This is a genomic window from Duganella sp. OV510, from assembly GCF_900100205.1.
GTDB lineage: Bacteria > Pseudomonadota > Gammaproteobacteria > Burkholderiales > Burkholderiaceae_D > Rugamonas.
Window position 1 is genome coordinate 1 of record NZ_FNEQ01000005.1, and the last position, 115343, is coordinate 115343.

Below are 115343 nucleotides of genomic sequence, written 5' to 3' on the forward strand. Positions count from 1 at the left end.
TGCGCATACGGTGTCTTGCGTGAATCACCTGTCGGTGTGCCTGAATACGCCTGATTAGAGTATGTTCGCCATGGGGTTGGCTGTAACTGCTCCCTGTCCAATGTCCGCTGCTGGCCGAATGTGGCCTCTTACTTTTTAGGCTGGGAGAAATAAACTACAGGGAACGTCACAAGAAACGTCACAAGTGTCACTGTTACGACCCTAGACCAGTCTGCATGTGAAAAACCGTTCATTAGCAGTTGATGAACAACAGTTCCAACGCCAGCGCCGAAAGGAAGGGTTACAAGATATTTTTTGTTCATGGGTCAGGGTTCATAAAATTCGGAGAAGTCAGCTGTCCGGTTATGGCCGTTAGTGTCGGCTACCAAATTTCCACCATTTTTCTTGGCGCTGCGTCGCAACAGCTTCGATAGTTGGTAAATCCTTGCGGGTGCCCGGCCAAATGCTGACGATGGGGCCGGGCTCAATCCCCTCCGGCATAGCCTCTATATTGCACGCACCGTAGGTCACGTCTATCCAACTCAAGCAGCCCCGGTCATCAGTAAACAATAGCAGATCAATTTCTTCCGAAAAATTAGAACTTACTACCACTTCATAAAATACCCCAGCCCCCGCCTGGAGCGGCAAGACGTTGGCATCCTCAGGTACTTCAAATGCGAATCCTTGGCATCCACAAGCGCAAAGCTCCCCAATCATGCCAATGGCGACTTGGTTGCTCAAAGCATCAGAAAACGGCAAGTCTTGCGCAACCAAAAATCTCAACCAATCCGTTGCGTGCTGTTTAGAGTTCGCCATGACCTTTTCTTAAAACAGGGCTGGAATGCCGAAATGTGATCATCACTTATTACTTCCTGTCGCAAGCAGCTATGTCTGCTAGGCCGAACTCGGCCCCTGGCCATAGAGAATAACATCTTGCTCATCTGAAAAATACGCGAAATCTCACCCGCCTGCGCGACCTGCAAGCGGGTGCAATCGACACGTGGAGTATCTTCAACTGCCAGACATGCTATGTATGGTGCTGTACGTCTAGCGTGCCAGCTGAACGGAAGCGATCATCAGAAATTGACGATCCCGAGCTATGGCCTCGCCGCACTGTGCACCTCGGTATATAATAATGAGAATTATTCACATTCCAGAAGGTGCAGACGAATGACGGGCTTCGAGTCCATTGCGCAGCCGCAGTTGCATACGCTGTATGCCGACCATCACGGTTGGCTGCAAGCCTGGCTGCGCAGGAAGCTGGGGTGTTCCTTCACTGCCGAGGACCTGACCCAGGATACTTTCCTGCGCCTGATGGTCCGTCCGCGCGAGCTGGATGCGCGGCAAAATCCGCGCGCCTACCTGACCACGATCGCTAAAGGCTTAGTCGTCGATCATTGGCGACGCGAGGAAATTGAGCGCGCCTGGGCAGCAGCCTTGCTGGATCGCCCGGAAACCTTCCAGCCTTCGGCCGAACATCAGGCCATCATTATCGAAACCTTGATGGAAGTCGATCGCATCCTGGCCAGCCTGGCGGACAAGCCGCGCGCGGCTTTCCTGCTGGCGCACCTGCATGATCTGACCTACGCCGAAATAGCCGAGCGGCTTCAGGTATCCGAGCGCATGGTGAAGAAATACATGGCCCAGGCCATGCTGCATTGCCTGGCCGCCGGCGCCGCCTTCACTGCGGCGCTGTCCTGAGATGGCATCAATGGATCGCAGCCTGGACGCCATTCCCTTCACCACGCTGGAGCAAGCCGCCGAGTGGTTTGCCGTTTTCCGCTCCGGCAAGGTCGAGGATGACGAACGCCGGCGCTGGCAGGCCTGGCTGGCCAGCGACGCCAGCCATCGCAGCGCGTGGGCGCGGGTGGAGGCTATCAGCCAGGGCGTGTCCTTCGCCAAGGAGGCGCCAGAGGCCGCTGATTCCGCGCTGCACGCCGCCCATCAATTGCGCAAGCGGCGTAAGTTTATCAAGACACTGGTGTTGACGGCGGTGACAACCGGTCTCGGCTGGCAAGTCGCGCGTCAGGAGACATTCCAGGCGACGATTGCCGGGCTGGGGGCATCACACCGCACTGGCGTCGGCGAAAGCCGCAAGGTGGTGCTTGCCGACGGTACTCAGCTGTGGCTCAATACCGATACCGTGCTGGATCAGCGTTACGCTGACGGGCAACGCCTGCTGATACTGCACCAGGGCGAAATCCTGGTTGAGACGCATCCGGATACGCAACAACCGCCCCGCCCTTTCATCGTGCGCAGCCGCCATGGCTCCATGCGCGCGCTGGGCACGCGCTTTGAAGTCCGTCAATTTGATGGCCACACACAGTTGGGCGTAAGCCAGGGACGTGTGGAGATTACGCCCGCCGATGCCACGCTCGCGCCGCGCATCATCGATGCGGGACAGGAAACCCAGTTCTCGCGCAGCCACATTGCGAAGGCGAACGCGCTGCACACCACCCGCCACGCATGGACGCAAGGCATGTTGATCGCTCAGGATCAGCCACTGGACGAGTTCCTGGCCGAGCTATCCCGCTACCGTCACGGCTATCTGGCTTGCGATCCGGCGGTGGCCGGCCTGCGGGTCGTGGGCGGTTTCCCGCTGCGCGATACAGACCAGGCACTGGCCATGCTGGAGGCGGCGCTGCCGGTGCAGGTTCACACGGTCATGCCGTGGTGGGTCAGCGTCAAGGCAAGAAAATAATTTCGAAAAGTGGTTCCCTTTTTTGGATGTCGTTCGGAAAGCAGAGTGAAGACAGTCATTTTCCATTTCCGAAAGCTCGTATGACATCCCATTTTGCTCAACACGCTCTGGCCGGCATGCTGGCCCTTGCTGCCCCCGCCCTCACGTTTGCCGCTGACGTCGCGCCGCGATCCTACAATATTCCCGCTGGTCCGCTGAACGCGGTCATCGCCCGCTTTTCCGCCGAGTCTGGCGTGTATGTCGCGGCCGATGGTGCGCTCACGGCTGGTAAGAACAGCCCCGGCCTGCAAGGCCAGTTGGCACCGCAAGAGGCGCTAAGCCGCCTGCTGGCCGGCAGTGGCCTGGAAGCGGTCACGCAAGGAAATGGGCGTTATGTGTTGAAAGAAGGCGCGCCGATTCCGTCCACGCCACGCGGTAACGCGCCACTGGCGCTGCCGGAAGTCAAAGTACAGGGCGAGCGCGAGACCGCGCTGAATCACGTCGATGGTTATGTCGCCCGGCGCAGCGCCACCGCGACCAAGACCGATATCCGCCTGATCGAAAATCCGCAATCGGTATCGGTGGTGACGGCCGACGAACTGGCCGACCGCAAGGTCGAAACACTGGATGAAGCCTTGCGCTACACCGCCGGTGTCACGCCGAACATGAAGCCGTGGGCGGTGGATGAATTCTCGATGCTGCGCGGTTTCGAGCTGGGCACCGCTGGCATCTTTCGTGACGGCCTGCTGACGTCCGGCCGCGCCTACGCCGCCCCCATCGAGCCTTACGGCCTGGAACGGCTGGAAGTGCTGCGCGGCCCTGCTTCGGTGCTGTACGGCCAGTCGCCACCGGGCGGCATGATCAACGCCGTGTCCAAGCGTCCCTCGGCAAGCGCGGTACGCGAGATTGGCGTCGAATACGGCACTTATGACCGCAAGCAGATCAAGGCCGACATCGGCGGCGCGCTGGACGAGCGTGGCGAATGGACTTATCGCGTGACCATGCTGGGGCGTGATTCCGGCACGCGCCTGGACTTTGATCGCGACGACCGCATTTATGTGGCGCCGGCTCTGACCTGGCAGCCCGACGCCGCCACGCGCCTGACGCTGCTGGCACAGTATCAGAAAGACGACCAGTCCTACGCCTGGCCGAATCAGCTGTGGCGTCCCGGCCCGCAGGGCCAGCCTGCCGCCAGCGTCAACCTTGGCGGCAGGGACAACCGCTGGAAGCGCGAAAACCACATGTTCGGCTATGAGTTCGAACACCGTTTCAACGATACCTGGATGGTGCAGCAAAACCTGCGCTACACCGAGCTGGATCGCGATGAAACCAACGTCTTCCCGCGCGCATTGCTGGCCGATGGCCGTTCCGTCACACGCCTTTTCTATCCACGTGGTTCGGCCTGGCGCGGCCTGCAGGCGGACACCCGCGTACAGGCCAACTTCCGTACCGGCACACTGACCCACAGTGTACTGGCAGGCGTGGACTATGCAGACAACAAGACCACCGATCGCTACCCGTACAGCATCACGCCAATGCCGAATATGGACCTGTACAATCCGGTCTACGGTGACAAACAGCCAATCGTCGCATCGCCTTCGCCGCGCTACGAACTGTATCCGCTGAAGCAAACCGGACTGTATCTGCAAGACCAGGTGAAGCTGGATCAATGGGTCATGACCGCTGGCGTGCGTCACGACCGTGCTGAAAACTCCAACACCCGCGTACTGCCGGCAGCTGGCACTTCTGTCGAGTCTTATAACCAATCCGCCAGCAAGACCACCGGCAGGATTGGTGGCGTTTATCTGTTTGAATCCGGCTGGGCACCGTACGTCAGCTATTCGACCTCGTTTTCGCCGGAGATTGGCCGCGACATCAATAACGAGTTGCTGAAGCCCTCCACCGGCCGCCAGTTCGAGGCCGGCCTGCGTTACCAGCCGGATCACGCCAACGTCAGCTACACGGCGTCGGTGTTCAATCTCGTGCGTAAAAACGTCACCACCGCCGCCGCGCTGGACCCGGATTCGATTGTGCAAACCGGTGAAGTACGGTCGCAGGGCGTGGAACTGGAAGCGCGCGCTGATATCCTGCGCAATCTCAGCATCGTCGCCCAGTACACCTATCTGGATTCGGAAATCAGGCAAAGTAATAATGGCGATCGCGGCTTGTCGCAGCCAGGTGCAGTCAAGCATAGTGCATCGGTATGGGCCAAGTACAATTTCCGCCCGACCGATACAGCGCTGGCGCACGCCGCGCTGGGTGTGCGTTACTTCGGCAAAGCACGCTCGTATCAGGACTATTCGAACGAGAACATCACCAATCCTGACTTCGGCATGATCGATGGCGCCCTGGGCTGGGAACAAGGACCTTGGCGTTTCTCGCTCAACGTCAATAATCTGTTCAACAAACAGGTCCTGCTGGATTGCGACGGCACCTTCTGCTATCGCAATGCCGAGCGTACCGTCAACGTGAGCACCAGCTACCGCTTCTGATGGGGCTGAGGCAGTCGATGGCCGGCCTGCACACGTGGGCCGGCGTGCTGGCGGGATGGCTGCTGTACGCCATCTTCATCACTGGCGGCATCAGCTATTTTCGCGATGAACTGACGCAGTGGCTGCGCCCGGAAATCCCCGCGCGGCCAGCCATGCTCGATCAAACCGAAACGGCGCAGCGCGCGTTGGCCACGCTGGCACAACAGGCTGGCGGCGCCGAACAATGGCAAATCAATCTGCCGGGCGCGCGCAGCAACGTGATCGACGCCGCCTGGGAAAGCGGCGACGACTATCAACGCGCGCTACTGGCCCCGGCCAGCGGCGCCCTGCTCCATCCGCGCGATACCGAAGGCGGTGAGTTCTTCTACTACCTGCATTTTTCCTTGCACTACCTGCCCGGCACGCTGGGCCGCTGGATCGTCGGTTTATGCGCGATGATGGCCTTGGTGGTCATGGTCAGCGGCATCATCGTGCACCGGCGGATCTTCAGTGACTTCTTCACCTTCCGGCCTGGCAAAGGGCAACGTTCCTGGCTGGATGCACACAACGTGGGCTCGGTGCTGGGCCTGCCGTTTCATTTAATGATCGTCTATACCGGCCTGGTGACGCTGATGTTCACCTACATGCCATGGGGCGCGACGGCGGTGTTCGGCCAACAGGCGCGTTCCGAACTGGCGAAAGTCATGCAGGTTCGCTTCGATACGCCGGCGCGCAGCGGCCAAGCAGCGCCGTTGACCGACGTGTCGCCGCTGATGGCGCAGGCCACGGCACAATGGGGAAAGGACAGCATCGGCCGCATCATCGTTACGCATCCGGGCGATGCGTCGGCACGGATCGCGATTGCGCGCAGCGACACCGGCCGCTTGTCGGTCAGTCCGTCCTATCTGCTGTTTGATGGCGTCAGTGGCACGCAGCTGGCCAGGCACGAGAGCGCCAGTCCCGCGCTGACGACGTGGGGTGCGGCATATGCGCTGCATCTGGGGCGTTATGCCGATCCCGTATTGCGCTGCCTGTATTTCCTGAGCAGCATGCTGGGCGCGGCAATGGTCGCCACCGGCATGCTCCTATGGACAGCCAAGCGGCAAGGCGCTGGCCGGCGCATCGTTGAACGCGGCAATGTGGCGTGCATCGCGGGCCTGGCCAGTGCGGTTGCGGCATTCATGCTGGCGAATCGCCTGCTGCCATTAGCGATGCCAGATCGCGCGCAATGGGAAATTCACTGCTTCTTTCTCTGTTGGGGTGCGAGCGTGGTGCATGCGGCTTGGCGGCCGGCCTCGCGCTCCTGGCAAGAGCAGTGGCTGACAGCCGCCCTCTTATGGACATCGCTGGCAGTGGTCGATGCGCTGGCGGCTCCGCGCGCGTTCCCCATCTTCGACATGGCCTTCCTGTGCCTGGCCTGGGCATTTATTAAGTGTCGCGATGTGTGCAAGCGCACGCACTTAAGCATAGGCTAACCTTCACTTCCTTGAAAATAGCCTAAACTACCATCATCTTATGCGTGTCTTCACTAGGAGGTATGACATGACGGCTAAATCCATTGCACGTATTACTTTGCTGGCAAGCGCCCTGGCGCTGTCGGCGCCTATTTTTGCCGCCGAGCCCACTGTCCAGGAGGTCTATACGGCCGCCAGCGCCGGCAAATATGCCGAGGCGCAGGGCATGCTCGACCAGGTCATCGCCGCGCACCCGAAAAGCGGCACCGCCTATTTCGTCCAGGCGGAGTTGCAAGCCAAGCAAGGCCAGTTTGAATCCGCCCGCGCCTCGCTGGCCAAGGCCGAGCAACTGGCGCCCGGCCTGCCGAAAGTGAAGCCGGAAGCCGTGTCCAAGCTGCGCGGCATGCTCGACCAGGGCAGCAAGACCTACGCCCAGCAGCCGGTGCGCAGCAGCGGCTATGAAAGCGGCGGTTACGCCAGGGAGCCTGAAAGCAAAGGCTTCTCCTTCGGCGGCATCCTGATCATCGGCCTGGGCCTGGCAGGCTTCATCTGGCTGGCGACGCGCTTCATGCAGCGCCGCCAACAGCAGCAGTCCATGAATGACCCGTACAACCCGGCCGGCTACAATCCAGGCACGCAGCCTGGCTATGCGCCGGGCGGCAACCCGCAACAGGGTGTCAACCAGGCTGGCTGGGGCCAGCAGGGTTATCCGCAGCAGCAAGGCTACGGCCAGCCGGGCTATCCTCAACAGCAGCAGCCGGGCATGGGCTCGCGCATCATGGGCGGCCTGGCGACCGGCGCTGCGGTGGGCGCGGGCTTTGTGGCGGCGGAGGCAATTGCACGCCAGTTCACCGGCAACCATAACGAAGCCAACGCGGCCTCGCACGACCAGCCGCGCAATGACATCGTCTACGATGATCCCGCTTCGCGCGATGAACTGCTGCGCCGCGACGATATGGGCGGCAATGACTTCGGCGTCAGCGGCGGCTGGGATGACGGTGGCAGCGGAGGCGGCGGCGATAGTGGCGGCGGCGACTGGGATTAACTATTACGGGGCGCGGCGCTCGCCCGCCCCGGCAGCTTCCATCGCCAGGTCCCAGTAAGCGGGACTGCCAAAATACTCCTTCAAATGCCGTATCAACAGCTGTGCCTTGCCCTGGTTTGAACGCCCGGGCATGTGCACCGCATGGATCGCCGGTTCGTTCGGATCGCGGCGCGGCGTCACCTCTCTTTCAATCGGCAGCATCGGAAATACCGGCACCAGCTGGCCGGAGACGATCGCTTCGCTGGCCAGCCAGTTCGCCAGGTGGACAATGCCAGCGCCACCGATGGCGGCGTGCAGCAGCGAATCGGTATCGTCACAGCGCAAATTCCCCTTCACCGGCAAGGGCTGATAATCATTGACGCCTTTGAAGCGCCACCAGCCGCGCGGCGGCACGCGTCCGTTCACTGTCAGGCACTGGTGCTGCAGCAGGTCTTCCGGCGTCTGCGGCCAGCCGTGCCGTGCCAGATAAGCCGGGCTGGCGCTGACCACGCGGTTCATGCCGGCCAGATGCGTCGCCACCAGGTCGCTGGCCGGCAGTACGCCGGCGCGCACCGCTACGTCCACGCGGCGCGCCGACAGGTCCACTACATCGTCACTGACGTGCAGGTCGATTTCGATCAGCGGATGGCGCTGCAGGAACGAGGCGATGGCTGGCGCCACATGCAGGCGGCCGAACGCGGCCGGCGCTGTCACCGTCAGCAGGCCACGCGGCTCGGTGTCCAGTTCCTGCACCGCGCTCCGGCCCTCCGCCAGTTCGGCCAGGATATTGCGGGCGCGTGGCAGAAAGCGTTCTCCGGCATCCGTCACGACCACCTGGCGCGAGCTGCGCAGCAGCAGGCGTGCGCCCAGTTCGGTTTCCAGCGCATCCAACTTGCGCGAGACCGAGGACACGGCCATTTCCAGCTGTATCGCTGCTTTGGACAAGCTGCTCAGTTCCACAACGGTAACAAAACACCTCAACGAATCAATCATCTCTCATCCCATCTTTGCATAATCAGCAAATCGCATTTGCCTTTTTCCATATTGTGCCATTTTTTGCAAAGATGCATACTTCGTTCATCAATGAATTGTTAAGGACAACAACATGAAACTTACCGCTCTCCTCGCCGCCCTGGTCATGGCCGGCTCTGCTTCCGCCGCCGCCCCACTGGCCGGCACCAACGCACCGGGTTTCCACCGTGTGATGCTGGGTGACTTTGAAGTCACCGCCATCAGCGACGGCACCGTCGACCTGCCCTTCGACAAGCTGCTGCACCAATCAGCCGATGTCACCAAAAAAGCGCTGGCGCGCAACTATCAGTCGGTGCCGACCGAAGCCTCGGTCAACGCCTTCCTGGTCAACACCGGCGGCAAGCTGATCCTGGTGGACACCGGCGCTGGCGGCCTGTTCGGTCCGACGCTGGGCAAGCTGCTGGCCAACATCAAGGCTTCCGGCTACCAGCCGGAGCAGATCGATGAAATCTACCTGACCCACCTGCACCCGGACCACGTCGGCGGCCTTGCTACCAACAGCCAACTGGTGTTCCCTAACGCCATCGTCCGCGCCGACCAGCGCGATACCGATTTCTGGCTGAGCCAGGCCAACCTGGACAAGGCACCGGCCGACAGCAAGGGCTTCTTCCAGGGCGCCATCGCCTCGCTGTCGCCATATGCCGCCGCCCAGCACCTCAAGCCGTTCAAAGGCGACACCGAGCTGGCCCCCGGCGTGCATTCCACCTCCAGCTACGGCCACACGCCGGGCCACACCATCTACACCTTCGAGAGCAAGGGCAAGAAACTGGTGCTGGTGGGTGACCTGATCCACGTGGCGGCGGTGCAGTTGGAACATCCGGAAGTCACCATCGGCTTCGACAGCGATGCCAAGTCCGCTGCCGGCGCGCGCGCCAAGGTGTTCCAGGCGGTCGCCAGGGAAGGCGCGCTGGTTGGCGCTGCCCACTTGTCCTTCCCCGGCCTGGGCCATCTGCGCGTCGACGGCAAGGGTTACGACTGGCTGCCTGTCACCTACTCGCAACTGCGCTAAGTCAGCAGCACGTCAGCAAATTCTGTAAAATTAGTCGTATGGATATGAGTACTTCCCCCCGCCCTATTTCCGTGCTCGTCGTTGACGATCACCCCTTGCTGCGAGCCGGCCTGAGTGAGGCTATCTCCAGCCAGACCGATATGTGCGTGGTGGGCGAAGCATGTAATGGCCGCGAGGCCGTGGCCGCCTACGGGCAGCTGCGGCCCGATGTCACCATCATGGATATCGCCATGCCGGAACTGGATGGCGTCGGCGCGCTGCATGAGATCCGCCGCGAGCATCACAATGCGCGCGTGGTCATGCTCACCACCTACAAGGGCGATGCGCAGATCCTGCGCGCCGTGCAAGGCGGCGCCGCCGGTTTCCTGTTGAAGAGCACCTTGCGCAAGGATTTGCTGGACACGGTGCGCGGCGTGCACATGGGGCAGCGCCGCATCCCGGCGGAGATTGCGATGGAACTGGCCCAGCACATGGGCCAGGGTCCGTTGAGCACGCGCGAAATGGAAGTGTTGAATCATGCGGCGAGTGGACACTCCAATCGCCGCATCGCCGAGCGCCTGTCGATTTCCGAGGAAACCGTCAAGGCTCACATGAAGAACGTGCTGGCCAAACTGGCCGCGAACGACCGTACACACGCGGTGACGATCGCCCTCAAACGCGGGATTATTTCGATTTAATCCTTGGCCGACGCGGCCAGCCACACCAGCAACACGCATGGCAGCAGCAAGCCATGGAAGCCGGTGTAGATAAACGCCACGCCACCCAGCATGCAGCCGGCGGCAAACGCCAGCACCGGCCAGGTCAGCTTGCGGCAACGGGCGATTGCGTCCGGATCGCCACGCATCGAATCCACTGCCTCGATCACCAGCGTGGTGACGTTGCCCGTCATGACGGTGGTGGCGGCGGTTTTACCCAGCAACAGCTTGCCGTAGCAGTTTTGCACCGCCATCGCGCCGGCGCACAGCATGCCGGTCAACAGCGTCAGTGGCGCGGAGGCTTCCACCACCGGCGCCGCATGCCATGCGCACAGCACCGTCACCAGCATCATGAACAATTGGAACAGGAAGCTGTTGCGCAGCACCTTGCTGCCGCTGCGCTCCCAGTGCACAATCGCCAGCCGCGCCAGTGCGACAAACAATATGAACACCGGGAACACCATCAGCTTGATGGCGATCGATTGCGATGGCTCGATCAGCGCACGGCCGATCAAGACGAAGTTGCCTGTTACGTGGGCCGTGAACAGGCCGAATAGCCCGACAAAGCCCAGCGTGTCGACGTAGCCGGCCAAAAAGCCCAGCGCTACGCCTTGTTTGATATCACCGCGTTCCATTACTACCTTTCTGCAAATCGAGCCAGGCCACCAGCAGGAAGGCGCCGGTCAGGCCCAGGTGCTCAAAAAAACTGTTTGCCGCCATGAAGCGCTCCTGGCCGCCCATCTCCCAGAACCGGTTGGCGACGAAGGTGGCCATCAGCGTGAACACACCGAGGAAACCCGCGCCCAGCCAGCGGTAATAGCCGGTGAGAATGGCGGCCGAGGCGCCCAGCTCCAACACGATTACCAGCGCCGCCAACGGCGCCGCCGGCGCCAGGCCGAAGTGCTGCATCTCGGCGATGGCCGAACTGAAGTCGGTCAGCTTGTTGATGCCGCCCTGAAGATAGGCGGCGCACAGCAGCAACAGGCATACCCGGCCTATCCACGGCGAGCGCAGCGCCGTGGACGACGTCGCAACATAGGCGGCGCGCATCACACTGCCCAGCAGGCGCAACCCAGCGCGCCCCAGAAGCTCTTCAGGTCCGATACCGGCGCCTTGCTGCCCCACGAGTTGGCGTGCTGGTGGCCGTGCACATTGCAGTTGTTGGCGCAGCCGCAGGCGGCAGCCTGCTGTTCGCGTTCGCGTTTCTGCTTCAACTGGCGCTGTTCCAGTTCCTTCAGCGCGGCGCGGCTGGTGCCCTGCTTCTCACCCCAGCCAGCGTAGCCGCCGAAACGGCGCACCGGCGACCAGTCCGGCATGGCCGGCGGTGGTGGCAGGTCGTGGCTGGCGAAGGGGCCGGCCGCGTAGACGATCTTGCCGCCCACCAGCGTCAGCTCGGATGTCAGGTCCCAAATTTCGCTTTCGGCGCAGGCGTAGAAGTCCTTGTCCGGCACGATCATGTCGGCCAACTGGCCCACTTCGATGCGGCCTTTCTTGCCTTCCTCGTTGGAGAACCAGGTGGTGTTTTCGGTCCACATGCGCAGTGCCTGTTCGCGGTCCAGGCAATTCGCGCGCGGGTACAGCTGCGCGCCGCTGACGGTTTTACCGGTAATCATCCAGGCCAGCGATACCCACGGGTTGTACGAAGCGACGCGGGTGGCGTCGGTGCCGGCCGAGGTTTTCACGCCCGCCTCCAGGATCTTCTTGATCGGCGGCGTGGCTTCGGCAGCGCCGTGGCCGTAACGCTCGATGAAGTATTCACCCTGGTAGGCCATGCGGTGCTGCACGGCGATACCGCCGCCCAGCGCGGCGATGCGGTCGATCGACTGGTCGGAAATGGTTTCGGCATGGTCGAAGAACCAGTTCAAGCCTTGCAGCGGGATATCCTGGTTGACGCGCTCGAACACATCCAGCGCGCGGCTGATGGTTTCGTCGTAGGTGGCATGCATGCGCCATGGCCAGCGGTTCTGCGCCAGCACGCGCACCACGCCTTCCAGGTCGTCTTCCATATTTGGCGGCATGTCTGGACGCGGCTCACGGAAGTCTTCGAAGTCGGCCGCCGAGAAGGTCAACATTTCGCCGGCGCCGTTGTGGCGGAAGTAGTCGTCGCCCTGCTGGTACTTGACGCTTTGCGTCCAGTTCAGGAAGTCTTCTTTTTCCTGCTTCGGTTTTTGCGTGAACAGGTTGTAGGCCAGGCGCACAGTCAGCTGTTTTTCGTCCGACAGCTGCTGGATCACCTGGTAGTCTTCCGGATAATTCTGGAAGCCGCCACCGGCGTCGATCACGCCGGTGATACCCAGGCGATTGAGTTCCCGCATGAAGTGGCGGGTCGAGTTGACCTGGTATTCCAGCGGCAGTTTCGGGCCTTTCGCCAGCGTCGAGTACAAGATGGCCGCATTCGGCTTGGCCAGCAGCAGGCCGGTCGGGTTGCCCGAACCATCGCGCAGGATCTGGCCGCCCGGCGGCTCCGGCGTGTCCTTGGTGTAGCCGACGGCGCGCAGCGCGGCGCCGTTCAGCAGCGCGCGGTCGTACAGGTGCAAGATGAACACCGGCGTATCAGGCGCCACCGCGTTCAGTTCCTCGATGGTCGGCAGGCGCTTCTCGGCAAACTGGTGTTCGGTGAAGCCGCCCACCACGCGCACCCATTGCGGCGCCGGCGTGATGGCGACTTGCGCCTTCAGCATGGCCATGGCGTCGGCCAGCGAGCGCACGCCGTCCCAGCGCAGCTCCAGGTTGAAATTCAGGCCGCCACGGATGATGTGGCAGTGGTTGTCGATCAGGCCTGGCAGCACGCGCTTGCCGTGCAGGTCGACGATTTTGGTATTCGGGCCAGCCAGCGCCATCACCTCGTTGGCGCGGCCAACGGCGATGAACTTGCCGTCCTTGATGGCCACCGCTTCGGCGGTCGGGTTGCTGCGGTCCAGCGTGGTGAACAGGCCGCGGTGCAGGATCAGGTCTGGCGTTTGGGTTGCTTGCGTCATTTAGGTGCTCCGTGTGTCATCGGTTTTTTGTGCGCCTGGCAGTTGGCCAAAGCAATGCGGCTTGACGTGGTCTTCGATCCACGAGACTTTCGGCGCGTCTGGCTGCCACAGTTGGCGCAACAGCGGCGGCAGCTGTTCGCCGACCAGCATGCCAAGCAGGCCAACCAGTGCAATCACCGGTGGTGCTGGCGAACGGACGTTGAGGAAACCGTAGATCAAGCCTACAAGCAGGCCGACGGCAATCGATACGATATACATTTTCATGATTTAGCGTGACTCCAGTAAGTAGTTAAATCGTGCGCATAGTGTAGTGATAGCTACCATTTCCCACATCCCCGGTATTGATCGATACTTGCCCCCTCTTTTGGGGGGGATCAACTTGCGCATCAATAGGTGCTAAAATGACCACGTTCCCTCTACAGCCCGGATTATGACGACAGCACGCGCATTCCTGCTCCTGCATGCCGCCGCCGCTGCATTGTGCGGCGTGCTGTGTCTCGCCCCTGCGCAGGCGCAGCAACCCGCCGCGCGGCTGCTTGACCAGTTCACCCACACCGCCTGGGGCGCGCTGGATAGCGCACCGGTCGATATCCTCAGCATCACGCAGACCAGCGATGGCTGGCTGTGGATGGCGGCCGGCACCGGCTTGTACCGCTTCGACGGCATGCGCTATGAGCGCATGGACAGCGTCCAAGGCCACGCCCTGCTGTCCTCCAATGTCCGCACGCTATATGCGCCACCGGAAGGCGGCTTGTGGGTCGGCTACCGCATGGGCGGCGGTATCAGCCACTTCCACCGTGGCCAGGTACGCCACTACGCCGCCGGTCAGGGCCTGCCGGCGGGCGCCATCACCAGCATTACCCGCGCGCCGGACGGCGTGTTATGGATTGCCGCACGCGACGGCCTGGCAAGGCTGGAAGGCCAGCGCTTTGTGACAGTCGGCGCCGACGAAGGGCTGCCCCCACGGCGCGCGCGCCAGGTGCTGTTCGATAAAAGCGGCCGCCAGTGGGCGGCCATGCAGGGCGGTATCTATAGCCGGGCCGACACCCGCTCGCCGTTCCGCCCCGCCTGGCCGCGCGGGGACCTGAGCGGTATCGCGCTGGCGCCGGACGGCACGCTGTGGGCGTCGGACGTCGACAGCTATTACCGGGTGCAAGCCGAAGCCCCGTCCGGTGAAGCCGCCGCCAGGCCGGCGCTGCTCGGCACCAATATGTATTTCGACCGCGACGGCAATCAGTGGCTGTTCCGCGCTGGCGGCCTGGAACGACGCGCAGCCGGCAGCAAGGGCCCGTTGCTGCCGCAGGACCTGAACGGCGGCCTGCCGCAAAGCTTTTTCCAGGACCGCGAGGGCAATGTGTGGATCGGCACCTCGGCGGGCCTGAACCGCTTCCGCCGCAACCGTCTGCTGACGCTGCCGCTGAACACCACCTTCAACCACCCAGCCATCGCCGCCGCCAACGGCGACGGCGTCTGGGCCGGCGACCGCCTGGGCGCGTTGCACGTGCTGGGCCCTGAGGGCGAGCGGCGCAACGTGCTGTCCGGCCGCATCTCGGCGCTGTACCGCGATCCGGCCGGCGTGCTGTGGGCCGGCAATGGCGAGGAAGTCTGGAGTGTGGATGGCGACCGCGTGGAACGCCATCCGCTGCCGCCTGAAGCGCAAAGCTATGAGGTGCAGGCGATGAGCCGCGCGGCCGGCGGCGGCCTGTGGGTCTCCATCGTCAAGGAAGGCTTGTATTTGTTGAAGGACGGCGCCTGGCAGCGCCAGCCGGCGTTGCAACTGGCGGCGCCAGAAAGCGCCGACCAGTTCCCCACCAGCCTGGCCGAAGGCGCGGACGGTGCGCTGTGGGCAGCTTACATCCGCAACCACATCGCCCGCATGGATCACGGCCAGGTCACCATCTACGGCACTGATCAGGGACTGGAGCTGGGCAATGTGTTGACCTTGTACCGCAGCGGCACACAGCTGTGGGCTGGCGGTGAGCGCGGCGTGGCGTGGTTTGACGGCCGTCGTTTCCTGCCGCTGCATGGACGCAAGGGCGAAATCTTCCGCGGCGTATCCGGCATCGCCCGCACAGCGGCAGGCGATCTGTGGCTGTTCGGCACCGAGGGACTGACGCGCATCAGCGTGGAGCAGCTGCGGCTCGCCATGGCCACGCCAGGCTACGAAGTCGATTACGAACGATTCGACGCCCACGACGGCTTACTGGGCGCGGCCTCGCAGCTGCGGCCCATGCCTTCGCTGGTGCTGGCCGACGACGGCCTGCTGTGGATGGCGACCGCCAACCGCATCAACTGGATCAATCCCACGCAGATTACCCGCAATGCGGTGCCGCCGGCGGTGCTGGTGCAGGATCTGGTGGTGGGCGAGCAGCACTACAGTCCCCTGGCTGGCCTGAGGCTGCCGAAGTCCACCAACAACCTGCGCATCGACTACACCGCGTTGAGCCTGAGCGTGCCGGAGCGCGTGCGCTTCCGCTACCGGCTCGATGGCGTCGACCGCGACTGGCAAGACCCCGGCGCGCGCCGCCAGGCCTTCTACACCAATCTGGAACCGGGCGAATACCGCTTCCGCGTACTGGCAGCCAACGAGGATGGTGTCTGGACGCCGCAGGAAACCACGCTGACCTTCCACATCCCGCCGACCTTCATCGAAACCATCTGGTTCAAGTTGCTGTGCGCGCTGGCGACCGGATTGCTGCTGTGGTGTGCCTACCGCCTGCGGCTGCGCCACGTCACCCGTCAACTGCGCAGGCGCCTGGAAGACCGCGCCGATGAACGCGAGCGCATCGCCCGAACGCTGCACGACACCTTCCTGCAAAGCGTGCAAGGCCTGATGCTGCGCGTGCAGACGCTGTTGCGGCGCTTGCCGCCGGATGGCGACGCCTACCAGCTGGTGGAAAAGATCCTCAACCAGGCCGACCTGGTGATCGCCGAGGGCCGCAATCAGGTGCGCGGCCTGCGCAGCGTGCAGACGCATCACAACGACCTGCCGCATATGTTCGGCGAGCTGGGACAGGAGCTGCGCGAGGATCACGCGGCCGACTTCGCGCTGATCGTCACCGGCCAGCAAACCGCCCTGACCGACGAGGGACGCGAGCACTTGTATCACATCGGCCGCGAAGCGCTGTTGAACGCCTTCCGCCACGCCGGCGCCAAGCGCATCGAACTGGAACTGGGCTATGCGGTCAGCAGCTTCACGCTGCGCGTGCGCGACGATGGACGCGGCATCGGCGAACAGGTGCTGGCGACCGGCGAACGTCCGGGCCATTGGGGCTTGCTGGGGATGCGTGAACGCGCGCTGAAGATCAGCGCCGCGCTGGATTTGTGGTGCCGGCCCGGCATGGGCACGGTGGTGCAGGTATGCGCGCCGGGTGCGGCAGTCTACCAGCGCAAGCCAGGCACGCTGCGGCGCTGGCTGCTGCGCGAGGCGGCGTAGTTACTGCATCAAGCCGCACGAATGCAGGTCGAGGATGCCGCGTTCAATCGCCAGTGTGACCGCGTGCGTGCGGTCGCTGGCATTCAGCTTGGCCAGGATGCTCTTCATGTGCACCTTGACCGTTTCTTCGGAAATCACCAGGTGCATGCCGATGCGCTTGTTGCTCTGGCCACCGGCCACCAGCTGCAGCACCTCCACTTCGCGCTTGCTCAACGCACCTTCATGCCAATGTTCGGCGATACCACTGGCCACCGCTGGCGGGATGCTGCGCCGTCCCTCATGCACGCAGCGGATGGTCGCCAGCAGCTCCTTGCGCAGCATGCTCTTTAACAGGTAGCCGGACGCGCCGGCGGCGATCGCGCGCTGCGCCAGCACGTCGCCCTCGTAGGTGGTCAGCACCACGATGCGGGCGTTGGGGAACTCCTTGCGGATGGCGAGCGTGGCGTCGATGCCGTTCATGTCGGGCATCTGGATATCCATCAGCGTGACATCGGGCTTCAGCCGGCGGTAAGCGTCCACCGCCTGCACGCCGTTGGTGGCTTCCTCCACCAGCAGCATGTCTTCTTCGTCAGCGATGACGCTGGCGATCCCCTCGCGGAACATTGGATGGTCATCCACGCTCAGGATGGTGATAGGCGGGGGATTCATGGGCATCTCGTGATTAAAATTCGGGCATCTAGCGCCAGCATGACACATGTGCAAGCTTTTGCCTATACCTCCATCTGGGTAGGAAGCCCCTCCCGGATCGGGGCGTGGCAAAAACGACAGGAGGGCTTAATCTTCAACACATTCATACAAGGGAGAGTGACATGCTAGTGAACACCGGCAGCACCAACAGCATCGCCCAGCAAGGCGACCAGGTTAAAGTGCTGATTGCGCACGGCGACGCGATCGTCAACGCCGGCCTGGCCGCGCTGCTCGGCGCGCACAGCGACATGCACATCGCGTTCGGCGGCGATCAACTGGCCGCGCACCGCACCGCCGACGTCATCATCCTCGATCATCGCAGCGGCCTGGAACACATGCGCCGCAGCGCCGCCGCACACCATGGCGAGCATCAGCCGCGCGTGCTGATCGTGACGCAGCTGGAACGCGAATGGGAAGTGCGCACCGCCATGATGGCCGGCGTGCACGGTTACCTGCTGCAAAACTCGGACACCGAACAGTTGCTGACCGCCGTGCGCACGCTGAGCCGCGGCATGCGCTACCTGAGCGCGGAACTAAGCCGCTGCGTGGCCGACAGCTTCACCCGCATCGGCCTGACCAGCCGCGAGACGGACGTGCTGCAACTGCTGGCACAAGGCCAGTGCAACAAGTCGATCGCGCGCGAGCTGGGCATCGGCGTGGGCACGGTGAAAACCCATGTCAAAGGCCTTTTTGACAAGCTTGGCGCAACAGCACGCACGCACGCGGTAGTGCTGGCCACACGGCGCGGCCTGGTCGGCGAGCCATATGCGCATCAACCACACTGAACGCATCGATTCCGTTGTAAAATCACCGGATGCACGGCCCGAAACTCACCACCAGCGCAGCACATCGCCAGACGCGTTGTCAACGCGTCATGATGCTGTTCGTCCTGCTGTTCCTGGCGTTGCAGCTGATTGGTGTCGCTTCCCACAACCACGACTACGCGCAGCACGAACCTGATTGTGCCGCTTGCGTCATCGCCGACCTGCCGGTTGGCGGCGTACCGCCGATGTCCGTATCGCTTGCGCCGCTGCCTCCGCAAGCCGCCCTGCCGGTGCTGGCGCCAATCACGGTGGTGCATGTCGCGCAAACCAGCTATCTCACTCCGCCTTCCCACGCGCCGCCCGGCGTTGCTGTTTTCTCCTGACCGATTCTGATTACTGATCGTTGCGCAGCCCTGCAAGGCTGCCGCATCGCCACGCCTGAACATTCCAAGGATTTAATATGCAACTCCGTACCCTGCCGCTGCTGCTGGCCACCATTTTCTCCACCCACCAGGCGTTCGCCGACGACGATGGCGTCCTGCCGCAGGTGGAAGTCACCGCCGCGCACCTGAAAAGCGCGCGTATCGATTTGTCGCCGAATGTCGGCACCACCATCTACAGCATCGACAAGCACATGGTCGACCAACTGGGCCAGGGCGATAACACGCCGTTCAACGAAGTGCTGCTGCGGCTTCCCGGCGTCAGCCAGGATTCGAAGGGCTCCGGCTCGATCCACGTGCGCGACGATCACGCCAATGTGCAGTACCGCGTCAACGGCGTGCAGCTGCCGGAGTCGATCAGCGGCTTCGGCCAGTCGATCGACACGCGCTTTGTGGCATCGACCGATTTCATTACCGGCGCGCTGCCGGCGCAATTCGGCCTGCGTACGTCGGGCATCGTCGATATCCAGACCAAGGAAGGACAGCCGCAGTCCGGCGGGCGGATCGGCGTATTGGTCGGCAGTCACGATTATGTGCAACCGAGCGCGGAGTTCTTCGGCACGCAGGGAGCGTTCAATTACTACCTGTCCGGCAGCTACCTGTCGAATAATCTCGGCATCGAGAATCCGCTGCCGACGCGCAGCGCGGTGCACGACGAAACGCGCCAGGCCAAATCCTTCGGCACCCTGTCCTACTTCGTGGACGATAACACCCGCCTGGGCCTGATGTTTGGCACCTACAACGGCCGCTTCCAGATTCCCAACAATCCCGACCAGCAGCCATCGTTTGCCGTTGGCGGCGCCAGCGTGCCCGACTCCTCGCAACTGGATGAGCGCCAGCGCGAGCTGAATCGCTTCCTGGTGCTATCGCTGCAAAAAAGTGTCGGCGATCTGAATTATCAGCTGTCTGGCTTCCATCAGTATTCGGAGCTGCATTACACGCCGGACCCGATCGGTGATCTGGCCTACAATGGCGTCGCCTCCAACACGCTGCGCTCGAATACCGCAAACGGCCTGCAATTCGACGCCAGCTACAAGCTGAATGCTACGCATACGCTGCGCACCGGCCTGGCCTACACGCGCCAGACCACGCACAGCGACAACACGGTTGGCGTGTTCGACCTGAACGACGATGGCACGCAAGCCAGCACCGACCCGCGCACCATCATCGACAACAGCAGCAAGACAGGCAAGCTGTCCAGCGTCTACCTGCAGGATGAATGGCATATCGGCGCGCCGCTGACGATCAACTACGGTGTGCGCTTCGACATGGTGGACGCCTACGTCAACGAGCAGCAGTGGAGCCCGCGCATCAACCTCGCCTACCAGCTGGCCAAGGGCACGGCGCTGCATGCCGGATACTCGCGCTATTTCACGCCGCCGCCGCAGGAGTTGGCGGCGCAGTCCAGCATCGACAAATACGCGGGCACGTCGAACGCGCCTGAAGTGGCGGTATCAGACAACGTCAAGTCCGAGCGCACCAACTACTATGACGTCGGCATCAGCCACCAGGTGACCAGCGCCTTGACGATGACGGCAGACGCCTACTACAAGAAGATCCGCAACATGCTGGACGAAGGCCAGTTCGGCCAGGCGCTGATCCTGTCGCCGTTCAACTACGACCGTGGCTACGCCAAGGGTCTGGAACTGTCGGCGGTGTACAGCCAGAAGGACTGGGGCGGCTTCCTCAACTTCACCACGCAGAAGGCGGAAGGCAGCAACATCACCTCCGGCCAATCGCTGTTCGGGCCGGACGAACTGGCGTATATCGCCAACCACTACATCCACGTTGACCACGACCAGACTGTCACGGTATCCGGCGGCGCCCATTACCACTGGGGTGACTCGCAGATCAGCGGCGACGTCCTGTACGGCAGCGGCCTGCGCATGACACCGGACGACGGCGCGCCCAACTCCGGCCACCTGCCGCACTACACCACCGTCAACCTGGCACTGACGCACACCTGGAAAGCCACGCCGGTCGGCACGGTCGAAGGCCGCCTGGCGCTGGTCAACGCTTTCGACAAGGTCTACCTGCTGCGCGACGGCTCAGGTGTCGGTGTCGGCGCCCCGCAATACGGCGAACGCCGCTCGCTCTACGCCGGCATCTCAACCAGCTTCTAATTCAAATGCCGGCAATTGATTAGGAGTCCTTGACAAATCCATTTTTGGGTGTATGATGCAGGACATGGACACCAAATCTAACAAGCTGTGGCAGGATACACCGGACGTTTCGGCCCGTATCGTTACCTCTATCGGACGCATCGCCAGTGTGATGCGTTCCGGTATGTGGGAGTTTGCCACGGCCGAGAATCTGAATCCCACCCAGGCCGAGATGCTGCAACTGCTGCAAGGCCGGAAACAGGGTGTGCGCCTGTCCTGGCTCGCTGCGCAGTTGTCGATCAGCGCCGCCAGTGCCAGCGATTCGGTTTCTGCCTTGGTGTCCAAGGGTTTGCTGTACAAGGCGCGCGCAGAAGATGACGGCCGTGCCACCGCGCTATTCCTTACACCGGAAGGCGCGGCCATGGCGGCCCGTATCGGTAGTGCCCTGGGTTTTGCGGAACAAGCCGCTGCCGCCCTGCCTGCGTCACAACAGGCGGAGCTGCTGACCGGTTTATTCAAACTGATCGCGCAGTTGCAGAAAACAGATCGCTTCCCCGAAATGCGTGCCTGCCTGTCGTGCCGGTTCTTTGAACCGAACGCGCATCCAGGCAAGCCAGCGCCGCACCACTGCAAGCTGGTGAATGCGCCGCTGTCGGTGCCGCTGTTGCGCACGGATTGCCTTGAACACGAGCCGGCCGATCCGGCAGCCAAGGCGCGTAACTGGAAAGTTTTTGCTTAGTTTGTTCTCACTCGTTTTTTTAACTATTTTAATTAGGAGTCCTATCATGTCTCGCATCGCTCTCGTTACCCCTGCCGATACCACCGGCGAACGTCAACAACTGCTGGCTCAAATCAACGGCGCCTTCGGCGTCACCCCTAACATGTTCAAGGCCGTCGCCAATTCGACCGCCGCGCTGAAATCGATGTGGGGCTCGTTCGGCGCGCTGGGCGGCGGCGTCATCAACGCCAAGCTCGGCGAGCAGATCGCCGTCGCCATCGCCGACCGCAATGAATGCGAATACTGCCTGGCCGCGCACACCGCGCTGGGCCGCAAGGCTGGCGCCAGCGCCGAAGAAATGGCAGCTGCCCAAGCCGGCCAGTCGAGCGATCCGAAAACCGCCGCCGCCCTGCGCTTCGCTACCGCCGTGGTCAACAACCGCGCGCAGATCAGCGATGAAGAAGTGACCGCCTTGCGCGACGCCGGTTTCAATGACGAAGAAATCGTCGAGATCCTGGCCCACGTGGCGCTGAACCTGTTCACCAACTACGTCAACGTGGCGTTCAAGGTGCCGGTCGACTTCCCATCGGTCAAGCTGCGCGCCAAATAAGGAGCGGCCATGAACTCTATCGCCCCCGAACTCCAGGTTGCGTCGTGGCTGAACACCGCCCGGCCGCTGTCGCTGGAACAGTTGCGCGGCAAGGTCGTGGTGATCTACGCCTTCCAGATGCTGTGCCCCGGTTGCGTTGCGCACGGCATCCCGCAGGCCAAGGCCATCCGCGCCGCGTTCGACCAACAGGATGTGGCGGTGCTCGGACTGCATTCGGTGTTCGAGCACCATGAAGTGATGAACCGCGCCGCACTGGAAGCCTTTGTGCACGAGTACCGCATCGACTTCCCGGTGGCGATAGACCAGCCGTCGGCCCACGGGCCGATTCCGCTGACCATGGACGAATACCAGCTGCGCGGTACGCCGACGTTGCTGGTCATCGATCGCCAGGGACGGCTGCGGCTGCACCACTTCGGCCGCGCCGACGACATCAAGGTCGGTGCTCTCATCGGCCAACTGGTGGCAGAAAGCACAGCGCAGCAGGTGCAGTGCGACGATACCGCCTGCAGCATACGCTGATACCTCGATCGCCAGGGTTTCTGTCCCGGTCTTGTCGGTTTATACTTGCTCAGTTACGGTGAGGAGAGGCAGATGAGATTACTAAAAACCCTGGCGATGATCATCGCCGCAGCAGCATTGAGCAGTTGCGCGATGTGGCGCAGTCCAAGCGGCATCAAGCAAACCGGCAGCATTGTCGATTATCTGTACCCGGACGCCAGGACGCCGCCGGCGCTGACGCCGACCGTGGTAAAACTGCGGCCACCAGTCAAGGTGGGCATCGCCTTCGTGCCAGGCTCGAACTGGAACAACGGCCTGCCTGAAGCAGCGAAGATGAAACTGCTGGAACGCGTGCGCGACTCCTTCTCCCGCCACGAGTACATCGGCAAGATCGAAATCATCCCCTCGCAGTACCTGAAGGCCAAGGGCGGCTTCACCAACCTTGAACAGGTGGCACGCATGTTCGACGTGGAAGTCGTCACCCTGCTCTCCTACGACCAGGTGCAGTTCAACGACAGCAATGCGCTGTCGGTACTGTACTGGACCATCATCGGCGCCTATGTGGTTCAGGGCGAACAATATGACGTGCAAACCATGCTGGATGCCGCCGTGTTCGACGTCCGAACGCACCAGTTGCTGTTACGCGCGCCGGGCACCAGCCGCGTCAAGGGGAGTGCCAGCCTGTCCGGCCTGAGCGCGAAGTCGCGCATGGCCGGCGGCGAAGGCTACGAGCGCGCGCTCGATCAGTTGGTGCCGGCGCTGCAATCGGAGCTGGATGGCTTCCGTGAACGCATCAAGAACAACGCCGCCTACCAGGTTGAAAACAAGGCCGGCTACAAAGGCGGCGGCGCCATGGGTTGGATCAGCCTTGCGATGGCAATGCTGTTGGGTGGCGTGGCCTATGCCGTTGGCCGCCGCCGCTGAACTGCTGGAATTCGACCGCCAGGCCATGTTGGCGGGCGAAATCTGGCGCCTGTGGACCGGGCACCTGGTCCATTACTCGGCACAGCATGCGCTGGTCGACTTTGCCACTGCGCTGATTGCCAGTGCCATCGTCCTTCCCACGGTTGGTTGGCGGCGCCTGACTCTCCTGCTGGCGATGGCGACGCCACTGATCAGCGCTGGCCTGCTGCTGCTCGCGCCGGAATGCCTGCACTATCGCGGCGCTTCCGGCATCGCCGTCATGCTGGTGGTGCTGGCGGCACGCACGCTCTGGCCGCGTTCCGGCATGGGTGGACGTACGGCGTTGCTCCTGCTAGCCGTCACGCTATTGGCCAAGATCGCCGCCGAAGCCGGCGGCCTTGCAGCGCCATGGTCTGGCCTCCCAGAGGACGTCCGGGTGGTCTGGCAGGCGCACCTGCTGGGCGCCATCGTCGCCCTGACGATCAGGCTCGCCCCTTCCCACAAGGTCGTAGTATAGGCATAATTCCTCCGATCTGAAGGATCGTGAGGGAGAATGACATGAACACGCAGCGCACCATGGTCGCCGCTAGCCTGACTGCGGCATTTTTCGTGCCGCCGGTATCGGCCGCCGATGAGGTGCAGTCTGTGGTGGTCACCGCGCAGTCGCGCAAGCAGCTGGCGCAGGAAGTACCGATGACCATGCAGGTCATCTCCACCAGGGATATCCAGGCAGTGGGCGCCAAGGACCTGGCGGATCTGAATGGCTACATCCCCGGCCTGACGGTCGATGCCATCGAACCCACCCAGCCCTCGTTCGGCATACGCGGCGTGCAGGCAGGCGACTTCGGCATCGCTACCGACTCGCCGGTCGGCATCTACGTCGATGGCGTCTACACCGGCAAGACCGGCGGCGCGATGATGAACTTTATCGACGTGCAGCGCATTGAGGTAGTCAAGGGACCGCAAGGCACGCTGTTCGGCCGTAATAGCGCCGCCGGCGCCATCGCCATCACTACCAATGAACCGGGCAAGGAGGTCGATGCCGCCGCCCACGTCAAGCTGGGGCGCTTTGGCCGCGCCAATGCGGATGTGATGATGAACGCACCGATCTCGGACTCCACTGCCGTCCGCGTCGTCGTGGTACGCAATGGCAGCGAGGGATGGGCCGACAATACCGCCACCGGCAAAAAATCCGGCGGGGACAAGGACTGGGCCACGCGCGTGTCACTGCGCCAGGACTTCGATGCGGCCAGGCTGGTGCTCGCGCTCGAACATGAACGCATGGAACAGTATGGCCGCCCGGCTTTCGGCGTGATCAAGAACCCATCGCTGCCACTGGGCGGCTATCGCGGCGTCTACGATGCCGCGTATATCGCCAACTTCGTCAATCCGCTGGATGCGCCGTTGTCGAATGACCAGCAAGGCAGCGAAGGGCGCGAGTTCAATGGCGCCACACTGCGCCTTGAAGCACCGCTGGACGGCATGACCTTCAATTCCACCACCGGCTGGCGGCGCTTCGACACGCACAACCTGACCGACAATGATGGCACCGCGCGTCCAGGCCTGCACCTGACCACGCAGGACGCCAAGCGCGCACGCAGCTTCCAGCAGGAGTTCAAGCTGTCCGGCCAGACCGGCAAGCTGGATTGGGTGACGGGCCTGAGCTTCTACCACAACAACGAGCGCCAGATCGCCGGCGCCTATCTCACCACCGGCACGCTGGATACCTTGAGCCGGTTCGGCGGCGGCCAGCCAAATTTCGCCATGCTGTTCGGCGGACTGGCGGCAGCCGGCCTGCCGGGCGTCAGCGCCGATACCGTGTTCGCGTGGGACGAAACGCACTACAGCAAGGTGCGGACGCGCTCATCGTCGATGTATGGCGACACCATCTGGCACCTGACGCCGCAGACCAGCGCCACTGTCGGCCTGCGCTACACGCGGGACAAGAAGCGCATGACCTGGCACGTGCCAGGCCGCGTGTCGCCGCAGCTGGATGACTTCCTCAACCGCTTCGGGCCGCTGGCCGGTGTGGATGCGTCGGACTTTCCGTCGAATGTGATCTTTGGCACCGCCGCGCAATTGGCGGCATCACCGGTGTCGCGCGAGAAGGCATGGAGCGACTGGAGTCCACGCCTGGTGCTGGACCAAAAGCTGAACCAGAACACGCTGTTGTTCACTTCCCTGTCGCGCGGCTACCAGGCGGGTGGTTTCAATGTCTTCACGCCGCCGAACCCGGCCTCGCCTGCCCGCACCGGCCGGGACCCAAGCTTTGAGCCGGAAAAGATGACCAACTTCGAGGCGGGTATAAAGCTGTCGCTGCCGGCGCTCCAGGCCACCATCAATGCATCGCTGTTTGCCTACAAGTTCAAGAATCTGCAAGACGTCCAGCTGTACAGCGTCGGCACAATACCGACCTATAACGTCATCGCCAGCGACCAGAAGGCGCATGGCCTGGATGTCGATGGCCGCATCCGTCTCTCGCCGCGCGTGACATTGTTCGGTGGCTTGGAGTATATCGACCAGACGTACACCCATTACCAGCGGCTGGACGCGGCAGGCCATGTGGCGCTGGATCTCGGCGGGCAGCCGGTCGGCACGCCGCGTTTGACCTCCATGGCGGGCGTCAACCTCAACTGGGAGACCGAGCAGGGACGCGCCAGCATCAACTTCCAGGGCACGCACGCCACCGCGCAGCGCTGCAACAGCGATACCGCCACGCTGGAATGCCTGCGCACGGCCACGCTGAAAACCGGTACCGCCACCAGCAAGTTCGACCTGCGCCTCGGCTGGGACAGTCCAAGCTCGCGCTACGGTGTCGCGCTGATCGTGAATAATGTATTCGATCAGCGTTATATATTATCGTTGGCGGGCCAGACCAGGCAATATGGTGCGCCGTATTCCAACATCACGCCGCCGCGCGCTATCGGCGTCGAATTCAGGGCAAGCATGTAAATGGCATCGAAAATAGGACTGGCTGCGCTTGCAGTGCTGCTGATTGCGGCAGGTGGCGTGGCGACGCTGGCCGTCAAGCCGCCGGAGCTGCTGAAAGTCGGCGCCAATTACGGCGCCAAGATCGTCTGTTCGAATGTGTTTATCGCCGGCCGCGATGGCCAGGCGGTGCTGGCAGACGATGTGCAGGCGCCGGGCCATCCGGTGCTGAAGTATCTGAAGGCAAGCGTGGATCAGCAGCGCAAGACCGTGCGCACGCAGTTCTTCGGCTTCGTCGGCGATGGCATGGCGGTGTACCGGCCGGGCACCGGTTGCGCGACGGTGCCGGATGGTGATGTGGCGCTCGCGTCGCAATACCAGTTCCAGCCGATTCCGATCTGGGCGCCCTCGCCCAACGTGGCGTGGCCGACCGGCTCACAGGCGGAGGCCAATCCAGCGGTGCAGGCCTTGCTGGACCAGGACGCGCTGGCCGGGCCGGGCATGCGCGGGATGGCGGTGATCCATCGCGGGCGTCTGGTCGCGCAACGCTACGGCGCGGGCTTTGCGGCGACAACACCGCTGCTGGGCTGGTCGATGACCAAGACGGTGACGGCAGCGCTGGTCGGCATACAGATCGCGGACGGCAAGCTGTCCTTGCAGCAGAGCGGCTTCTGGCCGCAGGATGATGACCGCGCGCAGATCACGGTGGCGCAGCTGATGTCGATGACCAGCGGACTGCGATACAACGAGAGCTACGGCGATGTGTCGGACGTGACGCGCATGCTGTACCTGGAGCCCGACATGGCTGCATTCACGGCGGCGCAGCCGGCGGAAGCTGCGCCGGGCAGCAAATGGAGTTATTCAAGCGGTACGTCGGTGCTGCTGTCGCGCATCTGGCAACGGGCCGCTGGCGATGCGGCGTCCACCTCGACCGGCATTCTGGCGCTGCCGCACAACCGGCTGTTTGCCCCGCTGGGCATGCACAGCGCGCTGATTGAGGCCGATGCGCGCGGCAATCTGGTGGGTTCGAGCTATATGTATGCGAACACGCTGGATTGGGCGCGCTTTGGCCAGTTCCTGCTGCAGGACGGCGTCTGGCAGGGCAAGCGCATGCTGCCGGCGGGCTTTGTCGACGGCATGCAGCAGGTGGCGCCGGCGTCGGGCGGCCAATACGGCCAGGGGCAGGTATGGCGTCAGGGCCCGTTGGGCGATACGCCCGGCCAGCTGCCTGCTGATACCTATTGGCTGCAAGGCCATGATGGGCAGAGTATCGCGGTTGTGCCGTCGCAGCAGTTGGTGGTGGTGCGCTTAGGCTTGACGCCGCGCCAGTTGCAGTATCACCCGCAGATGCTGCTGGCGGCCGTCATCAAAGCGATTCCGCAATGAGCGTCGTTCGGTATGGCTTGTTGCGTTACCAGTTGCCGATGTTGTGGACCGGCGCGCGCGTGGTCGCCCACACGCTGCTGAACGCGCTGATCCCGGCCTCGCGCTCGCCGGCGATCAGCGTCGCCGGCGCACCGCCTGCAGACCATGGCGCAGCGAATGCAGCCGCACGCATTACACCGGTAACGCGCGTGATTGCAGCGCCACCGGCGGCACTGGTCGAAGCGTATCGCGACTGGACCGGCGCGCAGGAGTTGACGGGCCAACTGCTGCCGCACATGGCATCGCAATGGAGTCTGCCGCTGGTCGGCGAACTGCTGCTACGCCTACCGTACAAGCTGACCAGCGTGATCAACCAGGGCGTCAGCCTGCGCGTGCATGGCGCGCTGCCGCGCAATACGCCGCTTCATGTCAGTGCCGCCGTCGAGCAGATCGAAGAAACGCCCGGCCGCATCAAGGTCGTGGTGGCAGTCAGCACCGGCACGGCGCAACAGCCGGTGCTGGTGGATGCCCGGCTGCATATGAGTTTTCTGCTGCCCGGCCCACGTGCCGCCCGCGTCGCGCGGGACACGGCGGACGAGCCACAATGGAGCACCGCCGGCGTGTGGCACGCCGACGAACGCGATGGTCTGCGCTTCGCGCTGCTGACCGGCGACTTCAATCCGATTCACTGGTGCGGCCCATTGGCACGGCGCTCGGTATTCCGCAGCCTGGTGCTGCACGGTTTCGGCAGCTTCGTGCGCAGCTACGAGCTGCTGAAGCAGCAAGGCATCGTATTCAATGAAATCGATGTCCGCTTCGTCAAGCCGGTGCCGCTGCCTTGCTGCGCGCTGTCCGTGCAGATCGCGCCTGCGGATGCCAGCGGCTGGCGTCCGATACGCCTGGCGGGCGCCGGCGACGCGCTTCATTTGGCGGGAAACTTGCGCTAGCGGCGTTGCATGCGGCGGCCAGCCAGTGTATCGTCACGCCAGACCAACCATAGGGAAGCGCGATGACGATACTCATACTGGGCCTGATCCTGTTCCTCGGACTGCACTCGATCCGCATTTTCGCCGAAGACTGGCGCAACGCCACCCGCGCGCGCATCGGCCTGATCGCCTGGCGCATCCTGTATTCACTGATTTCGATTACCGGCTTCCTGCTGATTGTCTGGGGCTACAGCCTGTCGCGCGAAGCGCCCATCGTCATCTGGACGCCGCCACCGGCCACCCGCCACATCGCCGCCCTGCTGGCGGTGATCGCCTTCGTCTTTATGGCGGCGGCCTACATCCCGCGCAACGGCATCAAGGCCAAGCTCCACCATCCGATGACCATCGGCGTCAAGACCTGGGCGCTGGCGCACCTGATCGCCAACGGCACGCTGCATGACATTCTGCTGTTCGGCGGATTCCTGGCCTGGGCCATCCTGCTGTTCCGCGCCTCGCGAAAACGCGACGCGGCATTGGGCACTAACTACCCGGCCGGCAACGGCGGTGCCACCGCGCTGACCATTCTCGCCGGCGTCATCGGCGCCGGCGTCTTCGCCATGTGGCTGCACGCGCCACTGATCGGCGTGCGTCCGTTCTGACAAATCCGCAGCTTTGCGCAGTCTCAAGGCTATACAGTCCCTGATCGCACTCGGCGTGGCCCGAGCCGCGCCCTTTCAGCGGCACTTGCCGCGCACGGCGGCGGCAACTATCCATGGCAGCGAATACGGCCCCACCACGTTGACCGGGCCGATATGGGCCGGCTGATGCTTGAGCGCGTCGTCGTGCAGGCAGTCCGGCACCTTGGCCTGTTCGAATGCAGCGCTCATGCGGGTGCTGACCGCATCGGCGCGGAATACGCCGGCCTCCGGCTTCTTCGCCGGCGCCGGATGCGGATCTTCGGCGATGGTCTCGCGCACCGCCTTCTTGATGATCTCATCGGTCAGCACCGGCGCCAGGAGTTCATCGGCGGGCTTCGGCAGCGGCGCCGTTGGGGCCAGCGTGGCGGCGGCAAACAAGGTCACGGTCAGCATCGTCATGACGGCTCAGCGACACGCACCGCGTTGCGTCCGCCCTGCTTGGCGGCATACAGCATCTTGTCGGCGCCCGCCAGCCAGTCGGCCGGCGGGCGCTGCTTGTCCATGTAGGCGACACCGATGGAGATGGTGATCGGATGGCCTTCCAGCAGCGTGGCTGAAGCCACCGCTGCCCGCAAGCCCTCTGCCAGATGCGCGGCCGCGCTCAAACCGGCACCGCTGGCGATGACGGCGAATTCCTCGCCGCCGTAGCGGAAGATGCGGTCAGACGAACGCGTATGCGCCCGCATCAGCTCCGCCAGCTTTTTCAGCACCTTGTCGCCTGCCGCATGCCCATGCTGGTCATTGACCTGTTTGAAATGATCCAGGTCCAGCAACAGCAGGCTCGCCTCCAGTTGCGGCCTGCGCTCCTGCGCGTGTTCCAGCAGTTTGCGGTCCAGCGCACGGCGATTGCCGACACCAGTAAGAAAGTCCAGCTCCACCGCCGTGTGCAGGCGCTGCGTCTGCAAGCCGGTGCGATAGGCAAACACATAGGCGAACAGGTTGACCAGGCCAACCGTGACAATGATGGTGGACAGGTTCACCATCGTCATTTTCCCGAACAGCATCGAGATAAGCAGCACCAGGCCCACGCTGTTGATCGCCAATGCGTGGCCGGGACGCACCACGAAGTAGGCGGCGATCATGGTCGGATACACCCAGTACACCAGCGACACGCCACGCAGATAGACCACGGCCAGCATGCCGGCCGAGTAAAAGATGGTGACCGCCAGCCCGGCCATCTGATAGCTGCCGGTGCGCCAGACGTGCACGATCACCGCCGACATGGCAATGATCAGCGCGAAGTCTACCGCCGCCGTGGCCCAGTTACCTTGCAATAGCCGGTAAATGCCAAACGGCAGAATGCTCATGATCGTCAGGCCGCACAGCAGCATCAGGATGACTTCCTCCTGATGCCGCTGGCGTCCTCCCGACAACCAGCGCCAGCGATCGGCGCCGGGTTTGCTGCTACTTCCCATGACGATACTCAGTGTGCTGTCTGTGGCGCAGGTTCGGTTGGTGGCACATCGGCGGGCTTGGTTTCAGCCTTGTGTTCGCCCGCCAGCCACATATACATTGCCGGCACCACGAACAGCGTGAACAGTGTGCCGATCGACAGGCCGGTAAAGATCACCAGGCCCATGGCGTGACGGCCGGCCGCACCGGCGCCCGATGCGATCACCAGCGGAACCACGCCGAACACCATCGCCGCAGTGGTCATCAGGATCGGGCGCAGACGGGTAGCGGACGCCTCTTCGATCGCCTCGCGCTTGGACTTGCCGGACGCGCGCAGATGGTTCGCCACTTCCACGATCAGAATACCGTGCTTGGAAATGAGGCCCATCAGCGTCACCAGCCCCACCTGCGTGTAGATGTTGATCGAAGCGAAGCCGAGGAAGATAAACGTCATCGCCCCGAACAGCGCCATCGGCACCGAGAACAGGATCACCACCGGATCGCGGAAGCTCTCGAACTGCGCCGCCAGCGCCAGGAATACGATCACCACCGCGAACAGCATGGTCAACAGGAAGCCGCCCGATTCCGCCGCATACTGGCGCGACTCGCCCGAGAAGTCGGCCGTGTAACCCGACGGCGCCACTTCCTTCAGCGCGTCGCGCAGGTACTGCTGGATCTCGCCCTGCGACGAGCCGGTCACGCCGGAAATGGTGGCGGAGTTCAGCTGCTGGAAGCGGGTGATCGATTCCGGCTGCACGCTGTACTGGATGCTGGCCACGGTACTGGCCGGTATCATCTCACCTGTCGGCGTCTTGATGTAGAAGTCCAGCACATCGCTCGGATTCAGGCGGTCCACCTGCTGCACCTGCGGGATCACCTTGTACGAACGGCCAGCGATCGAGAAGTAGTTGACGTAGCCACCGCCCAGCGCCGCCGCCATGGCGTTGCCGAAGTCCTGCTGCGTCAGGCCGAGCGTGGCCAGCTTGTCGCGGTCCACTTCCACCTTGGCTTGCGGCGTGTCGATCTTCAGGTCGACGTCGACGAAGTAGAACTTGTTGTCCGCGTGTGCCTTGGCCAGCACCGCCTGTGCCACCGTATTCAGGTTCTCGAACGGTTCCGTGGTGGTGATGACAAACTGCACCGGCAGGCCGGAGCTGCCCGGCAGTGCCGGGAACTGGAACGCCGCCACGCGACCACCAGCGATGTGGTTCCACTTGGCCTGCAGTTCCTGCTGGATCTCATGCGCCGAACGCGAACGCTGGTCCCACGATTTGAACAGCACGCCGCCGATGCCGGCATTGGTGGTCGGTACACCGGTGATTTGGAACATCTGCTCGTATTCCGGCAGCGATTTCGCCACCTCGAAAATCTGCTTGGCATAGGCCTGCATCTGGTCCGACGTGGCGGTCGGCGCACCCACCACCTGCGACAGCACGATGCCCTGGTCCTCTTCCGGCGCCAGCTCGGACTGCGACATCTTGAACTGGACGATCAGCAGACCAAACACGATGAAGCCGAATATGATCAGCACCGCCGAGGTATCCAGCAGGCTGTGTAACAGCCGCAGATAGCCGTTGTGCACCTTCTCGAACACGCGGTCGATGGCCTTGACGAACTTGCCCTCGTCCTGTTTATGATCGAAGAAGTGGCCGCACATCATCGGCGACAAGGTCAGCGCGACAATGCCGGACACCGCCACCGCACCAGCCAGCGTGAACGCAAACTCGGTGAACAGCGCCCCCGTCAGGCCGCCCTGGAAGCCGATCGGCACGTACACCGCAATCAGCACCACCGTCATCGCCAGAATCGGGCTCCCCAGCTCGCGCGCGGCCTGGATGGCGGCGTCCATCGGCGTCATGCCCTCTTTCATATGACGGTCGACGTTCTCCACCACGATAATCGCATCATCCACCACCAGGCCGATGGCCAGCACGATCGCCAACAGCGTCAGCAGGTTGATCGAATAGCCGAACATCAGCATCACGAAGAAAGTGCCGATCAGCGACAGCGGCATCGCCACCACGGGCACGATCACCGCGCGGAAGCTGCCGAGGAACAGGTAGATCACGATGGTAACGATCACCAGCGCTTCCACCAGCGTCTTCACCACTTCATCGATCGAGGTGTTGATGAACTCCGTCGAGTCATAGACGATTTCGCCGGTCAGGCCGGTCGGCAGCTGCGATTTGATGCCGGGGAAGGCTTCGCGCACGCGCTTGGCCACGTCCAGGATGTTGGCGTCCGGCGCCACCTTGATACCGATGAACACCGAGCGCACACCGCTGAAGGCGACGTTGAAGTCATAGTTCTCGGAACCCAGCGTGACGGTGGCGATGTCCTCCAGCCGGACAATGGCGCCCCCCTCCTGCTTGACTGCCAGCGCCTTGAACTCTTCCACCGTGTGCAGGTCGGTGCCGGCAGTCAGCGGCACGGTCACCGCCTGGCCCTTGGTCGAACCCAGGCCAGCCAGATAGTTGTTGGACGCCAGCGCGGCGCTGACTTCCGCCGCTGTGACGCCGTGCGCCGCCATCTTGCCGGCATCCAGCCATGCACGCAGCGCGAACTGGCGCGCGCCCAGCAGCTCGGCGGTCTGCACGCCCTGGATCGAGTCCAGCTTCGGCTTGACCACGCGCGCCAGGAAGTCGGTCACGTTATTGGTCGGCAGCGTGTCGCTGTAGAAGCCCATGTACATGGCGTCGGTGGTCTGGCCGGTCTGCACCGTCAGCACCGGTTGCTGCGCCTGTTGCGGCAACTGGTTTTTCACCGAGTTCACCTGGGTGGTGATCTCGGTCAGCGCGCGGTTGGAATCGTAATTCAGGCGCAGCGTGGCGGTAATGGTCGACACGCCGCTGTTCGACGACGACGACAGGTAATCAATACCCTGCGCCTGCGCGATGGCGGATTCCAGCGGCTGCGTGATAAAGCCCGCCACCGTGGCCGCATCCGCGCCGTAGTAGGTGGTGGAGATGGTCACCACCGCATTCTGCGTCTTCGGATACTGGTTGATCGGAAGGCTGAACAGCGAGCGCAGGCCCAGCACCACGATCAGTAAACTGATCACGCTGGCCAGCACCGGCTTTTTAATAAAGATATCGGTAAAGTTCATGGCGCTTTATCCTCACTTTTCCTGCGGCGTAGGATTCGGGCTGTTAGCCGGTTGCACCTTGTTGTCGATGGTGGCCGGCGTGCCGTTCTTCAGTTTCAGCTGGCCGCTGGTCACCACGGTCTGGCCTTCCTTGACGCCGGTGAGGATCGCCACCTGGTCGCCACGGGTCGGGCCGGTGGTGACGAACACCTGCTGCGCCACCAGGTAAGGCTGGCCTTTGTCATCCTTCAGCGCATCCTTGGCCGCATCGCCGGCCGGCGGCGCCAGCACGAACACGGTGGAGCCATACGGGTTGTAGGTGATGGCGGTCTGCGGCAACGTCAGGTATTTTTTCAGCTCGCCCTGATCCAGGCTGACGTTGGCGAACATGCCAGGCAGCAGTTGGCGCTTGGCGTTCGGCACGGTGGCCTGCACCTGCACGTTGCGGGTAGCCGAATCCACTTTCGGACTGATCGACGTCACCTTGGCGGCAAAGCCCACACCTGGCCAGGCGTCGCTGCTCAGGTTCAGCTTCTGGCCGATGGAAAGCTGAGACAGCTGCTTTTGCGGCACGAAGAAATCGACATACACGGTATCGATGGTCTGCAGCGTCACCAGCTTGTTGCCAGGCTCCAGGTACTGGCCCGGATTGACCGAGGTGATGCCCAGCTTGCCGGCGAACGGCGCGCGGATGGTCTTCTTGTCGACGGCGGCCTTCTGCTGCGCGACCAGCGCCTGCTTGCTCTTCAGGTCCGCTTCGTCGCTATCCACCTGCGCCTGCGAGATGGCTTGTGCCGCAAGTTGCAGCTTGTCGCGTTTCAGCGTGGTTGCGGCCAGATCGGCGGCGGCTTGCAGCGAGCGCAGTTGCGCCACGTCCGTATCCGCATTCAGTTCGAACAGCACCTGACCGGCCTTCACCTCGTCGCCGGACTTGAAACGCACTTCGCGCACCATGCCCGCGATCTCGGTGGTCACATCGACGCCACGCACCGGCGCCAGCGTGCCGACCGACGACAACTGCGGCTGCCATTCGGCCGACTCCACCTTGATGGCGGTGACCACCTGCGCCGCCGGCTTGGGCGCGCTGGCGATCAGCTTTTTAATCTGTAAGAACTTCCCGAATGCGAGGACGGCGATCAGTAAAATAACGCATCCCACCATGATGAGCATACGCTTGGTCATCAGTCGCTTGGCCATGAATCGTTCTCCTGCTTTTTAAGTTATTTGTTAGTGCCGCTGGCGCCATACGGTGCTGCGGCGGAAACCGCCGTTGCAGCCGGGACGCCATTTGCGCGATTCCACCAGCCGCCGCCCAATGCCTGGAACAGCGCGGCGGTATCGGCGTAGCGGGCGGCCTGCGCCTGCACCAGATTGATGTGGGCTTGCTGGAAGCTGCGTTGCGCATCAAGCAGCACCAGGTAGCTGATGCCGCCCAGTTTGTACTGCTCCTGCGCCAGCGTTAGCGTCTCCTTGGCCAGCGACTCGGCTTCCGCCTGCGACTTGAGCGCGGCCGCATCGGCATCCAGCGCGCGCAAGGTGTCGGCGACGTTCTGGAACGCGGTCAGCACGGTGGCGCGGTACTGCGCCGCCGCCGTGTCATACGCGGCTTCCGCCGCCCGCCGCTGGGCGCTCAGCGCGCCGCCATTGAAGATCGGCTGGGCGATGCCGGCAGCCAGGCTCCAGGCGGTGGTCTCGGCGTCAAACAGCTTGCCGAAGCTGGCCGCCGACGAGCCATAGCTGCCGCTCAGCGTGAACTGCGGATACTGCGCCGCAGTCGCCACGCCAATGGCGGCGCTGGCCTGGTGCAGCAGCTCTTCGCTGGCACGGATGTCGGGCCGCTGGCGCACCAGCGTGGATGGCAGCGACACCGGCAGTTGCTCCGGCAAGGTCAGCGACTCCAATGTGAACTGCGGCATGCCCGCCTCGCCCGGCAGCTTGCCCGCCAGGACCGACAACTGATGCTGTGCCGCCGCCAGCGCCTTCTCCAGCGGCGCGATGGTGGCATTGATCTGCGCTACCTGGTTGCGCTGACTGAGCACCGTGGTACGCGGAATGGCGCCGTACTCGAATTGCTTCTCGATGACGTTCTGCTGCCGGGTCAGCGCATCCAGCACTTCGCGCGTGGCCTGCAACTGCGCGCGCAACGAGGCTTCCTGGATCGCGGTGGTGACCACGTTGGCGCTCAGCGTCAGGTAGGTCGCCTCGACCTGGAAGCGCTGGTAGTCGATGGCTGCACGCGCGCCTTCCAGTGTGCGGCGCGTGCCGCCAAACACGTCCGGCGTGTAGGCGACGTTGACCGAAGCGTTGTAGACGTTATACACGCCGGCTGCCGTGCCGGCGGTGGTGACGCTGGTTTTCTGCCGCGCCGCGCCCAGTTGCGCGTTCACCGACGGATATACCAGGTTGCCTGCCTGGGCGTTGTAGTTCTCCTGCGCCTGCCGCAGCGCCGCCTCGGCAGCGGCCATGTTCGGATTCTGTTCCAGCGCGCTGCGTATCAGCTGGTCCAGCGCCGGCGAACGAAACAAGGTCCACCACTGAGCCGGGATCTCCTGGCCGAAGGCAAACTGCTGCGCCGCGCCGCCGAAACCAGGCGACGACGCAGTCTGCTGTGGCAGCGGTGTCGGGGTGTAGCTGTCGCCGGCGGTGGCCGGCGCGGCAGGTGTCTTGAAGTCCGGCCCGAGCGCGCATCCGCCCATGCCTGCGGCGATCAGTGCCGCTGTGCCGGCCCGCAAGGCCAGCGAATGGAATTGCCTGAAGATCCGTTTTCTCACTACAGTCTCCTGCGCCTGTTATGAATATAGATTGAATAACATATTCGCATTTTTTACCGCACAGGTGTGGCTTTATTGCCGTGCGGAGATAAAAAAACGGGCTTTGCCATTTCTGGCAAAGCCCGTTGTCGTATCGGGTGGCAAATAATCAGGCCGGCACAGCTGGAGCGGCGGCGCCGTAAGCGCGATTTACTTCCGTCAGCGAGAAAGCGCTAGGGCCGTTGGTTTCGGCGTCAGCGGCTTGTTCATGCGCCAGGCTGCGGTAAGTCAGCGGGGCTTCATAACGGATGCGTTCGTCTTCGCTGATCTTGCCGTCGTGATTGGTGTCGGCAGACAGTTCGGTTGCCGGCGGCGGCACGCCCAGCACGCCATCTTCGCCGACGCCTGGCAACGGCTCAGGCGACAGCAGCGCTTCCGGCGCCTTGGTGCTCACACCATTCTGGCTGTTTTCAGCGGCATTGAAGCGGGCCTGGAAGATCTGCGTTTCTGGACGCTCGACCAGCCTTTTCAGGCCGTCATCGAACTGTTGCAGCGCCCCTTTCAGGCTGTCGTCTTCCGACACGGCTTTGACCAGGGCGTTCGCCTGATCGCTGGTGTCGGCTGAATTGCTCGTATCAGTCTGCAGGGGACTGGTTGCATTGAAACCAGGCAGCGAGAAGTACGCGGCGACCGATGCGCTCAGGTCCGCGTTCGTGCTGCTCTTTTCAATGCCCGTATTAACAGGCGCAAGTGCTTTGTCTGCAACCAGGGCTGCGGACAGCGTGGCACCGCCAATATTGTTCACCATAATCATCATCGACTCCTGCAAGGATTCCTCACCACTACATTCTATCAGCGTTTTGGCAACAGTTACCATTTCATGTCGGCATCTACTTCAAAAAAGTACTCTTTTCCTGAAAAAAAGTTTCTTTACAACACTAGCTCGATAGCAAAAGAACTATGAATTAAAAATTATAATAGTTTTACATGCAGTTCAATGTCGGATATACAACAAACGCGTTGCCAAAGTGGTCAGGCCACCGTAGAATTGGTCAACCAGATTCACCCCACCGCATCACAGATTTTTGACCAACCATAAGCTCGGCCACCCCCGGCCCTCCTTGCGGTGGCACGGCATACGCGAGGTGTGCCGACCGGCGACCGGCGCAGACCGGCGTTGTTGAACTCAAACTATCTGGAGACAAAATGCACTTCACACTACGCAAAGCCGCAGCGGCAGTTTGCCTGCTGCTGGCTGCCAGCACCGCACAGGCGGAAGCTCCGCTGCACAACGCCGTCATCACTGCCAGCTACAACGCCGGCGGCATGCTCAGCGCTGCCGATGACTACGCTGGCGGCAATGTCAGCGGCCTCGATCCGTACAATATTTACGCGGAATTCTTCACCACCGACTTTCTGTTCGGCTTTGATTTTGCGCCGGACGGTCATCTGACCATCTACAACAACACGCCAGTTCCGGCCGGGACCTACAACGCCAGTTTCGACTTTGGTTCCTCGCTCGGCGCGGCCATCAAAGGCTTCAGTGTCACCGATACCGGCATCACCGGCGGCACGCCGGTGCTCAGCATCGTCAACGACCACACCATCGCCATCGACTTGAGCGGCGTGGAATGGAACGGCGAATTCAGCACGCTGCAAACCTCGATCATTTTGCAAGCGGTGCCTGAACCGGCCAGCGCCTGGCTGCTGATGGCCGGCCTGGCTGGACTCGGGCTGTACGCCCGCCGCCGCAGCTAAGCACCCTCTCACAATTCAAGGAGCATAAAGATGAAACTTACCTGTTTCAGGGGGGCGCTACGCCTGTCGCTTTTGCTGGGCCTGGGCCTGGCTGCCGCCGTACAAGCCGCCACCATCGACCCGGCATTGCAGCCCGCGCCAGCCGACGGCTTTGGCGCCGGCACGGTCGGCGGTTCGGCGGCCATCGGTTCGCAGATCTATACCGTGGCGACGCGCCCGCAACTGCTGGCGGCGCTCCAGCGCGGCGGCGTCAATCCCAAGATCATCAAGCTAAATGGCAGCATCGACATGACCGAAGGCGTACCGTTCGCGAACAGCGGCGACCAGGCGATACGCGGCCTGATACGCCTGCCCAGCAACACCACGCTGATCGGCGCCAATGGCACTGCCGCCATCGTCAATGGGCATATCGTGGTGTCCAATGTCACGCAAGTCATCATCCGCAACCTGAAGATCGAGAACCCATGCGATGTAGGGCCGATATGGGACCCGAGCGACGGCGCACTGGGCAACTGGAATGCGGCGTTCGACGGCATCGGCGTCTCCGGTTCGGACCACGTGTGGGTGGACCACGTGAGCTTTACCGACGGCGCCAGGACCGATGACCAGCTGCCGGTGGAGAACGGCCAGGTCAGGCAATGCCACGACGGTGCGCTGGATATCACCAACGCCTCGGACTACGTGACGGTGTCGTACAACGTCTTCGGCCAGCACCGCAAGAATAATCTGATCGGTTCCAGCGACACGGCGACTGCGGACAACGGCAAGCTGCACATCACCTTCAGCAACAACGTCTTCCGCGATATCGTCAGCCGCGCGCCGCGCGTGCGCTATGGCCAGGTCCACCTGTTCAACAACTACTTCGTGGGCAGCAAGTCGCATCCGGCTTATCCCTATGAGTACACGGTCGGTGTCGGCCAGCAGGCGCAGATCCTGTCGCACAACAATGTGTTTGAAATAGCCGGCGTAACGCGCTGCGATGAGGTAGTGACGCCGATCGGCGGCACCGTTCCGGGCGCGTTCAAGGATAGCGGCTCGGTGCTGAACGGCGCCGCGCTCAGCGGCTGCTCGACGCCAGGCAGCGTCGCCTACAGCGTGCCGTATGCATACAGCGCACGTCCAATGGCGCTGGTGAAAGCCAACGCCATCGCCCAGGCAGGCGCCGGCAAGCTGACCTCCACCATCAGCGGCAGCGGCAATGTCACGCCCGACACCACCATCACGCTGACCTGCCCTGCCTCCGGCCTGTACTTCTGCGATGACTTCCAGAACAGCAGCATGGCCAACTGGAACCTGCTGCCGGTATCGGGTCCGAACGGCAGCTTCAGCGTCAAGGCGGAGAGCATCGGCGCCTCCAACATCGTCATGCAATACACCGCCGCGTCGACCGGCGGCGTGCTGGCAACGCTGAAGCCGACTGCCATGGCCAGCGTGCCGTCGGGCGATTACTACGTCGAGGCGCGCATCAAGCCGATGACCAACAGCACCACCGGCAACAAGCTGCTGTACCTGCTGACGCGCTACAAGGATGTCGCCAACTGGTACGGCGCCGGCCTGAATGTGCAAAGCGCCACCACCAGCACGCAGGTCGAAATCGCCCGCATGCTGGCGGGTACGTTGACGCGGCCAAAACAGGTCAAGAAGCCAATTCAGATGGATGCGCAGTTCTACACCGTGCGCTTTGAAATGATCGGCAGCACGCTGACGGTCTATCTCGACGGCGAAGCTTTGGGCACGGTCAGCGATGCCTCGTTCGCGGAACGCGGCGTGATCGGCCTGTACACCGCCAACAAGTCGTTCCAGATTGACGATGTGCGTATCGGCGACCCGTCGCTGAAACCGTCCCAGCTGACACTGAATCCTGCGACGCTGAGCTATTCGGCCGAAGTCGGCGATGCGCCGCTGGCTGTCAGCGTCAACGCCGTCAAGCCGGACGGCACGCTGGATACGTTCAGCGCCGTCTCCAGCAATCCGGCCGTGGCGGCGGTCTCGGTCAACGGCACGCTGCTGTCGGTGACGCCGGTGGGCGCGGGCAACGCCACCATCACCGTCAGCAGCGACTCCGATCCAACGCTGCTGCGCACCATCGCGGCCACTATCAGTCCCCAGTTTGTGCAGCCGACGCAGACCTACGCGTTGGCCGGCGCCGCCCTGCCCGCATCACATGCGGACGCGATCCATGTCGATGCCTCGCTCAAGCTGACCTTCGACGGGCCGCCAACGCTGGGAACTGGCGGCAGCATCCGCATTTTCCGCAAGACGGATAACGCGCTGGTGGACGTTATTCGCCTGTCCGGCGAAACCGATCTGCTGGGCTACGCCGGCCAGGCCAATGTCCGCAAGGTGAACACCACGCCGGTCAGCATCAGCGGCAATACGGCGACCATCAAGCCGCACGCCAACAAGCTGGCCTATGGCACCGAATACTACGTCGCCATCTCCAACGGCGTGTTCACCGGCGCGACGCTGGGCGGCGTGCCGTTCAGCGGCATCGGCGTACTCGGCGACTGGTCGTTCACCACCCGCGCGGCGGCGCCTGCCGCCGGCGCAAACCTCACCGTGGGCGACGCCGCCGACACTGACTTCAGCACCGTGCAAGGCGCGCTGAATTTCGCCATGCAGACGCTGGGCGCCAGCGAGCCGGTAGCCATCACCGTGCGGAATGGCATCTACAACGAGCTGCTCTACCTGCGTGGCAAGGACAACGTCACCATCAAGGGCGAAAGCCGCGATGGCGTCATCATCCAGTACACCAACCATGACACGCTGAACACCGGCTCCGGCGCCAGCCAGGCCAACATCGACGCCGCGCCAGCGGGCGGCCGTTCGGTGCTGCTGGTGGAATCGTCCGACCTGCTGGTACTGGACACCATCACGCTGAAGAACACCACGCTGCGCTCCAGCGCCATCTCGGCGCAAGCAGAAACGCTGTACTTCAACAATGACAACGGCCGCCTGATCGCCAGGAACGCCAACTTCTACAGCGAGCAGGACACGCTCAACCTGAAAGGCTGGTCGTGGTTCACCAATACGCTGGTTGCGGGCAATGTGGACTTCATCTGGGGCAGCAGCCGCGCCGCCTTGTTTGAGGACAGCGAGATCCGCTCGGTCGGCGATACCAGCAATGCATCGAATGGCGGCTATATCCTGCAGGCGCGCGTGGCCAACGCCGGTGACAAGGGCTATGTCTTCCTCAACAGCCGCCTGACGCATGGTCCCGGCCCAGGGCCGCTGCACGGCGACGTGCCAGCCGGCGCCACCTACCTCGCACGCAGCGCCGGCAATGCCGCCTATTGGGACAATATCGCCTTCATCAATACCAGCATGGACGTGCATATCGCCACTACCGGCTGGGCCGGCGCCGGCGTCAACGGCCAGCCGGCGCCCAATCCAGCCGTCGCCAGCGCGGCCAGCGGCTGGCGCGAATACGGCAGCACCACGCCGACCGGCGAAGCGATCAACCTGGCGGCCCGCGTCGGCGGCTTCCAGCTGAGCGCCAGCGACGTGGCGGCCGGCTATGCCGACCGCGCCAAAGTGTTCGCAGCCTACGGCGGCGGCATAGGCTGGAATCCTCAGCCGTAAGCTGTCATCGTTCCGTCATACGAATGGGGTAGCATGCCGCACGCCCGTGGTACGCTATGCCACCCCATTCAACCTGACGACGACCTATGACCAAGAAAATGTCTTTGCGCGCCATCGTGATCGCGGCCACCAGCCTCGCTCTACAAGCCGCACATGCCGCACCAGCGGCGCCAACCACCGCCTCCACCCTGCCCAAGCTCGTCGTCGTGCTGGTGGTGGACGGCCTGCCGAACGAACAGGTTCAGCGCTATCGCGACCAGTTTGGCCAGGGCGGCTTGCGCCGCATGCTGGACCAAGGCGCATCCTTCAGCAATGCCCACCAGGCGCACGGCGTGACCGTTACCGCCATCGGCCACAGCGCGGTGCTGACCGGCGCCTATCCTTACGTGCACGGCATCATCGGCAATAACTGGATCGATCCGGTCACCAGGAAATCGGTCTACTGCACCGAAGACACCAACTACACCTACATCGGCGAAGAGACCAAGCCTAGCGACGGCACCTCGCCGGCAAGGCTGAAAGTCAACACGCTGGGCGATGAACTGCGTTACGCCACCGGCAGCAAGAGCAAGGTCATCACGGTGTCCGGCAAGGACCGTGGCGCGATCCTGCTGGCGGGTAAAACTGGCACCGCCTATATGTACATGGACAAAACCGGCAACTTCGCCAGCAGCACCTACTATATGAAGCAACACCCGGAATGGGCAAGCAAATATCTGGCGACCAAGCCGCAGGACCGCTACTACGGCAAGACCTGGTCGGCACTGCTGCCGCCCGCCGCCTACGACGGCGACGCCCCGGAAGAATTGAACGCGCCAAAAGCCGGCGGCCATAACCGCCTGCCTTATACCTATTACAGCGAAAGCGGCGAGATCGATGCCGGCTACTACGCCAGCCTGCGTGTCGGCCCCTATCTGGACCAGCTGACGCTGGACTTCGCGCGCGCAGCGGTGGAAGGCGAGAACCTGGGCCGCAATCCGGCCGGCGTGCCGGATCTGCTGGGCGTCAGCCTGTCGGCGCACGACTACGTCAACCACGCCTTCGGCCCGGAGAGCAAGCTGTCGCACGACCACTTGCAGCGCCTGGACCGCATGCTGGCAGACTTCTTCAACTACCTGGATAAACGCGTCGGCATGGATAACGTGCTGGTGGTGCTGACCGCCGATCACGGCTTCCCGAACACGCCGGAATTCGCCAAGACGCAGCACTATGACGCCGAGCGGCTGGATGGCGACAAGCTGATGGCCGCGCTGGACAAGCATCTGCAGGAGAAATTTGGCGTCGCCAAGCTGGTGCAAGCCTGGTCGCTGCCGAACATCCATCTGGACTATGCGCTGGCTGAGCAGAACAAGCTGAAACGCGAAGAGGTGGAAAACGCCGCCGCCAAATACCTGCTGGCGCAGAAAGGCATCGTCGATACCTTCACCCGCACGCAGTTCGAAAGCGGCGCAGTGCAAGGCACGCATATCAACACGCTGATGCGCCGTGCCTGGAATCGTGAATCGTCGGGCGACCTGATGGTGATTACCAAGCCATACTGGTACTTCGGCAGTAGCACCAGCGGCACCTCGCATGGTTCGCCATACGCTTATGATACCAACGTACCGCTGATGGTCATGGGCAAACGCTGGATCAAGCCAGGGGCGTATGGCCAATATGCGGAAGTAGTCGACATCGCACCAACGCTGGCCCACCTGCTGCGCCTGCGCCCACCGGCAGGCTCGGAAGGCCGCGTGCTGGTCGAAACGCTGCGTTAACCGCAGCGCTTAACGCCACTTACGCAGCTTACGCCAGGCTGTTCAGGTATTGATTCAGGTGATCGAAATTGAGCGGCTTGGAAAAATGCTGGGTAAAGCCTGCCGCGACAGCCTTCTTGGCGGAGTCGCGGTCGGCGGAGCCGGTCAAGGCGATGATCGGGACCGACTGCGCGCCAGGCATGCGGCGGATCGCGCGCACCGCGCCAAAGCCATCCATCCAGGGCATGCCCAGGTCCATGATGATCGCCTTCGGCATCGCATCACGCACCCAGTCGCAGGCTTCGTAGCCATTGTGGGCCGAGGCGGTTTCATAGCCCTGGCATTGCAGCAGCGCCGACAGCGACTCCACCACATCCACGTTGTCATCCACCACCAGTACCTGTTTGTCGCTTGCCATGATTAGCCTCACTTTGTTGAATTTGTGAGGCTATCGTACTGCCGAGCCAGGACGGTGTATGTTCGCCAGCGCACCTAGCCGCGCACGGCGGCTTCCGGCCGGCGAGCGTTCACCCTACCATCAATTTGACCGATTTCAGATTGACGCTATCCGACCCGGCGTGGATCGTAAAGCTGCCCGGCTCCACCACCCGCTGCATTTCCGTGTTGAAGAACCACAGGTCGGACGGCTTGATGTCGAAGCTGAGCGTGCGCTTCTCGCCCGGTTTCAGCGTCACGCGCTTGAAGGCCTTCAGTTCCAGCACTGGACGTGTAACGGAGCTGATGTCGTCGCGAATGTAGATCTGCACCACTTCGTCGCCCAGGCGCTTGCCGGTATTGGTGACCTCCACTTCCACCTTGGTCGATTCGCCGACCGCGATACTGGCTTTCGCCAGGCGCGGCTGGGAGATCTCGAACGTGGTGTAGCTCAGGCCAAAGCCGAACGGATACAGCGGCTTGGTCGAACCATCGATATAGCCACGGCGTGCCGACGGCTTGTGATTGTAGAAGATCGGCAGTTGGCCGACACTGCGCGCGATCGACACCGGCAGCTTGCCGCCCGGATTGGCGCGACCGAACAGCAGGTCCGCTGCCGCATGGCCGGTTTCCTGGCCCATATACCAGCCTTCGATGATGGCGTCCGCCTTCTCCGCCAGCAGGTTGATCGACAGCGGACGGCCATTCAGCAGGAACACCACGGTCGGCTTGCCCAGCGCGAAAATCGCCCGCGCCAGATCGTTCTGCTGACCCATCAGGTCCAGCGTCTCGCGGTCGCCCAGGTGGGTATCGGCCCACGCCTCGCGGCTGGTCTGCTCATTATCGCCCAGGACCATGACGATGGTGTCGGCCGACTTGGCCGCCTCCACCGCGTCGGCGATCAGCTTCGCGTTCACTTGTGGATCGGTGAACTTGATCTCGTCCTTGCCCCAGATGCGGCTTTCGGTGATGCGCACGCCCTCGGAATACGCCAGCGTAAAGCCCTGCGCCTTGGCTTCGGCCTGCAAGCCTTCGTGGATCGACACCACATGGCGCGGAATGTCCGAATAACCGCCGATAGGCGTGTCCTTGGCGTGAGTACCGATCAGCAGCAGCTTGCCGACCTTCTTGCCGTCCAGCGGCAGTACACCCTTGTCGTTCTTCAGCAGCACAGGCGTGCGCGTTGCCGCCAGGCGCGCCAGCGCGATCGCCTCCCTGGTGGCGGTCAGACCGTCAGCAGCCTTGGCGTCCACATACGGATTCTCGAACATGCCGGCTTCGAATTTCATTATCAGGATGCGGCGCACGACCACATCGATTTCGCCTTCGCTGATGCGGCCTTCCTTGACCAGCTGGCCCAGCTCCTTGAAGGCCTTGCCATCCGGCGTTTCAACATCGACGCCCGCCTTGAAGGCGCGGAAAGCCGCCTCCTTGTTCGAATCGACCAGCTTGTGGCGCGAAATCAGCTCGGTCACGCCCATGTAGTCGGACACGGTAATGCCCTTGAAGCCCCACTCTTCGCGCAGGATCTTGTGCAGCAGCCAGTGACTGGCGTGCGATGGCACGCCGCCGATCTCGTTATACGACGGCATCACCGCGCCAACGTTGGATTCCTTGATGGCGCGCTCGAACGGCGGGAAGAACTCTTCGCGCAGCGTACGTTCGGTGACTTCCGCCGGGCCGATATTGGTGCCGTTCTCCGGCTGACCGTGGCCGGTCATATGCTTCAGCGTGACGAATACCTTGTCCTTGGCCAGCACAGGACTGGTGCCGGCAAAGCCGAGGATGGCCGCCTTGCCGATCTCACCGCAAACATAGGGATCTTCACCGAAGGTCTCTTCGATGCGGCCCCAGCGCGGCTCGCGCGCCACGTCCACCACCGGCGCCAGCGCCAGGTTGGCGCCGCGCACGCGCATCTCGCGCGCCGCCACGCTGAAGATCTTGGTCGTCAGCTCGGTATCAAAAGACGACGCGATGCCGATCGCTTGCGGGAAGCTGGTCGCATGTCGGGCCGCATAGCCGTGCAGCGCTTCTTCGTGCATGAACATCGGAATACCCAGGCGGGTCTGCTCCATCGACCATTTCTGCGCCGCGTTGACGTAGTTGGCCGTCTCCAGCGGCGTGCGGTTCAGCACCTGGCCATCGTCACCGGCGGCGCCGGCGCCCTGCCCCAACCGGCGATCCGAAGGGCGCGCCAGCATGCCCATCCCGTTCGGGAATTCCTGCTGCGCCTTGGCGGCCACAAACTCGCCCTTGTCATCCTGAATCTTCACCTTGGTCAGCCAGGTGCAGTGCAGCTGCATGATCTTCTCTTCCAGCGTCATGCGGCCGATCAGGTCATCGACACGCTTTTCAGCTGGCAGCGAAGCGTCCTTATACGGCAGTTTGGCCGAGGCGGCCAGCGCTGGCAGAACGGTGAGTCCGGCCAGGCCGGTCATGGATGATAAGAATTGCCTGCGATGATTGGTCATGCATTTGTCTCCGGTGGTTTTTTATATTTTGATTTATCGTTTGCCTGCGCGGGTGCTGACGTCCACCCATACTGCCAATGTCAGGATCGCTCCTTTAACGATCATCTGCCAATACGTGTCAACGTCCAGCATCGACATGCCGTTGTCCAGCGACGCCATGACCAGCGCGCCTATCAGCGCGCCATGCACGGTGCCCGAGCCACCGCGCATCGAGGTGCCGCCGATGAAGCAGGCAGCGATCGCATCCAGCTCGCCCGAGGTGCCGGCCGATGGCGAACCTGCCGCCAGGCGTGCGGTGTTGATGATGCCGGCCAGTGCGCACATCAGGCCCATGATGCCGAAGATCCACAGCTTGATCGACTTGACGTTGATGCCGGACAGGCGGGTCGCCTCCATGTTCGAGCCGACCGAGTACACGCGGCGGCCGAACACGGTTTGCGTGGTGACATAGCTGAACACCGCCAGCAGCGCCAGCAACAGCAGCACCGGCAGCGGAATGCCTTCATACGAGTTGAAGGTGATGACGAAAGCCGCCAGCACCACGCCCAGCATGGCCAGCTTGGCGGCATCGCGCCACGCCGGCGCCACGTCCAGTGCGTGCGCAGCACGGCTGCGGCGGCGCGCCATAATCAGGTAAATGCCGACTGCGAACAACACGAAGCCGAGTGCGATGCCCAGCGTCGGCGCCAGGTAGGCCTGGCCGAGGTAGACCATGTCGTCCGACACCGGCGCGATGGTGGTGCCGCCGGTAACGCCCAGCACAATGCCGCGATACGCCAGCATGCCGCCCAGGCCAACGATGAACGATGGGATGCCCAGGTAAGCCGTCAGGTAGCCATTGAACAAGCCAATCAGCAGGCCGACCACCAGCACGGCGATCAGCGTCACCGGCAACGGCAAATGGTGTGTCACATCCAGCACCGCCGCGATGCCGCCCAGCAGTCCGAGCAGCGAGCCGACCGACAGGTCAATCTCGCCGGCGATAATGACCAGCGACATGCCGCAGGCGACAATGCCAGTAATCGCCATCTGGCGCATCAGGTTGGACAGGTTGCGCGGTGTGACGAAGCCGCCTTCGGTGTGATAGCTGAAAAAGGCCCAGATCAGCGCCACGGCAATCAGCAGCGCCAGCATTTTGTACTGCGTGAACAGTTGTTTGATATTGTTACTCTTCATGGATCATCCTGAATTCAATGCGCATCGAGCGCTGCCGCCAGCACGGTTTCCTGGCTAAGATTATCGTTGACGAAATCGCCGCGCAGCTTGCCCTCGCCGATCACCAGCACGCGGTCCGAGGTGCCCAGCACCTCAGCCAGTTCCGACGACACCATGATGATCGACACGCCCTCTTTGGCCAGGTCGAACATCAGCTGATAGATTTCGAACTTGGCGCCGACATCGACACCGCGCGTCGGCTCGTCCAGGATCAGGATCTTCGGTTTGGTCAGCAGCATCTTGGACAGCACCGCCTTCTGCTGGTTACCGCCCGACAGGCCGGTAATTGGCAGGAAGGGACTGGAGGTCTTCAGCTTGACGCTGTTGATCTCCTTGCGGATGGTCGCCAGTTCGGCATCCTGGTCAACGCGGGTGGCGCGTGAAAAGTCCTTCAGCACCGCCAGCGTCATGTTGTGGCCGACGCCGAGGTCCGGCACGATGCCGTGGTGCTTGCGGTCTTCCGGCACCATGGCCAGGCCGTTGCGGATCGCCTTCAGCGGTGTGCTGGTATCGAGCTTTTGGCCATTCAGCCAGACCTCCGCCTCGCTCGGGCCGGGATAGGCGCCAAAGATAGCAGACACCAGCTCCGTGCGGCCGGCGCCGACCAGGCCGGCGATGCCAAGGATCTCGCCCCGGCGCAGTTTGAAGGAGATATTGTCGACGCGCTTGCGTTCAGGATTGTCGGCGTCATAGCAAGTCACATTACGGGCTTCGAAGATCACCTCGCCCGGCGTGTGTTCGCGCTGCGGGTACAGCTGCGTCATTTCGCGGCCCACCATCTGCGCGATGATGCGGTCGATATTCATCTCGCTCATCGGCGTGGTGGCGATATGCTGGCCATCGCGGATGGTGACGATGGTGTCGCAGATATCCGCCACTTCATCCAGCTTGTGCGAGATGTAGACGCAGGTAACACCCTTGGCTTTCAATGAGTGGATGATATTCAGCAGCACCTTGATCTCGGCCGCCGTCAGCGAAGACGACGGCTCGTCGAGAATCAGCAGGCGCGCATTCTTGTTCAGCGCCTTGGCGATTTCGATCAGCTGCTGGTGGCCGCCGCCATACTGCTTCACCGGCAGCACCACGTTGACATCATTGATGTTCAGCTCTTTCAGCAGCGCTTCCGCACGGCGGTTCATGGCCTCGTAGTTCATGCGGCCGCCTGGCAGCGTGATCTCGTTGCCGAGGAAGATATTCTCCGCCACCGACAATTCAGGCACCAGCATCAGTTCCTGGTGAATGATGACGATGCCGGCCGCCTCGGTCTCGCGGATCGATTGCGCGCGCAGCGGCTGGCCGTCCCACAGGATCTCGCCGTCCCAGGTGCCGTGCGGGTACACGGCCGACAGCACTTTCATCAGGGTGGATTTACCGGCGCCGTTCTCGCCGCAGAGGCCAGCGCATTCGCCGGCCTTCAGCTTGATGTCGATGCCGTTCAAAGCGCGTACACCGCCAAATTCCTTGACGATATTGCGCATCTCCAGAAGATATTCAGCCATGCTGACTCCTTATTTGGCGGTCAGCTGGGCCTTGGTGTAAAAACCGTCGGTGGCAAGCACGTCGACGTTCGCCTTGGTCAGCGCGATCGGCGCCAGCAGCAAGGTGTTCACGTTCTTCATGCCGTTGTTGTAGTTGGCGTTGTAGGCCGGCGCCTCGTTGCGCACCAGCTTGACCGACAGGCGCGCAGCTTCGGTGGCAATCACTTTCAGCGGCTTGTAGACGGTCATGGCCTGGGTGCCGGCGATGACACGCTTGACGGCTGCCAGATCGGCATCCTGGCCGGAGACCGGCACTTTGCCAGCCAGCTTTTGCGCGGCCAGCGCCTGGATCGCACCGCCGGCGGTGGCGTCGTTGGATGCAACCACGGCGTCGATCTTGTTGCCGTTGGCGGTCAGCGCGTTTTCCACGATGGCCAGCGCTTCGGAAGCGCTCCAGTCCTTGGTCCACTGCTTGCCGACGACCTTGATGTCTCCCTTGTCGATCAGCGGCTGCAGCACTTTCAGCTGGCCTTCGCGCAGGATCTTGGCGTTGTTGTCGGTCGGCGCGCCGCCCAGCAGGTAGTAATTACCTTTAGGCTTGATGCCCACCAGCGTGCTGGCTTGCAGTTCGCCGACCTTGGCATTGTCGAAAGAGATGTAGGCATCGATATCGGCGTTCAGGATCAGGCGGTCATACGACACCACCTTGATCTTGGCCTTCTTCGCTTCCCGCACGGCGTTGTTCAGCACCGTGGCGTTGTAAGGAACGATGACCAGCACGTCGACGCCGCGCGAGATCAGATTCTCGATCTGCGCAATCTGCCGCTGCTCGCTGGCGTCGGCCGATTGCACATAGACCTTGGCGCCCAGCTTCTCCGCTTCGGCGGTGAAGTAGTCACGGTCGCGCGCCCAGCGTTCCAGGCGCAGGTCATCGATCGAGAAACCGATCTTCGGGTTCTTGGCGTCGGCCAAGGCGCTCCCCGCACCCAGAGCCATCATCGCGCCGATAACAGCGCTCACTACAATCTTCTTCATCTATCGTCTCCGTTATTGTTTTGATTGAGGACTTAGTGGTTGTGACGTGCCAGCGTCTGCCCCACATTCCTGTATTCCAGCGCCAGTTCCATGCAGGCCCCGGTTTCCATCTGGCCCACGGTGGAGCGGTACAGCTCCTGCCATGGCGTCTGGCTGGCCGGCACCGGCGGAATGCCTTCCGCCTTGCGCTTGGCCAGTTCCTCGTCGCTGATCAGCATATTGCAGCTGCCTTCGTTCAGGTCCACGCGCACAGTGTCGCCTGTGCGGATGTAGGCCAGGCCGCCACCGACTGCGCTTTCCGGCGAGGCGTTCAGGATCGACGGGCTGTCCGAGGTGCCGGACTGGCGGCCATCGCCCAGCGTCGGCAGCCAGTTGACGCCGCGCTTGATCAGCGCATCAGGCGGTTGCATGTTGACGACTTCGGCCGAACCAGGCCAGCCGATCGGACCGGCGCCGCGAATCACCAGGATGGAGTCTTCGTCGATGTTCAGCGCAGGATCGTTGATGCGGTCGTGGTAGTCGCCCGAACCATCGAACACAATGGCGCGCGATTCGAACACATTTTCCTGCCCTGGCTTGCTCAGATAACGCTGGCGGAATTCCGGCGAGATCACGCTGGTCTTCATGATGGCGAAGTCGAACAGATTGCCTTTCAGGACGAAGAATCCGGCATCTTCCTTCAACGGCGCATTGAACGGGTAGATCACTTCACGGTCGTTGGTTTCGTGGCCGACCAGATTCTGCTTCATGGTGTTACCGGTAACAGTCAGGCGGTCGGAACGCAGACGGCCCTGTTGTTCCAGTTCCCACATCACCGCCGGCACGCCGCCCGCGCGGTGGAAGCGCTCGCCGAGGAATTTACCGGACGGCTGCATGTTCAGCAGCAGCGGCACCTTGTGGCCATATTCCATCCAGTCGCTCGACTTCAGCTCAACGCCGGCGTGACGCGCCATCGCGACGATGTGCTGCTGGGCGTTGGTGGAACCGCCAATGGCGGCGTTGACAACAATCGCATCCAGGAAGGCGTCGCGGTTCAGGATCTGCGATGGACGAATGTCCTGCTTGGCCATTTCGACGATGCGCTTGCCGGTTTCGTAGGCCATCTGGCCACGCTCACGGTACGGTGCCGGAATCGCCGAGCAGCCGGTCAGCGACATGCCCAGTGCTTCGGCAATCGCGTTCATGGTCGACGCGGTGCCCATGGTGTTGCAATGGCCGGCCGAAGGCGCCGATGCCGCAGCAATCTCCAGGAATTTTTCTTCATTGATTTTGCCGGCAGCCAGCTGCTTGCGGCCTTTCCAGATCGCCGCGCCGGAGCCGACCAGTTCACCATCCAGCCAGCCGTCCAGCATCGGACCGCCGGACAGCACGATGGCAGGAATGTCGATGGTGGCGGCCGCCATCAGCTGCGACGGCGTGGTCTTGTCGCAGCCGGTGGTCAGCACCACGGCGTCGATCGGGTAGCCATGCAGGATCTCGACCAGGCCCATATAGGCCAGGTTGCGGTCGATCGCCGCAGTCGGGCGGCGGCAGTTTTCAAAGATCGGGTGCAGCGGGAATTCCATCGCGATGCCGCCGGCGTCGCGGATGCCGTCGCGCACGCGCTTGGCCAGTTCCAGGTGGATGCGGTTGCACGGGCTGATATCGCTGCCCGATTGGGCGATGCCGATGATAGGACGGCCGGAACGCAGTTCCTCTGGCGTGATCCCGTAGTTCATGAAGCGCTCAAGATACAGCGCGGTCATATCGATGTGGTCCGGATTATCGAACCAGTCCTGTGAACGGTAGCGGCGTTGTTGGGTGCTCATAGAGTGCCTATTCTGGTAAATACAGGTGTTGCAGTTGTCCCGGCGAGGCGACGCGGAAGCTGAAAATGCCTCCGGCCAGCGGCTCCCGGCTCAATTCTTCAGCCGACAAGCCCTTGCGGGCGGTGGTCACGAACACGGTGCGCAAATCCTCGCCGCCAAACGTGACTTTGGTGATATTCGAACACGGCATGGCGATGCTGTCCAGCAGTTCGCCGCCTGGCGTATAACGTTCGATGCGGGCGCCGGCAAACAGCCCTACCCACAGGACGCCATCGGCGTCCACCGCCGTGCCGTCCGGATAGCCGCTGCCAGCGATCTTGACGAACACGCGCTTGTTGGACAGCTTGCCTTGTTCGTCCAGGTCAAACGCATAGATGGTTTTTTCCAGCGTGTCGGTGTGGTAGAAAGTGCGGCCGTCCGGGCTGACGCACGGGCCGTTGGTGATGACATAGCCGCCATCCTTGTGTTGCAGTCCTTCGGCGGCGCTCAGGCGGAACAGCGATCCGCTCGGCGCCACTTCGGCGTTGTCCATGGAGCCGAACCACAGCGCGCCGTGGCGGTCCACATAGCCGTCATTCAGGCGGTTGCCCGGAATGTCGGCTTCCAGTTCCTGAATGCTGGTCAGCGCGCCGGTCTCAAACGAGAAACGCTCGATGCGGCCCGGCAGGCCGCAGACGAAATCGCCGCCGTGTATCGGCAAAGCGAAGCCCACTTCATCCGGCACCGTCCAGCTTTGGCGGCGGCCGCCGTCTTCGGCGCAGCGGTGGATCGCGCGCTGCTTGATGTCGACAAAATACAGCGCCTTGTCTTCAGCATGCCATACCGGGCCTTCCGCCAGCGTGGCGGCGAGAGGCCAGATGCACTCAGGCTGGTAGAGGCTCATGCGCCATACCATCCGGCGTCGACGAAGTAATCGCGGCCGGAGCAGCGGCGTCCGTTGTCGGAGGACAGGAACAGCGCCATGGCGGCGATGTCTTCGATTTCCACTGGCTGCGGCAGCACTTGGGAATCCAGGATCGCCTGGCCCGCTTCCGGCGAATGCCACAGCGCCTTCTGGCGCTCGGTCAGCACCGAACCAGGAATCACCGTGTTGACGCGGATGCCGTCTTTGCCCAGATCGCGTGCCAGACCACGGGTCAGGCCTTCGATCGCCGCTTTGGCGGTCATGTACAGCGTCAGGTTAGGCAACGCCAGGTGCCACGAGATCGAACCGAAATTCAGGATCACGCCGCCGCCAGCTTTCTTCATGCCCGGCGCCACGGCCTGCGCGCAGAAGAACTGGTGGCGCAGATTGACGGCCAGGCTGTTGTCCCAGTATTTGCCGGTGACTTCATGCACTTCGTGACGATGATCGTTGGCGGCGTTGTTGATCAGGACTTCGATGGCGCCGTGATCCTGTTCAATCTGCGCCAGCACCTTGGCCAGCGCATCCAGGTCGGTCAGATCGCACTTGAAGAACACCGGCACATGCTTGGCGTCTTTCAGGCTCTCGACCAGCGCGCGCGAGGCGTCTTCAACGATATCGATGAAGAACACTTGCGCGCCCTGCTTGACGAAGGCATCTACGATGCCTGCGCCGATGCCGCTGCCGCCGCCGGTGATCAGAACCCGCTTACCTGCCAGGTCCGGGTAGGTAGCGAAGACCAAAGGTTTCCCCATTTATTCTCTCCAGAGATTTGTTTTTTAGTTGAGCAGGCCGCGTTGGGCCAGATTGCGATACAGGGCGCGCACGCCAAAGGTCCAGGGCGTGACAGCGTCGCTGCGGTAGACGTGATTCACCAGCATGCCCAGCGACGGGCTGCTGATGCTGACGCGGTCACCCAGCTTGTGGGTGAAGCCGGCGCCTGGTGCGCCACGGTCTTTGATCGGCGAGAACATGGTGCCGAGGAAGAGCATGAAGCCATCCGGATATTGGTGGTGGGCGCCACTGGTTTGCGCTACCAGGTCCAGCGGGTCGCGGCTGATTTCGCGCATGCGGCTCTCGCCGTCCAGGCGGAAGCTATCTTCGGCGCCCTCGATCACCAGGCGCAGTTCCGCATTGCGTACGGTGTCGATGCCGAAGCGCTCATCGAACAGGCGAATGAACGGGCCAATGCCGCACGAAGCGTTGTTGTCCTTGGCTTTACCCAGCAGCAGCGCGCTGCGGCCTTCGATGTCGCGCAGGTTGACGTCGTTGCCCAGCGTGGCGCCGACGGCTTGCGCACGGCTGTTCACGGCCAGCACGACTTCCGGCTCAGGGTTGTTCCATTTCGATTCAGGGTGCAGGCCGACGTCCGCGCCGAAACCGACCGCCGACATCGGCTGCGATTTCGAGAACACTTCGGCGTAAGGGCCAATGCCAACTTCCATGTACTGCGACCAGGCGCCACGGGCGATAAACTGTTCCTTCAGCTTCTCGGCTTCCGGCGAGCCAGGCTTGATGGCCGACAGGTCGGCGCCGATATCTTTCAGCAGCGTCGCACGCAACTCATCGGCCTTGGCCGGGTTGCCGCCCGCCTGCTCTTCAATCACGCGCTCCAGCAGGCTGACCGCGAAGGTCACGCCGCAGGCCTTGATGGCTTGCAGGTCGTTCGGCGCCAGCAGGCGTACCGGTACATCATCCGCGCCGCTCAATGCCGCTTCAATCAGCGTTTCCACGCGGCCCAGCGATTCGCCTTGCGCGGCTTTGGCGAAAGCCACGACGTCGTCGCGGTCCAGCAAGTCCGACACGGTTGCCACCTGGGCGGTGATATCAAACACTTCGCCATTACGCACCACGACCACGCTCGGACCGTTGATGTCGCCGCCGCGCCATACACGGCCGACCAGCAATGCGTCCGACAAATCAGCAGGCAGGTGCGCCGACGCCGGCGCGTGTTTCAGATTGTTCTTCACAAAGTCTCCTTTAATGGTTTTATCCGGCATTTTTGTTGCATGTACCATCCGGTTAACCTAAAATGAATAGCGCTAACATTTTATGAGTGTGAAGGATTTATGCAACCAAGTCAACACGCTTTGCCCCGTTATTTGGGCGCTGCCATAGCCTCCTGTTTCGCCGCCTGCCTGATGTATACGGCAGCCTTCGCAGCCGCACCGGCGCAGCACTGGGTGTCAAGTTGGGGTGCGGCGCAGCAAATTCCTGATAGCGCAAACGAACTGGCGGCTGAGAACTGGCGCGACGCCAGCCTGCGCCAGACCGTCCATCTCACTCTGGGCGGCAAGCAGTTCCGGGTCCGGGTCAGTAACTTGTATGGCACTGCACCATTAGCACTCGACGGTGCCAGCGTGGCGCTGGCAAAAGCACCCGGCCAGTCCGACATCCTGCCACCAACCCTGCATCCGCTGACCTTTAACGGACGCGGCTCGGTCACCATCCCTGCGGGCGCGGAATACTACAGCGACGCCGTCGCCATGGAAGTCAAACCGGCAGCCGATCTGACCGTGTCGCTTTACTTCAAAGTCGAACCGGCTCGCCAGACCAGCCATAACGGCGCCCGCACCACCACTTTCCTCGCCAAAGGCAACCGCGTGATGGACGCGGCATGGGCCGACGCGGGCAAGATCACGCGCTGGTATGCGATGAGCGACGTGGAAGTGCTGGCGCCGCGCAGCGTCGGCGCCCTGGTCACCATCGGCGATTCGATCACCGACGGCTACGGCATCCCGAATGACACCAACACCCGCTGGCCGGACGTGCTGGCAGCACGCCTGCGCAACAATGGCCTGTCGCTGGGCGTGGTCAATGCCGGCATCGGCGGCGGCCGCATGCTGAAGGACGGCATAGGTCCCAACCTCGCCGCGCGTTTCGATAACGATGTGATCTCGCGCGCCAGCGTCACCCACGCGCTGGTGCTGATCGGCGTGAATGACCTCGGCGTCCAGCACCGCAATGGCCCTGACACTCCCGCCGACCGCCAGCAGTTGTTGGCCGACCTGAAGCTTGCCTACAGCCAGGTCGCCGCACGCGCGCACGCACATGGCATCTGCATCATCGGCGGCACCATCACGCCGTACTCGGGCAGCGAGTACTACCATCCGGAGGCCGAAAATGAGGCCGACCGCCAAGAATTGAATAACTGGATACGCACTTCTGGCATGTTCGATGCCGTAGCTGATTTCGACAGCACGTTGCGCGACCCTGCGCAGCCTTCGCGCATCAAGAAAGTCTATGATTCGGGCGACGGCCTGCATCCATCGCTGGCGGGCTATCGCGCGCTGGCAGAAACCGTGCCCTTGAAGGCATTACAAAAAAATTGCGGAGACAAATAAATGATGATTGCAGCGCGCGCCGTCCTGACGGCGCTACTGGCCAGCAGCACGCTGGCCGGTCCTGTTGCGCACGCAGCGCAGCCAGCCACCTACACCAATCCGATACTGAGTGGCTTTCACGCCGATCCTAGCATCTGCCGCGTCGGCGGCGACTACTACCTGGCCACCAGCAGCTTTGAATATTTCCCCGGCGTGCCAATCTATCACAGCAAGGACCTGGTGCACTGGCGTCAGATTGGCCACGCTCTTTCGCGCGGCAGCCAGCTGAACCTGGCCAAAACGCGCAGCTCGCAAGGCATTTACGCACCGACGCTGCGCTGCCACGATGGCGTGTTCTACATGGTGACGACCAATATGGAAGGCGGCGGCGCCTTCTACGTGCACACCAAAGACCCTGCCGGCGAATGGTCGGAGCCGGTCTGGCTGAACGACCCGACCTTCGCCATGGACCCGTCGCTGTTCTTCGACGACGACGGCAAGGTGTACTACACCCGACACGGCGGCGGCCGGAATGGTGGCGTCTATCAGGCGGAAATCGACATCAAGGCCGGCAAACTGCTGGAGCCTCCTCGTCTGATCTGGTCCGGCACCGGCGGTGTGTGGCCGGAAGGTCCGCACTTGTACAAGCATGACGGTCAGTACTATCTGCTGATCTCCGAGGGCGGCACCTCGTATGAGCATAGCCTGACGATGGCGCGTTCATCGTCGCCATTCGGCCCGTTCACTGCCAACCCGGCCAATCCTATCCTGACGCACCGCGATCATCCTGAATTACCGTTGCAGGCGACCGGCCATGGCGACCTGGTACAGACGCCGGAAGGCAAATGGTGGATGCCGCTGCTGGGCATCCGTCCGGTCGACAAGCGCCACCACCTCGGCCGTGAAACACTGCTGACGCCTGTTGCGTGGAATGACAAGGGCTGGATTACCGTGAATAACAACAAGCCACTCCAGGTGGAGATGTCGGCAGAGGGCCTGCCGCCTTCATCGCCGTGGCCTGTGGAGCCGGTGCGCGACGATTTCACCGCACCGAAGCTCGGCCTGCAATGGGCGCAGCTTCGTGGCCCCGGCGACGGCTTGTGGTCATTGAGCGAGCGTCAAGGTTACCTGCGCCTCAAAGGCAGCAGCGTCACCATGAACGATATCGCGCAGCCGGCGTTTGTGGCGCGCCGCCAGGAGCATATGCGCATGCGTGCGGCCACGCAGATTGAGTTCCAGCCATCCGCTGCCGCGCAAGCCGCTGGCCTCGTGCTGCGCCAGAACGAGAAGAACTACTACCAGCTGCGCATTACCGGTACGACCGAGCGCCGCCTGGAACTGGTTTCGCGTACCGGCGGTACGACCACCCTCGCCGCCTCAGCGCCGCTGCCGGCAGGTCCGGTCACGCTGCAAGTGGAATCGTGGCCGGACCGCTACGCGTTCAGCTACAGCAGCGCCGGCGGCCCGCTCAAGCAGATCGGCGCCACCTTGCCAACCGCACCGCTGTCATCGGAATCGGCGGGGGGATTTACCGGTGTCTTCATCGGCATGTATGCCGAACGCGCAGCGGCCGATTTCGCATGGTTTGATTACACACCACTGGAAAAATAAAACATGAGACAACGTGTTGTTGCCGCAGGGGCCATGCTGCTGGCCCTGCTCTGTCACGCCCTGCCCGCGCAGGCGCTGGGCCAGAAGAAACTGGCCTGGTTCGATCAACCTCCGGCCGACGCGGTGGCGCTGGCCCGTAATGGCCAGGCCGCGAAACTCTATGTCGATCCGGCCGACCATGCCGGCGTGCTGCGCGCGGCCGGCGATCTGCAAGCCGACATCGCCCGCGTCAGCGCCGCCAAACCCTTACTGGCCAAGGGCGGCAAGCCGGCCGGCGAGGACGTGGTCATCATCGGCACCGTCGGCAAGAGCGCCCTGATCGACCAGCTGGTCGCCGAAGGCAAGCTGGATGTATCGGCCATCAAAGGCAAATGGGAAGGCTGGCAGGTACAGACGCTGCGCAAGCCGCTGCCTGGCGTCGAACGCGCGCTGGTGATTGCCGGCAGCGACAAGCGCGGCACCATCTTCGGCATCTATGAGATGTCCGAGCAAATCGGCGTCTCGCCGTGGAACTGGTGGGCGGACGTGCCGGCGGCGAAACACGCCAATGTGTATGCATCGGCCAGCGCTGCCGTCAGCGATGCGCCGGTGGTGCAATACCGCGGCATTTTTCTGAATGACGAAGCGCCGGCGCTGACCGACTGGGTCAAACAGCGCTACGGCGGCTTCAATCACCAGTTCTACGAAAAAGTCTATGAACTGATCCTGCGCATGCGCGGCAACTACCTGTGGCCCGCCATGTGGGGCAAAGCGTTCTACGATGACGACAAATTAAATGGCAAGGTCGCCGACGAATATGGCGTCGTCATCGGCACCTCGCACCACGAGCCGATGATGCGCGCACACGACGAGTGGCGCCGCTATGGCGATGGCAAGCCGTGGGACTACAACCGCAGCCAGGAGAAGCTGCGCGACTTCTGGACGCAGGGCCTACGCATGTCGCAAGGCCAGGAAAAGCTGATTACGCTGGGCATGCGCGGCGATGGCGACGAGCCGATGTCGGAAGGCGCCAACGTGGCGCTGCTGGAGCGCATCGTCAGCGACCAGCGCAGCATCATCGCCAAGGAAATCAATCCGGACATGAGCAAGGTGCCGCAGGTATGGGCGCTGTACAAGGAAGTGCAAGAGTATTACGAGAAAGGCATGCGCGTTCCGGACGACGTGATGCTGCTGTGGTGCGACGACAACTGGGGCAATATCCGCCGCCTGCCGACCGCCGAGGAACGCAAGCGCGCTGGTGGCGCCGGGGTCTATTACCACTTCGACTATGTCGGTGGCCCGCGCTCGTACAAATGGATCAATGTGACACCGCTGCCGAAGGTGTGGGAGCAGATGCATCTGGCATGGCAGTATCAGGCCAACCGCATGTGGATCGTCAACGTCGGCGACCTGAAGCCGATGGAAGTGCCGATCGAGTTCTTCCTGACTTACGCGTGGAATCCCGCCGCATGGCCAGCGGAGCGCCTGCCGGATTATCTGAAACTGTGGGCTACGCGTGAGTTCGGGCCGGAACAAGCCGACGATATTGCCGACATCGTCGCCAGGTACGCCAAGTACAACGGCCGCCACAAGCCGGAACAGCTGGAGCCAAACACCTACAGCCTGGTGAACTACAACGAAGCGCAGCACATCGTTGACGATTACAACGCACTTGCAGCACGCGCCGAGAAGATTTCGGCAGCACTGCCGGCCAACAAGCGGGACGCGTTCTATCAGCTGGTGCTGTATCCGGTCAAGGCCAGCGCCGTGGTGAATGAGTTGTATGTGACGGCCGGCCTGAATCAGCTGTATGGCGTGCAAGGCCGCGCTGCGACCAACGATCTGGCAACGCGTGCGCGCTCGTTGTTTGCGGAAGACGCCGAGCTGGCGCGCCGCTATCAGGAAGACATCAGCGGCGGAAAATGGCATCACATGATGTCGCAGACGCACCTGGGCTATACCTACTGGAACCAGCCGCAGCGCAATGTCATGCCGCCGGTGACGCAGATGCAGGTGCCAAAGACCGCCGACATGGGTGTGGCGGTGGAAGGCAGCGAACTGGCATGGCCGGGTCGCGAGACGGGCACGCTCAGCTTGCAGACGCTGGACGTGTTTGAGAACAAGGCGCGCTTCATTGACGTCTTCAATCGCGGCCAGCAGCCGTTTGACTACACGATCAGCGCCAGCGAGCCGTGGATTACCCTGGACAAGCCGTCCGGCAAAGTCGCCACCCAGCAGCGTGTGCTGGTCAATGCCCGCTGGGCGGATGTGCCGGATGGCGTGCACAGCGCCACCCTGACCATCAGCGGCGCAGGCGTCAAGACCACGGTGAAAGTCCCGCTACGCAAGCCGGCCGGTGCAGCCGCAATGAAAGGCTTCATTGAAACGGGCGGCGTGGTGTCGATGGAAGCGGAGCACTATACACGCGCGGTGGCGGCGGATCAGCGCACGTGGCTGAAGATTCCGGATCACGGCCGCACGCTGTCAGGCATGACAACGCTGCCGGTGGATGCGCCAGCCGACGAGAAGCCACGCTTGCGCCTGGAATATGAGATGCAGCTGTTCAGCGCCGGCAAGGTGACAGTACACACAACACTCGCGCCGACGCAGAAATTCCAGCCAGGCGCAGGCCTGCGCTATGCGATTTCGATTGATGACGAAGCACCGCAGATCATCAACATCCACGCGGATGCCAGCGAAAAGGCTTGGGAGAAGACCGTATCGGATGGCGCGACGGTACTGACCTCGCATCACCAGATCGACAAGCCAGGCAAGCACACGCTGAAGTTCTGGGTGGTTGATCCGGGGCTGGTGCTGCAAAAGCTGGTGGTCAACGCTGGTGGGCTGAAGCCAAGCTACCTCGGCCCACCAGAAAGCCCGCGCCAGTAGCGCGGCCTGGCTTTACGGGTTAAGCGCGCACCGGCGCAGCCTTGATAGCCGCTGCAATCGCATCACGCAGCGGCTTCGCGCGCAACTGATCATCAAATGGCGTTGGCCGCATCTGCGCGCCATCGTCCCGCTTGGCCTCCTTCCACTCCTGCAGCCAGCTGACGTTATCCGTCATCCCCCACAGCAGGAAATCACGGCACTGGCGATAGCTGAGCGTCACATCCAGATAATCCTTCGCCAGCGCAGCGACGCCGGCATCGCGCGTCTTGATATCCACCGGCAACTTACGGTCGTTGACATCAAACTCGGTAATCAGCAGGCCCAATCCCATGCCAGTTACCTCGTCGAGGAACTTGCGCCATTCGCGCTGCTGAGCGGTGGTACTCAACACGTCCGATGATCCGATATGGCTCTGCAAGCCCAGCGCATGAATCGGCGTGCCGCGCGACTTCAGATCATGCAGCAGCTTCAGCACGCCCGCGCGATGCTTGGCGCTGTCCGCGTCCGGCCCCATGTAATCGTTATAGACCAGCTCCGCCTTCGGCGCCCGCTCATGCGCCAGCCGGAACGCCAGATCGATCTGCGGCACCGCGCCCATGCGCTCGGTGAAGACATTTGACCGCAGTTCACCAGTCTTCTGATCCACTGCCTCGTTGACGACATCATAACTATGAATGATGTCACCGAAATGATCGCACACCGTCACCACATGCTTGCGCAGCAGCGCCTCCGCCGCCTTCGCCGGCTGAGCGCCGAAGTCATATTCATTCACCCACTTCGGCAGCCACTTGGCCTCCTGCCAGACCAGGTTATGCCCGCGCACCAGCATGCCCTGCGACTTCGCCCACGCGTACATCTCATCCGCCGGCCCGAAGTTGTATTTGCCCTGCTGCGGCTCCAGCGCCTGCCACTTGCCTTCATTCTCGGCCACCAGCATATTGCACTCGCGCGCCATCAGCGCCTTGTAGGCCGGGTCGCGGAAGTAACGGCCACCGATCGCGTTACCGACATTCAGGCCTTTACGCTTGCCCAGCACCTTCAGCGGCTCCGGCATTTCAGCGGCGTGCAAAGGCGCCACGCCGCTTGCAGCCATGAGCGCCAGCATGGTACGACGGGATATCTTCATTTTTGTCTCGCTCCTCTTGGAAATGTTTGCTAACATCGCGTCACAACGAAATGATTACGCTACCATAAACCTGGAGACATGATGCGATTTTCTTTATCCGCCGCGCTGGCAGCGCTGCTACTCACGGTCGCCGCAACGGCGTCCGCCGCTGCGCCGCCGCCTGAAGATGGCTACGACCTGTGGCTGCGCTACCGCCCACTGGACAAAGCCGCACAAGCCAGCGTGCAGGCGCAAGCCCGCAGCATCGTGCTGCCCGGCGCGGCCACACCGACCACGCAAGCAGCACTCGATGAATTGCAAAAAGGCCTCGGCGGCCTGCTTGGCCGCGCACCAGCGCCGACCACGCGCATCGCCGATGGCGCCCTGCTGCTTGCCACGCCCGCGCGCCTGCCGGAACTGAACGCATCGCCGCTGCGCGCCGAACTTGCCGCACTGGGCGACGAAGGCTACCTGCTGCGTCAGACCCGCGTGCAAGGTAAAAATGTCACACTGATCGCCGCCAATAGCGACATCGGCCTGCTGTACGGCACCTACGCCTGGCTACGCGACACCTCCACCGGCGCCAGGCTGGAAGCATCATCGGCGCCAACGCTGCAACTGCGCCTGCTGAACCACTGGGATAACCTGAACCGCACCGTCGAACGCGGCTACTCCGGCCAGTCGATCTGGGACTGGTGGGCGCTGCCGGACATCAAGGACCAGCGCTACACAGACTACGCGCGCGCCAATGCCTCGCTGGGCATCAACGGTACGGTCCTCAACAACGTCAACTCCAAGCCGGAAGTGCTGACCGCACCGTTCATCGCCAAAGCCGCCGCTATCGCCGATGTGCTGCGTCCTTATGGCATCAAGGTCTACCTGTCGGCGCGCTGGTCGACGCCATTGGAACTGAAAGAAACCAGCACCGCTGATCCACTGTCGCCGGAAGTGCAAGCATGGTGGAAGAAAAAAGCCGATGAAATCTACAAAGCCATTCCAGACTTCGGCGGCTTCGTGGTCAAGGCCAACTCCGAAGGCCAGCCAGGTCCGCAGGACTATCACCGCACCCACGCCGACGGCGCCAACATGCTGGCCGCAGCGCTGGCGCCGCACAAGGGCATCGTCATGTGGCGCGCCTTTGTCTACGCGCCGAAAGGCACGCATATCGGCGAAGACCGCGCCAAGCAAGGCTTTGACGAATTCAAGCCGCTGGACGGCCAGTTCGCCGCCAACGTCCTGGTACAGGTGAAGAACGGCGCCATCGACTTCCAGCCGCGCGAGCCATTCCACCCGCTGTTCGGCGCACTGAAAACGCCGGTCATGATGGAATTCCAGATCACCAAGGAATACCTGGGCTTCTCGACCGACATGGCCTACCTGGGCACCATGTTTGAGGAAACCCTGCAAGCCGACACCAGGACCGCACCAGGCGGCCGCACTGTGGCCAAGACCCTAAGCGGCATCGCCGGCGTCTCCAACATCGGCACTGACCGCAACTGGGCGGGCTCGCACTTCGACCAGGCCAACTGGTACGCCTACGGCCGCCTGGCCTGGAACCAGCAGGCCAAAGCCAAAGACATCGCCGCAGAATGGGCCGCCCTCACCTTCGGTCCCGACCAGCGCGTGGTTGCGCCAGTGGTTAAAATGATGATGGAATCGCGCGAAACGGTAGTCAACTACATGACGCCACTGGGCCTGCACCACATCATGGGCACCGGCCACCACCACGGCCCAGGTCCATGGGTCGACAACCTGGAGCGCCCGGACTGGAATCCGGTCTACTATCACCGCGCCAGCCGTGATGGCATTGGCTTCGACCGTACCGCCAAGGGCAGCAACGCGCTGGAACAATATGCGCCGGAGTTCGCCCGCCAGTACAGCGATCCGAAGACCACACCGGAGCAGTTCCTGCTGTGGTTCCACCACCTGCCATGGGACTACAAGATGCAGTCTGGCCGCACGCTGTGGACCGAGCTGCTGGCGCATTACGACAAGGGCCTGGCCGATGCGCGCGCGCTGCATGCGCAGTGGGTGGCGCTGAAACCGCTGATCGATGCGCGCCGCTACACGGAAGAAGAACAGCGCCTGACCCGTCAGGTGGCCAACGCCGTCCTGTGGCGTGACGCCTGCATCGCCTACTTCCAGTCGGTCTCCGGCCTGCCGCTGCCAGCCGGAGTAAAAGCGCCTGCACATTCGCTGGAATACTACAAATCCGTGACCTTCCCATACGCCCCAGGCCATTGGTAAGCGCAGCTTGTGATAAAGTTCCGGCTTGACATAGCCATATTATCAACAGAGGACAGATGACTAACAAAAAGGTGAAAGCGGCGCCCGTTGCGGCCGTGCAGAACCGTTCGCAGGCGCCCACGATGGCCGACGTAGCCGAACTGGCTGGCGTCTCCCCGATGACGGTATCGCGTGTCATGAATGGCGATACCAACGTCCGCGAAAAAACCCGCAACCGTGTCGATGCGGCTGTTGCTGCCCTCAACTATGTGCCCAACCAGGCGGCCCGCCGCCTGGCTGGATCGCGCCCGGTCCGCGTCGGCTTCCTGTATTCGAATCCGTCGGCGGGCTACCTGAGCGAATTCCTGGTCGGCCTGCTGAACCAGGCCAGCCCGAACAACGTGCAGCTGGTGGTGGAAAAATGCGAGGCCGATGAACACGGCGTCGAACAGGCGCGCCGCCTGATCGCCAATGGCGTCGACGGCATCATCCTGCCGCCGCCGCTGTGCGACACGCGCAACCTGATCGACCTGATTGCCGCTTCCGGCACGCCGGCCATCACGGTAGCCTGTGGCCAGCCCGACCCGCGCGTCGGCGGCGTCAGCATCGACGACTATCAGGCCGCATACGCGATGACCTGTCACCTGATCGCGCTGGGCCACCAGCGCATCGGCTTCGTCATCGGCCATCCCAACCAGAGCGCTAGCGCGCGCCGCCTGGCCGGCTTCAAGGCCGCGCTGGCCGACAAGCATATGCAACTGGTGCCGGAACTGGTGGTGCAAGGCCTGTTCACCTACCGTTCCGGTCTGGACGCGGCGGAAAACCTGCTGTCGCGGGAGAACCGCCCGACCGCTGTTTTCGCCAGCAACGATGACATGGCGGCCGCCGTGGTAGCCATCGCTCACCGTCTCGGCCTCGACGTGCCGGGCGACCTGACGGTGGCCGGCTTCGATGATACCGCGCTGGCGACCACCATCTGGCCGGAGCTGACCACCGTGCGCCAGCCGATTACCGACATGGCGGAAGAAGCCGTGCAGTTCCTGGTGCGCCTGATCCGCGCCCAGCGCAACGGCACGCCGGAGGAACCGCGCCACGTGGTGATGGACCACACGCTGATCCGCCGCCAGTCCGACGCCGCGCCACGTCTGCGCCCATCGATCAAGAGATAGGCTCATCCCACTTAATCTTTTTTGCACACGCCATGAAAAAATCCGGTCTGCTGCTGCTCTCGTCCCTGTTTGTCGTTTCCGCCCATGCTGCACCGCGCGCCACCACCGCCAGCGGCGCGGCCGAAGGTGTGCTGGAAGCCTCCGGCGTCACCTCGTACAAGGGCATACCCTACGCGGCGGCTCCGGTGGGCAAGCTGCGCTGGCAAGCGCCGCAACCAGCGGCCAAATGGAAAGGCGTGCGCAAGGCCGATCATTTCGGCGCGCGCTGCATGCAGCTGCCGCTGTTTTCCGATATGGTGTTCCGCTCCGACGGCGTCAGCGAAGACTGCCTGTTCCTCAACGTCTGGACGCCAGCCAGGTCGCCCAAGGAAAAGCTGCCGGTGCTGGTCTACTTCTACGGCGGCGGCTTTGCGGCGGGAGACGGCTCCGAGCCGCGCTACGACGGCGAAAGCATGGCGGCCAAGGGCATCGTCACGCTGACTGTGAACTACCGCCTGAACGTCTTCGGCTTCCTCGCCCATCCTGAACTGAGCAAGGAGGCGTCGCACCGCTCCTCCGGCAACTATGGCCTGATGGATCAGGCGGCGGCGCTGCAATGGGTGAAGAAGAATATCGCGGCCTTCGGCGGCGATCCATCGCGCGTGACCATCGCTGGCGAATCGGCCGGCTCCTTCTCGGTCAGCGCGCAAATGATCAACCCGCAGGTCAAGGGCCTGATCGCTGGCGCCATTGGCGAAAGCGGCTCCCTGCTTGGCCAGATGGCGCCGATGCCATTGAACGCGGCCGAGCAAATAGGCGCCAGCTTCGCGCAATCCGTCGGCGCGCAATCGCTGGCCGAGCTGCGCGCCCTGCCCGCCCAGCAGCTGCTGGAAGCACAGAAGAAACCGGGCGCGCGCTTCTTTGCCATTCAGGACGGCTACGTGATTCCGCGTTCGCCGGTGGCCATCTTCGCGGCGGGCGAGCAGGCCAAGGTGCCGCTGCTGGCAGGCTGGAATTCCTATGAAGGCCACTACAAGCAAATCCTCGGCGATGCCGAACCGACCGCCGAAAACTTCAGCGCCGCCTTGCAAAAACTGTATGGCGACCAGGCTGCGGCGGCACAGCAAGCCTACAGCGGGGACGTCAAACAAGCAGCCACAGAACTGGCCAGCGACCGCTTTATCGGCTATGGCACCTGGAAATGGATCGATAGCCACGCACGCACCAGCGGCAAGCCGACCTACCGTTACTACTACACCCGTCCGCGTCCTGGCCAGGAAGGCGCCGGCCATTCGGTGGAAATCGAGTACGCGCTGGGCAATCTCGCCGGGAATAAAGTCTATGCATGGACGGCTGACGATTACGTGCTGTCGGCACAGATGCAGGGTTATTTCGCCAACTTCGTCAAGACCGGCAATCCGAATGGCGCTGGCCTGCCGGAATGGCCGCAAGCCAGCGCCGGCGCGGGTTCGCGCCTGATGCAGCTGGACGTACCGTCTAAAGCCATCAGCGCGACGGATGACGCGCACCAGCAGTTCCAGGAATCCCAGGCACGCCACTGACAAGGCTTTGTATTTTATTGTATCAGCAGGTAATCGATTGAAAACCTGCTATACAATTTATCCTCTTATCAAGAGGAAACAATCCCTATGCAAAAGAAGCTTGGCTTACTGGCCCTCTGCCTGACCGTATCCGCCTATGCGGCAGATCCGTTTGACGACAAATTCCGTCAACTCGACGAAATCCTGCCGACGCCGAACGCCTACCGCACCGCCTCTGGTGCACCAGGCCACGCCTACTGGCAGCAGCGCGCTGACTACACCATCAGCGCCACGCTCGACGAAGCCAAGCGCTCGCTGACCGGCAGCGAGCAAATCACTTATCACAACAACTCACCGGATACGCTGAGCTACCTGTGGGTGCAGCTCGACCAGAACATCTATAAGAAAGACGCCGACGCGCGCATGATGCTCACCCAGCCTTCGCGCGAAGCCTGGGCCAAGCCATCCTCTCCGGATGACGGCTACAAGTTCGAAGGCATGCGCGGCATCCTCGCCGGCCGTGAATTCGACGGCGGTTTCAAGATCAAGACTGTGGCGTCGGGCGGCCAGCCGCTGAAGTACGTCATCAACCGCACGATGATGCGCATCGACCTGCCGCAGCCATTGAAGTCCGGCAAAAAGTTCGTCTTCAATATCGACTGGTCCTACAACATCAACGAGCAGCAGGTGCTGGGCGGCCGTTCCGGCTACGAGCACTTTGACGAAGACAAGAACGACCTGTTCGAAATCGCCCAGTGGTTCCCGCGCATGGCGGCCTACTATGATGTCTACGGCTGGCAGCATAAGCAGTTCCTCGGCACCGGCGAGTTCACGCTGGAATTCGGAGACTACGATGTCCAGCTGACCGTGCCGGCCGACCACGTCGTCGCCTCCACCGGTGCACTGCAAAATCCGAACGACGTGCTGACCGCCGCCCAGCGCCAGCGCCTGGAAAAAGCCAAAACCGCCACCGCGCCGGTGGTCATCGTCACGCAGGAAGAAGCCACCCAGGCCGAGAAGTCGCGCAGCAGCGCCAGCAAGACCTGGCACTTCAAGGCCAACAACGTGCGCGACTTCGCCTGGGCCTCCAGCCGCAAATTCATCTGGGACGCGCAAGGCTTCAAGAAGGATTCGACCGACGTGATGGCGATGTCCTACTATCCGAAGGAAGGCAATCCGCTGTGGGGCAAGTACAGCACCCAGGCCATCATCCACACCATCGACAAGTACAACAAGTACAGCTTCGACTATCCGTACCCAACCGCGATCTCGGTCAACGGCCCGGTCGGCGGCATGGAGTACCCGATGATCTCCTTCAACGGCCCGCGCCCGAGCAAGGACAAGAAAACCGGCCAGCTGACCTGGTCGCAGCAGACCAAGTATGGCCTGATCGGCGTCATCATCCACGAGGTGGGCCACAACTACTACCCGATGATCATCAACTCGGACGAGCGCCAATGGACCTGGATGGATGAAGGCCTGAACACCTTCGTCCAATACCTCGCCGAACAGGAATGGGAAGATGGCTACCCATCGCGCCGTGGCGAGCCACGCAATATCGTCGACTACATGAAGAGCCGGAATCAGGTGCCGATCATGACCAACTCGGAGTCGCTGCTCCAGGTGGGTAACAACGCCTACGCCAAGCCGGCCACTGGCCTGAACATCCTGCGCGAAACCATCCTGGGCCGCGAACTGTTCGACTATGCCTTCCGCGAATACGCGCAGCGCTGGAAGTTCAAGCGTCCTACACCGGCTGACTTCTTCCGCACCATGGAAGACGCATCGGGCACGGACCTGGACTGGTTCTGGCACGGCTGGTTCTACACCACCGATCCGGTCGATATCAGCATCGACGGCATCAACGAATACGGCGTCAGCACCAAAGACCCTGAAAAAGAGAAGGCATGGAAGAAGGCGCAGAAAGACGCGCAGCCTATCTCCGTTTCGGAACAGCGCAACAAGGCGCTGCCGAAGCGTGCGGACGCGCATCCGGAACTGAAAGACTTCTACAACGATCACGACGAGTTCACCGTCACCAACAAGGACCGCAACGCCTACGCTGAAGCGATCGACAAGCTGGAACCGTGGGAGAAGAAGCTGCTGGCCCAGGGCAAGCACCTGTACCTGGTGGACTTCTCCAACCTCGGTGGCATGGTGATGCCGCTGATCCTGGAGATTGAGCTCAAGAGCGGCAAGAAGTACATCGAGCGCATCCCGGCCGAAGTATGGCGCTACTCGCCGAAGAAGATCACCAAGCTGATCGTCACCGACGAGCCGATGGTGGGCCTGACCCAGGACCCATACTGGGAAACCGCCGACATCGACACGTCCAACAATTCGTGGCCACGCAAGGTGTCCCAATCGCGCCTGGAACTGTTCAAGACCGAACGCGATAAAAACAACCTGATGCGCGACTTCAATACGCCACTGAAGAAGGACGAGAAGAAGTGATATTGCGCCGTCTGCGCGCCGTAGCGGCAACCGTGCTGGCCCTGGCCGGCACGGCCGCCCATGCCCATAACTTCCACATGGGCATGGCGGACATCAGCTACAACGAGCGCACTGGCAGCACCGAGATCGTGCATACCTACACCGGGCACGATCTCACCGCGCTGCTGACCAATTTGTATGGCCGCCAGTTTGATCTCGGCCGGGCGGATAGCGAAGCACCGCTGCGCCGCTACGTGGAAAAGCAATTCATCATCACCGGGCCGGATGGCAAGCAGCTGCCGCTGCAATGGGTGGGTGCCAGGGTGGATGCCGACAGCGTCGTCATCTTCCAGGAGATCCCCAGGACCAGGCTGGCCAAAGGCGACCGTATTCATAACGCCTTGCTGATAGACTTCCTGCCATCGCAAAAAAATACCGTTAACCTGCAAACCGATGGCACGACCAAGACACTCATCTTCGATCAACAAAACATCGATCAGATCGCCCCTTAAGTACGCCCTGCTGCTGGCACTGGGCAGCGCCCACGCCGATGACCAGATCCTGCAACGGGTGCTGGTGGATGGCTCACGCACCAATCAACTCGGCGTGGCGGATGCCGCCAGCGCCGGCACCATCACGCAGGACGAGCTGGCGGCGCGCACCGTCTATCGTCCCGGCGAGGTGCTGGAAGCGGTGCCCGGCCTGGTGGTCAGCCAGCATAGCGGCGAAGGCAAGGCCAATCAGTTTTACCTGCGCGGCTTCAATCTGGACCACGGCACCGACTTGCGCACCAGCGTTGACGGCATGCCGGTCAACCAGCGCAGCCACGCACATGGCCAGGGCTGGACCGATCTGAATTTCCTGATTCCGGAACTGGCGGTACGCCTCGACTACAAAAAAGGTCCCTACTCCGCCGAGGAAGGCGACTTTGCCTCGGCCGGCACCGCGTCGGTGGTCTACGCGAACCGCCTGCTGCAGGGCGTTGCCAGCGCCTCCGCCGGCCAGAACGGCTATGGCCGCGCACTGCTGGCGGATTCCATCGAAACCCAGCGCGGCAGCCTGCTGTACGCGGTCGAAGCGCTGCACAACGATGGCCCGTTCACCAATCCGGATAACTACCAGAAGCGCAACGCCGTGCTGCGCTACAGCGAAGGCTACGCCAACAACGGCTTCAATGTCAGTCTGATGGCCTACCAGGCCGACTGGAATTCCACCGACCAGATTCCACTACGTGCCGTACAGGACGGGCAGATCGGCCGCAACGACGCCATCGACACTACCGACGGCGGCAAGGCCCATCGTTACAGCCTGTCCGGCGCCTGGCGCCGCACGGCGGAAGACAGTTCGTCCAAGATCAACGCCTACATCATCGCCAACCAGCTGGACTTGTGGTCCAACTTCACCTACTTCATGGACGATCCGGAGCACGGTGACCAGTTCGCGCAACCGGACAAGCGCGTCACCAGCGGCCTGAACGCCTCGCACAGCTGGCACCATCACACCGAAACCGGCAACAGCGATACCACCATCGGCGTGCAGCTGCAAAACGATAATATCTTCAATGGCTTGCTGAACACCGAAGCGCGGCGCACGCTGTCCGCCACGCGCCAGGATCACATCGTTGAATCCGGCGCCGGCCTGTTCATCGAGAACAGCACGCGCTGGTATCCGGCCCTGCGCACCGTGGCCGGCATGCGCGTCGATGGCTACCGCTTTGATGTGCGCAGCGACCTGGCAGCCAATTCAGGCAAAGTCAATGACCATCTGCTCAGTCCCAACCTGAGCGTCATCTACGGCCCTTGGCAAACGGCCAAGGTGTACGCCAACTTCGGCACCGGCTTCCACAGCAATGATGCGCGCGGCGCCACCATCGCCATCGATCCAAAGACCGGGCTGGTGGCCGACAAGGTGACGCCGCTGGTGCGCTCGCGCGGCATGGAGCTGGGCGCACGCACAGCATGGCTGCCCGGCCTGCAAACCTCGCTGTCGTTATACCGGCTGGATTTCGATTCGGAGCTGGTCTACATCGGCGATGCCGGCGCCACCGAAGCTGGTCCGCCGAGCCGGCGCCATGGCATCGAGTTCTCCAACTACTACAAGCCTTTGAAGTGGCTGTCGGTAGACCTGGACCTGGCTTATGCGCGCGCCCGTTCGCGCGGCGCGGTAGAAGAAGGCCGCTACATTCCCGGCGCAATCGAAGGCACCGGACAACTAGCGGTAACGGTGGATGATGGCGGCCCGTATTCAGCGTCGCTGAAGCTGCGCTACTTTGGCCCGCGTCCGCTGATCGAGGATAACAGCGTGCGCTCCCGCTCCAGCATGACATTGAACGGCCGTTTCGGCTGGAAGATCCGCAAGGACCTGGCGCTGGAGCTGGAAGCGTTCAATATCACCAACCGCCGCGATTCAGCCATCGACTACTACTATGCGTCGCAACTGAAGGGCGAAGCGGCTGCCGTCGCCGACATCCACTTCCACCCGATCGAATCGCGCTCGCTGCGGGCGACGCTGATTAAAAACTTTTAAGCACTGCGCTCATTGAGATTGGCGAAACCGCGCTGGTGCCAGACCGGGTAAGCCGGCGGCACATCACTGGCCTGCTCCAGCAGCGCGTTTTGCTCCGGCGTCAGCGACCAGCCGGTGGCGCCGATATTTTCGATCAGCTGCTTCTCGTCGCGCGCACCGATGATGACGTTGGCGACTGTCTTTTTCCCCAGCAGCCAGTTGAGCGCCACCTGCGGAATCGTCTTACCGGTCTGCTCCGCGACCACATCGAGCGCTTCAACGATGCGGAACAGGCGCTCCTCTTCAAAGTGCGGACCGGTGCCGGCGATGTCGTGCGCCCGCGTGCCCGGTTTCGCCGGCTGGCCACGGCGGATTTTGCCAGTCAGCTTGCCCCAGCCCAGCGGGCTCCAGACCACCGCGCCCACGCCCTGATCTTCGGCCAGCGGCGCGAGTTCCCATTCGTAGTCGCGGTTCAGCAGGGAGTAGTAGATCTGGTGCGCCACATGGCGCGGATAGCCGTAGCGCTCCGAGGTCGCCAAAGACTTCATCAAGTGCCAGCCGGAGAAGTTGGAGGCCCCGATGTAGCGCACCTTGCCCTCACGGACCAGTTGATCCAGCGTGGACAGCGTCTCTTCGACTGGCGTGTTGTAGTCCTGGCCATGCAGTTGCAGCAGGTCGATGTGTTCCACCTGTAGGCGTTTCAGCGAGTTGTTGACCGCTTGGATAATGTGTTGACGGGAGGAGCCGTAATCGTTCGGGCCGTCACCGGTAGGGAACGTCACTTTGGTCGAAATCAGCAGGCGATCGCGCTTGCCCTTGATGGCCGCACCAAGAATCTGTTCGGCCAGGCCATCGGAATAAACATCGGCGGTGTCGAACATCGAGACGCCATGGTCAAGGCAAACATCGATCAGGCGTGACGCGCCGCCGGCGTCCGTACTGCCCCAAGCTTTGAAGAAGTCATTACCACCACCGAAAGTGGCAGTACCAAAACTCAGTTCCGGCACCCGCAAGCCGGATTTTCCGAGACGCTTGAAATTCATCGCAATCCTCCAGTAAGGGCACGCCGCAGCGCGCGGGATTTTTATTGTAGCGCGCAATGCATTCGCGTGCAGAGGCACGGTTGATTGTCAGCTTGATGGGAAGTTGTTTTTTGCTTAAAGTCTGGTGTATCCATCACAGGAACATGCCATGACCAAACGTCTGAACCTCACCGCCCTCATCGCCGGCCTTTTGCTGGCCGTGGGCGCGGCTGCGGCACCCGCGCTGAGCGATCCGGTGCCCATCAATCCCAATCTGAAGCTGGGCAAGCTGGATAACGGCCTGACCTACTACATCGAGAAGAACGCCAAGCCGGCCCAGCGTGTCGAATTGCGCCTGGTGATCAACGCCGGTTCTGTGCTGGAGGATGACGACCAGCGCGGCATGGCCCACCTGCTGGAACACATGGCCTTCAACGGCAGCACGCACTTCAAGAAGCACGAGCTGATCGCCTACCTGCAATCGATCGGCGTGCGCTTCGGGGCCGACCTGAATGCCTCCACCAGTCCAGACGCCACCATCTACATGCTGCCCATCCCGACCGACAAGCCGGGCAACCTGGAGCAAGGCATGACGGTGCTGGAAGACTGGGCCCATGGCCTGACGCTGGCCGACAAGGACATCGACGACGAGCGCCAGATCGTGCTGCAGGAGAAACGCCAGCGCAGCGGCTATGGCATGCGCAATCTCGAAGCGATGCTGCCCAAGCTGGCAAACGGTTCGCGCTACAAGGATCGTCTGCCGATCGGCACCGAGGATTCGATCCTGCACGCCAGCCCGGACGCCGTGCGCCGTTTCTACGCGGACTGGTATCGCCCTGACCTGATGGCAGTCATCGTGGTCGGCGATATCGATCCGGCCGATGCTGAAAAGCTGGTGAAGCGCCACTTTGCCGGCCTGAAGATGCCGGCAAAACCGCGCCCACGCCCGTTGTACACGCCAGCGCCATTGTCCACGCCGGACGCGCTGGTTTTCCTCGACAAGGAAGCACCGGCCAACACCGTTCAACTGTACTACTCGACCTTCGGACGCAAGCCGCCGGAGACCGTCGGTGACTTGCGCGAGGCGCTGGTCAGGCGCCTGTTCGGGCAACTGATGTCCATGCGTTTCAGCCGCATGGCGCTGGTGGGTGAGCCGCCTTTCATCGGCGGCTCCGCAGGTGAAATCGCGATTCCGTTTGGCGTCAACCAGTACGGCTTTGTCGCTGGCGCAGCCGTGGGCAAGGCAGGTGTAAATACCGCAATCGATGCGCTGGTCCAGGAAAATACCCGCGCGCGCCAATATGGCTTCTCTTCCTATAATCTGGACATCGCCAAGAGCAATCTGCTGGCTGCTTACGAATATGCGGCGAAATCGCGCGCGACACGCGATTCCGCAGCCGTGGCGGCGCCATATATCCGCCATTTCCTGGCGGGCGGCGTGATTGCCGGCGCCGACACAGAACATGCTGTCGCCAGGGAGTTGGTGCCATCCATCACGCTGGACGAAGTCAACGCCTACGCGCGCACCATCATCCCGGCCACAGCACCCAAGCTGGTGCTGTATTCCGCCCACACCAACAGCGTCGCCGCCGACCAGGCGCCGCTGACCGGCAGCGAACTGCTGGCGCGCGCCGAAGCCGCTGCCAAGCTGCCAGTGACGAAGATCGAAGACAAGGCGCCGCCGGCCAGCCTGATGAGCTACAAGCCGGAACCCGGCAGCATTGTCGCCCAAAGCGAAGACAAGGCGCTGGGCGTGACCAAGCTGACGCTGTCGAACGGCGTCAAGGTCATGCTGAAGCCGACCGATTTCAGCAAGGACCGGGTGCGGATGCTGGCAGTGCGTCCCGGCGGCCAGTACACGTTCCCGGAAGCCGAGAAGGCCACCGTGCGCTTCGCCAGCGCGGTGCAGAATGCCATGGGCGTCGGCTCGTATAGCCCGTCGGACCTGCAACGCATTTTGGCAGGTAAAAACGTCGCCTTCGTTACGAGCTTGAGTCCTTATGCCGACCAGCTGAACGGCAGCAGCCGCAGCGGCGACATCGAATCGATGCTGCAACTGAACTACCTGGCCATCACCAACCCGCGCCGGGATGAGAACCTGTTCCGTTCCTTTGTCACGCGAGGAGCGGAGACCGTGCGTAACCGCTCCGCCATGCCGGAAATGCGCTTTGCCGAAGCGCGGCTGCAAACCGTTTATGGCAATCATCCACAACTTGATCTGCCACCGAAGCCAAGCGACTACGAGTCGCTGAATCTGGACCGCAGCCTGAATCTGGTGCGTTCGCGCCTATCCAGCGTCAAGGGCATGACCTTCCTCTTTGTCGGCGACTTCGATATCGACGCGCTCAAGCCTTTGCTGGCCACTTATGTCGCCACGCTGCCGGTCGGCGACGTAACGCTGAACTACCGCGATCCCGGCATCCGCCAGGTGCCGGGCGTGGTGCGGAGCGAAGTCAAGGCCGGCCTTGAGCAAAAGAGTACCGTCACCTTCGACTTTGGCGGAGACGTGGCGTATTCCAATACCGATTCCTGGTCGCTCGGCCTGCTGAGTGACGTGCTGAACCTCCGCATCACCGACGAACTGCGCGAGAAGCAGAAGCTGATCTACTCCGGCAGCGCCAGCGCCAGATACGAGAAAATACCGCGCGGCCAGTATGGAGTCGGCATCACGCTGCCAACATCGCCGCAAGATGTGGACAAGGTGGAAGCCGCGCTATGGAGCGAGATCGAACAGTTGCAAACACAAGGCCCGACAGCGGAAGACTTGAACAAGGTCAAACAGGCGAGGCTGCAAGCATATCGCCGCCTGCTGCGCGAGAACGGCTACTGGCTGAACAACCTGCGCATGGCCGCGCTGGAGGACAGGGACCCGCATGAAATCCTGGCCATCGAGCAGCGCATCAACGCTGTCACCGCTGCGGACATCAAGGCTGCCGCGCAGCGCTTCCTCGACCGGAAGAATTATGTGGAGATGGTGCTCAAGCCGGAGGAGTGAGCCACTGCCGGCGCGGTAAGTAGCTGTAATTTGATCCAGGTCATATTTTTGCTGCTTCAATCTCATTCATACTGGTGCCACACCAAATGAAAAGGAGAGAAATCATGAGTAGCAATGTCGGTACTGTGGATCGGGCCCTGCGTGTGAGCGTGGGGCTGGGATTGATCGCTGCCGCATCCACTGGCTTGATCGGCGCATGGGGTTGGGCTGGCGCCGTGCCGCTGCTGACCGCGCTGTCCGGCGTGTGCCCGCTGTATCGTGCCGTCAGGCTGTCATCGCTGGAAGTGCATCAGAACTATCGCCCTCAACTCGACGCGGCATTGAAATAATAGTTGTCGCCCTCGTCAACGTAGCTGCCAACGAGATGCATTCCGGCAGCTGCAAGCAGACGCTGATACGCCGCCTCGCCGAGTGACACCGACCTGCGTCCAGTCTGAAGGTCCTGCCACTCACATCGTTCGCGCGGTGCACTGAACAGGAAGCGTCCACCAGGCTTGAGTGCCTGGCCGACGCGTTCGATCAGCTTCTGCTGATGCGCTTCCGTCAACAGGAACATCAGTCCCACCGCAATCGCGCCGTCGAACTGGCGATCGAAAAATGCGCTGTCTTGCGCCGCCTCGCAAGCGGTTGGCCCGTCAGGAAAACGAAGCTGGAAAGCCGACAACAGTGTAGGCGATGCATCGACGCCGGACACCGCAAAGCCCTCCTCTATCAAGGCTAGAGAAACCGGCACACCAGCGCCGCAGCCGATGTCCACGATATCGCCGCCTGGACGCAAGGTCTTCGCCCACTGTTTCACCACGCCGCTGCCGATAGCGGAGCGCGCAGCAAGAAAGTCAGCCGCAATCGCTTCCCAGCCGCCGGAAGGATCTTCCGGCTTATTTTTTGCTGACCTGTCGTGCGGTGTCATGGTACTGCCACAGTACGTTGATGATCTTCCATTCGCTCTGCTGGTTTTTGTACAGATGCATATAGTCGATCCACTCGTCGGCCGTCAGCTTAACAGTGGCAACGCGCTGGTCGACGTCGAGGATCTTGATATCGACCCTGGGCTGAGCAGGGAATTTGCTGCCGTCCTTGTTATAGGTATTGGCGACGCGAACCATCGCGTCATGGTCGGTATTAATGATGAATTCCGATCCATCCGCTGCCCGCCAATAGGTGCGCTTGGCGAGCTTGGGATCGATGCCGCGTGCCATGCGCGCGCCATCAGGCTTGTGCTGCGACTCGATATAGTCGCGCACCGCGCGTTCGATCAGCTGGTTATCGTTGACATCAGCGGCTTGCGCCAGCAACGGCGATACGGCGAACAACAGCAACATCAAAGCACGGTTCATGAGGCACCTTACTGGCGATGGCGACTTCGGCAAAAGAAATACACATTACCCTCGTCGCCGTTGTCGTTGAATTTGCGGATTTAGCCAGCGGGAACGCCAGGCCGTCCTCATTCTTCCACAGAACAGCTGCGGTAGCCAGAGACTTCTTATCAGAACTCTTCCCACTCGTCGTTAGAGGAGGATGCCGCTTTCAGTTTCTGCGGCGCCGGCTTGGGCCTTGCGGGTGTTGCGGGCCTCGCGCGCTGCACCGGCTTCGGCAGTGCGCTCACCGTTGCTGCCGGGCGGGCTGGCGGCGCGTAGACTTGCGTCGCGCCGATCTTGAACACGCTGACCACTTGTTCCAGCTTGTCCGCCTGATCGCGCAGCGTGGCGGCTGCGGCGGCGGTCTGCTCAACCAGCGAGGCATTCTGCTGCGTGGTCTGATCCATCTCCGTCACCGCGCGGTGCACCTGCTCGATGCCGTCATTCTGCTCCTGCGTGGCGGCGCTGATTTCGCCGACGATATCGGTGACCTGCTTGATGCTGGCCACCACTTCGTGCATGGTGCTGCCGGCCTGCTCGACCAGCCTGGTTCCCGAGCCAACCTTCTCCACCGAATCATCGATCAGTTCTTTAATTTCCTTGGCGGCGGAGGCAGAGCGCTGCGCCAGATTGCGCACCTCGGTCGCCACCACCGCAAAGCCACGGCCCTGCTCACCCGCGCGCGCCGCTTCCACCGCCGCGTTCAGCGCCAGGATATTGGTCTGGAACGCGATGCCATCAATGACCGAAATAATATCCACGATCTTGCGCGACGATTCGTTGATCGAACCCATGGTCACCACCACCTGCTCCACCACCGAACCGCCTTGCGTCGCCACCTCGGATGCCGAGCGCGCCAGCTGATTCGCCTGGCGCGCATTGTCCGCGTTCTGACCGACAGTGGACGTCAGTTGCTCCATGCTGGCCGCCGTTTCCTCCAGCGCCGCCGCCTGCGACGAGGTGCGCTGCGACAGGTCGCCAGTGCCAGCCGCGATCTGCTGCGACGCCGCGCCTACTGCGCTGGTCGACGCGCGCACGGTGTCGATCACGCCCGCAATCTGCTCCAGCAGCTTGTTGAACGCCACTGCGGTGTGGCCGATTTCGTCCATGCGCTCAACCTTGATCTGTTTGGTCAGGTCCAGCGATTGGCTCACATCTTCCAGCGTGCTGCGGATCGACGCCAGGCTGCTCTTGATGGTGCTGAACAGCGACCAGGCCAATGCGCCGGTCACCAGCACCGCCAGCACAATCACCGTCACCAGCAGGCGAAAGGCGAAGTTGTACTCGGCCAGGCTCTCCACCCGCACGTCTTCAATCAGCTTGTTGTTATAGGCGATGTGATCGTCGAAAGCCTTCTTCAACGCCGCCGCTGACGTGGCCAGTGGCGTGCCAGCTTGCAGCGTGGCGCGTACCGCGTCCAGGTCGCCCGCATGAGCGCCGGCGATAAACGGCACCAGCGTCTGGCGGTAAGTCGCCATGGCCGCCTTGTCGGCTTCCAGCATCTTGCGATCCGTCTCGTCGAAAATGCGTTCTTTCTCGTAGACCGCGATCACCTCCTCAAACTTGGCGTGGGCGTCGTTGTAAGCTTTGTCCAGCGCGCTCTTGTCGGTCAGGTTGGAAAACACCGACAGGCGATAACCGGCCAGACGGGTATCAGCCATATAGCCCTTGGCGATATTCAGGCTCGCCAGGCTCGGGATCAGGCGGCTCTGCACCATCTCCAGCCGCTGCTGCGCATTCGACAGCTGCTTCAGGCCGGAGACGCCCACAAAGATCAGCGCAGCCAGCGCCAGTGATAGAGTCAGAATCAAACGTTTTGTAATCGTCATTGCCATTTTCCCAAGTAAGCTGAATTAGTAACATGGGAAAATTATGCTTCATTGCAACTGTTATTGCAATGCAGCAAGTGGAATTAAATCACTTTGAAGCCGTGTGTGCCGTCTTTTTCTAACTGCGCCACCAGTCCATACTCCCAATCGAGGTAGGCCTGCATGGCTTCGGTCCGGTTATCCGTGCCCTCGTAAGGACGACGATAACGGTCGATCAGCGGCGACGCCAATCGCGTGGCGCCAGCTTCCAGCGGCTGGCCGGCGGCGGTCCATGCATCCGTTCCGCCGCTCAGCACCAGTATCGGCAGCGCGGTCAGCAAGCGCAGATCTGCCGCCGCGTACTGCGCCACTAGGCTGCTGCCGCAGGTCAGCACATAGCGCTCCACGCCGTCCGGCAATTGCTTCAGCGCCGACGCCAACTGCGAGCGTAGCGCAAACCAGGTGCCTGGAATATGCCGCTTCTGATAACTGACGCCAGAGCTGAAGTCCAGCAGGCCGACCTGCTGCGGCGCAGCAGCCAGCCACGCCGCAAGCGTCTCTGGATTGACCTCGTCCACAGGCGGCGGTGGTGGCAGCTCGTCCCGCAACGCGCCGGCAACGCTGAAATCCTCTGCCTGCAGGCCATCGACCACGTAGACATCGTTGTTCATCTGCTTGAGCCAGTGCGCAGTGAGGTTGGCGCGCACGCCATCGCTGTCGGCCAGCACGATCCGCGCGCCACGCACCGGCGCAAACTGTTCGGTTTCCTGCACCAGTTGCCCACCCGGCGCCGATCGGAAATGCGGCAGGTGGCCGTCGCCGTATTCGGCGGGACTGCGGACATCGAAGAAGTAGTTGGTACGCAGGCGGTCCACGTGCAACTCGTCCAGCTGCGCGCGTGCCAGGCGCTTGACGCCGGCGCGGTCCGCCAACGCGCGCGCATCCTGTTCCGCCGTCTGCCGGTTGGTTTCCGACGCCGCTGGATAACTGCGCGTCTGGCCGTGTTGCAGCTGCTGTCCGGCCAGCGTCCAGCCGATCGTTCCATTACGTAGCGCCGATATGGGATTCGGCACGCCGGCGTTGATCAGCGACTGGGTGCCGATGATACTGCGCGTGCGCCCGGCGCAGTTGACGATGATACGGGTGGAGGGATCAGGCGCCAGCTCGCGCGCACGCAAGGCCAGCTCCGCACCTGGTACGCTGATGCTGCCGGGGATGCTCATGGTGTGGTACTCGTCAAAGCGGCGGGCATCGAGGATGACGATGTTCTCACCGCCGTCGATCAGCGCTTGCACCTCGGGCGCCGACAGCGATGGCGTATGCCGTTCGTGCTCCACCAGTTCGCCGAAGGATTTGCTGGGCACATTCACATCGCGGAACAACTCGCCGCCAGCATCACGCCAGCCGGTCACGCCGCCATCCAGCAGCGCTACATTGGTGTAGCCCAGTTGGTGCAACCGCAGCGCCGATGGCAGCGCCAGGCCTTCGCCGTCGTCCAGCACCACGATCTGCGCATCGCGGCGCGGCAGCCTGGTGTAGGCATCGATCTCGATGCGGCCATACGGGAAGTTGGCGGCAAACAGCGGATGTTCTTGTGCATGCGGATCTTCTTCGCGCACGTCCAGCAGCGCGATCTCGCGGCCGGCCAGCAGTTCCGCCCTCACCTGTTGATAGCTGCGATACGGGATCTGTGGTGCATATAATACGTTGCTCATTGTGTTACCTCCAGCTGGCAGATTAACACGCAATATCCGGCGGGGGCGCTTATCCGCTGGCGCTATATTCAAAGTCGAAACCATTCGTTCCCCGATCGGCCGGCAGCGTCGTACCATCGAAAGATAACCATCTTCCGGAGCCGATTATGCAACGACGTACCTTGCTGTCCTTGTTGTCCCTGCTGCCGTTTGCGAGCTACGCGCAGAAGGCGCCGTCCACGCTGCGCATCGGCTACCAGAAATCCTCGACGCTGCTGACGGTGCTGAAAGTGCGCGGCCAGCTGGAACAGGACCTGGCGCCGCTCGGCGTGAAGGTGACCTGGCATGAATTCTCCAGCGGCCTGCCCTTGCTGGAAGCCCTGAACGTCGGCGGCGTGGACTTGAGCGCGGATGTGGCGGACACCGTGCCGGTGTTCGCGCAGGCGGCCGGCGCCAGGCTGACCTACTTCGCACAGGAGTCGCCTTCTCCTTCGGCGCAGGCAATCGTGGTGCGCGCCGATTCGCCGATCAACAGCATCGCCGACCTGAAAGGGAAAAAGATTGCGGTAACCAAGGCCGCCGGCAGCCATTACCTGCTGATCGCGGCGCTGGACAAGGCCGGCCTGCGCTTCAAGGATATCGAACCCGCCTACCTGACGCCTGCCGACGGCCGTGCAGCGTTTGAACGCGGCGCGGTTGCCGCCTGGGTGACGTGGGACCCATACCTGGCCGGCGTGCAGCGCCAGTCGCAGGTGCGCATTCTGGCCGATGGCCGCAGCATTGCCGACTACCAGCGCTACTATCTCGCATCGACCGCCTATGCGGAGGCACATCCGGAGGTGCTGCCGGTGGTGTTTGAAGCGCTGCGCAAGGCCGGCAAATGGGTCAAGCAATCGCCCAGGGAAGCGGCCGAGCTGCTGGCGCCCGCCTGGGGTCTGGATGCAGCGACAGTGGAACTGGCCAACAGCCGCCGCAGCTACGAAGTACGGCAGGTGGTCAAGGACGCGCTGGGCGAACAGCAGCGCATTGCCGACGCGTTCTATGGCGAGGGCCTGCTGCCGCGAAAACTCGACGCCACCGCCGTTCCGCTCTGGCGGCTGCGTTAGGCCAGCGTCGGATAGCCAGCGCGTACCGCGTCGGCTTCGAGACGCTGGATGCGCTGATAGTCCTCATCGCTGCGATGCTGGAAAGCCTTGATGTGCAAGGCGTTCATATGGGCGCGCAGCGGCGCGGACGGCACCAGCAAAGCCTGGCGCAGGCGCTCCTGCTGTGCCGCCGGCACTGTCTGCGCGGTCACCAGCGGTAGCCCTGGGGACGATGCCGAATACTGCAAGATCCTGATCCCCGGCACGCTGTCCGGCGACTCCTCGCGCAAATAGCCGAGGGTGACGCAGTCGATGGCGGCGATATCCGCCTCCCCTTCGCGCACCGCGCGCAGGCTGGCCACATGGCTGCCGGTCCATTTCACCTTGCCGAAGAAGCGGCCGTCACGCGCCAGCGGCGCCACCGCATGCCGCAGCACATTGGCGCCGCTATTCGACGCGGGATCGTTGGCGGCGGCGGTCAGCCCGCGCGCATCGGCCAGTGTGGCGACGCCATCGACCGCGCGTGTGATGATCGCGCTGGAATAGTCGCTGCCAGCGCAGCCAGGAAAGTCAAACGCCGGCGTGGCCAGCAGCGTGACCACACCGCGCAGGAAAGATACATACGGATAGCCGCAGGTCTGGCCAAGCAACAGGTCTGGCCGCTTCCACAGCGCGGGCAAAGCCGGCTCACGCACCAACGCAGCCTGCTCGCCAACGCCGGCATCAGCCAGCACGCGGGCCAGCAGGGCTTCATATTCCCGCTGCAGGCGCGGCGAGACGTTGTACATCGGTAGTGAAACGATCATGGCATGCGGGGATGGACCGGTGCGTCGATGGGGCGGAAACCGTAGCGGCGCATCAGTGCTCCGTAACCGTCGATCTGAAAGCCGCCGCTGCGCACATTATAAGCGTCGCGCCGGCCGCGATACACACGCGGCAGCAGATACCAGGGCAGCGATGGCAGATCGTGATGCACCAGGTGCAGGTTGTTATTCAGGTACAGCAGCCGAAACACAAAGCCGGCATCGTTCAGCACGATGCGCTGCTTGTGGTCTTCGGCCGGGCGGTGCTCGTAATAGGAACGTATCATCGCCAGCGATTGCGCCGGATACGAAATCCCCAGCAGATACCACAGCGCGGAAACGCCGAACGCGCTCTCCACCCACCACAGCAGCGCGGCCAGCGTCAGCAGGTGGCGCAGCCATACGCCGGCATCGCGCCAGTCGCCACGCAACAGCTTGCGCAAAGCGCCGCCCCAGGTGGTGGTGATCGCCAGCGCCGGGCCAAGCACTATGCGGCCCCAGAAGGTTTTATTCAGCCAGCGTACACCACGCATCAGGCGGCCGGCGGCGGCCCACTCGGCTGGCGACACATAGGTGCTCTCGGCATCCAGTGCCGGCATGGTCAGATCAAAGTCATTATGGTGGCGCAGATGGCTTTCACGGTAAATCTCGTAGGGATACCAAACCGCCAGCGGCGCGTAGCCAAACACCCGGTTCAGCCACGGCCAGGGTGTCGGATGCCCGTGTATCAGCTCGTGTTGCAGCGACATATACCAGGCGCACCACCACACCATCAACAGCGTGCCGGCGCCGTTCCCCAGCAATGGCCACAGCGACAGCGTGGCCAGCCAGCCGCCGTAGATGACAAAGATCAAAAGCCAGGTCGGCCACTCGCCCCGCCACAACGGGCGTGCGCGCTCGGCCAATACCTCATGCTGCTGCGCGTCGTCTATCCAAGCCTGCATAGTTTCTCCCTTGCGGCGAGTATAAGCAGCGCTAACTGGACAGGAAACGAATTTAAACAAGCATGTTTATGCGGATTTCGCGTTCTTCTGTAGGTGAGACACCGTACAGCCGCAGCAAGGGGCTACGCGCAAAATAAAGTCCATGGATACGCACACTCACAACATCAAACCGCGCAAATACCACCCTGCCGCCTATGCGATGCACAGGCAGATGGTGGCGGTACGCAGGACGATTTCGGCAGCGACGGTGGAAGAGTCGCAAGCGGCGGCGCGCTGGGCGCAGGCGTGGTATCAGCTGGTGCAGCGCAAGCTGGATCAACTCCAGCATGCGCCGCGCTACTTACATTAGGCTGGGGAGTAGCAACCGCCGGCGCGGCGTTCCATGCCATGACGGTCGATGACGGTGACGGTGCCGCGGCGGTATTCGATCAAGCCTTCTTCCTGCAGCTTGCCGGCGCAGCAGGTGATGGATTCGCGGCGCACGCCCAGCATGTTGGCGATCATCTCCTGGGTCACTTTCAGTTCGTTGGACAGCGAGCGGTCCAGGCGTTCCAGCAGCCAGCGGCACAGACGCTGTTCGATGCTGCCGTGACGGACACCGGCCACGGTTTGGGCCAGCTGCGCAAACAGGGCGCTGGTGTGGCGCATCAGTTGCTGCGCCAGCGCGCCGCCGCTGAAGAAGGCCTGGCGCAGTACCGAGGCCTTGATGCGGTAACCGTAGCCGGCGGTCTGTACCACGGCGCAGCAGTTGGCGCGCTCGCTTTCATACATCGAGACACCGACCACGCCTTCGCGACCAACCACGGCCACTTCCGCAGCGCCGCCGTCTTCGGTCACATATTGCAGCGAGACGATGGCGTTGGTTGGGAAGTAGGCGTATTCCATGACCTCACCAGTATCGAACAGGTGCTTGCCTGCTTCGAGTGGCACCAGGTCCAGGTGCACGAAGAGGTCCAGCAGCTCCTCGCGGGACAGCCCACGCAGCAATTCATTTTGCTGGGCGCCGATCAGGCTGACGGCCGGTGCAGCGCTTTGCTGCATGGCGCGTGGGATGCTGGCGGATACGGAAGTCTGGTTAGCTGCGTACATGGTGTACCTCATCTGTTGTATGTGTTGGATGATTAACACTATAGCCGCGCTATGTTCGGTCGATTATAGGAGCACTGACACGCCATATGTAGGTTGGGAACATAAGCTGTTGTCAGCCTGATCCTACGAACTTCCTCGTCCACAGGAGGGTGCGCTCCAGGCGCGGAAGGTGGATACGCCCCGGTTTGGGCAGCGCCAGCGTGGCCGGAGGCTGCAATAGCAAAGCAGGGAAATTGATGCCGGCACGGGCGGCGTGCAGCAACGAGAGGTCAAAGCCGGCGCGCAAGCCAAGGATGGCATAGCTGTCGCGCGCCGGGTTGTAGCGCAACGCCAGATGGCCGGCGCCGCTGTAGTGGCAGGCGGCGGCCAGCCGTTCGACATAGTCACGCACGCGCACACTGGCATAAAACCGCAGCGCTCCGCTCCGGCCATGGCGAAATATCGAACAGGCCAGCACCTGCCCTTCCCTCGCCAGGAAGGAAGCACCGACCGCCAGGCCGGGCATATAGGATTGGGCCAGTACGGGATAGGTGCGCCAGCACGCCACACTGCCGGGATGGTGGTGCAGTCGCGCGCGACGCCCGCCATGCTGCGTCAGCGGCCGGGTGACGATGGGATAGACCAGCGACTGTTCGCGCAATTGCACCGCGCTATCAGCCCGCATGCTGTCGGGCGCAGGCAGGCCGATAGCATGCAGCAAGCGGACCAGGTTCCATGGGTCGTGCAGCGTGGCGATCAATGGCGGATCAGGCGCCAGGCATGCCGGGAGCTGCGCGCCGGCGAGCAGGATGGCGCTATCGCCATCCACCGCCATAATCAGGCCGGGTGCGATGGCAGCAAGGCGCTTCAGCGCGGCGGCCGGCGCATCACGATGCCAGACGAGCGTGTGCGGCAGATGGCCGGCGCGGCGCAGGCAGCGCCCCGTCGCCCACGTCAAGGCAGGCGCTGTGCCAAGCACCAATATGGAAGAAGCAACGGCCATGTAAGCCTCCCAGCAAGAAATGGCGCCACCAGCGTAGCCGGGGCGCCATGTGCATTGCTAGAGGCAGGTCAAACGTGCGCGCCTTCGTGCGCACGAGGCTATTGTCTCAAGACATGAACTTGTCGAAGCGTGAGCCTTCTTCGACCAGGCGTTCATCGCGCGAGCGCAAACGGCCTGGGTTGCGCCGGTGTTCCGGCTCGGAAATAACGCGTTTGATGACGCTTTCCAGCACGCCGCGATGGCTGAGATACTCGGCTGCGCTCTGCGGGCCAAGCCGGTCGGCCCGCTCGATGCCGGCCTCCACGACCTCGGACGATTGATAGTCCGGACGGAAAGTTTGCGTGGTAGACATTACTGCCTCCTGAATATGGACAATATCCAATTCTCGGATTCTACCGTGGCAACTGCCGTGCGGTAACGCACTGTTACAACTAAGGCGCAGGCGAAGGCACACCTTGTGGTATTTGGCCATCGTGCGGAATCAGCCAGCCGCTATCGCTGAGCCAGTCGTGCAGCCGATCCGGCCAATGCACATCGGAAAGACGCTCCGAACGTTGGCCCATATTGAAGGCATGATCGGTATCAGCGTACAAGTGCAACTCCGCCGACACGCCGGCACCGATCAGTTGCTGGTACAGCGCCAACGCCGGCGGCATGCAGCACTTGTCGTTCGATCCGGCAACAATAAATGCTGGCGGCGCATTTTGCACCGCTTTGCCAGGCGATCCCAACGGGCCGGGATAGACCAGCACCTGGAAGTCCGGCCGCGCACTGAGCTTGTCGACCGCATCCAGCTGCGGCGCCGGCGCCGGCTCGGGATTATCGGCCACCAGCGACACCAGTTCGCCGCCAGCCGAGAAGCCCATTACGCCCAAGCGGTGCGGATCAACGCCATACTCGGCGGCGTGTGCGCGCACCCAGCGCACGGCGCGGCGCAAGTCGGCGGCGGCATCGTTCTCGATCGAATAACTGGAACCCGGATCGCGCGCCAGCCGATACTTCAGCACAAACGCGGTGACGCCGACACGGTTGAGCGACTTCGCCGCGACCATGCCCTCGTTCTGGAACACCAGCATCCGGTGGCCACCGCCCGGCACCACGATCACCGCAGCGCCGTTGGCATGACGCGGATTGGCGCGCACCACCGTCAACGACGGCGCATGCACATTGCTGATGTAAACATTGTCGACCTTCTCCGCTTCGTTGCGGCGCTGCGCCGAACCGGGCGCACCGTCCGGCCAGATGGCGATCTGCTGCGCGCCGGCCTGTACGCACAGCGCCAGCAGCAGCAATGCAAGCTTATGGCGCATGGAAGCCTCCCGCCGCATACAGCGAATGATGGGTGAGGATAAACAGTGTGCGTCCATCCGCGCCGCCGAAGATCAGTTGCAGCGGGCGCTCCGGCACATCGATACGGCCGATCTCCTTGCCATCCGGCGCGTAGACGAATACCTGGCCGTTGGCGACATACACATTGCCCTTGTGGTCCACCGCCGCGCTTTCGCCGCCACGGTTGGCCGCCAGTTTCAGGTCGGTGATGGCGCCGCCCGCGCCGATCACGCCGCTGAAGGTGCGGTTCTCGGAGCCGTTGGTGAACACCACGCGGCCATTGGCGCCAGCAGCCACAAGCCCGTAACTATCGAGCGTATCCGACCAGCGCCAGCCCAGATGGTCGGCCGGGCCTTGTTTGAAGACGCGGTAGGCAGGCAACACCAGGCTGCCATCCGGCGAGACGTATTCACGCTGCTTGGGCAAGGCGACATCGCGTGCAAACATTTCGGCCAACGTGGTGAATTCATAGGTGTCAAAGTTGAGCTGATCGCGGAATTCGCCGTTCTGCCAGAAGTTCACCGGCACCACCGTGCGCGCACGGCCGCTGGCCTGGGCCGGCGTCGGCTTGATGATGGTCAGCGGACCGGCCGGCTGGTCCGGGTGGAAGGAATACACCGTGCCTTCCGGGCCGAATGACGACAACACCATGATCGCACCGCTGTTGTCGATGGCAAGGTTGACCGCATCCAGCGGCGCATCACGTACCACGGCCAGGCCGCCTTCCTTGCTCCAGCTGTAGATGCGATGGAAGCGGCGGTCAATGAAGTACAGTTTTCCCTTGCTATCCACTGCCGCGCCGGCGATCGAGTAGAAATCGCTCTCCAGCTTCTCGACCTTCGCGGCGGCGAACGGTCCGGCTGGTGGTGGCACCGGCGCGCTGCTTGCAAAGACTGCGGCAGACGGGCCAGCCGCAGGCGTGCGTATGTCCAGCACCGCAAACTCATGCTCGCGCACTTCCTGCTTGCCGGTCAAATCCTGCAAGGTATTCTCGAACGGGAATTTGCTGGCGCGCAGATAGGTGTCGCAGCCGTTTTCATCGCAGGTAGCGAAGCCGCTTTCCGCATTCACATGGACATTGCGGAAGCGGATATTCTCCGAGTTGGTCATCTTCACCGCCGACACGGCCGGCTTCAGCGAACGCGTGACACGATACGCGTGGTAGTTGGCGAACGTGATGTTGCGCGAGTTGCGAATCTCCAGCGACACCGCATCCATGCCGTCACGTACCTCCTGCTCCGTTTGCGGCGCGAGGAACTCCCAGTTCTCCACGTTATCCAGCACGATCTCGGCACGGATGTGGTGTTCGGCCGACAGCTCGTACACTTTGCCCGGCGTCTTCGTGTTGGAGACATAGAAGCCAGCCTGCGCGAACGTGCTTGGCGACCAGCACGCGATGAACGTGCCACCACCGCCATCCGTTACCCAGATGCTCGGATACTGGCGATCCCAATGCTGGACCGGATCGAAGTTGCCGCTCTTCTGATAAGGATCGCGGCGCTTGCCGTCATACAGCCGCGTGCCATGGCCACCCTGGATGCGAATGTCATCCACCAGCGATTCCGCGCCAGCCTTCCACAACAGCGCCGTCGCACGCGGATTGACTTCGCCGGTGGCCAGGCCAAAGCCGGTGACGATGGCGTCGCCACCCTTGGCGCTTTCCAGCAACGCTTTCGGTCCATCCGCGCCGGCATAGGCCGGCGCGCCGTTCGGCAGCACCAGTTGCGTGACGCCAGGATGCAGGCCTATCAGCACCGTGTCGGGCTTCAGGCGTATCGTGTCCTGCACCATGTAGAAGCCCTGCGGCAGGTACACCACGCGCTTGCTGTCAATGGCTTTCTGCACCGCCGCCGTATCGTCGGTCACGCCATCGCCCACCGCGCCGAAGCTGCGCACGCTGGCCCACTGGCTGGTGGCAGGCAAAGTGCGCATCACTGGCGTACGTTGCGCCGGCAACGCCTTCAGCGCCGCGCCCTTGACGTGCGTGCCGAACTTGCCGACACTGTTCAGCCCCGGCAGCATCAAGCCATAATTGAATTCACTGATCTGATATTGCGGGCCATAGCCAGCCACGGTCTTGCCGCTGTCGCGGAAGCGCGCAAAGGTTGGCACATTCTTCGCGACGGCATTCTCGAAGCCGACCTGCGTGTAGACATTCTCCTCGTTGCTGATCACCACAGCGGCCTTGGACACATTCTCGAAGCGGACATCCTTGCCCCACAACCAGTCGCCATAACCACGGCTCATGTCGATGCCCACCGGCGTGTTGCGAATAGTGGTGTTCACCAGCGTCAGCCCGGCCTCGTGACCGCGTATGGCCGCCTCGCGCTGGCCTTCAAACGTGGTGTCCATCAGCGTGTACTGCCATGCCGGCGATGTCTTCTCGGTCAGGATACCGTAACGGCCACCGTAGAACTTCAGGTCAAAGCTCTCATTGCCCACCATATAGACGCCCGCCAGGCCCGAGCCGATGTGGAAATCCATGTGGCTCAGATACGAGTGCTGCGCAGTCCGCAGGCGCACCGCTGCGGCAGCAGGATTACCATCGCCGATTTCAACGTCCACATTGCTCATCGCCGAATAGAAGGTCGCCGAATTCGCATCGCGCACCTTGTCGCTATACGGCACGGCACTCTTCACCGGCACCGGCACCTTGCCGACCGTGTACTGGTCGCCGCCGGTGAACACCACCATGTTCGCCACGCCTCTCTGGAAGCCCGGCGTGTTCGCGCCCAGCACCAGCACCGGCCGCGTTGGTCCCACACCATACAGACGCACCGCCAGCGGCACCAGCAGCGAGCGCGTGATGCGATAACGGCCGGATGGCAGGAACACCACGCCGCCCTCGCCCCGGTTGGCGGCAGCGTCCAGCGCAGCCTGGATGGCGGCGCTATCGTCGGCCCGGCCATCGCCGACTGCTTTGACTTTCACCGCGCGCGGATCGTCCGGCATGGTCTGGTAGGCGGAAATGGAGGCCGCATGGCCGAGCAAGGGCACGGCCAACGCTGCGGCCGCAATCACATTCAACATTGATTTCATCTGTTTATCCTAAAAAGGAGGAAAGAATCAGAACGAAAATGAGCCCGAATACGCCGACCAGCGTTTCCATCAGCGTCCAGGAACGGAAAGTATCTTTGAGCGACAGCCCGAAATACTCCTTGAACATCCAGAAGCCGGAGTCGTTCACATGGCTGCACATCAAACTGCCGGCACCAATTGCCAGCACCATCAGCGCCGGGTCGATGCCCGACGCCTGCACCACCGGCGCCACGATGCCGGCCGCCGTCAATCCTGCCACGGTGGCAGAGCCGAGGCAGATACGGATCAGCGTCGCCACGATCCAGCCCAGCACCAGCGGCGGCACCGGCAACGCGGACAGCTGCGTTCCCAGTTGCGCGCTGACGCCGGAATCCACCAGCACCTGCTTCAAGGCGCCGGCGCCGGCAATCACCAGCAGGATCGGCGCGATGTCGCGCAAGGCGTCCTGCGCACCGGACATCAGCACTTGCAGCTTCTGCCCGCGCGCCACGCCCAGCGTGAATACCGCCACCAGCAAGGCGATCAGCATCACGATCATCGGATTGGCGAGGAAGGCCACCGCCGATTTCAGCGACGGATCGGCGATCGGCATGGCGCTGGCCGCTGTTGCCGCCGCCAACAGCCATACCGGCAGCAGCGCCGTGGCGAAGCTGTTGAATACACCCGGTAGTTCCGATACGTCGCGCAAGCCAGTGCGGAACATCGGCGCCGGCGTTGCCTCGATACGTTTCAGCGTCATGGCGAACAGCGGGCCGGCGATAATCAGCGTCGGCACGGCCACGATCATCCCGTAGAACAGCGTGCGTCCCATGTCGGCATGGAACTGCGCCACCAGCGCCGTCGGAGAAGGATGCGGCGGCAGGAAACCGTGCGCGATCGACAGTCCGCACAACAGCGGTATCGCCATCGCCACCGCCGGCCGGCCGCTCTGGTACACCAGCGAAAACACCAGCGGCACCAGCAGCACGAAGCCAACATTGTAGTAAAGCGGGATGCCGGCGACGAAACCGGTCAGCGTCAGCGCCACCGGCATGCGCGCCGAGCCGAACACGCCAATCAGGAAGCTGGCGATGCGCTGCGCCGCCCCGCTGTCGGCAATCAGCTTGCCGAACACCGCGCCGAGGCAGACGATCACGATCAGTGATCCCAGTAGATCGCCGATGCCTTTGTCGATCGACTTGGGAATGCTGTCGAGCGGCATGCCAAGCAGCAGCGCGGCGGCCAGCGCCGCCACCACGAACGCCAGCAACGGCTGTACCTTGGCCCATGCAATCAGCAATGTCAGCGCGCCGACCGACAAGGCCACCGCGATCAATGCCCACGCTGCCGGCGTTACGCCAAGCAGCGCCACCAGTGGACTGGTAGTCATGTGAGTCTCCAATAATTTTTTTTATGTGTTGTCTGTGTTACTAACTACCTGTATTACTTGCTGCGGCCCTGGATCTCCTTCAGCAGATCGGCGGGCGGTAGATCGATGTCCAGCGTGATGCCTGTCTCGTCGGGCTGTAAAGGTTCAAGGTCACGGAACTGGCTGTCCAGCAGCGATGTCGGCATGTAGTGGCCGACCCGCGACTGCATCCGTGCAGCGATCAGCGCTTGCGCGCCATTCAAGTGGACAAAGCGCAGCGCAGGATCGCCCTGCCGTAGCAGGTCGCGGTAACGTCGCTTCAGCGCGGAACACGACACGACCAGGCCCTCGCCACGATGCCGGGCGGCGCTGATCTGCGTTTGTAATGCTTCCAGCCAGCCGGCGCGGTCGCCATCGTTCAGCGGCAAGCCGGCCGACATCTTGGCCACGTTGGCTTCCGGGTGATACTGGTCGCCCTCGATGAAAGGCACGCCATTCGCCAACGCCAGCGCCTGCCCAACGGTGCTTTTGCCGCAGCCGCTCACGCCCATCACCACCCAGCGAGTATTTTGCATCCATTCTCCAGAACTAGATAGCGCTAACATTTTTAATGTAAAGATAACGGCCATAAACAAAGCCGAACCAAATCACGAGTAAGGAATATTTCCAACGCAAAGATAGCGTTATCATTTTGTTGAACTTTAGCCTAACGTGGAAATTTGTAAAGAATTATCCATACTGCATTGCACAACGTGCGTCGCAAAGCTGCAACGACGCAAGGCTTTCCTGCTATGCTACGCAACCAACAACAAGAGACCGCGCCCATGACCGACGCCCGCCAATTGACCGGCCAAGACTACAAAACCCTGACGCTGGCGGCCTTGGGCGGGGCGCTGGAATTCTACGATTTCATCATCTTCGTTTTTTTCGCCAACGCCATTGGCCAGCTGTTCTTCCCGGCCGAAATGCCGGACTGGCTGCGCACCCTGCAAACCTTCGGCATCTTCGCCGCCGGCTATGTGGTGCGGCCGCTGGGCGGCATCGTCATGGCACACTTCGGCGACCTGCTGGGCCGCAAGCGCATGTTCACGCTGTCGATCCTGATGATGGCCGTGCCGACGCTGACCATCGGCCTGCTGCCGACTTACGCCAGCATCGGCCTGGCCGCCCCGCTGCTGTTGCTGTTGATGCGCGTGTTCCAGGGTGCTGCGGTGGGCGGCGAAGTGCCGGGCGCCTGGGTGTTCGTTTCCGAGCACGTGCCGGCGCGGCATACCGGCTATGCCTGCGGCATGCTGACTGCCGGCCTGACCTTCGGCATTCTGCTGGGCTCTTTAGTCGCCACCGGCATCAACACCGCCTATCAGCCGGATGAAGTGCTGGCCGGCGCCTGGCGCTGGCCGTTCCTGCTGGGCGGCGTGTTCGGCCTGGGTGCGATGTATCTGCGCCGCTGGCTGCACGAAACGCCGGTCTTTGCCGAGATGGCGCAGCGCAAGGCGCTGGCCGCAGAGATGCCGCTGAAGTCCGTGCTGCGCAACCATCGCGGCGCCGTCATCGTCTCCATGCTGCTGACCTGGATGCTGTCGGCCGGCATCGTGGTGGTGATCCTGATGACGCCAGCACTGCTACAAAAGATCTATCACGTCGACGCCCGCACTTCGCTGGTGGCCAATACTGTCGCCACGCTGTGCCTGGCCTTCGGCTGTATCTTCTACGGTGTGCTGGCCGATCGGCTTGGCGCCAAGCCGGTACTGCTGGTCGGCTCGGCGCTGCTGGCCGTATGCACCTACGTCTTCTACACCAAGCTGCGCGCGCAGCCGGAACTGCTGCTGCCGCTGTACGGGCTGACCGGCTTCGCGGTGGGGGTCGTGGGCGCCGTGCCGAGTGTGCTGGTGCGGGCTTTTCCGCCGCAGGTGCGCTTCTCCGGCTTGTCGTTTTCGTATAACGTCGCCTACGCCATCTTCGGTGGCCTGACGCCGGTGATGGTCACGCTGATGCTGAAGAACGATCCGCTGGCGCCGGCCTGGTATGTTATCGCCGTCTGCCTGATAGGCATGCTGACGGCGCTGTTTGTCCGGCCCGCACCATCGACAGCAAGGCCAGTGCCAGCATAACGCTGGGCACGGTCAAGGCAGTGATCAAGCGCTGCGTCAGCGGCGCGGCATCGCTCCGTGCAGAACATAGGCTGACCGCTGCGGGGATAGCGCCGCCTAGTCGATGTATTTGAGACCCGCCTGTTCCAGCGGGCCGCGCATATTGTACATATCCAGGCCCAGCACGCCTGCCGCCAGCCTGGCGCGCTTCTCACCTTCAAGGTCTTCGCGTTGTTGCGCGACGGTGGCGACACGCGATGCGTCGGCGGCTGGCACGACCACCACGCCATCGTCATCGGCGATGATGGCGTCGCCAGGGTTGACCAGCTGCCCGGCGCACAGCACCGGAATGTTGACCGAACCCAGGGTGGATTTGATGCAGCCCTTGGCGCTGATATTTTTGCTCCATACCGGGAAGCCCATCTCCTTCAGGATGCGGACATCGCGCACGCCGGCGTCGATGATCAGCGCTTTCGCGCCGCGCGCCATGAAGCTGGTCGCCAGCAGGTCGCCGAAGTAGCCATCCGTGCAGTCGGCGGTGATGGCAGCAACGACGATGTCGCCCGGCTGTATCTGCTCCGCTACAACGTGCATCATCCAGTTGTCGCCGGGGTGCAGCAGCACGGTGACGGCGGTGCCAGCCACCTGTGCACCTGGAAAAATCGGGCGCATATAAGGTTTCAGCAGTCCCACGCGGCCCATCGCTTCGTGCACGGTGGCGCTGCCAAGCTGGCCGAGTTGGTCGACGTGTTCGCGTCCGGCGCGGACGATGTTGCGTTTTACGATACCTAGCTGGTTAATCAGTGGCGTGCTCATAATCCCCTCTCCTTCAGTGCGGCGTCCAGACGCGGGAAGACGCGGCGGGCGTTGTGTTCAAAGATGTTGGCGCGGTCTTCGCTGGTGAGGCTGGCCGCTTCGATATAGCGCTTGGTGTCGTCGTAGTAGTTGCCGGTTTCCGGATCGATGCCGCGCACGGCGCCGATCATCTCGGAAGCGAACAACACGTTTTTTACTGGTATCACCTTGGTCAGCAGGTCGATGCCCGGCTGGTGGTAGACGCAGGTGTCAAAGTAGATGTTGTTCAGCAGGTGCTCGGTGAGCAGTGGTTTTTTCATCTCCTGCGCCAGGCCACGGAATCGGCCCCAGTGATACGGCACGGCGCCGCCGCCATGCGGGATCAGGAACTTCAGCGTTGGGAAGTCCTTGAACAAGTCGCTGGTCAGGCATTGCATGAAGGCGGTGGTGTCGGCGTTCAGGTAGTGCGCCCCGGTGGTGTGGAAACACGCATTGCAGCTGGTGCTGACGTGGATCATTGCAGGAATGTCGTATTCCACCATCTTTTCGTAGATCGGATACCAGGATTGATCGGATAACGGCGGTGCGGTCCAGTGACCGCCGCTTGGATCTGGATTCAGGTTGATGCCAACCATGCCGTATTCCTTGACGCATTTCTCCAGTTCGGGGATACAGGTCGCCGGGTCGACACCTGGCGATTGCGGCAGCATGGCGGCGCCAATGAAGTGATCCGGGAACAGCTGGGCGACGCGCGCACACAGCTCATTGCAGATCGCGGCCCAGGTGGCGCTGGTGTTGAAGTCACCGATATGGTGGGCCATGAAGCTGGCGCGCGGCGAGAAGATGGTAAGGTCGGCGCCGCGCTCCTTCATCAGCCGCAGCTGATTGGTTTCGATGGACTCGCGCAGCTCATCGTCGCTGATGTTGAGGTCTGCGACTTTCGGGCCGAGTTCGGGTGTATTAAGGTTGGCGATTTGCTTGTTGCGCCATTCTTCCAGCGCCTTGGGGGCGGTGGTGTAGTGGCCGTGGCAGTCGATAATCATGTTGTTCCTTTTAGAGCGATTCGGCAATCAGCACTTCGCCGCGCATGATGGGACGGGCGGTACGCAGCAAGGCGGCGCGGGTGACTTTTCCGTTGTCCAGTGCGAGGGCGACGCTGAACTCGCCGGTGGGGTGTTCGATGGAGAGTGTTTTTTCGACGCCTTCAGCCACGCTGGCGATGCCGTCGGCGACGCTGCCCGGCAGGACGCAGGCGGTGGCTACGGTGACCGCCGCCAGCACGCCGATGGAGTCGTGGCAGACGTGCGGGATAAAGCAGCGCGTGCTGACCGCGCCGCCGGTACGCGGCGCGGCAATCAGGCACATTTTCGGGTAATTCTTCGCCGCTACGTCGCCCAGCCCCATCAGCGTGCCTGCGGCCAGGCGCAGTGCTTCAAGGCGGGCCCGCAGCTCGGCGCTGGCGCTAAGATCGGCGGCAGGCTCGTAGCCGGTGATGCCAAAATCGGCAGCGCGCACCAGCACCATCGGCATGCCGTTGTCGATCAGCGTGGCGTCGATCTCGAACGACGTGGACGGCGTGGAGACGGCGATACGGTTGCGCGCCCGGCCGGTGGGCAGCAGCGCGGCGCACACAGAGCCGGCGGTGTCGAGGAAGTTGATGCTGACTGGCGCGGCGGTGCCGGGCACGCCGTCAATGCGGGCGTCACCGCCGTATTGCAGCCGTCCGCCCGGCGTCTGCACGGTAACGTCGCATTGCATGCCGGTGTTCAGCGTGAGGATGCGCGCCGTGGTCACGCCATCGGCTACCGGCAGCAGTCCACGCTCCAGCGCAAACGGCAACACGGCCGCCAGCATATTGCCGCAGTTCGGCGTCACATCCACCGCATCACTGGCCGGCTGCAACTGCGCGAACAGGAAATCCAGATCCACACCTGGGGTGGTGCTGCGGCGCACGATGCCAGCCTTGCTGGTCAGCGGGTGCGCACCGCCCAGACCGTCGATCTGGCGCGGGTCCGGCGATCCCATGGCCGCCAGCAGCACGCGATCCCGGCCGGCGACATCCGCCGGCAAATCGGACTCCAGAAAAAATGGCCCGCGCGAGGTACCGCCGCGCATCAGCATGCAGGGAATGGCGCGCAGGTCGGAAGAAGGTCGCTGGTTCATGGGATGCTCAAAACAGGATGAATGCCCCCAGTATCCCCGCCGGGCCGCAGCGCATGGTTGCGTTGTGGACCGTGATTTGTTCTAATCTGCTTATCGAGCCCACTTTTTAGCACATCATGCACCTGGTCAGCCTGCGTCATCTGCACGCCTTTAACGCGGTCGCCGCCAGCGGAGGTATCCGCGCCTCGTCGGAAAGCCTGTACCGCGCCTCTTCCGCTGTCGCGCGCTCCGTGGCCTCGCTGGAGCACAGCCTGGATGCCCAGCTGTTTGAACGCAAGGGGCGCGGCATGTTGCTTACCGCAGCCGGTGACGTTGTGCGCAAACGCGCCGACCGCATCGAAGCGGAGCTGCATGCGGTGCGCGAAGACGCCGTCCGCCTGCGGGATCGCAGCGGCGCCAAGATCGGCGGGATCGAAGCACTGCTCAACGAACGCCGCCTGCAAGCTGCCGCCCTGCTGGCGGAAATGCACCACATGCCCAGCGTCGCCCACAGCATGGGCGTGTCGCAGTCCGCCGTCAGCCAGGCAGTGGCGCGGCTGGAGGACATGCTGGGCCAAGCCTTGTTCCTGCGCACCGCGCACGGCATGGTCCCGACCGATGCAGGGCGCCGCTGGACAGAGTCCTTTGAACGCGTGCTGGCCGAACTGCGTCACATCCCCGAAGACATTGCCGCCCTGGCCGGCGTGGTGCTGGGCGTCGTCACCATCGGCGCACTGCCGCTGGCCCGCTCGCAACTGCTGCCTACCGCTATCGCCTCGGTACTCAAGCGCCACCCGCAACTGCAAATCCGCTCACTCGAAAGTCCTTATGAAGAACTGACGGCCAGCCTGCTCAGCGGCCGCATCGACTTCATCGTCGGCGCCCAGCGCGCCGGTGGCGGAGACGCCTTCGAGTCGCGTTCGCTGTTCGAAGACAAGGCGGCACTGATCGCCCGCAAAGGCCACCCGCTTGCCAAGCGCGGCAAGCTGACGCTGCAAGACCTGGCCGGCTATCCATGGGTGCTGTCCCGCAGCGGCGTGCCGCTACGCGAATCATTGGTGCAGTTCTTCCAGCAACAAGGCGCACAGCCGCCCTCGCCCGCCGTGGAAACCGGCGATCTCGCATTGCTGCGCGGCTTGCTGGTGTCCAGCGACATGCTGACCGTGCTGTCGGCACACCAGCTGCACCACGAAGTGCAGACCAATCAGCTGGTCGTGCTGCCGTTCGAGATGACCGGCATGGAGCGCGGCATCGGCATCACCACCCGCAAAAACACCCATCTCTCCCCTGGCGCCTATGCGCTGCTGGGCGAGATAGAAGCCATCAGCACGCGCTGGCGATAAGCAGATTGAAACGGTTCGGCAAGCAAAAGCAATACTCCATCTCCTGTCCAAACATACACTGGTGAAGCGGTGGCGGTGCATATCGCCTTTACACCTCTTTACATAAAACCATAATCCAGACAGGAGACTTAATGAATATAGGACAAACGCTCGACGTCCGGGCACATATCAACAGCCGCAAGATGAGCGGCAACCAGTGGCTGCTGCTGGCCCTCTGCTTTCTGATCGTCGCTACCGATGGCATGGACGTTGCCATCATGGGTTTCCTGGCGCCGGACATCACCAGGGAGTGGGGCATTTCGCGTGCCGCCTTTGGCATAGTAATGAGTGCAGCACCGATCGGCCTTGCCATCGGCGCCATTCTGGTCGGTCCGATGTCGGACCGCTTCGGCCGCAAGAAGCTGCTGATGACCTCCGTCGCCTGGTTCGGCAGCTTCAGCGTGCTGTGTGCTTTCGCCAACGATGTCACCACCCTCTCGCTGCTGCGCTTCCTGACCGGCCTCGGTCTCGGTGCAGCCATGCCCAACACCACGACGCTGCTGTCGGAATACGTGCCGGAACGCTCGCGCTCCACGCTGCTGGCCATCATGTTCACCGGCTTTAATCTTGGTTCGGCGCTGGTCGGTTTCGGCGCTGCCGCGCTGCTGCCGCACTACGGCTGGCGCGCGGTGCTGGTGGTCGGCGGCGCGATTCCCCTGCTTTGCCTGCCCTTCTACCTGCTGTTGATACCGGAATCGGTACGCTTCCTGGTGGTGCGCAAATTTCCGGCCGAGCGTATCGGCCGCACGCTGCGCCGCGTGGTCGGCGGCGAGGTGCCTGCCAACGCGCAGTTCACCATCAGCGAACCGCAGGTGACCGGCTCGCAGCCGGGCAAGGTACTGTTGTCTTCCGCTTATCGCGCGACCACGCTGTCATTGTGGGGCACATATTTCATGGGCCTGCTGGTGATTTACCTGCTGAGCGGCTGGCTGCCGACCATGATCAAGGACGCCGGCCTGCCGATCGAGCGCGCCGCCAACATCACCGCGCTGTTCCAGCTGGGCGGCACCGTCGGCGCGCTGCTGGTCGGCTATTTCATGGACCGCGTGTCGCCGAACAAGGTGATTTCCGCAGCCTATATGGGCGGCGCCATTTTCATCCTGGCGCTGGCCTCGGGCAGCGTAGAATCGTCGATGTTCGCGGCCTTCGTGCTGCTGGCGGGCTTCTGCATGAGCGGCGCCCAGACCGGGCTGAATGCCTATGCGCCATCATGCTATCCGACCGCAGTGCGCGCCACGGGCGTCAGCTGGATGCAGGGCATGGGCCGCTTCGGCAGCATCTTCGGCTCCTTCGCCGGCGGCGTGCTGCTGTCGATGGGATGGGGCTTCAGCGCGGTGATTGCCATCCTCGCCGGACCGGCCACGCTGGCGGCCATTTTCATCATCATGAACAAGTTCGGCCAACGTAGCGCCGCAGTCAAAGCATAGGAATCATCATGGCAAACATCATCGGCGCCATCGCCTCCTCCCATACCCCGACCATCGGCTTTGCGCTGGACGCCAACAAACAGCAGGACGCCGCCTGGGCGCCCATCTTCAAAGCCTACGAACCGGTGCAGCAATGGCTGGCGGAGAAAAAGCCGGACGTCATGCTGGTCATCTACAACGACCATGTGACCTCGTTCTTCTTCGACCACTACTCGGCTTTCGCGCTGGGCATCGGCGAACGCTACCAGGCGGCCGACGAAGGCGGCGGCGCACGCAAGTTGCCACCGATCGCCGGTCATGCGGGTCTGGCGCGCCATATCGGCCAATCGCTGATGGCGGACGAATTCGATATGTCCTTCTTCCAGGACAAAGGACTGGACCACGGCTGCTTCTCGCCGTTGTCCATCCTGTGGCCGCACGAGCAACAGTGGCCGGGCAAGATCGTGCCGCTGCAAATCGGCGTGTTGCAGTTTCCGGTGCCGTCTGCGCGCCGCTGCTACAAGCTTGGTCAAGGGCTGCGGCGCGCCATCGAAAGCTATCCGGAAGACCTGAACGTGGTGCTGGTGGCCACCGGCGGCCTGTCACATCAGGTGCACGGCGAGCGGGCTGGCTTCAACAACACGCCATGGGACCATCAGTTCCTCGACCTGTTCGAGAACGATCCGGACACGCTGCTCAACATGACGCACGCCGACTTCGCCCGCCTGGGCGGCTGGGAAAGCGCCGAAGTGGTGATGTGGATGGCGATGCGCGGCGCTATGTCGGACAAGGTGAGTTGCGTGCACCGCGAATACTATCTGCCATCGATGACCGGCATCGCGGTGGCGCTGTACGAGAACGCGGCGTCCACCGACCAGTCCTTGAACGCGGCCGCCATCGAAGCGCACCGCGCCCACATGGCGCATCAGACCAAGGGTGTCGAAGAGCTGCCGGGTACGTATCCATTCACGCTGGAGACCAGCGTGCGCGCCTACCGCATCAACAAGTATCTGCACCAGCTGGTCGATCCGGCTTTCCGCGCGCAGTTCAAGGAAACGCCGGAAGCCACCTACGACGCCGCCGACCTGACGCCACAGGAACGTGACCTCGTCTCCCGCCGCGACTGGCGCGGCATGATCCAGTACGGCGTGATCTTCTTCCTGCTGGAGAAGCTGGGGGCCGTGGTCGGCGTCTCCAACCTGCACATCTACGCCGCCATGCGCGGGCAATCGCTGGAAGATTTTCAGAAGACCCGTAACGCGCCTGGCGCGCTGTACTCGGTCGGCTCCAGCGCCGCCTGGGACAAAAAATAAACCAGAACGAGGAGACTACAATGAACAAAACCATCTATGCTGCCATGGCAGCAGCCCTGGCTGCGGGCGCAGCACAAGCGCAGAGCAACGTCACCATGTACGGCATCATCGACGCCGCTGTCGAGTATTACAGCAATGCCGACGCCGCCGGCAACAACCTGACACGCATGCCCAGCCTGGGCGGCGGCATGTTCCCGTCACGCTTGGGCTTTCGCGGCAGCGAAGATCTGGGCGATGGCCTGAAAGCCATCTTCCAGCTGGAGAACGGCTTCGCGCCGGATACCGGCACGCTGGGACAGAACCGCCTGTTCGGCCGCCAGGCCTGGGTCGGCCTGCAAGGCAAATGGGGACAGCTGACGTTTGGCCGCAACTACAATATGCTGAACATTTCGACCTATGACGTCGACATCATCGGCCCATCGCAGTATGGCCTCGGTTCGCTGGACTCATTCATTCCGAACGGCCGTAGCGACAACTCGATCGCCTATCGCGGCACCTTCAGCGGCGTCACCATCGGCGGCACTTATAGCCTGGGCCGCGACACCTCGTCCGCCGGCGGTCCTGCCGGCACCGGCTGCGCTGGCGAAAGCGCGACCGACGCCACTGCCTGCCGCGAATGGTCCGCCCTGCTGCGCTACGACGCCCCAGGCTATGCACTGATCGGCGCCTATGATCGCATTTATGGCGGCGCCGGCGCCGCCAATGGACTGAACAGCAGCGACAAGACCGACAGCCGCGCCCACATCGCCGCCTTCTTCAAGCAGGAAGACTGGAAGCTCGGCGTCGGCATCATCCAGCGTAACAACGAGGGCTCGGCCACGCAGCCGCGCAGCAATCTGGTCTATCTCGGCGCAGCCTACAACGTCACGCCGTTCTTCACGCTGGACGGCCAGGTCGCCCGACTGAATTATCGCGCCACCAATAACGACAGCAAACAGTTCCTGCTGCGCGGCGTGTATAACCTGTCCAAGCGCAGCGCGGTCTACGTGGCTATCGGCCGCATCGACAACGACGGCACGGCAGCGCTGGCGCTCAGCGCGGGCGGCTCCACCGCAGCCGGCTTGAACCAGAACGGCATCATCACCGGCATCAAGCACTCGTTCTGATACCGTTTTCAGTATCTGTCGCGTGAAAAAAGTTATTGGTCTTTTCTGCATGGTTGCCCCAACAATTGTTAAAACAAAAACCTGGAGACATCATGCAAGAAAAGATCCAGCGCTGGCCGCAACGGCTGGCGCTCACGCCACTATGGCTGATGGCATTGGCGTTGCCGTCCATGGCGCAAGTCGCGCCGGGGACGGCCGCCGGTTCCAATCCCATCATCCGCGACCGCTTCACCGCCGATCCCGCACCACTGGTGGTCGGCGACACCTTGTATCTGTACGTGGGCCACGACGAGGCGCAACGCGACGAAATGTTCAATATGCGCGAATGGCTGGTGTACTCCACCAAGGACATGCGCACCTGGACCAGCCATGCGCCGATCATGAACGTCAAGGATTTCAAATGGGCCAAGGCAGACGCCTGGGCTTCGCAGACCATTGAAAAGAACGGCAAGTTCTACTTCTATGCGGCGGTGGAACATGACGCCACCCATCCGGGCAAGGCGATCGCGGTGGCGGTGTCCGACAAGCCGACCGGCCCCTTTGTCGACGCACGCGGTTCAGCGCTGGTCACCAACCAGATGACGCCGAAAGGCACGCATAGCTGGGAAGACATCGATCCCACCGTCTTCACCGACGATGACGGCACCACCTGGCTGGCCTGGGGCAATCGACAGTGCTACATCGCCAGGCTGAAGCCAAATATGACCGAGCTGGATGGCCCGATCCAGGAGATCACGCCGCCGCACTTTGAAGAAGGTCCGTGGCTGCACAAGCGTGGCAATCTGTACTACCTGACCTATGCCTCGCTGGACCGCAGCACGCAGCGCGACGAGCATGTTTCCTACTCCACCGCGCCATCGATCACCGGTCCGTGGACCTATCGCGGCCTGCTGACCGGCTCCGGAAAATACAGCTTCACCATCCATCCGGGCATCGTGCAGTTCAAGGATAACTGGTATCTGTTCCTGCACAACGCCACGCTATCGATCGGCGACCAGAATGGCGCCATCGGCCGCCGCGCGGTCACCGTCGAGCACCTGCAATACAATGCCGACGGCAGCATGAAGCCGGTGGTGCAAACCGGCGCCGGCGTCACGCTGCCGCCGCCCGCGCAATGAGCGCCCCCGCCAGGCGTATGAAGGCCAGGCTGATGTCCTTGCTGGTCATGGGCGCCTTCGTGGGCGACGCCGCTGCAGCCGCCACCGATCCGCTGGCGCCCACTGCGCGCTGGAGCGCCTACAGCGCCGGCCGCGCGGCCACGCTGCCGATGGGCTGGAGCAGCTGGAACGCCTTCGCCACCGATATCGACGAGGCCAAAATTCTCGGCTCGGCACAACGCATCATCGACAGCGGCCTGGCCGCCAAGGGTTACCGCTACATCACTGCGCGCCTATGGCGCCAATAGTCCCAAGGTCCGCTCCGGCGAATACCGCGCGCTGGCGCCTGTGCTGGACCTGCAGTCGGTGAATCGCAGCGACATCGCCGCGGTGCAGTCGGAGTTCAAGGAGATCAACGCGGCGCTGCTGCGCCACAATCCGGATGGCGACTTCCTGCTGTCACTGTGCGTATGGGGCGCGGCCAATGTACGCGCCTGGGGCAAGGACTACGGCAATATCTCGCGCACCAGCGACGACATCACGCCATCCTGGACCCGCATGCTGACCAATTTCGACAGCGCCTCGCGGCGCGAACTGTACGCCCACCCCGGCAGCTGGAACGATCCCGACATGCTGTTCATCGGCAAAGGCGATTTCGATGCCAATCACCTGACCGAGGCGCGCTCGCATTTCGCCTTATGGGCCATGGTGAACGCGCCACTGATGCTTGGCACCGACCTGCGCACGACAGCGCCGGCGCTGATGGACATCGTTGGCAACGCCGAGATCATCGCGCTGAATCAGGACCCGGCCGGCAACCAGGCCACACTGGCGTATGACGCCGACGATCTGAGCATCCTGGTGAAGCCGCTGGCCTCAGGCCAGAAAGCGGTGGCTATCTTCAACCGGGGACTGGCGCCGATTGACGTCGACCTGATGGCCGAGCACCTGAAATTGCGCAAGGACGCAGCCATCACGCTGACCGATCTCTGGACCGGAACCAGCAGCACCTTCACCGCAGCGACCAGGTTGCGCGTGGCGCCGCGCGAGACGCTGGTGTTCCGCGCCAATGGCGAGCGCGCGCTGGCGAACGGCGTGTATTTGTCGGAGCAACCGGGCAGCGTCAATCCGGCGGTGGACGGCGTAACCCGGCCGCAGGCCGATCCGACCGTCTTCCGCTCATCGGCAGGATGGTTCGGCACCAAGGGCGCGGGAGAGCGGCCGATGTATGCTGGCTGGGGTGGCGCGCGCGCCGACAGTACGCCTTACGGGCAAACGCTGCAAATCGCTGGTGTCGGCTATGCTGCCGGCATTGGCGTGCTGGCCAACTCGCGGCTGGAAGTGCGCAACCACGGCTATCGCAGCCTGACTGCCAAGGTGGGCGTCGATGATTCGGCGCGTGATCGCCGCGCTGCCGTGACCTTCATGATGTATGGCGACGGCAAGCTGCTGGCCAAGAGCAAAGCGCTGCGCTGGGGGCAGCCGGCGCAAGCCTTGAACGCCAACGTCGAGGGTGTGAAGATCGTTGAACTGGTGGCCCGCAGCACGGCGGACGACAACGAGCAGTTGCCTGTCTCGTGGGGTGACGCCGCGCTACGCTCCAATTGAAGTAGCGGCAGTGCGGAGCATGCGCCCCGCACTGCCATCACGTCCTTAGAAGTTCATGCGGACGCCAACACGGTAGGTACGGCCCACCGAGTCATACAGCGCAGGATTCAGGCCCAGGCTCAGATTGGTCTGCGGCACCAGCACCGGCGCGCGGTCGGCCAGGTTGTCGATCTTGAAGTAGGCCGATACCTGTTTCGACACGTTGTAGCTGCCGCCAAAGTCGAAATACACCGCGCCAGGCATGTGATTGTCGTAGATGGTCGGATGCGCGGCGGTCGGCAGCGGACAATTGGTCTGGCACTCGATGTACTCGTTGTTGAATACACCGGCGCCGATCCAGCGCTCGCTCAGGTTCAGGCTCAGCTTGCCGCCCATCAGGCCATCCCACGATTGCGATACCAGCGCCTTCCACTTCGGCGTCGCACCCGTCATGGCGCCGGCGCCTTCAATCGGCGTCGTGCCAGGCACGCCCGGATCAGAGATCGAGTGGATCATGCGCGAAGCCAGGCCACGCAGCGTGATGCTGCCCGGCAGGCCGAAGTCGCTCATGTTCTTGCGGTAGGCCATCTCGAAGTCAATGCCGCGCGTATGCAGGGAAGCAAAGTTGAAGCTCTGCGCCAGCACATAGTTGGTGCCGGTAGGCCCGTTGATCGACACCGCCGAGCAGACCTGCTGATTGCCGCCGTAGCACAGGTCGACTTCCTGCTGCGGATTCAGCGAGCTGATGACGTTCTGCACCTTGATGTCATAGTAGTCGACCGAGAAGTTGAAGTTGCGCGCCCAGCTTGGCTGGCTCAGCACGATGCCGAACGAGTTGTTGCGCGCCTCTTCCGGTTTCAGCGCAGGATTGCCGACGTTGCGCTGCTGGATCTGGATTGACTGGCCCTGGTTGTTGTTGACCGCCTGGTTGGTCACGGTCATGGCCGCATACAGCTCGGACAGATTCGGCGCACGCACGTCGGACGACGCCACAGCGCGCAGGCGCAGGCCGTCGATCGGGGTTTGCCAAGTGGCGCCCAGCTTCCAGGCACGGGCCTTGCCGGCCGTGCTGTACTTCTCTTCGCGGTCGGCGATGTTCAGGTTGGCTTCACCCCAGGTGGCCGACTTCAGGAACGGGATGTTCAATTCCACATAGGCTTCCTTGACGTTGAACGCGCCCTCGCCGTTGTGATAGTTGCCCGCGAACCAGTTGTCACCGGTGACCGACAGGGTTGGATCAGCAGGATAGGTGGCGCTGTATGGCGACTCGGCCGCCAGGCCGGCGCCATACGGATCGCCGTACACTTTGTAGTCTTCGCGACGCCATTCGGCACCAAACGCGATCGAAATCGGACCAGCCCAGCCTTGCATCAATTCACCATTGATGTTAGCGCTAACAACATTTTGCGTCGAGTCAGTGTGCTGACGCGGCCCGCTGGACGGCGCGATGTAGTTCCATCCCGCCAAATTGATTGGGACCTGGCCGAAGATATTGATCGGCTGGCAGCCAGCGGCGCGGGCGGCGGCGCTGCGGCAGACGATCTGCCCGGTGGCCGGGTCCTTGATGGCGTCGATCGCAAAGTTATAGCGCGGGTTGAGCGTAATGTCCTTGACATCGATGATGGTCTTGTTCTCGCCGTGTTCAGCGTAAGCGTCGTACGACCATTCCTTGCCGAACATGCCGAACTTGCCGTTGGCGCCGATCACGAAACGGCGCTGCGTACGCGTCGGATGTACATTGATATTGGCCGGGAACTCGGCATTGGCAGTACCTACCGACATCACGCCGCTTGGATAGCCGGAAGCGCAACCAGCGGCAACCGAGGCTGGCAGGTAGGCATTGTCGCATTTGATCGACAGATTGCCCTGCTTGGCCGCACCAGGATTCGGCGAGAACACGGAGCTGACCTGCGCCCAGTTGCCAGTGACGTAGATTTCGTTGTCGGCATCCAGATCCCACGACACACGGCTGTAAGCCACCTGGCGCTTGAAGTTCATGGCCAGATTGGTGCCGGCGCCCACGCTGCCTTCACGGTCCCCGCCGATACAGAAGTTGCCGACGCAATCCGTACCGTACTGGAATGGGTATGGCGTGCCATTCGGACCGAAAGCGGTGCCACGCAGCGGGCCGTTGGTAATCAGGCCGTATTTGGCATACTGGATATGCTGGGCGTTGGTGATGCTCTTGTAGCGCGGCGCGCCGGCTGCCTGCATCTCCTTGGTCGATTCCTGCAATGCGGGATTGGTGTACCAGGTACGGCCGCCAGCGCCAACCTGGCCGAAGCCTGGCGAGTCGATGCCGTTCTGCTTGGTGAATTCGCCGCTCAGCGTAACGTGCAGGCGATCATCGACGAAGCCCTTGCCCCATGCAGCCTGCAAGGTGCCGCTCTTGTCGTCGTGGTACTTGGTCATGCCGCCCGAAATATTGGACTTGAAACCGGTGAATTTTTTATCGGTGATGAAGTTGACCACACCGCCGATGGCATCCGAGCCGTAGGACGCCGAGGCGCCGCCGGTCACCACGTCGACGCGCTTGACCAACAGCTGCGGGAACTGGCTGACGTCGGTGACGCCGGTCACGTTGGCGCCCACCACGCGCTGGCCGTCCAGCAGCGTCAGCGTACGCAGCGTGCCGAGGCCGCGCAGCGACAGCGAGGACAAGCCCTGGATGCCGCTGGACGTGCTGAAGGTATTGGTGGTGCGGCCGGTGCTGCCCTGCAGCGCCGGCAATTCGATCAGTGATTCGAAGATATTCGGTTTCGCCGCCTTATCAAGATCGGCGGACGACAGCGTCGTGGTCGGGGTCGGCTGGCTGAAACCGCGCGCGGCGATGCGCGAGCCGGACACGACGACGGTAGTTTCCGCAGTTGGCTGGGCAACCGGTGGCGTGCCATCCGCTGCCGCCGCTACCGGGGCCTGCGCCTGCTCCTGCGCAAAGGCTGGCGCAGCCAGCATGGCGCACGCGCCTGCGACTGCGATGTACATCAGTTTTTTTTGAAATGGTGTCTGCATGTGAGTCTCCGTTTTTGTAATCAGTGGCGCCGCCTGTGTGGTCAGACGATCTGCCTGTGCTGCAAACTTCTTGTCTCTTTCTTATCTCTGTGACGATCCCCCGTGTGAGTTAGCGCTAACATTAGTTCTCGACAAAAACCTGCAATTTACGCCGGTCTTGCTGTAATAGTAGCCCGAGTTTCATGTTAGCGCTCTCGCTAAAGCTGAAATCGTGGCTTTAGTACAACGCCTTCCAACAGAACCACCGATCAAATATAGATGTAAATGATTCTCATTTATCATACAATATAGCCCGCCAGCCAGAAATCCTCGCAACAACCATGAAGGAGATATCCAGCCAATAACAATACAAAGAGATTCATATGACCGGATACGCTCCACAGCGACCTCTGATGGTTCGCACTACCCTCGCCTGCGCCATCTCCACCATGTTCCTGGCCTCCGCATTTGCCCAGGAAAGCGCCAATTCCCCACCAGTCACCCAGATACTGCCGCAGGTCGATGTGACCGAGCAGGCCGAACCCGGCACGTCCGCGACGATTAGCGGCAACGAACTGGAACGCGCCAACAACATGAAGGACGTGATCCGCAATCAGCCGCTGGTTTCCGCGCCTGGCACCGCCGCCGGCACTACCCGCAACCGCAGCAGCTTCGACCGCTCCGGCACCACCGGCTACAACATCCGTGGCATCGAAGGCAATCGCGTCGGCATGGACGTTGACGGCATTGAAATGCCGGACGCCACCACCCGTCCCTACGTCAGCCGGGTCGGCGCCAATACCTTTGGCGTCGGTCGCGACTTCATCGATCCCGAAATGTTCACCGCTGTGAATATCCTGTCCGGCACCACCTCGGCCAAGCGCTCGGCAGGCGGCATCGGCGGTGCGGTCAGCTTCAAGACCAAGTCTGCCGACGACTACCTGCGCGGCGACAAGACCTCATACTTCAGCGGCAAGCTCGGCTACGACTCGGCCGACCGTTCCTGGAACGAAAGCGTCACGGCGGCGGGTAAAAGCGGCAACCTGGACGGACTGGTCAGCTATTCGCGCCGCGACGGCCACGCCACCCGCAACAACAGCGACATCGTCGACAGCATGGCCAACGACTGGCATTCCGATGCACTGCTGCTGAAGGGCGGACTGCGCATCGATGCGGCCAACCGGCTGGAACTGTCCGCCGATTTGTATCGCCGCAAGAACGCAACCTCTTTCTACGGCTGGGATACCACCAGTACCTTCATCACCGAAAACTCGCAGCAGGATAGCGATACCAGCCGCAACACGCTGCAGCTGATGCATCTGTGGACCCCAAGCAACGCCTGGGTCGACCAGGCCGACACGCGCCTGTATTTCCAGAGCACCGATACCGAAGACATTACCGACACAACCACGCTGACGACCAACGCCAAGGTACGCAATGTGTCCGAGAACAAGACCCGCACCTGGGGCTTGTCGAGCGTCGCCAACAAGCGGCTGGACAACCATTATCTGAGCTATGGCCTGAATGCCTCCACGCAGGATGTGGAACGCCCATGGAACGTCAGCGGCTACATGAAGCCACAGCCTGACACCACCACCGTGCGGGCCGGCCTGTTTGTGCAGGATGACATCACCTTTGACGTCGGCGGCCACCGCCTGGTGCTGATCCCCGCGCTGCGCGGCGACTACGTCAAGATCAAGACGCGCGACCTGGCCAACTTCGCCTCGGGCGTGTTGACGCCAGCCGACGTGGAGAAGCTGTACGGCAGCCCAAGCAACACCCTCTGGAGCCCCAGCCTCGGCCTGACCTACGACCTGACGCCAACCATGCTGGCCTACGCGCAGTACAAGCGCAGCGGACGCGCGCCAACCGCCGGCGAGATCTTCGGCTCGTGGAATATGGCCAGCAACTATGTCGCCAGCAACCAGTACGCGCTGGTCGGCAATCAAAATCTGAAAGAGGAAACCAGCGACGCCTTTGAAGTCGGTCTCAAAGGCAAGCCGACGCCGGGTGTCACCCTGAACACCTCGATGTTCTACACGCAGTACAACGACTTCATCGCCTACACCCGTTACACCCGCGCGATGTTCCCGAGCATGTTCAGCAATGTACCGGCACACATCGGCACCATTTACCAGGCCGAGAACCGCGACGACGCCAGGATCTACGGCCTCGAACTCAGCGCACGGCTGGAGCACGGGCAATGGAGCCCTGGCGCCAAAGGCATCTACACCACCTGGGCCATGGGCCTGAGCCACGGTAGCTCCAAATCCCACTACGCCGGCGACAAGGATGTGCCGCTCGAATCGGTACAGCCACGCAAGGCCATCATCGGCGCCGGCTACGATGCGCCGCTGAAAGCATGGGGACTGAACCTGACCGGCACCTTGGTCGCCCGCAAGCAGGCGGTGGCCACCAATCGCGATGCCTACAACAACGCCGGCGCGGATCTGACCGATTCCGCCACGTCGCTGTTCCGCGTGCCGGGCTACGCCCTGTTCGACCTGACCAGCTACTGGCAGATCAACAAGAACCTGCGCCTGGATGTCGGCATCTACAACCTCGGCGACAAACGTTACTGGGACTATTCCAGCTCACGCAATCTGCAACCTTCAATCGCACGTGACCGCCGCGACATCGAACTGCTGACCGAACCTGGCCGCACGGCAGCAGTGTCGTTGAACATGGCGTTCTAAGACTTTTCACTCACCATAAAAGGAAATGCATGAAAAAACTGCAAAGCAAGCTTGCCAGCCATGGCCGGTCGGCTTCGGACACCAACGGCGACGGCAAGATCGATAAAACGGATGGAGAAAAATCATGAAGCGACCATTTTTGCTGCGCAGCCTGTTCACCGCATCGTGCCTCGTCACGCTGACGGCGCATGCGCATACGCCCTTCCTGCTGCCGAACAGCTTCGATATTCAGCCGAAGGAGATGATCGGCGTCGATGCCGGCTTCACCGAGAAATTCTTCATGTCGGACGTGGCGTTTGGCGATACGGCTTTTTCGATCATCACGCCGGAAGGCCAGCGCATTCCGTTCGGCGACATCCACCAGTTCAAGCAACGCACGGTGGCCGAACAAAAACTTCCGGACGAGAAAGGTACGTACCGTCTCAGCACCGGCCCGCGCCTGGGCGCAGTGTTTCGCACCTGGGAACGCAACGGCAAGGTTGAGTCCGCACGCGATCCGGCGCAAGTCATGCCGGCCGATGCCAAGCTGCTGAGCCACTACCAGTCACTATCGGTATCCGAGGCGTATGTCACTGCCGGCAAGCCATCGGCCAAAGCGCTGGCGGCTGCTGGCAAGGGCCTGGAGATCGTCGCCATCACCCATCCGAGCGATCTGTTCGTCAACGAAAAGTTCGACTTCATCGTGCAGTACAACGGCAAGCCGCTGCCGAACCAGAAGGTCAGCGTCTACCGCTCGCCGATGGATCTGGCCAGCCAGAGCACGGTGCAAAACGTGTCGACTGACGCCGACGGAAAAGTCGCCTTGCCGCTGACGAAATCCGGCATTTACCTCGCACTGATACGTTACCAGTCGCCAGCACCGGCCGGCGCGGCCGCGCCGATGTACGGCAACAATTACACGTTGACGTTCCGCGTGCTGGATCAATGATCTGCTGAAGACGGACCGGCACAGGAATAGACGATCTGCGGGAAGTACATGGCGCGCCACGCCGGCGTGGATCGCCCTCTGAACCACCTCAGCTATCACAAGTCTTCGTGATGTCCCGAAGCGCCCTGCTTCCAGTAAGCGGAGATGCGGGCGGCGTCACGCGGATGCCCCTTGTCGGTGAAGACGGTGTCGCGCACTTGTGCGGCAACCGTGGCTTCGCCGGCGAACCAAAAGAAGCCCTCACCTTCCGGCAATTGCAGCGCGCCGATGGCGGCCAGCAATTCCTTGCTTTCGGCGTAGCGTTGCAGCGACACCTGCGCTTCGCTGTGGAACGGCAGCGCCGCCGCCTCTTCGCCGGACACCAGCACCTGCACTTGCGCCTCTTTCGGCAACTCTTCCAGGCGGCGGCGGATGGCCGGCAGCGCGGTAGCGTCGCCCGCCAGCACGTGCCAGGTATAGTCCATCGGGATAATCATCGAGCCGCGCGGGCCGCCGATCTCGGCGCTCTGGCCCGGCGCCGCCTGGCGTGCCCAGTCCGAGGCCTCGCCGGTGGCGTGCAGCGCAAATTCGATAGTCAGTTCGCCGGCCACGTTGTCGTAGCTGCGCGGCGTGAAATCGCGCCGTACTTCTTCGCTGATGAAGAATTTCACATGGTCGTCATAGGAAGCCGAGACGAAATCGTGTAAGGTTTCGCCTTTGAATGTTACGCTGACGTAGTTTGGTGCCAATTGATCAACCTTGACAACCTGCAGCGCGCGCCGCTTGAGTTCGTGCCGCACACGTTGAATTCGTCCACTCATCATCTGCTCCAGAATTAGTTGATAATGTCCACATTATGAGCAACAAAGTTAATAAAGTCAACCAATCAGAACAGGTGTTCGACGCCATCCATTCGGTCATGCATTTGTACCGGGCGCGCCAGTTGCGCGGCCTGCGCGATACGCCGCATGAGCTGACGCATATGGAGTACAAGGCGCTGGGTTTCTTCGCCCGCCATCCGGGTGCCACGCAGGGCGACCTGGTGGCGCACTCGGGGCGCGACAAGGCGCAACTGGCGCGCCTGCTGAAAGGGCTGCGCGACAAGCAGTTGCTCGATGCCGCCGCCGATCAGGCGGACCGCCGCATCACGCGCCTGACCTTGAGCGCCGAGGGTGCCAGGGTATTCGGCAGTCTGAATGCGCTGGGCACGCAGGTGTCCGGCCTGGCAGTGGCCGGCATGAGCGCGCAGCAACTGGAGCAGTTGCAGGCGCTGCTGCAGCAGATCCGCGATAATCTTGAGGCGGACGAGATGTAGCTGCTCGCGCGCGCCATGACCTGCCGCTTGCGCGGGAGCGACGGCTACAAGGGCACGTTGCGCGTGGCCGCGCTGATCTGTTCCAGCGGGACTTTCGGCGAGCGGTCGGCATTCAGCAGGCCGTTGGTTTCCTGGAAGGTGTCGGCGAACTGGGTGTAGCAGAAACCGCTGAACATGACGGTTTCGTTCACCACATGCAGCAAGGCGCGGTAGCGCTCCAGATACGTCGCCGCGTCGCCGGCGCGCGAATAGCCCCAGGTATGCCCTTCCGGTGCGTTCGGATCGTAGGCGATGCCGCCGAATTCGGTCAGCACAATCGGCTGGCCGCGATGCGGGAAACCGTCCAGCGTCAGGATGCGTCCACCCGGACGGCGCTGGTCGAACAGCTGCCGTACCGGATCGTTGACCGCATAACGCGCGCCCAGCTTTTCCGGATCGGCATCATAGTCATGGATGCCGAGAATGTCGGTGGCCGAGGCTTCCCAGCCGTCGTTGCCGATCACCGGCCGTGTACCGTCCAGCATGCGGGTCAGGTGGTACAGGGCTTCCACCGCGTTGCGATGCGCCTGCATCGATGTCAGGTTGGGCACGCCCCAGGATTCATTGAACGGCACCCAGACGATCACGCACGGGTGGCTGTAGTCGCGCTCGATCGCCTCGGTCCACTCCTTCACCAGCCGCGTCATCGAACGCGGGCTGAACGCATAGGCCGACGGCATCTCGCCCCACACCAGCAGTCCCAGCTTGTCGGCCCAGTACAGATAGCGCGGATCTTCCAGCTTCTGGTGCTTGCGCACGCCGTTGAAGCCCATTGCCTTGGCCAGTTCGACATCGCGCCGCAGCGCGTCGTCCGACGGTGCCGTCATCAGCGACTCCGGCCAGTAGCCCTGGTCCAGCACCAGCCGCAGGTGATATGGCCGGCCGTTCAGCATGAAGCGGTCGCGGCTGATCGCCACCGAGCGCAGCGCGGTGTACGAGTGCACCACGTCAACCACCTCGTCGCCCTGGTACAGCGTCAGATCGGCGTCGAGCAAGGTCGGCCGCTCCGGGCTCCACAGCAGGTCGTTGCGCGAATCGTCGATGCCGGGATCGGATAGCACGATCTTGCGGTTGGCCTCCTGCCCCACCAGCAGATAGCGGTCGGCGGCCAGCAGCACGCCGTTGTGCAGCACCCGCACCTGCACCGACAGCTGCTGGCTGATGTCGCCACCGGCCAGCACTTCGCAGCCGATCTCGAAATTGTCGAACACCGGGGTCCAGCGCAGCGACTGGATATAGGTGGCAGGCAGCGGCTCCAGCCACACGGTCTGCCAGATGCCGCTGGTGCGCGGATACCAGATCGAGTGCGGATGCAATTGCCAGTCCTGCTTGCCGCGCGGCTTGGCCAGGTCGCCAGGATCGTCCTCGGCGCGCACCACCAGCGTTTGCTGGTCGCCGTCCACCAGCGCATCGGTGATGTCGGCGCGGAACGGCGTATGCCCGCCCTCGTGCTCGGCCACCAGCACGCCGTTGAGCCACACCCGCGCGCGATAGTCGACCGCGCCGAAGTGCAGCATGGTGCGCGCACTGCGCGTGTCCAGCGTGAACACCTTGCGATACCAGCACACCGCGTGAAAACCCTGGTCGCCAATACCGCTCAGTTCGCTTTCAGGCGCGAACGGCACTTCGATGCGCTGGCGCCAGTCGATCTCGTCACCGGGATGGCGGTAACGCCGCGTGTCATCGAAACAAAAGTCCCAGCTACCGTTGAGCGACTGCCACGCATCGCGTCGCAGCTGAGGTCGCGGATATTCAAACTGAGCCATAGTGCCCTCGCTATCGAAGTGTGCCGCGCATCGTAACAACCTTGACGCCGCAGCGCTGAGATCGCACCAATTCCGCGTAGAAATCTATTGCGCTTCGACCTCATTTCCATGCTGTACCGGACGCAGATAAAAGTGAAACGCGGCTAGCATGGATTTACATTTTCCGGGTGGCTGCAGCACTGCGCGCCAGTTGCGCCACCTTACAGTTGAGCTTGCTGGCGCGCCTACTTTCAGGATTTCCATGCCCCCGCCCGCTCCCCGCATACACGCCGCGCCGCCGTTCGCCAGCTTCTGGCAAGCCGGCTACGAAGGCGCCGATCACGTCAACCACGCCGGCCGTCCGCTCGACATGAACGCAGAAACCGGCCACCTCGAACGCGCCCGCGCAGACTACGCACTTCTGCATGATTTCGGCATCCGCACGGTGCGCGAATCAGCCGGCTGGCGGCTGTGCGAACGCGATGGCCAGTTCGATTTCAGCATTCTCGACGCGCGTCTGCAGGCGGCGCAGGAACTGGGCTTACAGGTCTGCTGGACCTTCTGCCACTACGGCTGGCCAGACGACCTGGACGTCTACAGCGATGAATTTGTGCCACGCTTCGTGCGCTACTGCACCGAACTGGCGAAATATTTAAAACCGTGGACCGGCGACACGCCGGTGTACTCGCCGATCAACGAGATTTCGTTCCAGAGCTGGGGCCTGTCGGTGCATATGTTCCGCGTCAAGAACATGCACGAGCCGCGCGCGGCCGAGGAAGGCAAGCGCCAGCTGGTGCGCGCCACCATCGCCGGCTGCGACGCCATCTGGCAGGTGTCGCCCGGTGCGCGCATCTTGCAGTGCGATCCGCTGATCCACGTGATCGCGCCGCCGGGCCGGCCGGACTGGACCGATCAGGCGGCCGGCTGGCGCGCGTCGCAATTCGACGCCTGGGACATGCTGTGCGGCCGCCGCGAGCCGGCGCTGGGCGGCGCCGAGCGCTACCTCGACATCATCGGCGGCAACTACTACCACAGCAACCAGTGGGAAAGCGGCACCAACCTGCGCCTGTGGTGGCATCTGGATGATCCGCGCCGCCAGCCGCTGCACCAGGCGCTGCTCGAACTGCAACAACGTTATCAACGGCCATTGCTGCTGGCCGAAACCAGCCACGTCGGCAGCGGGCGCGGGGTCTGGATACGCCAGATGGCCGAGCAAGCGGCCCTGGCGGTGCAGCACGGCGTCGACCTGCGCGGCGTCTGTCTGTATCCGGTGATCGACCGGCCCGACTGGGACCACGCCGATCACTGGCACAAAAGTGGCCTGTGGGATGTGGACCTGCACAGCACGCCGCCATTGGCGCGCCTGCCGGTACCGCCCTACGCCACCGCACTACACCAGGCCATCGGCCTGACCAACCAACTATGTCAAC

Annotated in this window: 91 protein-coding genes (1 of these 91 running past the window's edge); 48 read left to right on the plus strand and 43 right to left on the minus strand. The window is 62.6% G+C overall.

What is annotated here, in order from left to right:
• Positions 1–351 precede the first annotated feature (351 nt).
• On the minus strand, positions 352–795 hold the full coding sequence (locus BLS51_RS14515) for a hypothetical protein (RefSeq protein ID WP_090184622.1): 444 nt from the start codon (positions 793–795) through the stop codon (positions 352–354).
• A 354-nt stretch (positions 796–1149) separates the two neighbouring features.
• On the opposite strand from BLS51_RS14515, the gene BLS51_RS14520 reads away from it, so the two are divergent.
• From BLS51_RS14520 to BLS51_RS14540, 5 genes are all read left to right on the plus strand, one after another.
• The gene (locus tag BLS51_RS14520; RefSeq protein ID WP_090184619.1) at positions 1150–1680 is read left to right on the plus strand and encodes a sigma-70 family RNA polymerase sigma factor; all 531 of its coding nucleotides are present in this window, start codon (positions 1150–1152) and stop codon (positions 1678–1680) included.
• A gap of 10 nt (positions 1681–1690) precedes the next feature.
• A complete protein-coding gene (locus BLS51_RS14525) occupies positions 1691–2680 on the plus strand; it encodes a FecR domain-containing protein (protein ID WP_090184616.1) in 990 nt (329 codons plus the stop codon).
• 80 nt (positions 2681–2760) lie between these two features.
• A complete protein-coding gene (locus tag BLS51_RS14530) occupies positions 2761–5151 on the plus strand; it encodes a TonB-dependent siderophore receptor (protein WP_229207603.1) in 2391 nt (796 codons plus the stop codon).
• Positions 5151–6605 carry a PepSY-associated TM helix domain-containing protein gene (locus BLS51_RS14535; protein ID WP_090184610.1) on the plus strand — a complete coding sequence of 485 codons (1455 nt, stop codon included), beginning with the start codon at positions 5151–5153 and terminating at the stop codon, positions 6603–6605. The genes BLS51_RS14530 and BLS51_RS14535 overlap by 1 nt, the downstream gene beginning before the upstream one ends.
• A 67-nt stretch (positions 6606–6672) precedes the next feature.
• Positions 6673–7629, plus strand: a complete 957-nt coding sequence (locus tag BLS51_RS14540) for a tetratricopeptide repeat protein (RefSeq protein ID WP_090184607.1) — start codon at positions 6673–6675, stop codon at positions 7627–7629.
• A 3-nt stretch (positions 7630–7632) separates the two neighbouring features.
• Here the strand turns inward: BLS51_RS14540 and BLS51_RS14545 are convergent, their stop codons facing one another.
• On the minus strand, positions 7633–8601 hold the full coding sequence (locus BLS51_RS14545; protein WP_090184603.1) for a LysR family transcriptional regulator: 969 nt from the start codon (positions 8599–8601) through the stop codon (positions 7633–7635).
• Between the two features lie 112 nt (positions 8602–8713).
• On the opposite strand from BLS51_RS14545, the gene BLS51_RS14550 reads away from it, so the two are divergent.
• Positions 8714–9649, plus strand: coding sequence for an MBL fold metallo-hydrolase (locus BLS51_RS14550; RefSeq protein ID WP_090184600.1), 936 nt, complete (start codon positions 8714–8716; stop codon positions 9647–9649).
• A gap of 44 nt (positions 9650–9693) precedes the next feature.
• Entirely contained in the window at positions 9694–10326 is a 633-nt protein-coding gene (locus BLS51_RS14555) for a response regulator (RefSeq protein ID WP_175472585.1), read from the plus strand.
• Here BLS51_RS14555 and BLS51_RS14560 read toward each other — a convergent pair.
• Genes BLS51_RS14560 through BLS51_RS14575 form a run of 4 tightly spaced genes read right to left on the minus strand, consistent with a single transcriptional unit; the run spans position 10323 to position 13586 of the window.
• Positions 10323–10979, minus strand: coding sequence for a YoaK family protein (locus BLS51_RS14560; RefSeq protein WP_090184595.1), 657 nt, complete (start codon positions 10977–10979; stop codon positions 10323–10325). The genes BLS51_RS14555 and BLS51_RS14560 overlap by 4 nt on opposite strands.
• The gene (locus tag BLS51_RS14565; protein ID WP_090184726.1) at positions 10966–11394 is read right to left on the minus strand and encodes a DoxX family protein; all 429 of its coding nucleotides are present in this window, start codon (positions 11392–11394) and stop codon (positions 10966–10968) included. Before BLS51_RS14565 ends, BLS51_RS14560 begins: the two co-directional genes overlap by 14 nt.
• Positions 11394–13322 (minus strand): amidohydrolase, encoded by a 1929-nt coding sequence (locus BLS51_RS14570; RefSeq protein WP_090184592.1) that lies wholly within the window; start codon positions 13320–13322, stop codon positions 11394–11396. Before BLS51_RS14570 ends, BLS51_RS14565 begins: the two co-directional genes overlap by 1 nt.
• A complete protein-coding gene (locus tag BLS51_RS14575; RefSeq protein ID WP_090184589.1) occupies positions 13323–13586 on the minus strand; it encodes a XapX domain-containing protein in 264 nt (87 codons plus the stop codon). It lies immediately after the preceding gene.
• A 166-nt stretch (positions 13587–13752) separates the two neighbouring features.
• Here BLS51_RS14575 and BLS51_RS14580 point away from each other — a divergent pair, with 166 nt between their 5' ends.
• A complete protein-coding gene (locus BLS51_RS14580; RefSeq protein ID WP_090184586.1) occupies positions 13753–16758 on the plus strand; it encodes a ligand-binding sensor domain-containing protein in 3006 nt (1001 codons plus the stop codon).
• On the opposite strand, the gene BLS51_RS14585 is transcribed toward BLS51_RS14580, so the two are convergent.
• Complete coding sequence (locus tag BLS51_RS14585) at positions 16759–17412, minus strand: response regulator (RefSeq protein ID WP_373994331.1); 654 nt, start codon at positions 17410–17412, stop codon at positions 16759–16761.
• Positions 17413–17567: 155 nt separating this feature from the next.
• Here BLS51_RS14585 and BLS51_RS14590 point away from each other — a divergent pair, with 155 nt between their 5' ends.
• The 12 genes from BLS51_RS14590 (at position 17568) to BLS51_RS14645 (ending at position 29358) form a co-directional block, all read left to right on the plus strand.
• Positions 17568–18230, plus strand: coding sequence for a LuxR C-terminal-related transcriptional regulator (locus tag BLS51_RS14590; protein ID WP_090184580.1), 663 nt, complete (start codon positions 17568–17570; stop codon positions 18228–18230).
• Positions 18231–18319: 89 nt separating this feature from the next.
• Positions 18320–18592: a hypothetical protein gene (locus BLS51_RS14595; protein ID WP_090184577.1), complete on the plus strand. Its 273-nt coding sequence runs from the start codon at positions 18320–18322 to the stop codon at positions 18590–18592.
• A 77-nt stretch (positions 18593–18669) separates the two neighbouring features.
• Complete coding sequence (locus BLS51_RS14600; protein ID WP_090184574.1) at positions 18670–20772, plus strand: TonB-dependent receptor; 2103 nt, start codon at positions 18670–18672, stop codon at positions 20770–20772.
• A 64-nt stretch (positions 20773–20836) separates the two neighbouring features.
• Entirely contained in the window at positions 20837–21490 is a 654-nt protein-coding gene (locus tag BLS51_RS14605; protein WP_090184723.1) for a MarR family winged helix-turn-helix transcriptional regulator, read from the plus strand.
• A 46-nt stretch (positions 21491–21536) separates the two neighbouring features.
• A complete protein-coding gene (locus tag BLS51_RS14610; protein WP_090184571.1) occupies positions 21537–22079 on the plus strand; it encodes a carboxymuconolactone decarboxylase family protein in 543 nt (180 codons plus the stop codon).
• A 9-nt stretch (positions 22080–22088) separates the two neighbouring features.
• Positions 22089–22598: a redoxin domain-containing protein gene (locus BLS51_RS14615; RefSeq protein ID WP_090184568.1), complete on the plus strand. Its 510-nt coding sequence runs from the start codon at positions 22089–22091 to the stop codon at positions 22596–22598.
• A gap of 72 nt (positions 22599–22670) precedes the next feature.
• Positions 22671–23501, plus strand: a complete 831-nt coding sequence (gene rhlP, locus BLS51_RS14620) for a rhombotarget lipoprotein (RefSeq protein WP_090184566.1) — start codon at positions 22671–22673, stop codon at positions 23499–23501.
• On the plus strand, positions 23479–23997 hold the full coding sequence (gene rrtA / locus BLS51_RS14625) for a rhombosortase (protein ID WP_090184563.1): 519 nt from the start codon (positions 23479–23481) through the stop codon (positions 23995–23997). Before rhlP ends, rrtA begins: the two co-directional genes overlap by 23 nt.
• A 41-nt stretch (positions 23998–24038) precedes the next feature.
• The gene (locus BLS51_RS14630) at positions 24039–26432 is read left to right on the plus strand and encodes a TonB-dependent receptor (protein ID WP_090285765.1); all 2394 of its coding nucleotides are present in this window, start codon (positions 24039–24041) and stop codon (positions 26430–26432) included.
• Positions 26433–27794 (plus strand): serine hydrolase domain-containing protein, encoded by a 1362-nt coding sequence (locus BLS51_RS14635; RefSeq protein ID WP_090285768.1) that lies wholly within the window; start codon positions 26433–26435, stop codon positions 27792–27794.
• Positions 27791–28720, plus strand: a complete 930-nt coding sequence (locus BLS51_RS14640) for a MaoC/PaaZ C-terminal domain-containing protein (protein ID WP_175472586.1) — start codon at positions 27791–27793, stop codon at positions 28718–28720. Before BLS51_RS14635 ends, BLS51_RS14640 begins: the two co-directional genes overlap by 4 nt.
• Before the next feature lie 62 nt (positions 28721–28782).
• A complete protein-coding gene (locus BLS51_RS14645; RefSeq protein ID WP_090184560.1) occupies positions 28783–29358 on the plus strand; it encodes an NnrU family protein in 576 nt (191 codons plus the stop codon).
• Positions 29359–29433: 75 nt separating this feature from the next.
• Here BLS51_RS14645 and BLS51_RS14650 read toward each other — a convergent pair whose 3' ends face one another.
• The 6 genes from BLS51_RS14650 to BLS51_RS14675 all read right to left on the minus strand — a co-directional run bounded on the left by BLS51_RS14650 (position 29434) and on the right by BLS51_RS14675 (position 37441).
• Positions 29434–29796, minus strand: coding sequence for a hypothetical protein (locus BLS51_RS14650; RefSeq protein ID WP_090184556.1), 363 nt, complete (start codon positions 29794–29796; stop codon positions 29434–29436).
• Positions 29793–30812: a GGDEF domain-containing protein gene (locus BLS51_RS14655; RefSeq protein WP_090184552.1), complete on the minus strand. Its 1020-nt coding sequence runs from the start codon at positions 30810–30812 to the stop codon at positions 29793–29795. The genes BLS51_RS14650 and BLS51_RS14655 overlap by 4 nt, the downstream gene beginning before the upstream one ends.
• Before the next feature lie 8 nt (positions 30813–30820).
• A complete protein-coding gene (locus BLS51_RS14660) occupies positions 30821–33895 on the minus strand; it encodes an efflux RND transporter permease subunit (protein WP_090184549.1) in 3075 nt (1024 codons plus the stop codon).
• Between the two features lie 12 nt (positions 33896–33907).
• On the minus strand, positions 33908–35056 hold the full coding sequence (locus tag BLS51_RS14665) for an efflux RND transporter periplasmic adaptor subunit (RefSeq protein ID WP_090184717.1): 1149 nt from the start codon (positions 35054–35056) through the stop codon (positions 33908–33910).
• A 38-nt stretch (positions 35057–35094) separates the two neighbouring features.
• Positions 35095–36645 carry an efflux transporter outer membrane subunit gene (locus BLS51_RS14670; RefSeq protein ID WP_139168706.1) on the minus strand — a complete coding sequence of 517 codons (1551 nt, stop codon included), beginning with the start codon at positions 36643–36645 and terminating at the stop codon, positions 35095–35097.
• Between the two features lie 148 nt (positions 36646–36793).
• A complete protein-coding gene (locus tag BLS51_RS14675) occupies positions 36794–37441 on the minus strand; it encodes a hypothetical protein (RefSeq protein ID WP_229208065.1) in 648 nt (215 codons plus the stop codon).
• Between the two features lie 389 nt (positions 37442–37830).
• On the opposite strand from BLS51_RS14675, the gene BLS51_RS14680 reads away from it, so the two are divergent.
• The 3 genes from BLS51_RS14680 (at position 37831) to BLS51_RS14690 (ending at position 43721) form a co-directional block, all read left to right on the plus strand.
• Complete coding sequence (locus BLS51_RS14680; protein WP_090184542.1) at positions 37831–38382, plus strand: VPLPA-CTERM sorting domain-containing protein; 552 nt, start codon at positions 37831–37833, stop codon at positions 38380–38382.
• 30 nt (positions 38383–38412) lie between these two features.
• Positions 38413–41964 (plus strand): pectinesterase family protein, encoded by a 3552-nt coding sequence (locus tag BLS51_RS14685; RefSeq protein WP_090184540.1) that lies wholly within the window; start codon positions 38413–38415, stop codon positions 41962–41964.
• Positions 41965–42050: 86 nt separating this feature from the next.
• Positions 42051–43721, plus strand: a complete 1671-nt coding sequence (locus BLS51_RS14690; protein WP_090184537.1) for an alkaline phosphatase family protein — start codon at positions 42051–42053, stop codon at positions 43719–43721.
• A 28-nt stretch (positions 43722–43749) separates the two neighbouring features.
• Here BLS51_RS14690 and BLS51_RS14695 read toward each other — a convergent pair whose 3' ends face one another.
• The 9 genes from BLS51_RS14695 to BLS51_RS14735 form a co-directional block, all read right to left on the minus strand.
• Complete coding sequence (locus BLS51_RS14695) at positions 43750–44118, minus strand: response regulator (RefSeq protein ID WP_090184534.1); 369 nt, start codon at positions 44116–44118, stop codon at positions 43750–43752.
• Between the two features lie 109 nt (positions 44119–44227).
• The gene (locus BLS51_RS14700; RefSeq protein ID WP_090184531.1) at positions 44228–46606 is read right to left on the minus strand and encodes a glycoside hydrolase family 3 N-terminal domain-containing protein; all 2379 of its coding nucleotides are present in this window, start codon (positions 46604–46606) and stop codon (positions 44228–44230) included.
• Positions 46607–46639: 33 nt separating this feature from the next.
• On the minus strand, positions 46640–47782 hold the full coding sequence (locus BLS51_RS14705; protein WP_090184529.1) for a sugar ABC transporter permease: 1143 nt from the start codon (positions 47780–47782) through the stop codon (positions 46640–46642).
• Between the two features lie 14 nt (positions 47783–47796).
• Positions 47797–49320, minus strand: coding sequence for a D-xylose ABC transporter ATP-binding protein (gene xylG, locus BLS51_RS14710; protein ID WP_090184526.1), 1524 nt, complete (start codon positions 49318–49320; stop codon positions 47797–47799).
• A gap of 9 nt (positions 49321–49329) precedes the next feature.
• On the minus strand, positions 49330–50334 hold the full coding sequence (gene xylF, locus BLS51_RS14715) for a D-xylose ABC transporter substrate-binding protein (RefSeq protein ID WP_090184523.1): 1005 nt from the start codon (positions 50332–50334) through the stop codon (positions 49330–49332).
• 32 nt (positions 50335–50366) lie between these two features.
• Positions 50367–52142, minus strand: a complete 1776-nt coding sequence (locus BLS51_RS14720) for an IlvD/Edd family dehydratase (protein WP_090184520.1) — start codon at positions 52140–52142, stop codon at positions 50367–50369.
• A gap of 7 nt (positions 52143–52149) precedes the next feature.
• A complete protein-coding gene (locus BLS51_RS14725; RefSeq protein ID WP_090184517.1) occupies positions 52150–53025 on the minus strand; it encodes an SMP-30/gluconolactonase/LRE family protein in 876 nt (291 codons plus the stop codon).
• Positions 53022–53801: a D-xylose 1-dehydrogenase gene (locus BLS51_RS14730; RefSeq protein ID WP_090184514.1), complete on the minus strand. Its 780-nt coding sequence runs from the start codon at positions 53799–53801 to the stop codon at positions 53022–53024. The genes BLS51_RS14725 and BLS51_RS14730 overlap by 4 nt, the downstream gene beginning before the upstream one ends.
• A 24-nt stretch (positions 53802–53825) precedes the next feature.
• Complete coding sequence (locus BLS51_RS14735) at positions 53826–55046, minus strand: fumarylacetoacetate hydrolase family protein (protein ID WP_090184511.1); 1221 nt, start codon at positions 55044–55046, stop codon at positions 53826–53828.
• 141 nt (positions 55047–55187) lie between these two features.
• Here BLS51_RS14735 and BLS51_RS14740 point away from each other — a divergent pair, with 141 nt between their 5' ends.
• Genes BLS51_RS14740 through BLS51_RS14750 form a run of 3 tightly spaced genes read left to right on the plus strand, consistent with a single transcriptional unit; the run spans position 55188 to position 60848 of the window.
• Entirely contained in the window at positions 55188–56390 is a 1203-nt protein-coding gene (locus BLS51_RS14740) for an SGNH/GDSL hydrolase family protein (RefSeq protein WP_217636449.1), read from the plus strand.
• The gene (locus BLS51_RS14745; RefSeq protein WP_217636448.1) at positions 56391–57980 is read left to right on the plus strand and encodes a glycoside hydrolase family 43 protein; all 1590 of its coding nucleotides are present in this window, start codon (positions 56391–56393) and stop codon (positions 57978–57980) included.
• Between the two features lie 3 nt (positions 57981–57983).
• Complete coding sequence (locus BLS51_RS14750; RefSeq protein WP_090184507.1) at positions 57984–60848, plus strand: glycosyl hydrolase 115 family protein; 2865 nt, start codon at positions 57984–57986, stop codon at positions 60846–60848.
• Between the two features lie 19 nt (positions 60849–60867).
• Here the strand turns inward: BLS51_RS14750 and BLS51_RS14755 are convergent, their stop codons facing one another.
• Positions 60868–61974, minus strand: coding sequence for an endo-1,4-beta-xylanase (locus tag BLS51_RS14755; protein WP_090184504.1), 1107 nt, complete (start codon positions 61972–61974; stop codon positions 60868–60870).
• Between the two features lie 81 nt (positions 61975–62055).
• Between BLS51_RS14755 and BLS51_RS14760 the strand changes: the two genes are divergently transcribed.
• From BLS51_RS14760 to BLS51_RS14785, 6 genes are all read left to right on the plus strand, one after another.
• Entirely contained in the window at positions 62056–64200 is a 2145-nt protein-coding gene (locus tag BLS51_RS14760; RefSeq protein ID WP_090184502.1) for an alpha-glucuronidase family glycosyl hydrolase, read from the plus strand.
• A 56-nt stretch (positions 64201–64256) separates the two neighbouring features.
• The gene (locus BLS51_RS14765; RefSeq protein WP_090184498.1) at positions 64257–65348 is read left to right on the plus strand and encodes a LacI family DNA-binding transcriptional regulator; all 1092 of its coding nucleotides are present in this window, start codon (positions 64257–64259) and stop codon (positions 65346–65348) included.
• Between the two features lie 32 nt (positions 65349–65380).
• A complete protein-coding gene (locus BLS51_RS14770) occupies positions 65381–66889 on the plus strand; it encodes a carboxylesterase/lipase family protein (protein WP_090184495.1) in 1509 nt (502 codons plus the stop codon).
• Positions 66890–66976: 87 nt separating this feature from the next.
• On the plus strand, positions 66977–69322 hold the full coding sequence (locus BLS51_RS14775; RefSeq protein WP_090184492.1) for a M1 family metallopeptidase: 2346 nt from the start codon (positions 66977–66979) through the stop codon (positions 69320–69322).
• A complete protein-coding gene (locus BLS51_RS14780) occupies positions 69319–69813 on the plus strand; it encodes a DUF6702 family protein (protein WP_090184489.1) in 495 nt (164 codons plus the stop codon). The genes BLS51_RS14775 and BLS51_RS14780 overlap by 4 nt, the downstream gene beginning before the upstream one ends.
• Positions 69755–71827, plus strand: coding sequence for a TonB-dependent receptor (locus tag BLS51_RS14785; protein ID WP_090184486.1), 2073 nt, complete (start codon positions 69755–69757; stop codon positions 71825–71827). Before BLS51_RS14780 ends, BLS51_RS14785 begins: the two co-directional genes overlap by 59 nt.
• Here BLS51_RS14785 and BLS51_RS14790 read toward each other — a convergent pair.
• Positions 71824–72849: an aldo/keto reductase gene (locus tag BLS51_RS14790; protein WP_090184483.1), complete on the minus strand. Its 1026-nt coding sequence runs from the start codon at positions 72847–72849 to the stop codon at positions 71824–71826. The two genes, BLS51_RS14785 and BLS51_RS14790, sit on opposite strands and share 4 nt — an antisense overlap.
• A gap of 148 nt (positions 72850–72997) precedes the next feature.
• On the opposite strand from BLS51_RS14790, the gene BLS51_RS14795 reads away from it, so the two are divergent.
• Together BLS51_RS14795 and BLS51_RS14800 are read left to right on the plus strand one after the other, a co-directional pair.
• Complete coding sequence (locus tag BLS51_RS14795) at positions 72998–75823, plus strand: M16 family metallopeptidase (protein ID WP_090184480.1); 2826 nt, start codon at positions 72998–73000, stop codon at positions 75821–75823.
• 104 nt (positions 75824–75927) lie between these two features.
• Entirely contained in the window at positions 75928–76152 is a 225-nt protein-coding gene (locus BLS51_RS14800; protein ID WP_090184478.1) for a YgaP family membrane protein, read from the plus strand.
• On the opposite strand, the gene BLS51_RS14805 is transcribed toward BLS51_RS14800, so the two are convergent.
• From BLS51_RS14805 to BLS51_RS14820, 4 genes are all read right to left on the minus strand, one after another.
• Positions 76128–76733, minus strand: a complete 606-nt coding sequence (locus BLS51_RS14805; protein ID WP_090184475.1) for a class I SAM-dependent methyltransferase — start codon at positions 76731–76733, stop codon at positions 76128–76130. The two genes, BLS51_RS14800 and BLS51_RS14805, sit on opposite strands and share 25 nt — an antisense overlap.
• Complete coding sequence (locus tag BLS51_RS14810) at positions 76702–77160, minus strand: nuclear transport factor 2 family protein (RefSeq protein ID WP_090184472.1); 459 nt, start codon at positions 77158–77160, stop codon at positions 76702–76704. The genes BLS51_RS14805 and BLS51_RS14810 overlap by 32 nt, the downstream gene beginning before the upstream one ends.
• A gap of 149 nt (positions 77161–77309) precedes the next feature.
• On the minus strand, positions 77310–79010 hold the full coding sequence (locus BLS51_RS14815; protein ID WP_090184470.1) for a methyl-accepting chemotaxis protein: 1701 nt from the start codon (positions 79008–79010) through the stop codon (positions 77310–77312).
• A gap of 83 nt (positions 79011–79093) precedes the next feature.
• Entirely contained in the window at positions 79094–80704 is a 1611-nt protein-coding gene (locus tag BLS51_RS14820; protein WP_090184467.1) for a rhodanese-related sulfurtransferase, read from the minus strand.
• 146 nt (positions 80705–80850) lie between these two features.
• Here BLS51_RS14820 and BLS51_RS14825 point away from each other — a divergent pair, with 146 nt between their 5' ends.
• Complete coding sequence (locus tag BLS51_RS14825; protein WP_090184465.1) at positions 80851–81789, plus strand: aliphatic sulfonate ABC transporter substrate-binding protein; 939 nt, start codon at positions 80851–80853, stop codon at positions 81787–81789.
• Here BLS51_RS14825 and BLS51_RS14830 read toward each other — a convergent pair.
• Positions 81786–82574, minus strand: a complete 789-nt coding sequence (locus tag BLS51_RS14830) for a phosphate/phosphite/phosphonate ABC transporter substrate-binding protein (protein WP_229207599.1) — start codon at positions 82572–82574, stop codon at positions 81786–81788. The two genes, BLS51_RS14825 and BLS51_RS14830, sit on opposite strands and share 4 nt — an antisense overlap.
• Complete coding sequence (locus BLS51_RS14835) at positions 82571–83515, minus strand: fatty acid desaturase (protein ID WP_090184457.1); 945 nt, start codon at positions 83513–83515, stop codon at positions 82571–82573. The genes BLS51_RS14830 and BLS51_RS14835 overlap by 4 nt, the downstream gene beginning before the upstream one ends.
• 142 nt (positions 83516–83657) lie before the next feature.
• Here BLS51_RS14835 and BLS51_RS14840 point away from each other — a divergent pair, with 142 nt between their 5' ends.
• Entirely contained in the window at positions 83658–83864 is a 207-nt protein-coding gene (locus BLS51_RS14840; RefSeq protein WP_090184454.1) for a hypothetical protein, read from the plus strand.
• Here BLS51_RS14840 and BLS51_RS14845 read toward each other — a convergent pair.
• The 7 genes from BLS51_RS14845 to BLS51_RS14875 all read right to left on the minus strand — a co-directional run bounded on the left by BLS51_RS14845 (position 83861) and on the right by BLS51_RS14875 (position 91877).
• On the minus strand, positions 83861–84604 hold the full coding sequence (locus BLS51_RS14845; RefSeq protein ID WP_090184450.1) for a Crp/Fnr family transcriptional regulator: 744 nt from the start codon (positions 84602–84604) through the stop codon (positions 83861–83863). The two genes, BLS51_RS14840 and BLS51_RS14845, sit on opposite strands and share 4 nt — an antisense overlap.
• Positions 84605–84716: 112 nt before the next feature.
• Positions 84717–85565: an ATP-grasp domain-containing protein gene (locus tag BLS51_RS14850; protein WP_139168707.1), complete on the minus strand. Its 849-nt coding sequence runs from the start codon at positions 85563–85565 to the stop codon at positions 84717–84719.
• A 127-nt stretch (positions 85566–85692) separates the two neighbouring features.
• Positions 85693–85938 carry a hypothetical protein gene (locus BLS51_RS14855; RefSeq protein WP_090184443.1) on the minus strand — a complete coding sequence of 82 codons (246 nt, stop codon included), beginning with the start codon at positions 85936–85938 and terminating at the stop codon, positions 85693–85695.
• A 79-nt stretch (positions 85939–86017) separates the two neighbouring features.
• On the minus strand, positions 86018–86896 hold the full coding sequence (locus tag BLS51_RS14860; RefSeq protein ID WP_229207598.1) for an alpha/beta hydrolase: 879 nt from the start codon (positions 86894–86896) through the stop codon (positions 86018–86020).
• Positions 86886–89954, minus strand: a complete 3069-nt coding sequence (locus tag BLS51_RS14865; RefSeq protein ID WP_090184437.1) for a glycosyl hydrolase family 28-related protein — start codon at positions 89952–89954, stop codon at positions 86886–86888. Before BLS51_RS14865 ends, BLS51_RS14860 begins: the two co-directional genes overlap by 11 nt.
• A 4-nt stretch (positions 89955–89958) precedes the next feature.
• Positions 89959–91323: a gluconate:H+ symporter gene (locus BLS51_RS14870; protein WP_090184435.1), complete on the minus strand. Its 1365-nt coding sequence runs from the start codon at positions 91321–91323 to the stop codon at positions 89959–89961.
• A 53-nt stretch (positions 91324–91376) separates the two neighbouring features.
• On the minus strand, positions 91377–91877 hold the full coding sequence (locus tag BLS51_RS14875) for a gluconokinase (RefSeq protein ID WP_229207597.1): 501 nt from the start codon (positions 91875–91877) through the stop codon (positions 91377–91379).
• A 249-nt stretch (positions 91878–92126) separates the two neighbouring features.
• Here BLS51_RS14875 and BLS51_RS14880 point away from each other — a divergent pair, with 249 nt between their 5' ends.
• Positions 92127–93413, plus strand: coding sequence for an MFS transporter (locus tag BLS51_RS14880; protein WP_229207596.1), 1287 nt, complete (start codon positions 92127–92129; stop codon positions 93411–93413).
• A 96-nt stretch (positions 93414–93509) separates the two neighbouring features.
• On the opposite strand, the gene ligK is transcribed toward BLS51_RS14880, so the two are convergent.
• The 3 genes from ligK to BLS51_RS14895 are packed head-to-tail and all read right to left on the minus strand — an operon-like array spanning position 93510 to position 96350.
• Positions 93510–94193, minus strand: a complete 684-nt coding sequence (gene ligK / locus BLS51_RS14885; RefSeq protein WP_090184709.1) for a 4-carboxy-4-hydroxy-2-oxoadipate aldolase/oxaloacetate decarboxylase — start codon at positions 94191–94193, stop codon at positions 93510–93512.
• An 11-nt stretch (positions 94194–94204) separates the two neighbouring features.
• The gene (locus BLS51_RS14890) at positions 94205–95230 is read right to left on the minus strand and encodes an amidohydrolase family protein (protein ID WP_090184426.1); all 1026 of its coding nucleotides are present in this window, start codon (positions 95228–95230) and stop codon (positions 94205–94207) included.
• Between the two features lie 10 nt (positions 95231–95240).
• Positions 95241–96350: a 4-oxalomesaconate tautomerase gene (locus BLS51_RS14895; RefSeq protein ID WP_090184423.1), complete on the minus strand. Its 1110-nt coding sequence runs from the start codon at positions 96348–96350 to the stop codon at positions 95241–95243.
• A gap of 116 nt (positions 96351–96466) precedes the next feature.
• Here BLS51_RS14895 and BLS51_RS14900 point away from each other — a divergent pair, with 116 nt between their 5' ends.
• The 7 genes from BLS51_RS14900 (at position 96467) to BLS51_RS14925 (ending at position 104241) form a co-directional block, all read left to right on the plus strand.
• Positions 96467–97672 (plus strand): LysR family transcriptional regulator, encoded by a 1206-nt coding sequence (locus tag BLS51_RS14900; protein WP_090184418.1) that lies wholly within the window; start codon positions 96467–96469, stop codon positions 97670–97672.
• Positions 97673–97803: 131 nt separating this feature from the next.
• A complete protein-coding gene (locus BLS51_RS14905) occupies positions 97804–99138 on the plus strand; it encodes an MFS transporter (RefSeq protein WP_090184415.1) in 1335 nt (444 codons plus the stop codon).
• Positions 99139–99146: 8 nt separating this feature from the next.
• A complete protein-coding gene (locus BLS51_RS14910; RefSeq protein ID WP_090184412.1) occupies positions 99147–100430 on the plus strand; it encodes a gallate dioxygenase in 1284 nt (427 codons plus the stop codon).
• A 20-nt stretch (positions 100431–100450) separates the two neighbouring features.
• Positions 100451–101536, plus strand: coding sequence for a porin (locus tag BLS51_RS14915; protein ID WP_090184409.1), 1086 nt, complete (start codon positions 100451–100453; stop codon positions 101534–101536).
• A gap of 92 nt (positions 101537–101628) precedes the next feature.
• Complete coding sequence (locus BLS51_RS14920) at positions 101629–102654, plus strand: glycoside hydrolase family 43 protein (RefSeq protein WP_229207595.1); 1026 nt, start codon at positions 101629–101631, stop codon at positions 102652–102654.
• Between the two features lie 32 nt (positions 102655–102686).
• Entirely contained in the window at positions 102687–102941 is a 255-nt protein-coding gene (locus tag BLS51_RS29980; RefSeq protein ID WP_217636446.1) for a hypothetical protein, read from the plus strand.
• A 40-nt stretch (positions 102942–102981) separates the two neighbouring features.
• Positions 102982–104241, plus strand: coding sequence for an NPCBM/NEW2 domain-containing protein (locus BLS51_RS14925; RefSeq protein ID WP_217636445.1), 1260 nt, complete (start codon positions 102982–102984; stop codon positions 104239–104241).
• 45 nt (positions 104242–104286) lie between these two features.
• Here the strand turns inward: BLS51_RS14925 and BLS51_RS14930 are convergent, their stop codons facing one another.
• Positions 104287–107232, minus strand: a complete 2946-nt coding sequence (locus BLS51_RS14930) for a TonB-dependent receptor domain-containing protein (protein WP_229207594.1) — start codon at positions 107230–107232, stop codon at positions 104287–104289.
• A 392-nt stretch (positions 107233–107624) separates the two neighbouring features.
• Between BLS51_RS14930 and BLS51_RS14935 the strand changes: the two genes are divergently transcribed.
• Both BLS51_RS14935 and BLS51_RS14940 read left to right on the plus strand, forming a co-directional pair.
• Positions 107625–109907: a TonB-dependent hemoglobin/transferrin/lactoferrin family receptor gene (locus BLS51_RS14935; protein ID WP_229207593.1), complete on the plus strand. Its 2283-nt coding sequence runs from the start codon at positions 107625–107627 to the stop codon at positions 109905–109907.
• A gap of 124 nt (positions 109908–110031) precedes the next feature.
• Positions 110032–110835: a DUF4198 domain-containing protein gene (locus tag BLS51_RS14940; protein ID WP_090184403.1), complete on the plus strand. Its 804-nt coding sequence runs from the start codon at positions 110032–110034 to the stop codon at positions 110833–110835.
• Positions 110836–110930: 95 nt separating this feature from the next.
• On the opposite strand, the gene BLS51_RS14945 is transcribed toward BLS51_RS14940, so the two are convergent.
• A complete protein-coding gene (locus tag BLS51_RS14945; protein WP_229207592.1) occupies positions 110931–111635 on the minus strand; it encodes a siderophore-interacting protein in 705 nt (234 codons plus the stop codon).
• A gap of 35 nt (positions 111636–111670) precedes the next feature.
• On the opposite strand from BLS51_RS14945, the gene BLS51_RS14950 reads away from it, so the two are divergent.
• Entirely contained in the window at positions 111671–112129 is a 459-nt protein-coding gene (locus BLS51_RS14950) for a MarR family winged helix-turn-helix transcriptional regulator (protein ID WP_090184397.1), read from the plus strand.
• Between the two features lie 44 nt (positions 112130–112173).
• Here the strand turns inward: BLS51_RS14950 and BLS51_RS14955 are convergent, their stop codons facing one another.
• Positions 112174–113934, minus strand: coding sequence for a glycoside hydrolase family 2 protein (locus BLS51_RS14955; protein WP_090184393.1), 1761 nt, complete (start codon positions 113932–113934; stop codon positions 112174–112176).
• 241 nt (positions 113935–114175) lie between these two features.
• Between BLS51_RS14955 and BLS51_RS14960 the strand changes: the two genes are divergently transcribed.
• Positions 114176–115343 carry the beginning of an NAD(P)-binding protein gene (locus BLS51_RS14960; RefSeq protein WP_090184390.1) on the plus strand. The gene runs 2615 nt beyond the window's last position, so 1168 of the gene's 3783 nt are visible here — the first part of the coding sequence; it begins with the start codon at positions 114176–114178; the stop codon falls past the right edge of the window.

What these genes read in the sequence shown, in the direction of transcription:
- BLS51_RS14635 (WP_090285768.1), top strand. Translation starts at nt 26,433, where the DNA reads ATGGCATCGAAAATAGGACTGGCTGCGCTTGCAGTGCTGCTGATTGCG.
- BLS51_RS14645 (WP_090184560.1), top strand. Translation starts at nt 28,783, where the DNA reads ATGACGATACTCATACTGGGCCTGATCCTGTTCCTCGGACTGCACTCG.
- BLS51_RS14585 (WP_373994331.1), bottom strand. Translation starts at nt 17,412, where the DNA reads ATGCCCATGAATCCCCCGCCTATCACCATCCTGAGCGTGGATGACCAT.
- BLS51_RS14650 (WP_090184556.1), bottom strand. Translation starts at nt 29,796, where the DNA reads ATGACGATGCTGACCGTGACCTTGTTTGCCGCCGCCACGCTGGCCCCA.
- BLS51_RS14905 (WP_090184415.1), top strand. Translation starts at nt 97,804, where the DNA reads ATGAATATAGGACAAACGCTCGACGTCCGGGCACATATCAACAGCCGC.
- BLS51_RS14690 (WP_090184537.1), top strand. Translation starts at nt 42,051, where the DNA reads ATGACCAAGAAAATGTCTTTGCGCGCCATCGTGATCGCGGCCACCAGC.
- rrtA (WP_090184563.1), top strand. Translation starts at nt 23,479, where the DNA reads ATGCCGTTGGCCGCCGCCGCTGAACTGCTGGAATTCGACCGCCAGGCC.
- BLS51_RS14545 (WP_090184603.1), bottom strand. Translation starts at nt 8,601, where the DNA reads ATGATTGATTCGTTGAGGTGTTTTGTTACCGTTGTGGAACTGAGCAGC.
- BLS51_RS14530 (WP_229207603.1), top strand. Translation starts at nt 2,761, where the DNA reads ATGACATCCCATTTTGCTCAACACGCTCTGGCCGGCATGCTGGCCCTT.
- BLS51_RS14795 (WP_090184480.1), top strand. Translation starts at nt 72,998, where the DNA reads ATGACCAAACGTCTGAACCTCACCGCCCTCATCGCCGGCCTTTTGCTG.
- BLS51_RS14770 (WP_090184495.1), top strand. Translation starts at nt 65,381, where the DNA reads ATGAAAAAATCCGGTCTGCTGCTGCTCTCGTCCCTGTTTGTCGTTTCC.
- BLS51_RS14630 (WP_090285765.1), top strand. Translation starts at nt 24,039, where the DNA reads ATGAACACGCAGCGCACCATGGTCGCCGCTAGCCTGACTGCGGCATTT.
- BLS51_RS14520 (WP_090184619.1), top strand. Translation starts at nt 1,150, where the DNA reads ATGACGGGCTTCGAGTCCATTGCGCAGCCGCAGTTGCATACGCTGTAT.
- BLS51_RS14915 (WP_090184409.1), top strand. Translation starts at nt 100,451, where the DNA reads ATGAACAAAACCATCTATGCTGCCATGGCAGCAGCCCTGGCTGCGGGC.
- BLS51_RS14910 (WP_090184412.1), top strand. Translation starts at nt 99,147, where the DNA reads ATGGCAAACATCATCGGCGCCATCGCCTCCTCCCATACCCCGACCATC.
- BLS51_RS14705 (WP_090184529.1), bottom strand. Translation starts at nt 47,782, where the DNA reads ATGAAGAGTAACAATATCAAACAACTGTTCACGCAGTACAAAATGCTG.
- BLS51_RS14735 (WP_090184511.1), bottom strand. Translation starts at nt 55,046, where the DNA reads ATGCCGGATAAAACCATTAAAGGAGACTTTGTGAAGAACAATCTGAAA.
- xylF (WP_090184523.1), bottom strand. Translation starts at nt 50,334, where the DNA reads ATGAAGAAGATTGTAGTGAGCGCTGTTATCGGCGCGATGATGGCTCTG.
- BLS51_RS14685 (WP_090184540.1), top strand. Translation starts at nt 38,413, where the DNA reads ATGAAACTTACCTGTTTCAGGGGGGCGCTACGCCTGTCGCTTTTGCTG.
- BLS51_RS14615 (WP_090184568.1), top strand. Translation starts at nt 22,089, where the DNA reads ATGAACTCTATCGCCCCCGAACTCCAGGTTGCGTCGTGGCTGAACACC.
- BLS51_RS14720 (WP_090184520.1), bottom strand. Translation starts at nt 52,142, where the DNA reads ATGAGCACCCAACAACGCCGCTACCGTTCACAGGACTGGTTCGATAAT.
- BLS51_RS14550 (WP_090184600.1), top strand. Translation starts at nt 8,714, where the DNA reads ATGAAACTTACCGCTCTCCTCGCCGCCCTGGTCATGGCCGGCTCTGCT.
- BLS51_RS14745 (WP_217636448.1), top strand. Translation starts at nt 56,391, where the DNA reads ATGATGATTGCAGCGCGCGCCGTCCTGACGGCGCTACTGGCCAGCAGC.
- xylG (WP_090184526.1), bottom strand. Translation starts at nt 49,320, where the DNA reads ATGGCTGAATATCTTCTGGAGATGCGCAATATCGTCAAGGAATTTGGC.
- BLS51_RS14560 (WP_090184595.1), bottom strand. Translation starts at nt 10,979, where the DNA reads ATGGAACGCGGTGATATCAAACAAGGCGTAGCGCTGGGCTTTTTGGCC.
- BLS51_RS14765 (WP_090184498.1), top strand. Translation starts at nt 64,257, where the DNA reads ATGACTAACAAAAAGGTGAAAGCGGCGCCCGTTGCGGCCGTGCAGAAC.
- BLS51_RS14740 (WP_217636449.1), top strand. Translation starts at nt 55,188, where the DNA reads ATGTATACGGCAGCCTTCGCAGCCGCACCGGCGCAGCACTGGGTGTCA.
- BLS51_RS14945 (WP_229207592.1), bottom strand. Translation starts at nt 111,635, where the DNA reads ATGAGTGGACGAATTCAACGTGTGCGGCACGAACTCAAGCGGCGCGCG.
- BLS51_RS14730 (WP_090184514.1), bottom strand. Translation starts at nt 53,801, where the DNA reads ATGGGGAAACCTTTGGTCTTCGCTACCTACCCGGACCTGGCAGGTAAG.
- BLS51_RS14830 (WP_229207599.1), bottom strand. Translation starts at nt 82,574, where the DNA reads ATGATCGTTTCACTACCGATGTACAACGTCTCGCCGCGCCTGCAGCGG.
- BLS51_RS14725 (WP_090184517.1), bottom strand. Translation starts at nt 53,025, where the DNA reads ATGAGCCTCTACCAGCCTGAGTGCATCTGGCCTCTCGCCGCCACGCTG.
- BLS51_RS14540 (WP_090184607.1), top strand. Translation starts at nt 6,673, where the DNA reads ATGACGGCTAAATCCATTGCACGTATTACTTTGCTGGCAAGCGCCCTG.
- BLS51_RS14895 (WP_090184423.1), bottom strand. Translation starts at nt 96,350, where the DNA reads ATGAACCAGCGACCTTCTTCCGACCTGCGCGCCATTCCCTGCATGCTG.
- BLS51_RS14950 (WP_090184397.1), top strand. Translation starts at nt 111,671, where the DNA reads ATGAGCAACAAAGTTAATAAAGTCAACCAATCAGAACAGGTGTTCGAC.
- BLS51_RS14860 (WP_229207598.1), bottom strand. Translation starts at nt 86,896, where the DNA reads ATGCGCCATAAGCTTGCATTGCTGCTGCTGGCGCTGTGCGTACAGGCC.
- BLS51_RS14605 (WP_090184723.1), top strand. Translation starts at nt 20,837, where the DNA reads ATGGACACCAAATCTAACAAGCTGTGGCAGGATACACCGGACGTTTCG.
- BLS51_RS14535 (WP_090184610.1), top strand. Translation starts at nt 5,151, where the DNA reads ATGGGGCTGAGGCAGTCGATGGCCGGCCTGCACACGTGGGCCGGCGTG.
- BLS51_RS14755 (WP_090184504.1), bottom strand. Translation starts at nt 61,974, where the DNA reads ATGAAGATATCCCGTCGTACCATGCTGGCGCTCATGGCTGCAAGCGGC.
- BLS51_RS14845 (WP_090184450.1), bottom strand. Translation starts at nt 84,604, where the DNA reads ATGTACGCAGCTAACCAGACTTCCGTATCCGCCAGCATCCCACGCGCC.
- BLS51_RS14840 (WP_090184454.1), top strand. Translation starts at nt 83,658, where the DNA reads ATGGATACGCACACTCACAACATCAAACCGCGCAAATACCACCCTGCC.
- BLS51_RS14835 (WP_090184457.1), bottom strand. Translation starts at nt 83,515, where the DNA reads ATGCAGGCTTGGATAGACGACGCGCAGCAGCATGAGGTATTGGCCGAG.
- BLS51_RS14940 (WP_090184403.1), top strand. Translation starts at nt 110,032, where the DNA reads ATGAAGCGACCATTTTTGCTGCGCAGCCTGTTCACCGCATCGTGCCTC.
- BLS51_RS14955 (WP_090184393.1), bottom strand. Translation starts at nt 113,934, where the DNA reads ATGGCTCAGTTTGAATATCCGCGACCTCAGCTGCGACGCGATGCGTGG.
- BLS51_RS14880 (WP_229207596.1), top strand. Translation starts at nt 92,127, where the DNA reads ATGACCGACGCCCGCCAATTGACCGGCCAAGACTACAAAACCCTGACG.
- BLS51_RS14600 (WP_090184574.1), top strand. Translation starts at nt 18,670, where the DNA reads ATGCAACTCCGTACCCTGCCGCTGCTGCTGGCCACCATTTTCTCCACC.
- rhlP (WP_090184566.1), top strand. Translation starts at nt 22,671, where the DNA reads ATGAGATTACTAAAAACCCTGGCGATGATCATCGCCGCAGCAGCATTG.
- BLS51_RS14810 (WP_090184472.1), bottom strand. Translation starts at nt 77,160, where the DNA reads ATGAACCGTGCTTTGATGTTGCTGTTGTTCGCCGTATCGCCGTTGCTG.
- BLS51_RS14785 (WP_090184486.1), top strand. Translation starts at nt 69,755, where the DNA reads ATGGCACGACCAAGACACTCATCTTCGATCAACAAAACATCGATCAGA.
- BLS51_RS14890 (WP_090184426.1), bottom strand. Translation starts at nt 95,230, where the DNA reads ATGATTATCGACTGCCACGGCCACTACACCACCGCCCCCAAGGCGCTG.
- BLS51_RS14700 (WP_090184531.1), bottom strand. Translation starts at nt 46,606, where the DNA reads ATGACCAATCATCGCAGGCAATTCTTATCATCCATGACCGGCCTGGCC.
- BLS51_RS14570 (WP_090184592.1), bottom strand. Translation starts at nt 13,322, where the DNA reads ATGACGCAAGCAACCCAAACGCCAGACCTGATCCTGCACCGCGGCCTG.
- BLS51_RS14900 (WP_090184418.1), top strand. Translation starts at nt 96,467, where the DNA reads ATGCACCTGGTCAGCCTGCGTCATCTGCACGCCTTTAACGCGGTCGCC.
- BLS51_RS14935 (WP_229207593.1), top strand. Translation starts at nt 107,625, where the DNA reads ATGGTTCGCACTACCCTCGCCTGCGCCATCTCCACCATGTTCCTGGCC.
- BLS51_RS14555 (WP_175472585.1), top strand. Translation starts at nt 9,694, where the DNA reads ATGAGTACTTCCCCCCGCCCTATTTCCGTGCTCGTCGTTGACGATCAC.
- BLS51_RS14640 (WP_175472586.1), top strand. Translation starts at nt 27,791, where the DNA reads ATGAGCGTCGTTCGGTATGGCTTGTTGCGTTACCAGTTGCCGATGTTG.
- BLS51_RS14820 (WP_090184467.1), bottom strand. Translation starts at nt 80,704, where the DNA reads ATGAGCAACGTATTATATGCACCACAGATCCCGTATCGCAGCTATCAA.
- BLS51_RS14655 (WP_090184552.1), bottom strand. Translation starts at nt 30,812, where the DNA reads ATGGGAAGTAGCAGCAAACCCGGCGCCGATCGCTGGCGCTGGTTGTCG.
- BLS51_RS14805 (WP_090184475.1), bottom strand. Translation starts at nt 76,733, where the DNA reads ATGACACCGCACGACAGGTCAGCAAAAAATAAGCCGGAAGATCCTTCC.
- BLS51_RS14815 (WP_090184470.1), bottom strand. Translation starts at nt 79,010, where the DNA reads ATGACGATTACAAAACGTTTGATTCTGACTCTATCACTGGCGCTGGCT.
- BLS51_RS14680 (WP_090184542.1), top strand. Translation starts at nt 37,831, where the DNA reads ATGCACTTCACACTACGCAAAGCCGCAGCGGCAGTTTGCCTGCTGCTG.
- BLS51_RS14675 (WP_229208065.1), bottom strand. Translation starts at nt 37,441, where the DNA reads ATGATGATTATGGTGAACAATATTGGCGGTGCCACGCTGTCCGCAGCC.
- BLS51_RS14525 (WP_090184616.1), top strand. Translation starts at nt 1,691, where the DNA reads ATGGATCGCAGCCTGGACGCCATTCCCTTCACCACGCTGGAGCAAGCC.
- BLS51_RS14775 (WP_090184492.1), top strand. Translation starts at nt 66,977, where the DNA reads ATGCAAAAGAAGCTTGGCTTACTGGCCCTCTGCCTGACCGTATCCGCC.
- BLS51_RS14515 (WP_090184622.1), bottom strand. Translation starts at nt 795, where the DNA reads ATGGCGAACTCTAAACAGCACGCAACGGATTGGTTGAGATTTTTGGTT.
- BLS51_RS14575 (WP_090184589.1), bottom strand. Translation starts at nt 13,586, where the DNA reads ATGAAAATGTATATCGTATCGATTGCCGTCGGCCTGCTTGTAGGCTTG.
- BLS51_RS14580 (WP_090184586.1), top strand. Translation starts at nt 13,753, where the DNA reads ATGACGACAGCACGCGCATTCCTGCTCCTGCATGCCGCCGCCGCTGCA.
- BLS51_RS14595 (WP_090184577.1), top strand. Translation starts at nt 18,320, where the DNA reads ATGATGCTGTTCGTCCTGCTGTTCCTGGCGTTGCAGCTGATTGGTGTC.
- BLS51_RS14590 (WP_090184580.1), top strand. Translation starts at nt 17,568, where the DNA reads ATGCTAGTGAACACCGGCAGCACCAACAGCATCGCCCAGCAAGGCGAC.
- BLS51_RS14920 (WP_229207595.1), top strand. Translation starts at nt 101,629, where the DNA reads ATGCAAGAAAAGATCCAGCGCTGGCCGCAACGGCTGGCGCTCACGCCA.
- BLS51_RS14930 (WP_229207594.1), bottom strand. Translation starts at nt 107,232, where the DNA reads ATGCAGACACCATTTCAAAAAAAACTGATGTACATCGCAGTCGCAGGC.
- BLS51_RS14660 (WP_090184549.1), bottom strand. Translation starts at nt 33,895, where the DNA reads ATGAACTTTACCGATATCTTTATTAAAAAGCCGGTGCTGGCCAGCGTG.
- BLS51_RS14565 (WP_090184726.1), bottom strand. Translation starts at nt 11,394, where the DNA reads ATGCGCGCCGCCTATGTTGCGACGTCGTCCACGGCGCTGCGCTCGCCG.
- BLS51_RS14865 (WP_090184437.1), bottom strand. Translation starts at nt 89,954, where the DNA reads ATGAAATCAATGTTGAATGTGATTGCGGCCGCAGCGTTGGCCGTGCCC.
- BLS51_RS14695 (WP_090184534.1), bottom strand. Translation starts at nt 44,118, where the DNA reads ATGGCAAGCGACAAACAGGTACTGGTGGTGGATGACAACGTGGATGTG.
- BLS51_RS14790 (WP_090184483.1), bottom strand. Translation starts at nt 72,849, where the DNA reads ATGAATTTCAAGCGTCTCGGAAAATCCGGCTTGCGGGTGCCGGAACTG.
- BLS51_RS14875 (WP_229207597.1), bottom strand. Translation starts at nt 91,877, where the DNA reads ATGCAAAATACTCGCTGGGTGGTGATGGGCGTGAGCGGCTGCGGCAAA.
- BLS51_RS14665 (WP_090184717.1), bottom strand. Translation starts at nt 35,056, where the DNA reads ATGACCAAGCGTATGCTCATCATGGTGGGATGCGTTATTTTACTGATC.
- BLS51_RS14855 (WP_090184443.1), bottom strand. Translation starts at nt 85,938, where the DNA reads ATGTCTACCACGCAAACTTTCCGTCCGGACTATCAATCGTCCGAGGTC.
- BLS51_RS29980 (WP_217636446.1), top strand. Translation starts at nt 102,687, where the DNA reads ATGTCCTTGCTGGTCATGGGCGCCTTCGTGGGCGACGCCGCTGCAGCC.
- BLS51_RS14870 (WP_090184435.1), bottom strand. Translation starts at nt 91,323, where the DNA reads ATGACTACCAGTCCACTGGTGGCGCTGCTTGGCGTAACGCCGGCAGCG.
- BLS51_RS14750 (WP_090184507.1), top strand. Translation starts at nt 57,984, where the DNA reads ATGAGACAACGTGTTGTTGCCGCAGGGGCCATGCTGCTGGCCCTGCTC.
- BLS51_RS14610 (WP_090184571.1), top strand. Translation starts at nt 21,537, where the DNA reads ATGTCTCGCATCGCTCTCGTTACCCCTGCCGATACCACCGGCGAACGT.
- BLS51_RS14825 (WP_090184465.1), top strand. Translation starts at nt 80,851, where the DNA reads ATGCAACGACGTACCTTGCTGTCCTTGTTGTCCCTGCTGCCGTTTGCG.
- BLS51_RS14800 (WP_090184478.1), top strand. Translation starts at nt 75,928, where the DNA reads ATGAGTAGCAATGTCGGTACTGTGGATCGGGCCCTGCGTGTGAGCGTG.
- BLS51_RS14760 (WP_090184502.1), top strand. Translation starts at nt 62,056, where the DNA reads ATGCGATTTTCTTTATCCGCCGCGCTGGCAGCGCTGCTACTCACGGTC.